Source organism: Microcoleus sp. MON2_D5, from assembly GCF_036701905.1.
Classification (GTDB): Bacteria; Cyanobacteriota; Cyanobacteriia; order Cyanobacteriales; family Microcoleaceae; genus Microcoleus.
Genome location: NZ_JAUBRM010000003.1, coordinates 1 through 90,024, shown reverse-complemented (window position 1 = coordinate 90,024; position 90,024 = coordinate 1). Strand labels below are relative to the sequence as shown.

The following is a 90,024-nucleotide window of genomic DNA, read 5'->3' as shown; positions in this document are numbered from 1 at the left end:
TATTGGGATTCTCGGGATTATTTGGATTATTGGGATTCTCGGGATTATTGGGATTCTCGGGATTATTGGGATTCTCGGGATTATTGGGATTCTCGGGATTGTCGGGATTAGTTGGTTGATTGGTAGTAACGATCGCACTATTGCCTTGAGTGTAAGAATTTATGAAAGATCGGCCCTGAGTAATCGTACCCACAGGATTACTGGCGATCGCCCCAGCAGTACCGTTAGTCGTCGCATCTCCCACCGCAAAAGGTATCGGCGGATTGACATCGCCGCCGCCGTGGCGGAGCGTAACTGTACCCGGTTGAATGCTACCAAGAGTCGAGACGCTAAGAGGAGTGCCGTTTTGGTCAAAAGTACCCGTCACTCGAACTAAACCCGGAGTTGTGAGCTCAACATTACCGCCCGGAGCATTGATCGATGCAACACTGATATCATTTTGAGCGTTAAGATTTACTGTAGAAGTGCGATCGGCACTAACAACAGGATTAACATTTATTCGCCCAATTGCGATTTCGTTCCCCGCTAAAATTCCGACACTTTCGGCAGCACTTATATTACCAGTGCTGACTGTTCCCCTGCTGCTAGTGACATCAACTGCAACTCCCTGCAAGTCTCGTGAATTTACATCAAGCGGCGCTGTTACATTCACATTTCCTGTTGTGGCGTCCGTATTCCCAATATTAATACTTCCCGTATTGCTAGTTACATTAACTCCAACTCCCCGCAAATCCCCGGAATTTACATTTCCCGAACTTGTCAAATTGACATTTCCTATTGTGGCGTCGATATTGCCAATATTAATACTTCCCCCATTGCTGTTTACATTAACTCCAACTCCCCGCACATCCCCAGAATTTACATTTAGCAGCGCTGTTAAATTGACAGTATTTTCTGTTGCTGTAGCGCTGTCAATATTAATACTTCCCGTATTGCTATTTATATTAACTCCAACTCCACGCACATCCCCGGAATTTACATTTCCCGAACCTATTATATTAATATTCCCTAGAGATGTAGTATTACCTATCGCAATATTTCCACTATCGCTATTGATGTCAACTGCTCCACCTTGCACACTCCCTGCATTTAAATCGCTGGAAGAGCTCAAATTAATAGTGCCAGTGCCAGCGTTAATCGATGCAACATTCATATTAGTTTGTGCATCCAAATTTACTGTAGGAATGAGGGGGTTAACTGAATTTGTGGTTACAGGATTAACAGTTATTGCCTCTGTGTTGATTTCCTGTCCCGCTACAATTCTGACATCTCCCGAAGTAGCGACCGCACCCGTATTAACACTCCCATTGCTGCTGCTAGCATTGACAGTCGCAGCGGTGAGATTGCCTACCGTTAAGTCCCTAAAAGCTGTCAAATTGATATTCTCAGTTGCTGTAATATTGACTGGTGTAGTATTAGGCACAATGATATTGGCATCCGTCAAAACTCCCAATGCCCCGGAGTTACTGGTAATCTCAACATTAGATCCCTGCAAAGTCCCAAAATTCACATTACCAAAAGCTCTGAGTTCGATCGCCCCGGAAGTCCCAGTATCGATCGCTCCTGTGACGATATTACCCCGAACAGTATTCAGACTAATACTGCCGTTGATATCAGCACGAGAAATGTCACTTGTCAATATAATATTGTCATTAGCTTGAATATTAATGGTAGAACTAGACGTTAATCTGCCCCCAACTATCACTCCGGCTTCCCTGCTTTCGATATTAATTTGACCGCCATTAATATCTCTAGTTGCGATACTTCCCGGCGCTGACAAAATCACCGGCCCGCCAGCCGAAATATTTTCAACATAAATCAAATTATTCGACAAAATAGACGCAGGAGTAAATATTGCATCGTCACCTAAAGGATTAGGTTGTTCATTATCACCCGGAGTATCCGCAGGAGAATTAGGAACATTAGGAGAATTTGCCAGATTTTGCACTCCCGCCCGCAGAATTAAGGCCGGACTGCTGGTTAAAATAGCAATATCCGGATCGCCACTCACATTTTCATTACCCAATGCACTATCGGGGCCGGTAATTGTAATATCCTCGGCAACAATGCTCCCCTTCGCCTCGACTTTCAGCGAAACACCAGTATAATCTCCAAAGAAAACATCTCCTTCCGAACTGATAATCGGGTCAAATAAACTGACAAAGTTTCCCGGCATTCCCGACAAATTGCGAATCGAAAAATTGCCACCAGATACAAAGTGGGAATCCCCCGAAATAATGCCGTTGCTAACCAAACTCAAATTGCCGCCGCTTTGGAATTGCGGGGGAAGAAATAAGCCGCCGATCGCATTTTGAGTGAGAATATCAATAGTGCGAGATCCCTGAATGTATAAATTCCCCCCAGCCTGCGCCAAAAAAGGATTCTGGGCGCTGTCCCTGACCCGCACCGCATCCCCACCCAGCAAACTCAAATCCCCCGTAGTTTGCAGCCTAGCGCCTGCTAGCGTGAGATTTTCCGCAGCCCATAAATTCGCACTTCCCGCATTCAACTGCGGCAGCCCAGACACATTAGCAGCAATCGCCACATCCCCAGAATTCACCTGCAAACCAGAATCCACAAGCCGCACAGAACCGTCATCCGCAACCGCAACACCCGCCGCCTGATTTTGCCCAGTACCTGTCAGCAACTGCGGCAAAGAAACAGGATTCAAAGTCTGTGGAGAATTACCAACATTTCCGCCCGTTGCTATTTCCAAACTCAACAAATGCCCCGGTTGACTAATGCGGAGAACATTTCCGCCCCCAACCGCAGCAACAGTAATTTGCCCGCCCGGGGCCGACAACTGCCCGGTACTAACAACCGTACCGCCAAGCAAAGCCAAATTTTGCCCCGGAGTCACCGCTAAATTGCCAGCATTAACAATACTTCCCGGTACACCCGGACTAAAAGAAAAAGCATTTGGCGTACCCACCAAGGCGCTAAAATTATTTGTACCCGCAGCATTAAACCAATTTGAACCAAAACCGACACCATTCGCAGTAGTTGCAGTAAAAGCCGCCGGCACATTCAAACTCGCGTTCGGGCCAAACACAATCCCCGCAGGATTAATTAGAAAAAGATTAGAATTGCCGCCCGTGACAGTAATTAAACCGTTAATTAGCGAAGCGTCCCCGCCCGCAATTCGAGCTAATATATTTTGAATAGCCGAATTAGTCAGAAAATTAGCAATTTGACCTTCATTCAAGCCAAACTGCCCAAAACTGTGAAAAAGATTCGCGCCGTCTCCCGACAAACTGCCACCGTTGATATCATAGCGGTTGCCGCTGGGGGTGACAACAGTACCCGTACCGTCAGCAGCAGGCACTATGGGCTGTGCTTGCGCGAAAGTATTAAAAATTAACAAAGAAAAGGGACAAATAAATAGCCCGACCTTTTTAATCTTTAAGTTGGCATTTTTCATAGCAGCAAGTAAAACTATCTCAATTGCCTTAATTATCGCACTTGCAAACAAGTTACCTCTAAATAACAAATTAATTCGCTCATGACAACTCCCAAAATCAAAAGCCTTTACACAGACGGCGCTTGTTCCGGCAACCCAGGCCCAGGTGGCTGGGGTGCAGTAGTTTGCTTCGCCGACGGCAACTGTCACGAGCTCGGGGGTGGAGACCCCCAAACTACTAACAACCGCATGGAAATGCAGGCGGCCGTCGCTGCGCTGGAATTTTTTGCCAATTCCGGTCAAACCGAACCCGTCACTGTTTACACCGACAGCGAATACGTTAAGAACGGCATCACTAAATGGATTCAAGGCTGGAAAAATAAAGGCTGGAAAACCTCAACCGGTAAAGATGTTGTCAACCAAGACCTCTGGCACCGGCTAGACAAGCTCAATTCCCGGCAAATCAAGTGGGAACACGTCCGCGGCCACTCCGGCGACTTCTACAACGACAGATGCGATGAAATCGCCCGCAGCTTCTCCCACAATCTCACTCCCGAACTGCAACAGCAGAAACCAACTGCAGGTGAGACTCCGGCGGGCACTTTTGTCAGCGCGGCCACACCGCCTCTAGGTTCGGAAAACACAATTGTTTCGGAAGGAACGGACACAACTGGTAACAAAACGATAGAATCCTATGTCATAACTTCTGACCTTCCGATCTCCAACTCTACCATGATGGACTCAACTGCCGATACCCTGGAGAACTTGCCCCGCGAGGTGAGGGTTCAGGACCTCCGCAATCTGATCGAAACGTTGCACATCGCCGACGAGGTTGCTACGAAAGGCTACTTGATTACCAGTTCTGAACTGGCTGATTTGATGGATGTAAATGCCAGCGCTGTCACCAGTCGTGGAGACAACTGGGTTTGGCGGAATTGGGTTGTTTCGCGGGTGCGGCGCGAAGGCAACCAAATTCTCTGGCAATTAGAGAGAATCGACCACGTTAGTACAACTGATTAGTGGTTAGTCATGAGTTATTAGTTGATTAATAACTGATGACTAATGACTGTCTCAAAGCAAGATTTGGCAAAATTCCGTAGGGACACAACATTGTTGTGTCCTTTTAGTCATCAGTTTAGTAAACAGACTACTGAACATCAGTCCCAGTTAAAAGAAAGAATCCAACTGTCTGTAAGCCCGTACTCCAAACCCTCATAAAATCAGTGATTTTGCATCTAAAATCTCAAATAGAAAATCTAAAATAGCATGAGTATCAGCTTGCGAACAGTCACTGCTACCAGATATGTCACTCCCTTACGCGAGGGCGGGTCGCTACCCGCCATCGTTGAAGCAGATGATGATGGTTTGTACGTGCTCAAATTTCGCGGGGCGGGTCAGGGAGCCAAATCTCTGATCGCGGAGTTAGTGGCGGGAGAGATTGCTCGCGCCTCCGGGCTCCCAGTCCCCGAACTCGTCTTTGTTGAACTCGATCCCGAACTGGCTCGCACTGAGCCTGACCCGGAAATTCAAGATTTGATCCGAGCAAGTGCTGGCCTCAACCTCGCCCTCGACTATCTCCCCGGCTCGATCACATTTGACCCGATAGCGGGGAAGTCCGATGCGGATCTGGCCTCAGAAATCGTCTGGTTCGATGCTTTTGTGACTAACATCGATCGCACGTCGCGCAATGCAAATATGCTGGTATGGCACCGCCGGCTTTGGCTGATCGATCACGGTGCAGCCCTCTACTTCCACCACACCTGGAAAGATTATCTCTCGCGCAGCCGCGATCGTTTCCCCCCAATCAAAGACCACGTTCTGCTGCGTTTTGCCAGTACGCTGGAAGCGGCAAATTCAAAGATGACTCAAAGGCTAACGCCGGAAATCATTCGCAACATCGTTAAACTAATTCCTGATGCTTGGCTGGTGGGAGATTCTCCTTTCAGCGATAGCAACCAACATCGGGATGCTTATATCGAGTACCTGCTAAATCGGCTAGAATCACCACATATTTTTTTGGAGGAGGCGATTAGTGCCCGATCGATTTCTGTATGATTATGCGATTATTCGCGTTGTTCCCAAAGTCGAGCGCGAGGAGTTTATCAACGTGGGGGCGATCGTTTCCTGCGGTACGAAAAAATTCCTCGAAGCCCGTATCGAAATTGATGAACAGCGCTTGATGGCGATCGACTCAACGTTGGATCTGGAAATGATTCGCAATCACCTAGCAGTCATTCCCATCATTTGTGCAGGCGGCAAGGAATCTGGCGCGATCGGTCAACTTCCCCACAGAGAGCGCTTTCACTGGCTCGTAGCACCCCGCAGCACGATCGTTCAGACATCGCGGGTACACACTGGTTTTTGCCAGAGTCTACCGGGTGCGATCGAACACTTGCTCGATACAATGGTGCGACCGTCAAGCCGAAAACCATCTGTAAACGCTCGGTTGCTAGCGGCTGGAATTGACACTCAGGAGATGCGATCGCACTCTAGTTAGCGTCAGCTTGTCGGTTAGATGCTGCTGTGAGCTTGGTGAGTTCCGAAAACAGCCAGAATCGAAGCATCCTCAAGCTGTTTTAGCTAAAAATGAGAACGCCAGAGCAAAATTCCTGACTGGTAATATCAAATCTGTTCGCATCGCAATTCTTCATATCTCTCTTCTGTTCATCTGCGTGAATCAGCGTCAATTCCTTGTCATCTGCGGTTAATACCTTCTCTTTTTTTAACCCCAGATGAGGGCAGATTAACACAGATTAACGCAGATGAATTCTATCGATTCCGGTTGCACCGTCGGTGATTGTTGACTGTTGGCTGGATTTGACGCCCGACGATCTTACAGGATTTGATCTAACTTTTCTAAAGTCTTAGCAGCAGTTTCGCAAGGTAGAAAGATGATGCAAATTGAACCGACAAATATGACTTTCCCTCTCTGGGGTTTAGCAATTTTCATTTTGTGGACGATCGCAGTTGTTATCTTGTTGCTAGCAGTTAGGATTCGGCATCTATCTGCGGGCGGATCTGTAAAAGATTTCGGCACACAAAACGACGACAGCTTGCTTTGGCGACTATTTCGAGTACAATCCAACTTGATAGAAAACCTGCCTTTGTATTTGGGAGTTGTTTTTCTTCTAACAGTTAGGGGTGTTTCAGGAACAGCAGTAGATTTGCTGGTTGTTGTGTACATTCTATTTCGGCTTGTACATTCAGCGATTCACATCGCTGGCCTCGATCCGAAGTTTCGGTTATTCAGCTTAGTAATTCAGTTAAGCTGCTGGGTCGCCTTAACTATTATGGCAGTTTTCTAGTTAAGTAATTACGCAATTGGCACATATATATAGTAGGGTGCGTCAAGGGCAAACCTTTATTGTTTCTTACAGCGCATAAGTCAGACGCACCTTACAAGTCGATCGCCCCTGTGACATTAATGCCTGTGATTTGGCTAAATTATCGAAGTTTATGAACCGAATATCTCGTCGTGCGATCGCTGTTATTTTAATTGTATTAGGCTGCATTACTTTTGTTTTAGTTGGGCCACCGCAATCAGCCTTAACCGTGCCACCTCCAGTGCAAGAATCTCCACGACGGGGAGGAGATGTTGCTGAGACAATGAATTTTGGACGGCACTTTCAAGAACTAGGAGTGGAAGGCTCAATCGCAATTTACGATTTGAATAGCGATCGGCTTTATCAACACAACCCGCAGCGTAACGCCACAGCTTTTTTACCCGCATCTACATTTAAAATTCTCAACTCTCTGATTTCCTTAGAAACAGGGGTAATTTCAGATGAGCTTGCTGTGCTAACTTGGGATGGAACTCAAAGGCAAATTCCCGCATGGAATCGAGACTTGAATATGAGAGAAGCCATGAAACTTTCTGCCGTTTGGTTTTACCAAGTTCTCGCCCGCCGAGTCGGACACGAGCAAATGCAAAAATGGGTAGCTAAAGTCGGTTATGGCAACCAAAAAATCGGTAACAAAGACGATATTGACAAATTCTGGTTAGAGGGAGAACTGCGAATCACACCCAACGAGCAAATTCAATTTCTCCGCCGTCTCTACAAAAATGACTTACCCTTTTCTGAGCGATCGCTGTCTCTGGTGAAAGACATTATAATTGTTGAACAAACTCCCGATTACACAATTAGGGCCAAAACAGGCTGGGCAAATTTTGGAGAACAAACAAAGCCTCAAATTGGCTGGTATGTAGGTTATTTAGAAAAGGATAAAAATGTTTACTTTTTTGCTACAAACATTGACCTCCGCAACAAAAATGACGGAGCGGCAAGAATAGAGTTAACGCGCCGTTGCTTCAAGGATCTTGCGCTGCTGTAAGTGCGTTATTTGTTCTCTTATATTGGCAAAAACGCCAGCGGATAGGCTAACGGTGACAGCCAAAACACCCATTTATTCGATGCCTGAGTTCGAGCGTAGGAAGCCGAGTCTTGTACATCTTTTAGGACTTACGAAAAAAAAACGATTTCTCCCAAAAAATGTGGATTTCTCCCTGAAATTTTGACGCATAAACCTGGTTTTTTGCCCCGCGTGCGTAATATCAAATCCGTTGGTATCGGAATTATTCATCTCTCTTTTTCTTCCTCAGCTCCCTCTGTGGTCTCTGTGGTTTAATCATTCCGAAACTACCGTAAACTATATAAGTCCTATCTTTTAAAGAACTAGATAAAAAGTACCGCAGTAGCAACAGTTTAGAATTCGCGTCGCTTCAGCGCGGGGAGAGGTCTACTATAATTAAGGAAGACGCACAAACCCTAAATCAACAATGAAAAACCTGAGCTCGATCGGTTTAATGAACTGGCTGCAACCCAAACCAGAAACCGTTTTGTTATGCGACTCAAGTGCAGCAGCTTCTGAGATGGCATTCATGCTCAACGGTGAGTGGGATGGGTGCAATAGTTTGGTACTCTCTAAATGCGACAAGGTAGCAATTGAAGCAGCCGCCCGTTTGCTGGAGACATCCTGGTGCTACCAAAATACTTGCGAACCCGTTTTAATTCGGCTGGAAGTTGACGAATTGCTGCGCCGTTATGCGGGGGGAGACAGGTTTTTTATTAATGCTAACTTGCGATGCGCGCAATTGAGCGAACTTTGCTTGGAAAACATTGATTTGAGTTATGCTAAATTAAATTTGGCTAACCTCAGCGGCACTAATTTAAGCAAAGCAAACTTAATGGCAGCACAAATGCAATCGGCAAATTTTAGTGGCAGCAACTTGAGTGGATCGCAACTGGTGAGGGCGAATTTATCAGGAGCAAATTTATCTGATACTAATCTCAGAGGTGCTGATTTGAGTTATGCAGATTTAAGCAATGTTTGTTTAACAGGTGCTGACTTAAGAGGTGCAAATTTAGCTAGAACAGACTTAAGAAAAACAAGCTTAGATGGGGCGATCGTTGAGTAATACCAAATTCCGCTTAAATACTCCCTCTCACACCCCGTGGGTAAATCCTGTAAACATTTATCTGCGTTAATCCGCGTACATCCGCCACCATCTGCGGTTAAAGTTCCAAAGTAATTAACTGAGCAATTTCTTCAGTCTGAAAACCTACAGCCATAGGCTTTTGGACTGTGGGAATCACCTGCACATCATAGAGTTCCGTAACAATTCCTTCAAAGCGCAACCAGTGAACGATCGCCCCAGTAGTCAAATCAATCACCATCATACCACAGCGAGCCTCAGCATCCTTTGCTACCAATAACTCATCCAATTCTAAGCCGCTAAAAGTATTGTCACCACCCCGAGGTTTCGACAGTCCAACAATTGCCCAATTTTGCCAAAAAGCCAGTCCTCGGACATATCCCGGACAAAACGTAATGGCCTCAAATTTCCCTGTTTCTAAATCCACATAACCGAATTCTCCCCGCCCCGAATTCAGCAACCACAATTTGTCTTGATACCAGCGGGGTGAATGCGGCATTGACAATCCTGTGACGATGATATCATTAGATTGAATATCAATAACTATACCGCCGTTTTTTCTGCGATCGCGCCAACCATCCACCACATCCGACTGACTCGACGCTGTGACATATTTCGCCTCCCCAGCTACCATCGCCAAACCGTTGAGGTGACACCGGTCTTCGTTGATGTATTGTGAGATAAATTGCGGTTTCCAGAGAGGTTTGCAACTGTGACGATCGCTCAAAGTAGCGATACAATTAAACAAAGTGCTAATAAAAATGATTTGGTTATTTTTATCGACCGCGATATCGTGAATGTCGATATCTCCTGTAGTATAGCCGATTCTTGGTATATATAATTTATCGTATCCTTGGTATAATTTCCCGGAGTCTAAGACATTATCTAATTGCCAAAGTTGATATTTTGAACTTAAATAAAGGCGTTCCGGCGTGCATAAAAGCCCCATTGCGCGATCGAATATTCGCCAAAAAGCCGAGATTCTGTTCGTTTCTGGCATAGCACCGATTAACATTAACCTGCTGGTTTGATAGGTAGTGCAAGCGAGGCTGATTTGTTGTTGAGTTAACCAAGATGGAAAATCGCGATCGCCAAAAATCTCGTGTTCTTGTACTGTATTGAAATTGGTGAGATCGTCATTATTCATAGAATCACTGAGTGTAATTGCCTAAAACAATAATCTCATAAGTCCGTCGCCGCGCCCGGGTAAATCGCTTCGGCTTGGGATAATTCGTGTAAAATTACCTATCCAATTATAAAGATTTGTACATCCCGGAACTAAACCACTGACAGTGCGATCCAATCTTACTAAGTAGTAAAAAATCTAGCGTCTGCTCGGACACCTGGTAGAAATCCCGCATCTTAACTCAAATCAGGGGACAGAGACTTTGCTGCTCACCAAAGCATTCTAGTGGAGGTAAAAACATATGAAAACTCTCCTTCAAATTAAGTCTCAAAAAAAAGTTTTTCCCAAGGCTTGTGACATTAGCAACCAAGCAACGGAAATAGTCATCCTTGACCCCACAGTACCCGACAGCCACCACATAGCCTCTGGCATCAAAAGGGGTACAGGAACCTACATCCTCAAAAGCCAGCCTGATGCCATAGAGCAAATTACCACACTCCTAGCTCAGCATACAGGCATCGAAGCCCTACACGTCATCACACACGGCAGTTCCGGCCGCCTTTACTTAGGCACAACAGAACTAAATAGCAGCAACATCGAAAACTACAGCCAACAGTTGCAACAGTGGCGAAACAGTTTCAGTGCCAACGCCAGCATCATCTTATATGGATGTAACGTAGCAGCCGGGGACAGAGACTACCGATTCCTCACTCAATTGCACCAACTCACAGGCGCAAACATCGCCGCCAACCCCACTACCACGGGTAACACCGCACTAGGCGGCACATGGGACATCCCCCAACTCATCCCCCCATCTCCCCAAAAGCCCAAACTGGCCCTCACAGAAACCACCCTCAAAACCTACAGCGGCGTACTAGGCTTAGCCCCCAAAGTTGACTTCCCTACTGGCGATAGCCCCTGGTCTGTCAGCATCGGCGACATCAACGGCGACGGCAAACCTGACTTAGCTGTGGCGAACTCCTCCAGCAACACCGCCTCCATTCTGCTCAACACCACCGCCACCGGAGCCACCACCCCCACTTTCGCCACCAAAGTTGACTTCCCTACTGGCGATAGCCCCAGGTCCGTCAGCATCGGCGACTTCAACTTGGACGGAAAACCTGACTTAGCTGTGGCGAACGCAAGCAGCGACACCGCCTCCATCCTGCTCAACACCACCGCCACCGGAGCGACCACCCCCACTTTCGCCCCCCAAGTCACCTTCACAACTGGCGATAGCCCCTGGTCCGTCAGCATCGGCGACTTCAACTTGGACGGAAAACCTGACTTAGCTGTGGCGAACGAAAGGAGCAACACCGCCTCCATCCTGCTCAACAACACCCCCAAAGTTACTGCTGTCACCGCTACCACCGCTGACGGCAGCTACGGCGTCGGTTCCACCATCGCCGTCACTGTCACCTTCGATGCTGCTGTCAACGTTACCGGCACACCTCAACTGCAACTAGAAACCGGCACAACTGACCAATTTGCCACCTACGCCTTTGGTAGCGGCAGTACAGCCCTCACCTTCAACTATGTAGTGCAAGCAGGAGACACCTCTGCCGACTTAGAATATCTCGCCACCAACGCCCTCACCCTCAACGGCGGCACCATTAAAGAAACCGCTGGTGCAGGCTTTGATGCGTTCTTAACCCTCCCCGCTACTGCGTCAGCCAACTCCCTCGGCGGTAGCAAAGCCATTGTTATTAATGATGAGGTTGCACCCACAGTTGCCTTAACCTCAAATTCAGCACCAACAGTAAATGGTTTATTTAGCGTCACTGCTACCTTTAATGAAGATGTCACCGGGTTTGATAATACTGATATCACCGTAGCTAATGCTACGGTCGGTAACTTTGTTAAAGTTGATTCCAAAACCTACACCTTTGATGTGACTCCCACTGCTAGTGGTAATGTCACAGTTGATGTACTTGCGGCTAAAGCTACGGATACTGCGGGTAATAACAATACCGCCGCAACTCAACTGGTTCGTACTGCTAATGTCACCACCCCTACTGTTGATGTCACCCCACCTACTGTTGCCTTAACATCCAATTCAACACCAACAGTAACTGGTTTATTTACCGTCACTGCTACCTTTAATGAAGATGTCACTGGGTTTGATAATACTGATATCACCGTAGCTAATGCTACTGTCGGTAACTTTGTTAGAGTTGATGCCAAAACCTACACCTTTGATGTCACTCCCACTGCTAGTGGTAATGTCACAGTTGATGTACTTGCGGCTAAAGCTACGGATACTGCGGGTAATAACAATACCGCCGCAACTCAACTGGTTCGTACTGCTGATGTTACTGATCCTACTGCTAACCTGAGTGCAATTTCTAACATTACTACAGCCGACGGTACAAGTCAGACATTGACTGTTACTTTCAGTGATAGCAGTGGAGTTGATGTTAGCAGTTTAGATAATTCTGACGTTGTTGTAAATTGGTCAGGTGGTGTTATTCCTGCTACTTTTGTTAGTGTTGATATTAATAGCAATGGTACGCCGCGTACAGCGACATATTCGTTGACACCACCAGGGGGAACTTGGGATACTGCTGATAATGGTACTTACACAGTTAATTTGCAAGCATCGCAGGTGAAGGATGCTAGCGGTAATTTTGCTGCTGCTAGCAGTTTGGGTACTTTTAGTGTTGATGTTGCGACACCTGCACCTGCACCAGCACCAACCCCTGCACCAGCACCAACCCCTGCACCAGCACCAACACCCGCACCTGCACCCGCACCAACCCCTGCGGAAACACCAACACCGACGCCAACACCAACCCCTGCGGAAACACCAACACCCGCACCTGCACCAACCCCTGCACCAACCCCTGCACCAACCCCTGCACCCGCACCAACCCCTGCGGAAACACCAACACCGACGCGAACACCAACCCCTGCGGAAACACCAACCCCTGCACCCGCACCAACCCCTGCGGAAACACCAACACCCGCACCTGCGCCCGCACCAACCCCTGCGGAAACACCAACACCCGCACCTGCACCAACCCCTGCACCCGCACCAATCCCTGCACCCGCACCAACCCCTGCGGAAACACCAACCCCTGCACCAACCCCTGCACCCGCACCAACCCCTGCGGAAACACCAACACCGACGCCAACACCAACAACCAACAACATCCCCAATGACGACTGCATCTGCGATGACATTGCCTATCCCAACTTAAACCAACCTAACTCAGTTGAAAACACCGTAATCGGTGTATCGGGAATTCAAATAGGCACTGCCCAAAACGATGAATTACTGGGGAGCAACAGGGGCAATATATTCGATGCAAAATCCGGGGATGACAACTTATATGGTGGTGATAGCAGCGACATATTAAACGGCAACAAAGGCAATGATTTTATCAGCGGTGGCACAGGTGATGACATTTTATTGGGAGATGAAGGAAACGATATCATGATTGGCGAGCTAGGCAATGATTTAATCTTTGGAGGCAAAGGCAATGACTCCCTAAATGGCCGCGAAGGTAATGACATCATTCTTGGCAATAAAAATGATGACTTCATTGATGGTGGTAATGATGATGACACCGTATTTGGAGGCAAAGGGAATGACATAATGCTTGGTAGTCAAGGTGATGATTACCTGTTTGGAAATCAGGGTTCGGATACCATATGTGGCGGTGAAGGCAATGACTTAATCAGTGGTGACGAAGGAGCAGATGTTCTGGGAGGGTGTGAAGGAAATGATACTCTTTACGGAGGGGAAGATAACGATATTCTCCTAGGCGGAAAAGGTGATGATATTCTTTACGGAGACTTGGGTAATGATAGTTTAAGTGGCGGTAGCGGCAACGATATCTTTGTCTTAAAAGCTGGTCAAGTATTTGATATTATTGCTGATTTTACTGTCGGTCAAGACTTGATTGGATTAAGCGGTGGTTTGAGTTTTAGACAGTTAGAAATAACTCAAAATACTCAGGGAACTCTCATCAAAAATGTCTTGACAGGAGAGGATTTAGGTGTGATGATAGGAGTGAGTGCCAATTCGATTACATCGGCTAATTTCGGGCTGATTTAGGGAAGGAAGAAAAGTACGATCGCCCATTCGATCCAAAAGGGCGATCGCACTTCTACCAATTTTAAAAGAACTAGCAAAAATTTAATGATTATTCATACTTTCTGCCGCGCCACTGAGTAGGCTGATTTAAAGCAGAAATTAGAATTCGCAAAAACGCCAGCGGATCGGCTAAAGGTGACAGCCAAAACAGCCATTTACCCGATGCCCCAGTTGTATCGTAAGAAGGTGCGATCGCCAAACACAAAGCCGATCGCACCGCAACCAAAAATACATTCAATCCCAACAGCCAAAAGTGCGGAAAGACACCAACCGGCGGCAGTGAACCAAACAAGAAATAGCACAATACAATCGGCACTGGCAAACCTTGAACCGCCAGCAAAAGCCACAAATCGCCCCAGATTTGACCGCTTGAAGCAGCATCTTTCAAATCCAGCGATCGACCCCATTCATTCCAAGTCTCGATCGCCCCCTCATACATCCGCACCTTCAACACCTTAGCCCCATCCAAAAAGCCCACCTTAAAGCCCTTAGCAGCCGCATAGCGAGCCAGAGTCACATCATCGCAAAACGAACCCCGAGCGACCTCATAGCCCCCCAATGCCACCAAAACCTCGCGCTTACACAAGAAACACTGACCGTTCGCCATCACCCGTTCCGGCACATCACCGCCAGTCCCCGTCGGCCCGAACCGATAAACCAAAGTCATTAACAAAGCAGGTTGCAGCCACAACTCCCCCGGATACTTGAGGATAAACTGCGGCGACAGCGAAATCAAATCGTAATTTCCAGCTTTCGCCGTTTTGAGTAAACTCGCTATCAAACCCGGATGCGGCACAGTATCCGCATCGATGCCCAAAATCCACTCGCACTTCTGGGAACTTGCCAAAAAACCTGCATTCAGCGCCCAGGGACGCCCTACCCAACCCGCCGGCAGCGGATCGTCGTTAATCAAGCGAAACCGGGGGTCTTTTTGTGCTGCTGCTTTGACTAAATCTCCGGTTCCGTCTACCGAATAGCTGTCAACCACAATTACTTCTCGGAGTTCGTAACTTTGGCTGGTTAATCCTTCCAAACAAGGCGAAATGCGATCGGCTTCGTTCAAAGTCGGTACTACCGCAGTACAAGAACCTAACAAATCCAGCGTCGGCGAATCCGGTTCCAGGGGCGGGATGCGCGATGGGCCTTTAATCAAGCGCGACATCAGAATGGCTGCAGCGGGCAATTGCAGCAGCAGGAGCGCGACAGGGATGATAGTTGTCAGCAGTTGGGGGAACAGGTTCGGGGCGATCGGGAAAACCATACTATTAAACAATTGAAGAATTGGGAATGACTTACTGGATATGGGTCAATACGGTTGGGTTAAAACTATTTATTCCTCGGAGATCCCCCTCGCATCCCCCTGGTTGTTGGGGGACGCAAGAGTAAGTTCTTGTCCCCCCCTTAGTAGGGGCGGTGCCCCCGTGCCCGCCCTTGGCTAGGGGGGATCGAGCTTAACAGCAACCGTATTGGGATATGGATTGGGAGCTTATTTACAGTTAATTTTTTTTGTAAGTGGTATCAATTTAAAAATTTAATAAAATTTTGACCTCAAACATATTACAGGAATTGGGAATGAAAAAATCGCCGCTGAAAAACCCGGTTTCTTGTAGAAACCGGGTTTTTAAACTAGCTCAAAATTTAGTGTAAATTTTTGCTAAATCAGCCGCAGTTGCTCGCTAGCAACTCACTTACGCAAAACGCCCACGGGCTGAGGAGGAATTTCAGCCGTGATAACAGATGTATCCAAAGACGGCATTGTTTCGGTTACGTCACCTGCTGCGGGTTTAGCGATCCAGCTTAACGCGATCGCCGGAACTACGCCCAGAAGCACCGCTAGCGATGTCGGGAACCAGAACCGAGAATCCAACGAAGTTACAGTGATAATTGCTCCGAAAGCAAAGTTTACCAAATAAACAATTAAGGGCAAACCCAATTCCGATCGCTCTAATTTAATCGGTGTTTTTCTCCAGAAGAAAGCTGCTACAGACATAAATAGCGCCCCCGTACCCATCCAGCCAGCCAAATTGCGGTAAGGCATCCCAAAGAAAGCCCCAAGTTCCTCAAACTCCCAAAAAGGCACAGAAGTTTGGCTCATCGCCGGATCTAGTACAAAATCCCAAGCTGTTAGCAGCAAAGCACCAAGGGCGATCGCCCCTATTTGGCGCACCCAGTTGAGTTCACCTTTACCGCTAGCTACTCCAGCGCGAGCAATTATGTATGAAACCAGTCCCAGATAAAACCACGACAGGGGAATTGTAAACGGAACCAGCCCTGCAATTTTGTAACCCAAACCGCTCAAATAGTGGTAGTGGCCGAAGGGAAAACCCGTACTCGTTCCCAACAACTCGCTACTCAAGGACAAAAACACAGAAGGCAGTAAAAAAGCCAGAGTTGCACCCCAACCCAACGTCCGCAAGGCATAGAGAGCAACTGCTGCTGCACCAAAAATGATATAAACTACTCCACCCCCAGCCATCCCCCACTGGAATAGCGTTTGCCCTGCTGGTGGCAAACTCATCACCAATTCGGGACGGGGTAAAATCAGCAGCAACCCTGCCAATCCAAAAGCCATTGACAAGACGTGGGCAATTAGGCAAAAGCGCTCAGCAATCAAAAGTTGCTTCATGGGACTCCTCGAAAAAATATTAGATGCAGAAAGCACTTCCTAACAGTTTACAAATCTTTAACAAAAAACGAACACGAACTCGCGATCGGCATTTTTCCAAAACTTACACCCAGGGCCGAGAAACCCCGTTTCTGACTGACTACCTCGTTGCTAAACCCCTTATTTTTCTAAGAAACCCGGTTTCTTGGCGAGGGATTGGTGGCATAAGTGCCGAATGCCCTTTTTCCCTCGGACTTCTATCCGTTATATCCGTTACGCGCCTCCGTTACCTCTGGTAGATAACTAAATCATTCTGCCTTCAGTCTTCCAATAAATTACTGCCAATTGCCCACAAGCACGAAAGGTGCCCAGAAATAGGGATTCTGATACTGTGGGTTTTTCAGCAGGGTTAATTGAGCGTTGCGGAGGGCTTCAGCTTTGCTGGTTTGAGAAGAAGCCAGTTGCTTGTAAAACTCAGTCATAAAGATAGCTGTAGATTCGTCGTTGACTTGCCAAAGGGTGGCGGCGGTGCTGCGGGCACCCGATCGAATTGCGGCCCCGGCCAAACCCAAAGCCGCGCGGTTATCGCCCGAAGCAGTTTCGCAAGCACTTAAAACCAAAAGTTCGATCGGCTGTTGTTTCTCACCAGTGCGGGCTCGCAGCAGTCGATCGAACTCCCTAACATTCACTTTCTGATCCCAAGTCACAATAAAAGTATCCGCAGCATTCGAGCTAAACTGACCGTGAGTTGCCAAATGGACGATCGGGTAAGACAAAGCTTTAATTCGATCGTGCAACCGCCCGCTGACAAAATCTTCATTCAGCAGCGAACTCGCCGGCATCTCGGCTGCAATTTGTTGAATTTCCTCCTTCACCCCCGGCAAAGCCGAGAAGCCTTGACGCGCTTCGGAGAGGGCAGCGGTGAGCACTTTTAACTTGACTTCCCTCAGCGGTTTCGGTGCCAGCAGTTGCAATCCCGGCGCCAAAGCAATACTGTATTTTTCTACCAAAAACTTTTCACCGTCGTGCAGCACAGCCATCGGCAGATTTCGCAAGTAACCGTCGAGCACAAATACCAGGGTTTTAATCCCGCTAGCCGCCAAATCCGCCTCTGCGGGGCGGATTAACCAGTCATAAACCTGTTCAACGGGTCGCCTCCTGTCGCGAGGGAAAGCAGCAGGCCGGATGACATTTTTGGCTTGTCTGAAGGCAGTTTCCAACTCGGCTTGAGACTTCCTAGTAGTGTAGCGGCGCAGAGGTTTGCCGGGAATTGACAAAATTACTTCCAAACGATCGCTCAAAATAATCGGATAAATCACCGCCGCTGTAGGATCGATTTCCTCGATCGACTTTGGTTTAGCATCAGCGCAAGCATCCCGAAAAAAGTTGTCCAATTCCGCCAACTGCAAAGATTCCACCGTTTGGCGCGCCAGTTTCAATTTAGCTTGACTGGGAGATTCCTCTTGCAAAAGCAGCCCGACTAATTCCCGATAAACCGGTTCGGCACTTTCCCGAAACGAAAATTGCACTTCGGGATTGACTGTCACCAAATCGCCCCGCAGAGAAGACAGTACATTCACAGCTTGAGTATATTGAGCGATCGCCCCTTCTGTATTCCCCTGAGCTTTCTCAATCCGTCCCAGTTGCCAAAACAATTGGTAAGCAATATCGGGAGATTGAAACGTCGGTGCTAAACTCAAAGCCTCAGTGGTGAGATTTTCCGCTTTCTGATACTGCTGTTGGATTTCCGATAGTTTGCCTTTAGCTGCCAGAATATAAGCTTGTATTCGTTTGTCGCCCAAACTGTTTGCTGGTTCGACAGAGCGATCGAGCATTGTATCAATCTCGCTTAAACTCAAAGTTTTCGCAGGCGACTGAGCTAATTTCATCAAGCTTTGAGCTAGATTGATTTGAGCGTAAAGTCCAGCGCGATTCGAGCCAAATTGAGCGACTTGAGGTTCGATGGAACGCCACAAAACCTCTGCCTTAGACCAATCTTGGCTATCGACCAACAAACTCAATTGGTTTAACTTTGCCTGAATTTGTAGGAGAGATCGATCCGGCATCGCCTGGATCGATCGAGCATAATACTCTAGGGCAAAGCGTTCCCAATCACCCCGCTGTTCGGGTGTCAAACCCGGTTTATTGCTTTTAGCCCGTACCGTATTGCCCAGATTGAGATAAATTGCAGCCTCCTCTGGTCGGCTACCTAATTTTTGGGCTGCTTCGAGTCCCACGGACAATAAATCCTGCGATCGTTCCAGTTGTCCCAAAACCCGCAGCACCCGCCCTAAAGCATGAATTGCCCGGACTTGTTCGAGGGAAACCGACCCATTTTTCAAACTTTCCAAATCGGCTGTCGAAACTTCGCAAGTTTGGTTTTCCAGCTTGAAAGAAGCTAACAGAATTTTGCAAGCTCTGGGGTAAAGTCCGAGAGTTTCCCAAGCCAGACTTTGATTAATTTGAACTTGAAAAAGTTGGGGTTTTCTATCAATTTGCTCGAAAATTTTAGCAGCTTGCGTCCAAATCTCGATCGCATCTTGAGTCTGCCCCCGTTCGAGTTGCAACTGTCCTTGAATGTTGAGACTTTCAGCCAAAATCCGCTGCTGTTCGGGAGTTTTTGCCTGTGTTCGCACAGCCGACAAACTCGAATTCACAGCTTGTTCTGCTTGTTCCCAAAGCGCCAACTGCCCGTAGGTTGCAGCTAAATTGCTCAAAGCTGTGGCGCGATCGAGATTTTCCCCTTTTGCCTCAAACTGCGCCGCCGCTTGCTGCAATAGCGGTACAGCTTCCGAAAAACGTTCCTCTTGGTAAAGAGTTCGAGCTTGACGGACAAGCTGCGCCGCTGGTGGTGGATTAATCTGAGCAACTCCGGGAGGAATCGCAACGGATAGCAGACAGGAAATCACAAATAACAGAATTACTTGCCGGAGCGATCGAGTAAACTTCATATTTAAAAAATAAAATTACAGATGCAGACACACATACTAACTAACCCAAATACATCTTATTATTTATCTGGGTTAATCCGCGTTAATCCGCCTACATCGGCGGTAAAAAAAACCCAATTTCAACGCGGCACACAACCATAATTCTGCCGAGGATTGCGAGAGTCAGCAGCATTACCCGGATTGTATCCAACAAGCGTAACTTCTCCTTTCCCATTCACTACCCAACCTTGCGCCGGAACAACTTCCCGATCCCGGATTTCCCCTTCTTCCAACTTCGGTCTATCTGCTACATCCGTTAAATCCCCTACATTGCTCGTTGCATCTCTTCCTGCCTCTTCCACCCACGGAAACGGCGATGCAGCGCTGCTGAGGGCATCATTAGGACTTGCTGGCACTCCTCCTTTCCCAGTAGCGGTAAACTCGCTCTCGGCACCTCGGATGCAGGGATTTGCAGCAATTAACGCAGCCGGATTGACCACATTTTGCGGCAGTTCCACTAAACCTTGAGCAGGATTCACCCCAGAAGCACTAAATGTTACACTACCTTGCAAAGCCGGGCCGCTACTTTGGGAAATAGCCGCAATATCGCTGGTAGGAATTAAAGATGTAGGACTTACTTGCAACGCTGCAAATTCAGCATCAGTCAGTCCTAAACTACTCCTGGCTTGTTCGCGGTTAAGGCTTGTAAAGCCAAAGATATTTGGTACATTGACCGTAACTTGTCCGCCCCTAGCTGTGCGAGCATTAGCAGTAATATCACTATTCTCTCGGGGTAAAGCTACCAAAATATCGCTATTAATTCTGATATTACCACCGTCAGAAATACCTGCATCGGTGGTAATTCGGCTACCGCGCCGTAACTGAATATCTTGCGCTTTGAGGTTAATATTAGCACCGGAACCAGTGACTGTTGTGCCATCAATTATGCTTTTATTGTCCAGGGCAATGGAGTTAGCTACAACATTAATATTGCCAGCCCTACCTGTTCCTAAAGACTGAACGTTAACGACTGCGCTATCCCGAAGAATCAATTGATTAGCATTCAAATTCAACGAGCCGGCATTTCCGCTAGCATTGGAATTGACAGCATTAAACGCCCTACCAGCCGAGGCCTCAATTCCGCTCCTCAACCGACTGTTGCTCCCAATACCTTGCACTTCTAAGCGATCGGCATTAATTGTAATATCTCCTGCATCTGCTATACCCAAAGAAGCCGCAGAAATAACGCCGCCATTCTGCACAGTTAGTCTAGGTGTTGAGAGGCGGATATCTCCACCTCTACCAGAACTTGCAGTTTGAGTAACAAAAGAACTTGCTACATAGCCCGCATTCGCCAAAAATCTTGACTCGCCGCTGACTTCTATAGACTCGGAGGCTCTCACAGTTAAATTTCCTCCCGTCCCCCCACTTGTAGAAAACACGACTTCGCCAAAAATCGCACCCGTAGTTAAACTAATTGTGGCTCCATTAGAAACACTCAGCCGCTTAGTGTCGATCGTAATATCCCCACCTTTTCCATTACTATCAAAAGTATTCGTGCCGAGCCGAGTTTGCCCTAGACCTACAGGAAGACTACCCGACAATTCCACAGATTCACTCGCTTTAATCGCGATATTCCCCGATGCTCCATCACTACGGCTGAAGCTGGCAAAAGCACCACCATCGCGCAGAATTAACCGTTGGGCTTCCACAGTGATGTTTCCGCCTTGACCAGTGGTTGCGTTCGTTGTTCCGTTATAGAGCGTTGAACTGACGAGTTCGACGGTGTTGGCGCGGATATTCAAATTTCCGCCATTCCCAGCACCAAAGGTGGGGGCACCGCCCACTACCCCATTGCTCATCAACAGCCGTCCGGCTTCAAGGTTAATGTCTCCGGCGGCTCCACTGCCAATAGCGCTAGTAAACAGAACAATTTGCGAAATAAAGGGATTGCCTGTTCCAGATGTCTGAAAATTTTCTGTAAGCTGCTGATAGCCCTCAATTCCCAACCCAATCATTTCTAGTGAGTCAGTAGCGCGGATGTTGATATCGCTTCCTCTCCCCTCTCCCAGTGTGGAGGCGAAAATTTGCGCTCCCCCCTCTACTCGCAAGTTTTGGGAATAGATGTCAATGCCTCTACCATCGATATTTCCGAGTGTCAGTCCATAAATTCCTGAACCATTGAGATTAATATTTCCACCTCGAATATCGACTTTCCCACCTCCTAATCCGCTGGTATTTATAAATGCACCGTTCATTTCTATATTGCCGAAGTTCTGAATATTGCCATAGTTTAAATTCAGACCTAAAGCTGTTGGTTCAAATTGCACTAAACCTGGACTCTTGACACTACCCAGAATAATTTGTCCGGTATAAGCAGTTATATTTCCTCCTTGGAGTTGAATGTCACCGCCAATTAATGCTAAAGTTTGACCTGGGTCTACTGCTAAACCGAGTTTTTCAAAAGCAGGAATTTCTATGGGTAGTGGCGGTAAGGCTGATTTGGCGGCCATTGTTTGGGAAGAGTTAACAATTGTGCCGGAATTTTCTCTAAATCTTAAACCCACAGGAATATTAATCGCTAACAATGGCACTGAATTAGAATTAGCTGCACTAAATTCAAAGCCATTATCAAAAAGAATTGCGCTACCAGTTGAACCGATAAATGAGCCGCGCAGATCTAACCGAGCATTGGGGCCAAAGACAATCCCTTTTGGGTTAATTAAAAATAAGTTGCCGTTCCCCAAAACTCCCAGAGTTCCTAAAATATTAGAAGAATTGCCACCAGTAACGCGGGTGAAGATGTTGGCAATTCCGCTGGGATTGGCAAAATAGGCTCCCCGCCCTTCACGGATGTTAAATTCGCGTAAACTGTGAAAGAGGTTAACGCCGCGAGTTGCACCGCCTTCTATTCTGTCCGATGGTAAGTTATTAATCGTGTCGGGAACTGTGCGCGAACTTTCTGCGCCCAAGCTATTATCGGGGATAATTTGGGCGATCGCAGGGAAAGGAAACAGCAGTAAGAATGCAAAAAATAGGGCGGAAGATTGGCGGCGCATCTTTGAAGTCTGGTTAATTTAATTTTAGAAAAATAGGGAGGGGTTAGCTAAAACCTGAAGAGTACCTATTGAGGTACGCACACACCCGTCGGTTTCGGACTGCGAATAGATGCACCACCAGCAGAATTATAGGCTACCAGCGTTACTTTTCCTCGATCGTCCATTACCCAACCTTGAGCAGGAATAATTTCTGTTGGCCGAACTTCTATGGATGCTCTTTGGCCTTCTACTTGCTGACTTCCACCTACCGCTGGTTCCACCCAATTAAACTGGTTAGAATTGCTGCTGAGAACCTCGTGAGGACTCGGTGGCAATCCCCCCCGCCCCGTCACAGTAAACTCGTTCTCGGCCCCTTGGATGCAGGGATTTGCAGCAATTAACGCAGCCGGATTCACCACATTTTGCGGCAGTTCCACTAAACCTTGAACGGGATTCACTCCCACAGAACTAAATGTTACCGCCCCTTGCAAAGCCGGGCCGCCACTTTGGGAAATCGCCGCGATGTCGCTGCTGGGAAGCAGAGATGTAGGACTTACTTGCAACGCTGCAAATTCGGCGTCACTGAGCCCCAACCTGTTTCTGACTTGTTCGCGACTCGCTGCTGTAAAACCAAAAACATTGGGAACATTGATATTCACGCGGCCGCCGCCTGCTGTGCGGGCGTTGGCTGTGATGTCGCTGTTGTCTTGCGGGAGGGCGACAAGAATGTCGCTGTTGATGTTGATATTGCCGCCGTCAGAAGTGCCTGCATCGGTGGTAATTCGGCTGTTGCGGCGCAACTGGATATCTCGCGCTTGCAGGTTAATATTTGCTCCTGTACCGGATACAGTCGTACCGTCAATCATCGCTTTGTTGTCAAGAGCGATCGAATTTGCGACAACATTGATATTACCAGCGCGTCCGGTTCCCGTAGCCTGCACCGTGACTGTAGCTCCATCTCTGACAATTAGTCGATCGGCATTTAGATTCAACGAACCGGCATTTGCCGTAGCATTGGAATTAGTACCAAATATCTTGCCCACCGAAGCATCAATTGTACTGACAAACAGACCATTATTTCCGCTGCCGCTGACCTCAATGCGATCGGCATTAACAGTAATATTCCCCACATCTCCCACCCCCAAAGAACTCGTAGAAATTACCCCCCCATCGCGCACGGTTAGGCTTGGCGTATCAATGCGAATATCCCCGCCCGGACTAGAGCTCAAAGTTCCAGAACTCAGCGCACTAGCACTCTGAATTCCGCTGGTCAAAAGTTGAGAAACACCTGAAATTTCTACTGATTCAGTAGCCGTAACTGTTAAATTTCCAGCAGGCCCCCCATCCCTAGAAAACAAAAACCTGCCAATTAACACACCCGTTCCTACTGTAAACGCAGAACCCCCAGAGAGAGTCAACCGCTTGGTATCGACGTTAATATTCCCCGCCCTTCCGTTAGAGCCGATACTCAGGGTGGTAATTCCGGTTGACACAACTGTTGTCGGGCCGCTGTTAGACAATTCTACTGATTCAGCAGCTTTAATGTTGATATTCCCCGACGGGCCGCTGCTGTAGCTCGTCGTACCGAGAATAGAACCATCGCGCATAATTAATCTCGCGACATCAACACTAATGCTTCCTCCCGCACCGCTACTTTCTTTAGCTGTTCCGTTGTTAATTCCAGAACCCACCATCTCAAAAGTATTGGCACGAATGATTAAATTTCCGCCCCTTCCACTGCCAAAAGTGATGCCGCTACCTACTACCCCATTGTTGAAGAGCAGGCGGCCGGTGTCGATCGTAATATTCCCCCCCGAACCAGCGCCAGCACTAGCATTAAACAGCACAAATAGCGGGTCAAACGGGTCTGTAGTTCCCGATACCAAATATTTAATTGAAAGCTGTTGATAGCCCTCAACTCCCAGCCCGATCATTTCTACTGAATCAGCAGCGCGGAAATTGATATTGCCTCCTGCACCATCTCCTAGAGTCAGAGTAGAAAATTGCGTGCCGTTTTCCAATCGTAACTTTTGGGCGCTGATATCGATACCTCTACCATCAATATTTCCCAGTGTCAGTGCATAAATTCGCGACCCGCTGAGGGCGACATTTCCACCTTTTAACTCTACTCTGCCACCACCAATTCCGCTGGTGTTGATAAGCGTTCCATCGGATATTTGAATATTGCCGAAATTTTGAATATTGTCATAATTTAAAGCTAAATTCCCCTGCTGAACAACAGGAGGAGCCAGTGCAAAATTAACTAATCCGGGACTGGCGACGCTACCGAGTAAAATTTGTCCGCCGCTGGCGGTTAAATTGCCGCCTTGCAGTTGGATGTCGCCACCAATCAGTGCTAAAGTTTGACCGGGGTCTACTGCTAAACCAACTCGATCGCTAATCGGGATTGGCACAGCAGAAGCTAGGAGATTTACCTTTCCTACAGCCGTCGATTGATTGACAATTGCACCCGGATTGTCTCTAAATCTTAAACCAACGGGAATATTAACGGTTAACAGGGGGGATGTTTGCGGGTTTGTGCTGCTGAATTCTACGCCGTTATTAAACACAATACTGTCAGCACTTGAACCGATAAAGGAGCCGCGCAAATCTAACCGCGCATTCGGGCCGAATATAATTCCTTTCGGATTAATTAAAAATAAGTTACCGTTGCCTAAAACTCCCAGAGTTCCTAAAATATTAGAAGGGTTGCCGCCCGTAACGCGGGTGAATATGTTGGTAATTCCGCTGGGATTTTCAAAATAAGCTCCCCGCCCTTCACGGATGTTAAATTCGCGCAAGCTGTGAAATAGGTTAACGCCGCGAGTTGCGCCGCCAGTGATTCTATCTGAGGGTAAATTGTTGATAGTATCGGGAACTGTGCGGGAACTTTCCGGGCCCAGGGAATTATCGGGAATGATTTGGGCGAAGGTTTTCGAGGGAAATAGCAATAATAAAACAAAAAGTAGGCCGGAAGACAGGCGAGACATAGCTTAAATCCTGTTATATAAATAATATCGTTTCCGGTTCCATCAGAATTATATATTTGGATTATATCAGTGCGAGCGCCCCAGTGTTCGATCGACTCTCTTTCACCGCTAAAGTGGACTTTTCCCCAAGATAATAAAGATAGCTTTTTTCAGTGCGACGGCTGAGGAAATCTGTTTCTGTTTAAATATGTGTGTAGAATATGCGTCCGATCATTCATACTAGATGGTAGACACCTTCAATCTTAGGAGCCGTCTATGTTACTACAAGAAGTCAAGGAGCTGGTCTTCAAACTGCCACCGAGCGATCGCCTTGCGTTAGTGGGCGCCATCATTGAGTCCTTACAAGATCAGCCAGTTGCCAGGGCCGATCGTTCTGGTGCGATTCAGCGGATGCGAGGCTTGCTAAAGACAGACCAACCCGCACCGACAGATGAGGACGTGGCTGCAATGTTGGAAGCGCGGCGGGTGGAGAAGTATCTTTAGTGAGAGTTTTAATTGATACCAACATTGTCCTAGATTTTCTGTTGCAGCGAGAGCCATTTTTTCAAGATGCGGATTTGTTGTTTCAAGCGATCGATGCTGGGCAACTAATCGGTTATGTTACAGCGACAACGCTCACGGATATTTTCTACATTTCTCGCAAACATACTCGCAGCGTTGAGCAAGCACGGCAAGCGGTTTTAGAAACGCTGACTGCTATGGTCATTTGTCCTATTGATCGAGCCGTTTTGGAATCTGCTTTCAACTCTGGTTTGGTTGATTTTGAAGATGCTGTTCAAATTTTTGGTGCAGTTGCTCAAGGGTTAGATGCGATTCTGACCCGTGATAATAAAGGTTTCTTGAGTTCGCCTATACCTGTTTTATCCATTCAAGAGTTGTTGCAGCAGTTAGGGACGTAGAATAAGGGTTAAATCGTATTAAAAACAAGATTGACAACCTTGCCAGAGCCGCAGCCCTAGGCTAAGATTTGGCAAAGGTTGAGAACACAATGACGATAATTCCAACTATGAACTACCGAAACCACATCACGATCGAACCCCATAAACGTGGTGGCAAGCCTTGTGTACGCGGCTTGCGAATTACGGTTTATGAAGTGCTTGAGTACCTGGCTTCCGAGATGACCGAAGCAGAAATTCAAGGGCGATTTTCCCGATCTGACGCGAGAAGATTTAAAAGCCTGTATTGCTTATGCTGCTGACCGTGAGCGTCGGTTTATGACCGCTCCATTATCCGCATAAAATTACTTTTTGATGAAAATTTGTCGCCCAAGTTGCCGAACCGTTTGAGCGATATTTTCCCAAATTCGCTTCACGTTCGAGATGTGGGCATGAGAGCAACGCTCGACCCAATAGTTTGGGATTATGCATTCATACAATAATTTGATGATTGTCTCGAAAGACGCGGATATGCACGACCTGAGCTTAGTATTTGGGAATCCACCGAAAGTTATTTGGCTTCGCCTTGGAAACTGTTCGACATTGCAAGTTGAAAATTTGCTGCGTCGGTATTTTAACGCCATCAAATTATTTTATGAAGATGATAATTTATCGCTGCTTGCTTTATCATAATACACCGATAGTTCTGGGCTTCTTTCCAGGGTTTTTACCAATGGAAAAAACAGAAGGGCGATCGCTGCATAAAAACGCCCATGCACACTGACCGCCGAAAGTCGATCGATGAAGGATGGTTGGTGATTTTCGATCGCCGCGAGAATGCACCCGAGTTGGAAGAACGGTTAAATACTGAAATTCATACAACGAATCTGGGGCGAATAATTAAAGTGATTCTAGCGTGAGGAAGTTTTGATAAATGTCTCAATTTTTCCGCTCGCCCCAGTGTTTGATCGACTCTCTTTCACGCATCAAGTGGACTTTAATGAACTGATCGTAAAATTGATATTTAAGCTGATAGGCATTCTCTTGAAGATTAAGACAGTAAACTAGAGCTTCTTCAGACGAAATTAGTCTTTTTAAGTGAATTGCCAGTTCTTGAGAATGGGTAAGTCCGCCCAGAATAGTTTCTTTTCCAATATCAGAATTTCGGCTGTCATGGATCATGTGAAAGTAATAGAATTCTGACCTGAGTTTGTGATTCGATTGTCCATTTGATAAACGTTCAGAAATTTGTTGCCAAAGACAAGAATACTCAACTGACACAAGCACCTCGGCCCAAAAACGAAGGAACGCAACAAGCCCTACCTGACAATGCTTTTCACCCAGACAACCGACCATTAGCTTGTAGCTTTTATCTCTAACCATTTGAGTGGTAAGCGTTTCTGGTGTTGCTAAAATCATTTCAGGAGTCGCACCCAGATTGAGTAAATCCTGGAAAAGTAACTCACGATGGGAAGGAAGTGGAACTCCTTTCGTGTTGCGAGGGAATTCTTCATTCAAGATACCTCTGACAGTCCGTTTGATCTGCTGATCAGTCAGAGCATCAATGACAAATTCGTAGATATTGACAATAGAGAGCGATAAAAAGCGACGTTGGATGAGAATTTCAAGCAAGTCCTGCCAGACAATCGCATCAATCTGCATGAATAGTGGATGCGCTCTGAATTTATTAATCAATGAAATCTCGAAATCGTTGAGTGTTTCAATCATGATTTCTAACTCGCAAACAGGATTTTTAGATCATTTCTCCAATTTCTATTTGGATCGGGATAAAATCGGCGAGCGACCTGCCACATCAATTCAAAGTCGTTTTGTAAGGTATGTGCGATGAGTTGATTCGCAGTGTTCAGCGTAAGCTCTAGCTGAAACGTATTAATGGCAAGCGATCCATGCAGGAAAGGTGCTGCTAACATATAACCACCAGCTCGATAAATAGCTAGAGAAGGAAGTGTATCATACAATTTAATATCCAGAAGTTCAGGATTTCCCGAAACTCTTATGATTTTTTCTAATGTCTCCAGATTGGCGATGACACAATCGCAAATATTAATTTCATCGCTAATGCTGCTATTGGCATACTTTCTAAGAACCTCTTCTCTCAGTTTGGCTGCTTCGGAATAAGGCCAAGCCAGCAATATTCTGACCTGAACACTGTTTTTAATACACCGACTTAGATGCTCAAAATAATCATTCAAATTGGGTGCAAAGGTTTGAAGAATATCTACTTGTCTATGTTCTGAATTGTCTGAATAAATCAGGTTGTCAATTGCTTTTCCAAAGATATCCCTGGGAAAGTTTGGATAGATATAAGTTAAACCAATTTCCGAAAAAAATATATCTTTATTCTGATACTGGATATATTTTTCAGTCAAATGCTTATGAAGTTGTGGGAGTTTATGTCCTTTACCCGTAATTTGTAATTTTCTATAGATATTCTTCAGTCTTTGGGTAAAGGCTTCTTCTTCTATTGCTGGATACGACTTGACATAGGCTTCTAGTAAATCATTTTTAGTTTGACATTGGGCTTCTTGAAGACACATTAGCACTTCTATTTCAAGAGGGGTAAGCCCATACTCTTGACGGTTACACAGTGCTTCTAAAAAAGAATTCCAGCTCATAACGAAGTCACTGATTAGAAATGGGAAAAAATTAAGGGCATTTTGTTAACCTCTTTCACTTACATTACACCTCACTACACTTTCCCAATATTTGCTTATCTCTGGACGTAATCAATAATGATTATACCCTTTAGGAGATTAAGTGCCTATGCTAGACGCTTTCCAGTCTGCCCTTTATCAACGGTTGCAAGCATTTGAATTAGATGACCCAACCCATGAGTTTGGGTTTACCCGTCATCTCATGAAAAATCAGGGTTGGACGCAGACCTATGCCCAGAGAGCGATCGCAGAGTATAAAAAGTTTGCCTTTCTCACCGTTGTCGCAAACCATCAGGTGGTGCCGTCCGATCAGGTGGATCAGGTGTGGCACGCCCATGTGCTACTCACTCAGTCCTATTGGGAAGAGTTTTGCCCAAAGGTTCTTCGGAAAAAACTACACCATCATCCGGCGCGGGGTGGACGAGCGGAACGGGCAGAATTCCATCACCTCTACACTCAAACAATTGCTAGTTATCGGCATTTTTTTGGTTTTCCACCAACGGATATTTGGTCACCCCCCGATCTCCGATTTGGGGCAGAACTGAAGATGCAACGAGTTAACTTAACTGAGCATTGGGTGATTCCCAAGCGATTGCCTCAATTGAGGCTTGCCCAGCCTTTAGGCGCTATCGCCATCATTGCCTTTATGACCGTTGGCTGGGTGGATGCAGGTCAAGGGTCTACCCTTGGTGGATTTGGGCGTGATTTAACTGCCAATCAGTTTAGCACCATTTTTATGGTATCAATCATCCTTGGATTGATACTACGTTACGTGATCCGTATGCCCAGTAACCAGCCGCAAAAGCCTCAATTGGATGTTTATCAAATGGCTTATTTTGCCGGTGGTAGCTTGCGGGCAGTGGAGTTAGCCATTACACAATTAGTGCATCAGGGATATCTGCATCCAAATGTGCGTAATCAAACTTTCGCGATCGCAAAAGTGCTTCCCCCTGGAGCACCTTATTTAGAACAACAAGTGATACAACGAGTTCAGCAAACTCCGACTTTAAAGGGGCTACGGCAAATAAGCACACAAAAAACAGATTTTCTAAAAGAACGACTGGAACAAGAGCGCCTTTTGATGACAGGGTGGGCCGACTCGATCAGACAGAGTTTGGGATTTTTCTTCCTCATCACAGTTTTGGGTGGAATATGGGGGCAAGCTTTACTGAGTAGTCTAGGCATTAAAATTGACGCATATCCGAATATCATTACAGCACTGCAGCAAGCAATCGGTATTATCACGATTTGCTGTATTGTCCCTGGTGGGCGAACCCGCTGGGGGAGTCAGATCCTGGCAGACATCTGGAAAAACCACGATGTTTACGATGTGCCGCAGAGATTTGCCCTTCATGGCTATCGGGTGCTGTCGGGTGGAGTGCTGGACGATTTAAAGCAGATCTTTAAAGCAGAAGAAGAAGAAGCTGCCTCAGGCGGATGTGGATGCGGCTGTTAGCTCGATTTCACCTGAAAAATCGCCAAGTGTTCTTCCCCTTTGCGACGGGCGATCGAATCCTTGGCAGCTTTGAACAAGATGGTGTCGAAGCAGGGTGAAAAGCTATCCAAAATTGCCTGTGGCTTTACGCCAAACGGGGGGCCACCCAACCGGCTATGGGTATAAAACAGGGCAATCAGTTGACCATTAGGGCGTAGTAGTTTTTTTACAACCTGCACATATTGCGATCGTAACATTGCATCAATAGTACAAAAACAAGTGTGTTCTAAGACGTAATCAAAACTATGTAGAAACTCTGCTTCTAGCTCAAAAATATTGCGTTGTAAAAACTGAGCGCTCAGTTTTCGGGCCTCGGCCGTAGTGCGAGCACGCTTGATTGCGCTGGGAGCAAAATCAAACCCAATCACATCAAACTCTGCTGCTGAAAATAACATTGCATCCTGTCCACTTCCACAACCTAGAACTGCCATTCGTCCAGGCTTGGGGGCTTGGGCTGAAGCCAAAAGATTGATAAACGGCGGAGCCGGACAACCTAAATCCCAATGGTCTCGCCCTTCTTGATACCGATTTTCCCAGGCTTCAGTGGTGAGATCAATCATGATTGGATTTTAAGGCTACAACATTTTTCGTCCTTGTCACAAGTTTAGCCTATGGCAACGCATAACAAATCGTTGCAACAGTGTCAAATCAAAGCCCCTAACGCTTTCAGTCTCGCTTTTCGAGCATTTGTCAATCCCGCCCGGTCTTGAATATTCATGCCTTCATACAGATCGCCCATCAACGTCCTAATACAACATCCGGTGGCGATATCCCACAGTTTAATCGTGCGATCGAGGCCGCCACTTAATAAAATTTGACCGTCAGCGCTAAAGATGAAAGTGTTGGGCGAAGCGAAGCGTAGGGTTCGATCGCGCTCAACCCAACCTACAGTTTAAAACGGAAAATAATTGATTCTAAAGTAGATGCCTTTTTCCTGCAAAGTTCGATCGCCCGATCGAGCATTTATCAAAGGAATACCATAGTCTAAACGCACATTCAACCGATCGCCCATCTGCCAAACCAGCCCCAAACCCGCACCCAGCAGTTTATCCGAGTCAGGATTCGGCTTTTCCTCCGACTGGTTCCACCCTACCCCAAAATCGATAAACGGAGCGACTTGCAACAAACCTTCGACTTCCGGGACACGCCAAACCGGGATTCGCACTTCAGCAGACGCGATCGCACCGCTATCAGTTAACAGCAAATCTTGGCGGTATCCGCGCACGCTTTGAACGCCACCGATCCCAATTTGTTCGAGGGAAAGCAGGGGGCGATCGGCTAATTGAATGTCGGAACGCACTATCAGCAAGGTTTCTGGCGCTAGCAGCCGCACGTACTGGGCTTGTCCGCGCCATGCCAGAAAGCGGCTGTCACGCCCGCTATCGTTCGCAGTAGCGCCGAACAGATTAGTGCCGAGGGAAAACTGCGATCGCGCCGCGAACACTTGGTTGGAACTCCGCTGCACGTATTCTTGAAAAAAGCGCACAGCCGAAACCCGGGTTTCGCCGCGCTCGTTTGCTCCCGCCGAAAGCGCAAATCGTTCCCCCAACAGGAATGTATCGCTTTCTTGCCGGGAAAAACTCAGTCCCAAAGCCAAAGTGCGATCGGGCTTTTCGACAATCGGCTGGCGGTAAGTTAACTCGTAAGTCCGCGATTTCCCCTCAATTTCAGCAGCATCAAACGGTTCCTCAATGATGTTCGTGCTAGCAGCACTCGCAGCGAACCCAATCGTGCCGTTGCGCGCGTTGACGGGGACTGTGTAGCTGCCGTTGAATTCATTGCTGCCGTCGGTGTTAGCATAAGATACCTCTAATCCGTCGCCCAAACCGAGCAAATTTGCTTGATTGATGCGAACACCGCGCCGAAAACTGCCGACGCTGGGCGATCGGTTGTTGTCTGCGAACACTTCACCGCTAAAGCTGTCTGCTTCTTTTACCCGCACTTCTAAGCGGCTGTTTTCCGGGCGGCTTCCGGCTTGCAATTCGGCGGAAATATTGGCAATTAAGGGGTCGAGTTGCAGCAATTGCAAGGCTTCCAAAAGCCGAGATCTATTGAGGGGCCTTCTGGTAGCGCGCTCAAGGCGCGATCGCACGTAATTTGAATTCAAGCGCCTGTTTCCAGTAATCACAATTTCATCTAACCCGCCTTCTACAATCCGAATTTTCACCACACCTCCGTCTCTGGGAAAGGTTTGGTTGGCGAGAATTACAGCGCCGGAATTGATGTATCCTGCGGCTACATATTTTTGAGTGACGGCTGCTTCCGCTGCGATCAGTTCGGCAAAGGTGATTTCGCGCCCCGCAAACTGTTGCGTAACTTCTGCGAGTTCGCGATCGCTAAAAGCTGTGTTGCCCTCAAATTCAAAGCCAGCGACCCTAATTGTACCCGGAATCCCCGGTGTAATTTCGCTTTCAGCGGGTGTTGGCTGGGTGGGTTGGAGGGGAGACGGCGCAGGCGGTTGCGGCGGCTCAGGAGCTGGCAATTCCGGTTCTCGCGGCAAAATTGGGTTGGGCAGTTGACTGAGTTGCGAGGCTCGATCGATACCCAAATCAATTTTTTGTGGGTCAATATTTTCTTCTAGCTTTTGATCTGAGTTAAAAAGCTCGGTTTCTTGAGTTTTTGTGCTGAATGTGCGATCGGCCTGAGATGTTGCACCATTGTCAATAAGCCTTTTACGGGCGGGCAGGATGCCCACCCCACAAGAAAACTCACTCCTTGTGGAACAGGCATCTTGCCTGTTCTTGAGAATGGTGTAAGATGTCACATCGACTGAATTTGCCGCAGACGGCGGTAAGTCGGGAGTTTCCGCCGCCACCGATTGTTCTGACTCTGTGGGTAACTGCGTTTCCTCGTCTTTTATCGGCAAGTCTTCGCGTTTGTCAAAAGTGGTATCGTTGGGGGCTAAAGCTCGATCGCCTCCGCTGCTGACTGCTGCCAAATCCTCAACATTTGAGGTCAAAAATTCAACTGTGCTAGCGGATGTTTTCGCTGGTTTTCCCAACAAAACTAACCCAAAAATTCCAGCGAATAAAAATATTTTTTGCGATCGACAAGCCATAGAATATAATTATTATCTCGCTTAAGTGGGGGAAAATATTTTCAGGAACTTAGCACCCTCAAGTAAAAATCAATCTTAACAGCAAAAAAGGAAACAGCCGTCGCAGCCAACAGTTTCGGCGACGCTACAAACCAAAAGGTCGATCGACGGCTGTTCATTTCCCAACACTTACGCACCAACCGGATTCTTATCCGAAAAAATATCGTGTAAGTCGATCGTAAACAGTAAAAAAAAGCCGATATTTTGGGTTGCAAAACCTACGCTTTCATGCTAAGGCAGCGACCAGAACATTCCTGGACGCCAGGGTAAACCAGAAACCGGGTTGTGTCCGAAAAGACGGGTTACAACTGAGATCTGGCCCCATTCTCAAAAATCTTTTTATGAACAGGCAAGATGCCTGTTCCACAAGAGATAAATTTTCTTGTGGAACAGGCATCTTGCCTGTTCTTAAGAATAGTGCAAGATGTGAGTTACAACCCGCAAAGCCACTAAACAACCCGGTTTCTTTGATTTGGGTGCATCATATCGTTTCCGGTTGCATCGGAATAATAAAATCGAGTCAACAGTTAACACTCAACCATTCAGTTTTTCGACCCGCCCGTCAACAGTCAACAGTCAACAGTCAACAGTCAACAACAGTTAACACTCAACCATTCAGTTTTTCGACCCGCCCGTCAACAGTCAACAGTCAACAGTCAACAGTCAACAGTCAACAATTCCGGAGGAGTGCAACCGGAATTGATATCATACCAAATCCGACTTTAAGACCCCCTTTATTATTGAGTCCGCGTCTACCCACCTCCTGTGCGTAGACGCCGTTTCAACCGCCAAGTCTGATAAAGGGGGTTTCTAACTCTGAATTATGCAGACCGGCCCGCACTAGCCGCAGCACCCATTTGAGCACCGTCAGTCAATCCCACCAACTTAGCGCTCAACTCCCACATCCGCTCGCCTTTTTCATCATCGCGGGCCTGGGGAGAAACCTTCTGCACAAAAGACTTACCATCTTTTTTCTGGCGGTTCCCCCAACTCCAATAAGCACCAGATTGCTTGTATTCGGGATCGGCAACCACCATCGCCAGCCTTTCCCCCGCCAACTCCTGCGACACGTAACCCCCGGTGATATTCTTCTGAAACAGCGGGAACAGCTTCTGAAACAAAGGATAGTGGTTGCGGAACAGCGGCGTATCCGCAACGCATCCCGGATACAGCGAAGTGAAAGTAATCCCCGTGGATTCGTGAAAGCGGCGGTGCAATTCCCGCATCGTGAGCACGTTGCAAACTTTGCTATCTTTGTAAGCCTTGACCGGTTCAAACTTCTTGCCGTCAGCCATCGAAATCGGGTCTTTGAAACCCGCTTCAAAACCCTCAAAATTGCCCAAATCCGGGCGCGGCGGAATCTTCCCGCCCAACTCGTCTGGATTGTGAGTCACAGTTCCCAAAATCACGATTCTCGCATCGGAATAATAGGAAGGCTTCATATTTTCCATCATCAGGTTGCACAGCAGGAAATGACCCAAGTGATTGGTAGTCATCGTCAACTCGTAACCCTCCGGGCTCCGCAGCGGTTCCTTAATCAAAGGCATATAAATGGCGGCGTTGCACACCAAAGCGTCCAGAGGCCGGCCGCTGGCCTTAAATGCCCGAGCAAACCGACGCACGCTCTCCAAATCGCCCAAGTCAATCTCCATGATGGAAAAACTGCCTTGAGGTATGCCCAACTCTCGGGCGGCGTCTCCGGCTTTCCGCACGTCCCGACAGGCCATGACTACGTGCCATCCCTTGTCTGCGAGAGCTTTCGCGCCGTACAAACCGACGCCGGAGGAAGCGCCGGTGATGATAACCGTTGATTTGTGATTTTGTGCCATCTTGTTAAAAGCGCTTCCGCTATTGATTTTTTTCAGGCACTCAAACGCTGAGCTAGCAGCTTGGATGTTTGGAAGTACCCTATGGTTATTAGGATATGGGGAAACGTTCTCGATCTCAACTGGGAGCCTCTCACTTTTGCAGCCAAGCCCGAAATTGGAGGCCGGAGACAGGAGGCAGGAGGCAGGAGGCAGAAGCCAGGAGGCCGGAGGCAGAAGAAGTGTTTTTACAAATAGGAGATGCTCGCTCTCAACGGGCGATGAAAATTAAATATGGCTCCAACTCCGACTCGTATTTTGAGAAATTAACCGTAAATCTTTTAGGGGCGGGTTCACCATTATCTATGATGCACATACTCGGTATTTATTGATAAACCCGCCCCAACCAACTCAACTAAGAAATAGCTGCGGGTTCCTGATAGGTAGGGAAATCGATATAACCTTCAGGCCCAAAAGAATACCAGACGCCCACTTCAGCAGGCGGATTGAGCGGCCAACCATTAGTAAAACGCTCTACCAAGTCAGGATTGCTGATAAAATCCCGACCAAAAGCAATTAAATCCGCAACTTTGCTACTCAGGGCCGTTTCAGCCTGTTCTTGAGTATATCCGCAGTTGCCGACGAGCGGCCCTGCAAACACATCGCGAAACTCTGCTATCATCATCGGCGTTCCCAATTCATGAAAGCCAAAAGCCAAACCGTCCACCAAGTGAAGGTAAGCTAAATCATAGGCATTTAACTGCCCTGCGAAATACAGAAAATCTTCGCGATATTCTGGAGAACCCATATCATTGTAAATACCGTTGGGAGAAAGTCTAACTCCCACTCGGTTTGCCGGAAATACTGTGATAATCGCCTCGACAATTTCCTTGAGAAAACGGTAGCGATTTTCAACTGTGCCGCCATAGGAATCAGTGCGGTGATTGGTTTTGGTTTGCAGGAACGTGTCAATGAGATAGCCGTTTGCAGCGTGAATTTCTACACCGTCAAAACCTGCCATTTTTGCTCGTTCGGCTGCCTTGCGATAATCTTCTACAACCAGGGAGATTTCATGGGTTTCTAGAGCGCGGGGGGTTTCGTAGGGTTGTTTGCCTAGAGGGGTATGAATGCCTTCTCCGTTTATTTTGATGGCAGAGGCTGCAACTGGCAATTGATTGTTTTCATGAAAACTGCTGTGGGAAGCTCGTCCGGTGTGCCAAAGCTGCATGAAAATCGGTGTTTCGCGGGCATGAACCGCAGTCACAATTTGTTTCCAAGCTTCGCCTTGCTCGTCTGAATAAATACCGGGCGTATTGAGCCAACCATTACCTTGAGTAGAAACCACTGTGGCTTCTGTAATGATTAAACCAGCGGAGGCTCGCTGAGCGTAATACTCTGCCATCAAGGCGTTGGGCATCCGCGCTTCACCGGCTCTGGCTCTCGTTAGGGGTGCCATGAGTACCCGATTTTTTAAGGATAAATCTCCGATTTTGAAGGGGCTGAGTAGGAGTGGAGAAGTTGTTTGATTGGTCATAATTTTGAGGTTTTATCAACTGAATAATCTGGAAAATCACATATAGCAACCGCCCGTGTTAGGACGCAAGGCAAGACATCCAAGGGTCGCCAAAATGTAAGCAATCAAACTCATCAAGCTGTTTGCGAACTTGACTTTTTAGCCAAGACTCTTCTTTGTTCAATTTTGTTAAACTCTGGAGAGTATGGCGGTAAATATAATAGTCTACACCCTGCAGTTTGAATCAATTCCTGAATCCGACCACTTTTATCAAAGGTGAGATTATCTATGACCACTACCTGTGCTGTGACAAGTGTTGGAAGTAAACTTGTTTCCGGCTTGTGAAGGAGTCAGGAGATGAATACCCTCTTCCCTCCTGTCTCCTCGTCTGGTGAATACTTCGGAAAGTTTCAATCCCTGATAGGGTTTTAGGTTGATTGCGGCTTTCCGTCCGTATTTTTTGTCAATGAAAGAGGCAAGGTTTCAATCCCTGATAGGGTTTTAGGTTGTTTCCGGCACGGCGGAAGTTCTTAGTTAGGGTGCTGACTGCTGGGTTTCAATCCCTGATAGGGTTTTAGGTTGTTTCCCGCCCAAAATTGAAGCTTTAGACGTGGTTAAAACACAAGTTTCAATGTGCGCGATCGATTCCAACAAAAACTGATCGACCTCTGCCGCCAGTACAACCTGGAAATCCGCGATTAAATCAAAAAAAAAGCAGCCGGTAAAGGCTGCTTTGACAAAAAAACCGTTGTTGAGTTAGAGGAGAAAACTTTAAATCGAATTCAAATTACCGCTGTTTCCACTCCTGCCTGAGTTTCCACTATTTTCATCTACCGCTGACTCACCTTGCCTTCAGAACAAAACTTCAAATCCCGATTAGAATGCTGCTGAAAGTTCGTTGACTACTTTCACTCGGCCTCTGAGCACGGCCCGCAGCAAGCGGTTGATACAGCCTCTGTCTTCGTCATTCAGAGAGTCGTCGAAGGTGGCGGCCATCAAACCGTAGCGATCCGCCAGAGTCAAAACGCCTGTATCGGTTACAGAAGCGAGGATTTCAGAGATAGCGCCGGGGAGGAGTTGTACGGGGTGCATGGCAGTGCGGTTGAATTCGATATATCTATCATCTTCTGGTTTCCTTAAAATATCGGTGATATTAATAAGGGCGCGAAGGTGATTCTCTAGGGTGAAAGCAAGTGATCCGAGTAGAGTAAAGTTGTGACTTGGGTCACAGTGCCACAGGTGGCGGCGGGAAATTCCATCCCGCGCCGATTTTTGGGTAGGACGTGGGGCTGACGGCATTTCGCTAAGATGATCGTTAATCCCCCAACCAGTTTAATTTTTACCCCAGTACCGAAAATGCTTGATTTTCTCAATCCCATCTTGGGCCGCAAGCCCGATCGCATCAAAGCCAATGTGGAAATCTATACTTGGCAAACCTGTCCCTACTGCATCCGCGCCAAAACTTTGCTGTGGTGGAAAGGCGTAAATTTCACCGAATACAAAATTGATGGCGACGAAGCGGCTAGAAAAGCAATGGCCGATCGCGCTAACGGACGCCGCAGCGTGCCCCAAATTTTCATTAATAAGCAACACGTAGGCGGCTGCGATGACATTCACAAACTCGATGCAGATGGACAGTTAGATCCGCTGCTAGCTCAACCAGCAGTTTAAATTAGTGTAGGTTGGGTTTCGTTCCACCTGCTCAACCTACAAATTTACAAATCTTTGGCAAATTTACTTAGATTATCTTGCCGCCATTTAGCATCGGCGCGCCTGTCTGTTTGCAATTCTAAGACGCGAATCCCGCTATTTGGCAAAAAACTTAATTTTTGTTTGAACTGTTCCCAATCGTCTATTATCTCGTGTTCCACGCCGTAAGTTGCACACAACTGAGCAAAATTTATCTGCTGCGGCGTCGCAAAAAACTCTTCAAAGGGCGGGTCAAATTTGGCAACGGGCAACATTTCAAAAATTCCGCCACCGTTGTTATTAATTAATATGATTGTCAGATGACCGACAAATTTATTTTTAATTAAAAAACCGTTCGTATCGTGCAAAAGTGTTAAATCGCCTGTTAGCATGATGCTGCTTTGATTGCGGTGAGCAACTCCCAAAGCTGTTGATAATGTGCCGTCTATACCGTTAGCGCCGCGATTGACAAAAGGTTTTATTTCTAAGTTGTTTGGCTTCCAGAAAAACTCTACATCTCTGACGGGCATACTGTTGGCAATAAATATCGGTGTTGCGGGCGGCAAAATTTGGGAAAGCAGCCAGGAAACTTTGGGTTCGATTATGTTGTTAATTGTTGATATTTTTTGGTCTATTGTTTGTCTGACTTGGATTTCGGTGTTGCGCCAAAGTTGGAGGTATTCGTTTGATGGCGAGGTTAGAACCCCCCCTAACCCCCCCTTGCTAAGGGGGGGGACTTGAGGGGACTCGCCCTTGTTTAGGGGGGGGACTTGAGGGGGGATATTAGTGGTAGCAGTGGTTAGAACCCCCCCTAACCCCCCCTTGCTAAGGGGGGGGACTTGAGGGGAAATAGCAGTGGCTAGATGCTCTATAGAGGTTCGCAGGTGAATTGTTTTGCCGTGTAGGGGATCGAAGTTGTGGTGGCTGGGGTCGATTATGTAGCGTTTTGGTTGGGTTTTGGCTAGCCAGTTTCGCAGTTCTTTGCTTGTGGGTAAGTCTCCGATTTGAAGGGCGATTTCTGGGGTTAATTTATCTGCTAGTTCGCGGTTTCGCAGGATTAAATCGTAGGTGGAAATTAGATAAAAATTGAGTTGGGCGTAGTTTCTGACTGGGGATAGTCCTTCTGCTAAAACTGGCCAGTTTAAGGATTTGGAAATTTGGGCGATCGCACTACAGTATTTTTCGGCAAATTGAGGCTGTGCAACGCCTGCAATAATAATCCCTTTGCTGCACTTTTGCCACTGTTGCATTGTACTTTCTTCTCCCCCCCTTAACAAGGGGGGGCTGGGGGGGGTAGAGCTTTCTCCTGCGAAAATGGGTTCTAATCCTGCAAAGAAATCTTCGGGATTAAACTCTGTTTCTAAAGCTTCTACGGCTATGTCTGGAACGGGTACAAGCGGGTCGCGAAAGGGGATGTTGAGGTGGACGGGGCCCGGTGTTTGAAATTGCGATCGCTCCCAAGCATACACGATCGTCTGCCGCAGATAGTCTAGCATTCCTCTGGACGCAGAAGGTATCGCTAATTCGGCTTGCCAGTTCGGATAATTGCCGTAGATTTTCACTTGGTCGATCGCTTGTCCGGCGTGACAGTCCCGCAGTTCTGGAGGTCGATCTGCGGTGAATATTAGCAGCGGAATTCGACTTTCTCTGGCTTCTATGATAGCAGGATAAAAGTTGGCTGCGGCGGTTCCCGATGTGCAAATTAGTGCGGTTGGTAAATATGATTTTTTTGCAATTCCTAATGCAAAAAAACTGGCTGAACGTTCGTCAAGTATGGGAATAGTTTCTATCTTTTTGTTTTGAGCAAAGGCTATTGTTAGCGGTGCCGAGCGCGAACCGGGACAAATCACGGCGGTAGTTAATCCCAACCGCTGCAAAGTTTCTGCTAATACGGAAGCCCAGACGGTATTTGTGTTGCGAAAATCTATTGGCATTGCTAAACCTGAGTAGCTCAACTCTATATTGTGCTAGGATATTATACTCAAATAATTGTCAGGATACATTTTTATGATTCTTGAGGCGGTTGTGCTTAATGTCAAATCTGGCTTTGAGGGTGATTTTGAGATAGCTTTTAGAGAAGCCTCCAGTCTGATAGCGTCTATAGATGGATATTTATCTCACGAACTTCATCGCTGCACAGAAGTTCAAGGAAAATATCTATTATTGGTGAGATGGGAAAATTTAGAAGCTCATACCATTAGATTTAGGAAGTCCGCTGAATATCAAGAGTGGAAAAGAATGCTTCACCATTTTTACGATCCTTTTCCCATAGTAGAACATTTTGAGGAGGTGAAAATTAAACATTAACACAGACTCAATCAATTAGCCAGACAACTCTACATTCTGCAAATTAGCTGAATTAAACTAAAGCATTTAAAAGTGCCTGCAATTTGAGCTGAATTTCTGCTAGTTCTTTTTCGGGTTCGGAACCCGCCACAATACCAGCACCAGCATAAAGTATAGCCCGATCGCCATCGATTAAAGCCGATCGAATGCCGACGGCAAATTCGCCGTTGCCGGTGCGATCGATCCAGCCGAGGGGTGCTGCATACAAAGAGCGATCGCAGCTTTCGCATCCGCGAATTTGCTGTAGGGCAATATCTCTCGGTACGCCCGCCACCGCTGGCGTTGGATGCAGTTGGGATAAAATCTTTAATAAATGAATATCACGGGGAATTCTAGCCCTTATGGGTGTCCACAAATGCTGAATGTTTGACAGTTGCAGCAGCCTAGGAACCGGAGAAAAGTCGGGATTGATACCGAGACTCGACAGGCGATCGACTATAAAATCAATTACAACTCGATGTTCTCGAATATCCTTTTCGCTGTTGAGTAAACCTTTGCCTAAATTCGCATCTTCCGCTTCATTTTTCCCCCTCGGTGCGGAACCTGCTAAGGCATCTGTTACTAACTCATTTTTGTGAATGCTGATTAAGCGTTCTGGACTGGCACCGATAAAATTTTGACCTTGGCCGTTACTGGTGGAAAATACGTAGCAACCGGGATAAGTAAGGCGCAAGTTATTTAAGGAGTCTATTAAACTAAAAGGGGTTTTGGAAATGACATTTATGGCTTGGGATAAAACAATTTTACTGAAATATTGAGACTTGATAAATTCTAAAGCGGACTTGACAGATGTTTTGAATTGAGTGGCATCATTCACAGGAATTTGTTTTAAAAGTATCGAACTGTTTCTAAGAGAAGTTATTTTTTGGTAAGGGCGAGACGCAATTTTATCAAAATTTTGCCAAATATTATCCGTAACAATATTAATATTTATGTCGCAATTTATGATAGCATTTGCCACAATTGTGCAGCTATCTTTCAGGCGAGTAATCTGCCATTTTGGTAAAAAGACGGTACCAGGGGGGAAGTAACAATTGGTGGCGACATTCTCATCAAAAAAAGCAAAGCTACAAAAAAAGTGCGGCCCGCTGAAGGGCAAGCGTTCTGTACCGATGGCAATTGTTCGGGCAAGACAAGATTGAATAAAATTTTGAGCGAGGGCAAATCGCTCGCTTCCGGCTACTGTTAGATGGATGGCCGAATCTAGGGCGGCGATCGCAAAACTGTTGCCGGAAATCGGGTCTCTTTTTTCAAAGTAAAAGTGTCGCTGGCAAGGTTCGGAAATCTCTTGAAGTACAACTAGCGGATCGACGGGGGCAATCTCCTGAGAAATACTAACTATCTTTGTTTGATCTTTTTCCGTTAAAGACTGCTGGCAATCTAACAGAAACTGATGCAGTTGATTGCGGTCTTGTAAAAGATTAGCGCGGTGCGGTATTACTGTCATGAAAGCGAGAATAGCAGATTTGTCAGAAAGAGTGCGGTTTTGTCCCGCTAGAACCCCTATTTCGATCTAAGCACGGGAGGGCGATCGCAAAACATGACCTTTCGAGTTTCCCGGAAAGTTTGGGCTCGCTTGGGGCAGAAAACAGACGATCCTCTTCCAGGGCTTCCCCAACGCGCGATCGATCGAAACATTTAGACATAAAACTTTAAGATTGAGCGACTCAATCTCGGCTCTCATGCGATCGACCCCGCAGAGGTTTGCAGACGGGCATTACCGGGCGTGCGATCGCCCGCAAAGCCTCTCAACGGATGCCCCCCGCGCACTCAACCCGATACAGAGTAGAGTTTCTTCACCAATAAAATTGTAAAATTACTACGCTGCTATCAATTGAATCAAGTTTGTGTAATGACAACAAAGTTAATTGAACGTTCAAATAGTAAATTGTGGCTGGCGGCAATCAAGCCGCCCATGTACAGCGTTGCGGTGATTCCTATTTCAGTAGGAACTGCAATTGCTTTTGCCGAAACTCAAACGATTAATTCGTCAATTTTTTCGACATTTTTAATGTCAGCCATTTTGATTATAGCATGGCTGAATCTCAGCAATGATGTATTTGACTCAGAAACAGGCATCGATAAAAACAAAGCGCATTCTCTAGTTAACTTAACCGGAAATAAAACTTTAATTTTCGGGCTAGCCAATCTGTTTTTAGCAGTTGGAGTGTCGGGAATTTGCGCCATAAGCTGGTGGCAAAAAGACCCAACAGTAATTTTGCTGGTAGTTTTGTGCTGTGCTCTCGGCTACACTTATCAAGGGCCTCCGTTTCGTCTTGGCTATCAGGGTTTGGGAGAAATTATTTGCTTTTTCACCTTCGGGCCGCTAGCCTTGGCCGCTGCTTATTACAGTCAAACTCAAACTTGGTCTGCAACTAATTTAGCGGCTTCGGCAATCGTGGGAATTACAACGAGTATCATTTTATTTTGTTCCCATTTTCACCAAGTTGAGGACGATTTGGCAGCGGGTAAAAAATCCCCAATTGTTCGACTCGGTACGAAAAAAGGTGCCGAGTTGTTGCAGTGGCTATGCGGCAGCATTTATGTTTTGACTGTGGTATTTGTGGCTTTGGGAATGTTCCCAATTTGGACGCTGTTGATTTTTGGGAGTTTGCCATTTGCGATCGACCTTGGCCACCATGTCACAGACTATCACGACCAACCGGTAAAGGTCAGCAACTGTAAGTTTATCGCAGTTACGCTGCATTTTTCGAGCGGATTGCTGCTGGCGTTGGGGTTTGCTTTGTAGATCGGGCGATCGAAAATGCCGGTAAAATGGAGGTATGGTTTGCTAAGTTGAGGGAGTTCGTGGAGTTTGCAGAGTTGGGCGACTTCTCAAAATCTTCTTTAATTTAGCAATCCGTACCTCACATTGAATCGTATAATTGTCTATGGACAAATTTAATAATTATAACTTTCACTATTCCTTAACTGGCAACAAGAATCAGCCGACACTTTTATTTTTGCATGGATTCACGGGCAGCAGTCAAGACTTTAGCAGCGTCATTCCCTTACTTTCTAACAGTTATTGCTGCTTAGCAGTTGACCTTCCCGGCCACGGAAAAACCCAAGTCAACGGCGACGAAAGTTACTACAATATGTCAAATACTGCCCAAGCATTGATCCAGTTATTAAATGATTTACAAATAGACAAATGTTTGTTGTTGGGCTATTCAATGGGCGGGCGATTGGCACTTTACATGACATTACATTTTCCCGAAAGATTCGAGAAAGTAGTGTTAGAGTCAGCTTCGCCAGGATTGAAAACAGAAAAAGAGCGATCGCACCGCCGGGAAGCCGATTTACAGCTAGCACAAAAGCTGGAAAATAGCAACATTAAAGATTTTTTATTCAACTGGTACGATCGCCCTTTATTCAAATCTTTAAAAAACTCTCCCCACTTCGACAAACTCATAGAAACCCGCTTAGCAAACAATCCCTTAGAATTAGCCAAATCTCTCCGCAATATGGGAACCGGCAACCAGCCCTCTCTCTGGGGAAAACTGGCACAAAATCAAATCCCTCTCCTCTTGCTAGCGGGAGAATATGATGATAAATTTACAACTATAAATACCGAAATTGCCAAATTGTGTCCGGCCGCCCTTCTGGAAATTGTACCAAAAGCTGGTCACAATATTCATTTTGAAAATATTGATAAGTTTGGATCAGTTGTGAGACAATTTTATGATTAATTAAAAAACCCATGCTTTATCAATTCGAGTTTCGCACTTATCAGCGAAAATTTAAGCGTCCACTGCAAACAAGTCACGGCATTTGGGATATTCGCTCGGGAATTATCCTGCGACTTGTGGGCGAAAATAATCAAATTGGTTGGGGAGAGATTGCCCCTTTGAGTTGGTTTGGTTCCGAAAGTTTTGAGCAAGCTTTAGATTTTTGTAAATCGCTGGCGACTAATATTTCAGAAGAGACGATTTTCTCTATTTCGGCTGAATTGCCTGCTTGTCAATTTGGATTTGAGTCAGCACTATCAAACGAGCAAAATTCACCCCCCCCAGCCCCCCCTTGCCAAGGGGGGGAGAAAAGCGAAAATTTAACTTACTTTTGCCAAGAGGAGGAGAAGAGGCTGAGTCAGTACAGCGGTTTATTGCCCGCAGGAGAAACAGCTTTGCAGGCTTTGCAAGTGCTTTGGTTAGACGGATATCGCACGTTTAAATGGAAAATTGGTGTTGCTGCAATTGAGGAAGAATTAAAGATTTTTCAGCAGCTAATGCAAGCAATGCACAATTTGTGCGATCGCGAAAAAGCATTTTTGCGCTTAGATGCCAACGGGGGACTCAGTTACTCGGAGGCTAAAACATGGCTGCAAGCTTGCGACGAGGTAAAAGCAACTCCCGATTTTTCTGCAGACATTGAATTTTTGGAACAGCCGTTGCCCGTAACACAGTTTCAGGAAATGGTAGAATTGAATGCTATTTATGCAACTCCGATCGCCCTTGATGAATCTGCAGCCAACCTCGATCGCATTCAAGAGTGCTATAGCCAAGGCTGGCGGGGTATTTTCGTCATTAAACCTGCGATATGCGGTTCTCCATCCCAACTGCGAAAATTTTGTCAAACTCACAATATAGACGCTGTTTTCTCATCAGTATTTGAAACAGAAATCGGCAAACAAGCAGCATTAAACTTAGCAACACAATTGTCTTTAAATAAGAGAGCACTCGGCTTCGGCACCGATTGCTGGTTCGACGACAATCATTCGATTTTAGATTTTAGATTTTAGATTTTAGATTTTAGATTACTCCCACGACTAAATCAAGCGGGTTAGGTAATTGTTTTGAATCCAAAAACTTGGTGAAAGCATCTATGGCAACAAATCTCACAGTAAATATTCTGGATATCAAGTCTGGCTTGCCCGATAACTGGCTTATCGGTTGTGACAGTCGCGAATTTGCCCGAATTGTCGATCGGGTATTTCTTGAAATCACCCAAAATCCCGCACAAAAAACACCCCCAAAAATTTGCCTCGCCGAACCAGAACCCGTGCAATTTCTTGCCAGTTTCACCGCCGCCCGCGCCGCCAAAGGCCCCATTTTTCTCTGCAATCCCAACTGGGTAAAACCCGAATGGGAACAAGTCTTTGATTTAGTCCAACCAGACATATTTTTAGGACAATATCCGCTTCCCAAAAATTCCCATATCCCAGTCCGCGAAGGCGGACTTCGTTTGTATAGCCGCGAATTCCATTCGTCCGGTAAAAGCGGTTTTGATACGATCATGATTCCCACCGGCGGTTCGTCGGGAAAAATTCGTTTTGCCATCCATACTTGGGAAACGCTAACAGCATCAGTACAAGGTTTTCAACAATATTTTCAAGTTGACCAAATCAACTCATTTTGCGTTTTGCCCTTATATCATGTCAGCGGTTTAATGCAATTCATGCGTTCCTTTACTACCGGAGGAAAACTCGCTATTCAGCCATTTAAAGAATTAGAAAGTGGTAAAAAAAGCGACATAGAACCAGAAGAATTTTTCATTTCTTTAGTTCCAACTCAACTGCAACGGCTGCTGCAAAACCCAGATACAGCTAATTGGCTGGGACGGTTTCGGGCCGTACTTTTGGGTGGTGCCCCCGCGTGGCCGGAACTTTTAGAAACAGCTAGAAACTATCAAATCAAATTAGCGCCCAGTTATGGCATGACCGAAACTGCCTCGCAAATTGCTACACTAAAACCCCAAGATTTTCTCGCTGGCAATAACAGTTCCGGTAAAATTTTACCGCACGCTAAAATAACTATTCGCAGTGCCAAGGGCGATATTTTGTGCGATAATCAAATCGGAAATATTGTAGTAGATGCTAAATCTTTGGCGTTGGGTTATTATCCTAAAAATTTTGGCGATAGCGAATATTTCCAATTAGACGATTTGGGATTTTTTGATAAAAATAACTACTTAAATATCGTCGGACGCAGCAGCGACAAAATTATCACAGGCGGAGAAAATGTATTTCCGGCGGAAGTTGAAGCCGTTGTGCGATCGACTAATTTAGTTGCCGATATTGCTGTAATTGGCTTGCCAGACAAAGATTGGGGTCAAGTCGTTACGGCTATATACGTTCCCGCTAATTCCGAAGTTACTGTCAAAAATCTGCAAGCGGCACTAGAAGATAAGTTGAGCAAGTTTAAGCGACCGAAATATTGGGTAATCGTCGAACAATTGCCGCGCAATTCTCAAGGCAAAGTCAATCGAGAACAATTGCAAGAAATTGCGCTCAAATATCAATAATTATTAGGCGATCGCAATCAATGCAGAAGGCAGAATTTCTCATGCTTATTTCCGCCTCCTGACAACAGTCAACAGTCAACAGTCAACAGTCAACAGTCAACAGTCAACTGACTAATTACGACAAACCTAACAGCCTTCTCGTCTTCTCTGCTTCTTGTCTTTGAACATCCACAAACTTCAACATTCGGTAAACTACCTCTATTTGGGGCAACTTAATACCTGCTTGCTGCGCCACCCGTATCGGATTACCAAAAATCGCCTCAACTTCCAGGGGCCGCGATTCATCATAATCGATTTTCATGCTCGTGCGGTAAGGCTTCATTTTCTGAGTGTATTCGAGCATCTGTGGGATAAAGTCATCGGGAATAATGCGATCGCAACTTTTGGCGCCCGCTATCACTTCCCCCATCATTTCCTTGACTAAAATCAGAGTATCGGGATTAGCCATCAGTTCGTCAGTTCTCGCATCCAACACTACAGACAGCCCGTTATAAGGAATATTCCAAACCAGCTTTTTCCACCTTGATAATAGCAAATCTTCGCTCATTTTAATAGGAATATGAGCACGTTTAAAATCCTTAGCAATTTGGTGCAATCTATCAGTAATACCAATTGCTTTGTAGTCCTGGGCATATTCTCCCAGGGTGATAGTGCCGTAATCTAGGTGGCAGATGTGACCGGGCCCAACTTTATAAGAGCAGAGAAAACACAGCCCGCCAACCACTCGTTCTGCACCAACAATTTTAGCTACTTCCGGTTCGACATTCAATCCGTTTTGCAATACTAAAACCGTCCCGTTATCCTTTAATAAAGGAGGCAAAATTTGGGGCAAAAAGTGATTTTGAGTTGTTTTCAGCGCTACAATTACTACGTCGCACTTAGGCATTTTATGCGTGTTGTGGTAGGCGCGGACGTGGGGGAGGGTGAAGTCGCCTTCGGGAGACTCGACAATCAAACCGTGTTTTCTGACCTGATCGTAATCGCTGCGTAGCAAAAAATTGACTTCTAAACCTGCTTGTTGCAGTCTAGCACCGTAGAATCCGCCTAAAGCTCCCGTCCCCACAATGGCATAATTGCGATTTGACATAATATCAAAAAGTCAGAAATAATATCAACAAAACAGAAATTTGACTGTCATACCCTGCTATTATTTAAAGATAGAACTAATTTGAAATCTCAATCTCAAATTTCCTCATCCACTGCATCAAGTCTTCAGATAGCTGTTTTCGAGCTCGGCTAACTGCATCAATGCACACGTGCTTAGTAAGAGCTTTAGCAGCGCTTCTTCCTGCAACTTCCCCCGAAAATACTTGATAGGCAATTTCAAATTCATCGCCAGTAACTTGTTTCGGCATCAATTGAATCATCAGCCGATCGCCCGCAAACATGGGGCGATAAAAATCTACACTAGCATGAATTATGGGAAAGGCAACCTGGGGATTGCTGAAAAATGCTTTGAGATTGATTCCCGATGCTGCTAGAGATGCCTCGTAAGCTTCGTGGCACATCGCCAAAACGTTAGCAAAGTAAACGACTCCAGCAGCATCGGTATCTTGAAAGCGAACAGTGCGGGTGTAAGTGAAAGGCATTTGAGGTAGTAACGGCGATCGCAAATTCGATCGCAATTTTACCAACCATCATATCGGTAAAACCGCACTTTTGGAGAAGTTGTCAGCTAAGTAAGTAGGCGCTAATTTTTTATATTGTAAAATTCGCCCTCCTCACTCCTCCCCTTTCTTTCTTAACCTTTGTTCTTAATCAACATCACGTCTATAATCTTGAGGGCAATATCTTCGGAAAGCCCCAATGCACTGTAAAGATCGTTCAAAAGTTGTTCTTCTTCTTCTGAAACCTCGCCATCTGCTAAAGCGATATCAGTTGTGACAGCAAAAACAGTTTCTTTAAGTTCGTCGGGAAGCGTGGCCAAAGCAGCATTAAACAGTACCTCAACTCCTTGCCGTTGCAGAATCATCAGCAGGCGATCGAGCATTTTTCTCATCACGTCATCCGGATAACTGCGGAACAGTTGCATCCGAGATAGCGTCATGCTAATCGCTTTACTTTCGCTGTCATTGATGTAACCGTCGGCTGCTACGGCAATTAGCGCGATCGCCGCAAATGCTTCGGCAGGCCCTAACGTTACGTCCGTTTCTTGACGAGTCTGCGATACTTTATCAAATAAACCCATGATATTTTCCTCATTATTTAGTGGTCGATTTATGGAGTCAGGATGGGTTCTGGCTCTGGAGGTTTCTTTGGGGATTTTGATAATTATATCAAATTGTGTTAGTTATTTATTATCAATTAAATTATGAAAAACTTAAGAATTTTTCTTTCGCCCTTTGGCGCTGCAATGGCGGGTGTATTCAGCTCATGAATTCCCTTCCCATATTTCAGGTAAAACCCGCCCTCGCAGCGCAGACGATCTACTTGTGAAAAACGGCTAAATCTGCTTTCAGGAAATCAACAAACTGCCGCGCAGTCCTGCCCGATCGCCCATTGCGGCGAGTTGCCCATTCTTTAGCTCGGTGATCCAAATCCTCGGGAGCGAGTTTGATTCCAGCAAGTTCTGCGAGATGTCGGACAATTGTTAAATAAGTGTTTTGATCCGCCGGCTCAAAAGTTAAAGTCAAGCCAAATCGATCGCTAAAGGAAAGTTTTTCCTGCACAGTATCCCAAGCGTGAACTTCATCTCCGTCGCGGGGGCGAGGCCTGTCGTCAAAAAACTCTCGAATTAAATGCCTGCGGTTAGAGGTAGCATAAACTACCACATTTTGAGAGCGAGCAGTTACATTCCCCTCCAAGACAACTTTCAGAGCTTTAAAAGCATCGTCATCTTCCTCAAAGGAAAGGTCATCCACAAAAATAATAAACTTTTGAGGAACTCCCCGCAACTGCTCGACAATTAGCGGCAAATCTTGCAAATCCGATTTAGATACTTCAATCAAACGCAGATTGCGAGCTCCAAATTCATTTAATAGCGACTTCACCAAAGAAGACTTGCCCGAACCGCGGCTCCCGTACAGTAAGACGTGCAAAGCCGGATAACCTGCCAACAAAAACTCCGTATTCTTCACCAGAGCATCCCGCTGCCAATCGCAGCAAACCAACTCTTTTAAAGTTATGCCATCGGGATGCGAAATACTTGCCAACTCCCCTCCCCGCCACCTAAAAGCGCGATATTCGGCAAACAAACCCGTGCCAAACTGTCGGTAATAAACTGCCAAAGATTCCGCCGCGCTCGACCATTTTTCTAGTTTCCCGTGCAGCGGCAAATCTCCCTGTTCTGCTACAGTTTCTGAAGGCCAAATCGGAGGCACTGCGTCAAGTTGACCCGCTACCCGCACCCACTTGCTCAACTGTTCGCTGCTGCATTCGTAAATATTTTGCAGCACTTGTAAATCATGTCGGGCGGCCTCCACCAAAGCGGGGGGCAAACTTGCAAAATCTGTTTGCTGTGCTCGGCGTGAAAAGGGGTTTTCGTCTTTGAGAATTTCGGAAATCAGAGAATCTTTCCAGCTTAAATTTTTAGCAGCCTGAACTTTGAACCAGTTCCCGTAAGCTACCTGACATTCCAAACCGCTGACTTCGCTGTGGTGAAGGGCTTGCAGCAAATCGAGAAAAGCTTGACCTGCGGGGCTTTTGAGAACTGATTGATACAGCAGCAGGGATGCTGCTTGGCGCTGGAGGTAACGGATTTGGGCGATCGCAGCAGAAGTTAGGGCTGACATAATGGCAATTGTATAACAGTTACATATCCTGACTGGCTTTAATAAATTTTCTAACAATTCGTGACACTAATTGCAGGCCGCGCTGTATAAATTTAGATGCAAAGAGTGAAATCGGGAGGATTAAAAATGAATTTAGGTACAGCAGCGGCGATCGGCTACGGCATTTTAACACTGGTTGGCGGCATCATGGGTTATATCAAGGCCAAAAGCCAAGCCTCGCTCATTTCGGGCTTGATTAGTGGTTCGCTGCTAATTTTTGCCGGCACCGCCCAGCTTATGGGACAAAGTTGGGGTTTAACATTAGCAGCAGCCATCTCCGCTGTTTTAGTAATAGTCTTTATTTTACGGCTTGTAAAAACTCGCAAATTCATGCCAGCCGGGATGCTCATTCTAGCTAGTTTGGCATCTTTGGGCGCGATCGTTTACGAAATCAGCGGTCAATATCAATAGTCATTCGATTTTAGATTTTAGATTTTAGATTTTAGATTAACTCCCCAGCCTTGAGTGGGAGGTTGAACTAAAGTCTAATTTTTTTATTTTCATGACGTAATTACGGGACTTGTATCTATTTTTAGCAAGACTTACGCAAAAAGTGGTTTAACGCGCGAATTATAGGGCTAAGGTGCGGTGTGCATGGAGCCGTAAATAATTAATTAGGTTCGGCGTAAGTCCTGTTTGCGTGAATTCAGCAGTTAGGAGTCAGTAATTAGTAGTTAAAACACTAATTACTAACTCCTAATTACAAATTGCCAATTACTAATAACTAACCACTAATGATTGATGACTGCATCAATATACTGCTGAACTTCCCTGAGTTGCTGCCGCTGGCATTCGATCCACTCTTTTTCCGCCGCTCGCTGTTCCGGCGTCTCTTTCTGATACCGCGCCTGCTTATATAAAAAATTATTGTAGAATTTAATCGCTTTTTCAACGGTTTTAATTGCAAGTTTCATGCGCTCTTCAAAAACAGCTAGAATCACATTATCTAGGATTAAGCCAATCACTTTACAGAACTCTTCAAAATCGACCAAAGTAATTCCGAGATTGCTTTTATGAACGAGAGTTTCTACAGGTTCTTTCAACGTATCTTTAAAACTCTTCATATAAGAATCCGGCAAATATTTCAGTGGCTCCGTAAACTTAGATACAATCTCTCCCCCTATTGATTGTAGTCGCTCTCTAAATTTAGATTGACTGTTGAGGTCGAAGCAGTCAATACAAACTTCAATTTTTTCTATATCAATAGATTGTAATTCTTTAAAAATTAAACTCAGTTCATTCTCCATAATTAAACTGACTCGCTCTGCCTGGGAATCCACTTCATTACGTAACTCTTTGTGCAAATTCTCTTTGTCAAAAAAACCAATAGCATCTCTTTGAAATAGTTGAGGGTTTTTATCCCACAAAAACCACTGAGTTTTTAACTTGGTCGCCTTGTCGCTCCAAGATTTGCGAACTTTAACAACAGCATCATATTTGCCCTGTTTTCCTAAACTGCGAATTCTCACATCGCATCCGCTTAGTTCGCCAATTTGCTCCCAGACATCAACAGGAGATGCTCCAGCAATTCTCGGCTTGCTATTCCAGACATCCTCAGCCTGAGATACATCTTTGAAACATACCTGAAGTAGCCCCTTGAGTCTGATGGCAGATTGCTTAATTTCGTCAATACAAGGTTCCACATCTAAACTGAGTTGGGTAGCTGACTGTTTAATCTCCACGGATTGATATTCGTCTGCCAACAATCGATCGCTAAACAGGGTAATAGCCTGGAATGCCTTGAGATACTCATTCATTTCCTTTAATCCCTCGTTTCCCTAAACAGCATACAATACAGAACATCTGCCTTTTTGAATGGAAACTGAGTCACCACATGGATTATATATTCACTCCTGCAACTCAGGCGCGACTCAATAGTGGCAACCTTGTACAGCCTGCTGCCAAAACAGGAAAATTGCTCCCGGCAGCTAGAGATCCGGTGACAGGGGAGTTTGTGGAGCTTGCAAAAATTTTTTATCAATCAAGAAGTGAAACTCTATCCGATCGCGGAGTTATAGGATTGCTCGCACAGTTAGCCGGAGGTGGGCCCATACAGCCGCTGGTAGCTCCCGTGTACGTGACACTGGCGCCGCTGCAGGTTGCTCAAACTCATCAGGGGTTTCAAAAAATATACAGAATGCTTAACTGTCTGAAAATTAATTTGGCAGTGATGCAAGCGACTGCTGCTGTCATTGGTATTGGCACTGTATCGAGCACAGTTTTGTCCGCAGTAAACCTCAACCAAGTATTAAAAATCCGAGAAGAGGCAAAGCACCAGAAGCTAAAAATTAAAGACGGATTTATCGATCTCAGACACATCCTCAAAGATAGGGGAGTAGAGGTGATCCAGCAGATTTTTAAGGTGGCTCACGACTCTAGTTTTGAAATGCACCGCCAGAAACTGGTTAACGGTTACGAGATTTTTTCTAAAGCTATCAAACGCTGTCAGTCAGCCCTGACAGTGCCAGATATTAAACTTCGGAATTCCGAAATTAATAGCGGGCGGGATATGCTGTTTGAGGCTTTAAAAATTTATGATAATCCTAGTTTGTTGGAGGGGCTGTCTTCTGCTGGACAGCTCAGGCAAATGGAATGTGTTTGGGCGATCGAGCAGGCGATCGGGGTCACGTTTCAGTTGCAGCGGGCCTACAAGATGGTGAGCGATCGCCTGCTGGAACTCCAATCAAAAATTTGTCAAAATCTTCTAACTGTTGTTAAAGGATGTCAATCCGAACCCGAACTAGATTTTTTATTTCCTGAAGTTACTAGGATTCTCGGTCATGATTTAAGTGTAATAGAATTTTGGCAAAATGAGGTTGATTGGATGCAAACTTTGTCTCCAAAAGAGCAGCACCAGTTAGCTAGTTTAGATAAACTCACCGGCGAGAGTTTAAAAAGCAGCGTGTACACTACATTCGCGGTATTAGCTGCGGAACCTTCACTTTATGAAAGTTTAAAGCAAAAGTCTCACTTTCTATCCTTGCGCGACCAGCTAACCTTCGCTGTGTCGCCGGAAATCCGCCGGAGATACGAATTTTATGTCAGCCAGCAGGCGATCGCTACGGGCTATCAAGCTTTAGCTGCCTCGAATTGGCAAGAAATATCCGATTTAACTGTGGCTAACCTCTACCACTTTTTTCAAATCCGAGAGGAAGCAACTGAAAATTATCCAACTGAGGACGAATTAGAAACGCCTTATTGGCACTTTCCCCAAACCTTAAAAAACGAGCTTAATCTTAGGAATTAAATGACCCGTGACTAATGGATACTGTTGACTGTTGACTGACTTCTTCAGTCCTGCACACAAGTTTTCAATTGTTACACTATCTGTAGTAGTAAGGTACGCACTTCGCACCCTACAAGTATAGTCTGTGCGTCAAGGACTATTTTTCCTTCTTTCTTCTTCCTTCTTTCTTCTTCCTTCTTCCTTCTTCCTTCTTCCTTCTTCCTTCTTCCTTCTTTCTGATTACCTCAGCCACAACTTAATAGTATTGTCTTTAGAACCGCTAGCAATAGTTTTGCCATCAGGACTAAAAGTCACCACATAAACCTCATCGGAATGTCCCGTCAAAGTATTCAGCAATTCTCCGGTAGCAAAATCCCAAACTTTAATAGTTTTATCCTTGCTCCCGCTCGCAATAAACTTCCCGTCCGGACTGATAGCAACCGAGACAATATCGTCAGAATGTCCCTGGATAGAGCGAATTAAATCTCCTGTTTCGATATTCCAGATTTTAATACTTTCATCGTAGGAACCGCTAACAATTGTCTTGCCGTCCGGGGTAACAGCAACCGACCTCACCGCGTCGCCGTGTCCCTCAATAGTTTTGAGCAACCTCCCCGTTGCTACATCAACAACTGTAATTTTTTTATCCTTAGAAGCGCTAACCAAACTTTTTCCATCGGGAGTGAAAGCAACAGAATAAACAAAATCTGTATGGTCGGGAAAATTCTGAATCAAACTGCCAGTTGCTGCATCCGAAATCTTCGTGGTTTTGTCTCCGCTACCGCTAGCAACAAGCTGTCCGTCCGGGCTGAGAGCGACAGACCACACAGAAGCAGTGTGGTCGAGACTGCGAATCACTTGCCCTGTTTTCAAATCCCACAGCATGACTCGCCAAAAACCGGTTCCAGTCGCCAGTTTCGTACCGTTTGAGTCAAAAGCAACCGACCAAATAGTGGAGGAATCTCCTGGAAAAGTGCGGATCGACTTGCCTGTAGCTAAATCCCAAATTTGGATGGTTTTGTCTTTAGAACCGCTGGCTAACATTAAGCCGTCTGGACTGAAAGCAACAGACCCAACTGCATCTGAATGCTGAGCGAAATTTTTGACTTTGGCGTTCTTCCACCGCAGACCTGCTTGGCACTGTTCCTGTAACTCCTGAGCGGACGCATAGCTGCTGGAAGTGTTGGCAATTGTTGGTATTTGGCTGATGCAGTCTTCATAATTGCTGGCTTTATAGAGAGCGGCAATTTGATTGAGCTGTTGGGATTCTTTCTGGGCTCGCTGCTCCCATTCTTGCCACTTGAGATATCCATAAAGTCCGCCGATCGCAGCTAAGATAGCCGCAATTGTTGCCCCGGCGAGATAAGGATTGAATTTGCGAGTTTCTTTGGGGACAAGTGCTGCTGGGCTGGCGATCCTCTCCGTTGGCGTAGCCCCCGTAGGGGCGGGCTGCGCTAACGAGAAATCGGTTTTTCCGTTCAGATTTACCTGCGAGGATACCGCCGGACTTGCCTGCAATTCGAGTTGAGGGGCGCTGCTGGCTGGTGGCCCACTGGGGTTGCGGTGTCCCTCCAAAACTGTGGAGATCGCCTTGTACAATTTAGCAAATAAAGATTTAGGAATGACTAATTCTTCGATTTTCGCGGCATCTTCGTCGGTAAGGCCTAAAACTTGCTGCAAGCGTTTTAATTCGTCGCGAGTTTCCTGAGAAAAGGGATATTCTTGCTGCATTGCTTCTTGCAGTGATTGTTCGTAGCGTTCGCCTTTTTGCCTGTATTTCCGGTAAGGGTTCAATACCTCATCTTCGATCGCCTCTGCTTCTTCTGGCAGCAATTCCAAACTGACGCGCAGTTCATCTAATATTCTACGACCGACGACTGTAATATCACCCCGGCTGCTGCTGCGCCGATCGACTTCTTCGCGATATATTGTCAGCTTGGGAATCCGCGCCCGCGAGCGATCGCCAATTTTCCTCAAATCGGCTAAAGCTTCCGCCGCCGACTGGTATCTCTCCCGAAAATCGTAGCGCACCATATTGTCCAAAACATCGGCCAGCGCTTGGGAACACGTGGCTAAATGCCGCCAAACAATTTCGCCTTTATTAGAATTTTTCAAATCCCGCAGTTTCGGCAAATCGTAAGCCGGCAAACCCGTCATTGCTTGGATGCCAATCATTCCCAAAGCGTAGATATCGCTGTTGAGTTGCGGGTTGTATTGAAATTGTTCGATCGGCATATATTCCAGCGTGCCAATCCGCACAGTTACCGGCGCTTGTCTTTGAGCGATGTGAATTTCTTTCACCGAGCCAAAGTCGATTAAAACTAACTTGTTATCTGAATAGCGACGGATTAAATTTGCCGGTTTAATATCTCGGTGAATTACTCCCTGTCCGTGTACAAACACTAAAATTTCTAACAGTTCCTTCAGCAAAGAAATCATTTTTTCTTCGCTCAGAGGCTTGCCCGGTACAATCTCGGTTGATAGCGAGTGACCGGCAACAAAGGATTCAACTAAGAAAAATTCTTCATTTTCTTCAAAATAAGCGAATAGCTGAGGAATTTGGTCGTGTTGACCGAGCCTTTCTAGAACTTCTGCTTCTTTTTGAAAAAGACGGCGCGTAGTATTAATTAATTTCGGTTCGGTGGTACCGGGACGCAGGTGCTTGACAAAGCACTGCGGTTCTCCCGGACGGCGAATATCTTTTGCCAGATAGGTTTGTCCAAATTCTCCTGTTTCTATGACTTCAATGATTTGATAGCGTCCATCTAAAAGTTGGCTCACCATGATAATAACGCAGCCTTTTTTTGGTTGATTTTCGCAAGAAACAGTTGCACTGTTGAGTCACTTGTCTTTGAGTTTCGCTCCCTAAATCCTCCTTTTTCAGGGGTTTGAGGGGAGCGAAAGAATGCTCTTGTCCCACCCCCTCCTCCCCTTTTTTTAGGGGTTTGGGGGGAGCAAGGAGCTAATCCTTCTTCCTTGTTCCTTCTTCTTTCTTCCTTCTTCCATACTTTATTTTTTCAACATCTGCAAAGCTTGATATCCTAAAAAGAAAAAACCGAAAGCACCAAGTACGGCTATCCCGTTCGCCAACACATCGACTGTCACAAATTCGCCCATTCCAATATCCTCTGACAACTGATATCTATCCTCGGCTTTTCGGTCGCTGTATGGGTGAGGGGTCTTACCCCTCGCTGCGAGCGAGCCGAAAGATGCTCACAAATTATAGCAAAAGAGGCGGTCAAAATAACTTTTCGGGCGATCGACTAGCTTTTTGTTTTAATATTTTTTAATATTTAGGGAGACAAATCGTGTACCGAAAATTTGAGGTCTGTTCGCTTTGATATTGTTAACCCTGCTAATTTTTTCTCTGATTGTAAGTAGAGCTTACACTAAGAACTTGCGCCGATCAGTGGAAAATGCGCCTCGAACCGACAGAAGTTTGGCTAAGCTGTCACCGGAGTCCGCCGCGCAGTTCCCTAAATTTTCGGTAATCGTACCAGCATACAACGAGGCAGAGAATATTCGGGATTGCGCGATCGCCATTTTGGAGAGTACACCGCTGTCTGTGGACAACCTAGAGGTTTTGATTGTAGACGATCGATCGACAGACGACACACTAGCGATCGCGCAAACCCTGCAACAGCATCTCAACGACCCCCGGCTTAAAATATTAGCAGGTCAGCCGCGACCAACCAACCAATATTGGGCGGGCAAAAACTGGGCCTGCGCCCAAGCTGTTCAAATAGCAACCGGAGACTTCTTATTATTTATCGATGCCGACGTGCGACTCAAACCGGCGGCGATCGAAACCGCTATCGCCACAGCCGAAAGCGAGAAAATAGACTTATTTACCTGTATGCCAGCGCTGGTTTGTGAGTGTTTTGCCGAGTGGTTAGTGCAGCCGTTAATGTTCAATCACCTAGCAGTTTGCTTCGACTTCACCGCCGTCAACGATCCCTCGAAAATAGACAGTGCTTTTGCCGGCGGGCCGTTCATATTATTTAGGCGATCGGGCTACGAAAAAATAGGAGGTCACGAAGCAGTTGCCGGCGAAATTGTGGAAGATGTGGAATTAGCTAGGCGCATCAAACGTGCGGGTTTAAAGCTCGGACTTTATTCCGGGTCAAATTTGGCATCCGTGCGGATGTATCGGTCTTGGAACGCATTGTGGGAAGGCTGGACAAAGAATCTGTATCTCGGCGCTAACCGCAGTTGGGGCATGATGGTTTACATGGCCGCAATTATGTTTTTTATTTATCCTCTGCCGTGGTTGGCATTAGCTATTTTGCTGGCAAAGGGGGACTTCGCAGAAATTCTGGCAATCAGCAATTACGAATTACCAATTACCAATTACCAATTGCCAATTACCTGGTTAACTATCTGTTTATCCGTAATCGTAATTTGGCAGCATTACACTTTGCGCCGCTTGGGTGCCGAAATTTCTGAATGTCCGACGAAATACTGGTGGTTGGGAGGTTTCGGAGGTGCGTTAGTGGCGGCGATGGCGATCGGTTCTGCGATTAAAACTGAAACTGGTTGGGGGTGGACTTGGCGCGGTAGAGCTTTGCAAATTAAGAGTTAATTAAGACTTGCATATGGGCAGGCAAGATGCCCACCCCTCAAAAAATTAACTCCTTGTGGAACAGGCATCTTGCCTGTTCTTAAAAATCATCTAAAATGTGAGTTATAGAAGACAGAAGGCAGAGCTAATCATAACATCCGTTACATCCGTTACAGAATCCGTTGCCGAACTTCCGCGTATACAAAAGCAGGTACGCGCTTGTAAGCAGGCGTGCCCGATCGCCTTTCAATTTCCGGGTGAAAAATCACATTAACTTCAGGATAAAACATCAAAGCAGCACCCTCACGAACCGCCCCGTAAATTACCTCGACATTTTCCATTTTCCCCACATTTCCCTGCACCGTCACGCGCTGATGTTCTTGCAAACCCGCGCTTTCTGCATCGGCACGATTCATCAAAATGCAGTTGCGGTGCGGCATTCCCCGATACTTGTCCTCAATTTTGTAGACGACAGTATTATGCTGAGAATAGCTGCGTCCCGTCATCAATGCCACAACTAAACCTCGCACCGATTCGGGTACTCCAAACTCTTGAGGTTGCGGTAATTTCAGCTTAGGTAAAGGCGCGACAAACATCTTCGCTTTCCCAGACTCTGTAGGAAATTTAGGTTCTGTAAAAATGCGACCGCTGATGGTGAATTCCTCTTTTGTTTCATCAATTGTCGCTATTTTTTCATAGCCCGGAATAGTTTTAGCAATCAATTGCCGAACGTATTTTGTGTCTTGAAGTTGGCGCCAATCAACGGGAAAATCGCCGTGAATTCTGCTGGCTAATTCCGTCAAGAATTCTACCTCGGGAATCAGATCGGCATTTTTGAGATGAGTTTCACCCTCATCATTTAAACGCACAAAATTATTCCCGGCTTCCACCGTTGTTTTGTGGGGATTTTCAAAGCGATTCAGCACGGGAATCACAATTGTATTGTGCTTTGCCAATCCGTGAAAATGCCCTAAGTTCGGTTTGGTTGCGAGGTAGATAACGGTTTCAACATTGGCTAAAGCCTGTTTGGCCTGAGTTGAATCTGGATTCGCCCCGTACAAATTACCGCCCAGACAGATCAGCGTATCGACTTTGCCTGCATCTGCTGCTTCAATGAGCGATCGAGTGTCGTAGCCCTTAACAGGACTGAGGGGACGATTCAATAACTTTTCTAAAGCTTGTTGAATTTCTTTTTTCAGCTTTACAGTCACGCCCATAGAGCCGAATCCTTGGACGTTTGAGTGTCCTCTGACGGGCATTAATCCCGCCCCTTCTTTCCCAACATTTCCCGTCATTAAGGCCGTGTTGGCGATGCTGAAAACATTATCTACACCGTTATCGTGTTGGGTAATTCCCATCGCCCAACCGAAGACAACCCGCTGGGACGTGCCGATAATTGTGGCGGCCGCCTCAATTTCTGCTTGGGAAACTCCGCAGGTTTTAGTAATACTTTCCCAAGAGGTTTCGCGGGCGTGCTGTACTACTGCTTCCCAGCCTTCTGTATGAGCTTGCAAGTATTTTTTATCCAGCAATCCTTGTTCGATTACAGATTTTTGAATACCGACAAATAGCGCCGTATCGCTACCGGGAATTGGTTGCAAGTAGAGCGAGGAAATATCGGAACCGGGGATGAGAGACTTGACGGGAAATGCGGGAGAACCAAACTTGACTAACCCGATTTCCATCACCGGATTGATTACAATTATTCTACCGCCTTTGTCGCGAATTTTAATTAACTCGTTCATCAAGCGGGGATGGTTGTAGGAAGAATTGCTGCCCGCGAGCACGACGCAATCTGCTTCCTTCAAGTTTTCTAGACTCACTAACGAGGTGCGGGTAGCAAACATTTCGCTTAACCCGATGGTCGAGGGAGCGTGGCAGAGATCGGAACAATCTGCTAAGTTATTGGAACCCATCGCCCGCATCATCAATTGCAGCAGAAAAGCGGCTTCGTTGGAAGAGCGGCCGGAACTGTAAGATGCGACTCTTTCGGGGGTTTTGCGAAAAGCAGCTTCGGCAATTTGATAAACTTCTTCCCAAGAAATGCGATCGTAATGAGATGAACCAGCCCGCAAAATCATCGGAAAACTCAGCCTTCCCAACCTATCGGCTTCCATTGAAGTTAATTGCTGAAGTTGTGCAATACTCTTCTTTTCAAAAAATTGAGTTGAGATAGCCGGCTTGATTTCAGCGGAGATTGCTTCGACGCTTTTCATGCACCGCTGAAGTTTTTCGCCCTCTTCATTTGTAAAACCTCCTTTCTGCCCGCCAGTGCCCCAAGAACAGGACAAACAAGCACTTTTGTGCAGCAAAGTTTTCCAAAGTTTCGGCCCTTCCGGGGACAATGTATGTTTTGCCCAATATTCTATTATGGGCAAACCGCCACCTATCTCTGGTGTTTCCTCGTTTGTCTCGCTGAATGGCGGGATTGGGTGGACATTTGGGGAGTTGACATCCATGCGGTTTACCTTTTGTTTGTATTGCGGATTGATGTGGCGGGCGAAGCGCCAAAGAAGTTAAGTTTATTACTAGAATTTTACCGCAAATTTACAACCTAAAACACCAGTCAACACATATATTTTTTAATCTAAATTCAACTACCGGTTCGCAGTCAGGAATGCAAGTCCTTATTCATCCACAGAGAGAGGACTGAAGTCCTCACTACAAACAGGGTTTACTTCCTCTTATTTAACGCCTGCTTCCCAAACCCAAGACAAAGCAGTCGATCGCCCTCAGCAACATTCGGGTCATTCTGCAAATAATCTCCCAACCACTCGCAACTGCGAGCAATGATATTATTTAGTTCCAAATTCTCCACAGGCAACAGAATTACAGTCCTATCCCTACTAGCAAAACCCAGAGTTTTGCTATCAGAACTAAAAGTAACGCTCAACACGCGATCGCTCGATTCCAAAGTCTTAGATAGCAGCGCCTTCTTGCCGTCAAAATCCCACAGCTTAACAGTATTTCCCCCACTCGCCGCCGCAATCAACTTGCCGTCGGGACTAAAACTCACGCTTTCTACAGTATCGCTGTGGTCGAGTTTTTCAGTTAAATTCGCCACCTTTCCATCAAACCCCCACAAGTAAACTTTTTTGTCAGCGCAAGCCGCAGCAATAGTCTTGCCATCGGGACTGAAACTCACATTTTTAACGCTGTCCCGGTGGTCGAGAGTTTTCAGGATTTTCGCCGACGAACCGTTAAATTGCCAGAGGTAAACTCTCTTTTCTCCGGTAATTTCAAAAGCCTTTTTCTTCCCGCTTGCCTTGTCCTCAGCAGCGGTAGCAGTAGCTATAGTTTTGCCGTCGGGACTGAAGCTAACGCTAATTACTGGATTGCTGTGATCGAGTTTTGCAAACAAAGTTGCTTTAGCACCGTTCCAGCGCCAGAGGTACAATTTGCGATCGGCACTTGCGGCGGCAATTATTTTTCCGTCTGGACTAAAACTCAGGCTTCTAACAATGCCGCTGTGGTTCAGAGTATCTAACAGTTTGCCGTCTACACTCCAGACTTTCACCGTTGTGTCATCGCTGGCCGAAGCAACAGTTTTATCATCAGGCGAAATGCTCACCCAGGTAACAGAATCCTTGTGACCTACTAAGGTTTTGAATAAACTGCCGTCAGCGCGCCAAAGTCTCACCGTTTTGTCCCCGCTAGCAGAAGCAATTGTTTTGCCGTCAGCACTAAAACTGACTTTGTAAACCCAGTCTCCGTGCCCCGATAAAATCTTATTCAACGGAGTGCTGTCCGGTTTCCAAATTTTCACTATTTTGTCCTTACTTGCGGAAGCAATAGTGCCATCGCCGCTGAAAGTTACGCCCCTCACGTCGTCTTGATGTCCTCGAAAAGTGTTGAGCAAAGTGCCGCTGCGACTCCAAACTTTCACCGTATCGTCTGCACTGCCGGTGACAATTTTTTCGCCGTCGCGACTGAAACTCGCGCTGACCACTTCATCGTTGTGTCCTTTGAGAGTTCTGATTTCCTCACCCTTTCGGTTCCAAATTTTGGCTGTGGTGTCGGCACTTGCTGAGACGAGTTCTCGACTATTTGGACTGAACTTAACGCTGTAAACAATGCCTGAATGTTTGGTTAATGTTTTGGGAATAATTTTAAATTTCTGGGTTTTACTTTCTCGGTTCCAAAGTTTGACAGTTTTGTCAACACTTGCTGAGGCTATTGTTTGGCCGTCGGGGCTGAAACTGACGCCGAGCACCCAGTCTTTGTGTCCGGTTAAGGTTTGCAGCAATTTTTTGTTCGCCAGGTTCCAGATTTTGACGGTGTTGTCGTGACTGGCGGAAGCTAGGGTTTTGCCGTCGGGACTGAAACTGACGCTGGTGACGATATCGCGGTGGTCGGATAAAATGCCGATCGCACTTTTGTCGTTATCTACTTGCCAAATTCTAATTGTGCGATCGGCACAACCAGTAGCGATCGTTTTCCCATCGGGACTAAAACTAACACTCGTCACGCTATCTGGGTGATTGAAAGTTTTTAATAACTTACCTTCTTTGCTCCACAATTTAACAGTTTTGTCAGCACTTGCCGAAGCAACTAAATTGCCGTCGGGGCTGACACTCACATCCAAAACAAACTTGCTGTGCTGCTCGAAACGGTTGCGTTCTTGCACACCGGAAACTGCTTGTCTGAGTCTTTCAGCAATTTGATTTTTAGTGTCCACAGGCAGCGCTGTACTTTTCTGAGAATCACGGCCGATTTTGATACTATTTCCCAACACTCCTAATTGATTTTTTTCATTAGAAAGCACCAAAGCTTCCGACGCCGAATTTAGGGCATCAGTCCGACTTTTTTCTGCTTCTTGCCGCGCGCTTTCTGCTAATTTTGCTTGCTGGAATGCCATCCCCGAAACACCTCCGAGTACAAGCACTCCTAGAACCGCCGCCCGCAATTGCCATCTCCGAGTTTGGTAAAGTTGAGCTTCCGCTTCGTGCTGTTTGTCTCTAGCTTGACGCTGTTTTTCTCTAGATTCCGACAGCAAAGCATCTCGCTCTCTATCTTTGCGAATTTGGTCAATTTCATCTCGATTAATTTGGTTTTGCTTTCGCAGTTCCTCAAATTCTGCCTTTTTATCTAATTCCTGCTGCTGGCGAATGAAGCTAACTAGATAGTCGTGAACGAGCTGGTAAAGCTCTGCCTGCAGTTCCGTCCACCGAAAAACTAAACCAGATTTTACTAACAGTTCTAAGACTAAATCTAATTTGTCAGCTTCGGCAAACGTCGCTAAATTCGAGGCTAATTCGGCGCGGGTTTTGAGGGGACGAATCTCCTCTTCATCTGTCAGAAAATACAAAACTCGCCGCGCCGCTACTTCATTTTCAGGGCCGCAATCTTTGATGACTTCTTCGAGAAATCTTTCGACTAATGTGTGTTGCGGATTGTTGCCTAGTTCCTGATATCGAGTTAAAGTTCTAATGTCCTCTTGTTGCAGTTGAGCGCCGACAAGTTGTAGTTCGATCGGGCGGACTTCTCCCAATTCTCCCGCTAAATCTTTGACTAATTCTTCGATGAGATCCGGTTCTAAGTAAAACTGCGCTCGTTCCGTTAAAGTGCGAATTACCGATCGCGCATCGCCCAGCGAAAAATTTCCCAAATAAAACAGAATATTTTTGCTGAGAATGTCCCCCAAAATATCATTGTTAATGAATCCTGTCTGGTTTTTGGGTCGGGCAAATTCCAGCAAATAGTGTAGGTAATCTTCCCGCAAACATAGGACGACTTTTAAATATTTGATTTTCAAGCATTCCCGCAAAAAATCAAAAAATTTCTGCCTTTCTGCTGGCTCTTTCCACACGAAAAAGAATTCTTCAAATTGATCGAATATGAGAACAGTCACTAAATGTTCGGAATTTATTTGCAGCTCCTGGATAATTGTTTCGTATTCGAGGGCATCTTTTTCTATTTCTATGATTGATTCTAAAGGCTGTGACTGCTCAATTTTCTCCTCATTTTTCCCAGCCGAGCCGCCGTTAAATCCCGAAATAAGATTTTCCTTGACTGCGCCTGCTTCTACTGGAAAATCTACCGGAGCAGTTTCCGGTACTGCTTCGGAAATTTCCGGATCGAATATTTCAGCTTTTCCCGCAGATAACTGTCTGGTTAATTCCCGAGGCCAGTTGTTGTAAACTTGCAGCACTACCGGCAACACAGTCCGCATTTCTATTTTTTTTTGTTTGAGAGCCGGCACTAATCCCCCGGTGACAATTGAGCTTTTGCCAACTCCAGACTGACCGTAAATTACTGTCAGTTTGTCTGGGGTATTGTTCATCCTATCTATCAAACGGTTTAGGTCTTGTTCTCTGCCGGAAGCAGTAATTTCGTCAGCAATAGTAGCAGCGCCGGCAACAGTTTCGGCGACAGGATTAACCGCTTCTCTGTGCGGCTGCAACTTTCCTGCTCCAATAAAAGCTCGGAACCGATACGTATGTTCCACCGCTCGGTAATCTTGCTTAATTTGAAATGCTTCGAGATATTCTCCCCGCTGAAAATAGAGCGATCGCAGCATTTCTAAAACTCGCAAAGACAGTTGCGGGTTGTAGCAAGGTTCGGTTTCCGAACGAGCCAGCTCTAAATGCGCGATCGCCTCTTGCACCTCACCCAAGTGACTCTGTGCCTCTGCTAAAATTAACAGATACAAGCCTTGATGCTGCGACTTTACAGGCGTTCCCTGTCCCCTCGCTTCTAAATTTGAGTTTAGAACCTCTAGAGCGACTAAAGCCCATTCTTTCGCCGTTTGCCAGTTCTTCTGCTCTAAGGCTACTCTAGCCAAAAAGCCGTAATCTTGAGCCAAATTAACTGCTGAATTTTCCATATTTTCATGTAACCTCCGAGCTTTGATAGCTAAATTCCAGAGTGCATCCCAATCTTCTAAATGCTGCAATACTTCGCCAAGTTGATTGATGAATATACCAACGGCATCCGACCGTCCTGCCCGTTCTAAAACATTAATACATTCCTGAAAATAATTCTTAGCTTCCGTCCAGTAAGGACGGTTGCCGCTGCGGTGTTTTTCTGCTTGGAAGCGGTAGCAAAGACCGATGTGGAATAGCAGAATTCCCTCTAACACCGGTGCTGGGTGAACGGTAAATAACAAATCGCTAAATTGTGTTTTAGACCCAATAAACGCTACTTGATGCTTCCAAAAACTGAGACTTTTTTGATACAATTCAATAGCCGCAGGGATGCGGTGACAAGCATATTCGTGCCGACCGCGAATAAATTGCAAACTCGCTTCAATAGCTGGTTCTAACCTGATGTTGCAAGTTTGCAAGTCTTGGCTAGCCGACTCTAGTTCACTCAAAGAATTGGCTCCGAGAATGGCAGAATTAGTTAAACGCCAATTGCCACTTTCTAAAATATTGGAAAAAATGCGATCGGCACTTTTGCCCAGGAAATCCACCAAGTCGTCGGGGCCGATCACAAATTCAACAGTGGTCGTCCAAGTCTCGATATCTGTTACTAACCGAATCAGTTTTTTTAATATTTTGTCGGTCACCCACAGCACCACCGGGAAGGGAAAATTATTCCGAAATTCTTCCCTCACGTAGTTGGTAGAAGTCAGCAGTCGCTCGATCGCACTTACCGATTCCAATCCAAACACCATTAAAGCTGCCGGGTGGCCGCAGGAAAGTTTGGTTTCTATCGTCGTGTAAAGAGTTTTAACAGATGGCGGGAGGACAATTTCTCGAATCTCGATACCAGACTCCTGCCGCAATTGCCGTACAGTTTCCTCTCTCATAGCACTGTAATTGCACCGGGCCAAAATCAGCGAAAATTGCCCCTGAGACATTCTCAGAGCCCGGGAGAGAGTTTGCAGCGAACTTTTGTTTTGCTGTGCTGCGGTGTCTTGCTGGCAGTGCGAATTAATCATAATTAATATTTGAAAAAGTTTCTCAGAATAGGTACTGTCAACTGCCGAAAAAAGGAAGTTCGGCAACGGATTATTTAACGGATGTAACGGATGTAACGGATGGAAGTTCGGCAACGGATTATTTAACGGATGTAACGGATGTAACGGATGTCATACCAATTTAATGTGAAGTTGCACATATCTCGATCCCCCTAAATCCCCCTTAAGAAGGGGGACTTTGATCGGAATCTTGTCCCCCCCCTTATTAAGGGGGGCTAGGGGGGATCGGATTCTATGCAGCCTCATAAAAAATTGGTATCACGGATGGAAGTTCGGCAACAGATTATTTAACCGATGTCACGGATGTCACGGATGGAAGGAATCGACCGCAGGGGAAAGTGCAATTAAGAACGTCCTAACCGTTTGGGCGGTTGCTCTAAGTTTACTTTTACCCGTTTTTACGTTTGCAAATTACCGCAAATAATCACATAGTTAAGTTTATTTCTGCCCGTTTTGGCGATTTTATTTCACACGGAACCATCAATTAGTTAAGTTTATTTCTGCCTGCATACTTATTGTTGTAGCGGCTCAAATTAAAGCATACCCGAAAAAATACATACTCTGTTATTCGCATATTCCCAGCAAAATCAACCTAATTTTACTGAAATCTTTACGATCGCTCCAATTGTACCCAGCAAAAGATTCGATCGCCCAACTCCGATTCAGTTATTCGCAGATCCCCGAAATCCGGCAGGCCCGGGTTGACTGGCCCCTCGCCGCACTGAGATAAACTACCGGCGGCGGCTCATCAATTACAGCTTGAAGATTGTTTGTCATAAATTTACTAATCTCCATATCTAAAGTAGCTGTAAAATCAGGTTCATCCCACTCCTCGCTTTCTTCAATGCTGATGGTTGTTGGGGGCCCAATATCAACATCTAGCTCATCGCCAAAATCCGAAACTTTCTTAATTGGATCTCTTTTCTGACTGGTATCAGCGGCAAAAGCTTGAGTTGTATTGGCCATTAGTAGGATCGGCAGTGCTACTATGGCACTTATTGTTTGTCGCGCCGTGATTTTCCTCATGGTATCCTCCTGATATAAACCAAACTTTGGTGCTGCTATACATCCAACATCCGCCGCTACTTTAGAGCGCTGTGAGTCGATTTTAGATTTTAGATTTTAGATTTACTCCACAGATGAATCTGAGAGCTTGAACGAGGGTCTAAAATTGTGGGCTACTTACCACTCCTGCCGTTCGCAAGTATCCGTTTTTGAGCAGAGTCATTAATGAATAGCGACTTCTTTTTCCAGAGGATATAACCTTATCTGACTCTTCGCGGCAAGTTTGCTTAACGGAGCATATCCGGTCAACTGTTTGCCTTTCTATTTACTACGTGAAAACTCTTAAACAGTCAGGTTTTCCCGTTAAGTAATTCCCCAGCCTTTGCCAATGTTCATCTCAGACTCAAAGCAAAGTGGGTGAGAAGTTCGATCGCACACCAGTTTTCGCACACCAGTTTTCGCACACCAGTTTTCGCACTCCCGCGCTGCCACCAGCAAGCTGATGTGATTTACCACAGCCACCGGATATCTGTCAATACTTATATCTTAACATTTCTAAGTTTTTTCATAATTCTCGTTACCAGGAAGAGCCTGGTAACGCAGCTCGGCGAGGCACAGCCTCCAGCCAAGTCGAGAGGGCTCCTATTTCGTCAAGCCGTGTTCGAGAGCGAAGCGAACCAACTCAGTACGGCTGTTAGTACCCGTCTTGCTAAACAAACGGCTGACGTACTTTTCCACATTACGCACGCTAGTTTCCAAGCGGCGGGCAATTTCCTTATTCATCAAACCTTGAGCAACCAAATCCAAAACACTTTGTTCTCGCGGAGTCAAATCAATTTTAATCGGCGAAGGACTTTGGGCGATCGAACTCCGCCCGCTCAGCAAAGACTCAATTCTCGCCATTTGGCTTGTCAAAGCAGCAATATCTGGACTTTCAGCATTTTCGCTCGTCTCCTTAGCAGCCGCGCGGCGGGCCAGCAAATTGGTTACTATTGCTACTAACTCGTCGGGATCGAAGGGTTTAGAAAGATAAGCATCGCAGCCTGCTTGATAGCCTTGAATGCGATCGCTCGTCATCCCCTTAGCCGTCAAAAACACCACCGGCAAAGCCTTATAGCGAGGATCTTCCCGCACTTGCTTGAGAAATTGATAACCGTCCACTTGGGGCATCATAATGTCTGAAATCACCAAATCCGGATTAGTCTGCTGCAAGAGTTCCCACCCATCCCGAGCATTACTCGCCACCTCAACCGCGAAATCGCTATCTTCCAAATAAGCTTGTACTGCTTCCCGCAAGCCCGGTTCATCATCTACCAATAATAATCGTGCTGACATAGTTGTTACCCTTACGCTTTACCACTATTTTTTAATTTAGCCGCATTTAAGTCTTGTTGTCACTCCATCCATCGAAGGAACTAAAAAAATTGTTGTTCAACTCAAGAGCTTTGAGTTAGGTTTTGATCTAACGATTAAAAAGTTATTAAATCTTTAATTCAAAACTCAAAACTCAAAACTCAAAATTATTCTTGAACCCTTCCACTTAAACTTTTGAACGATCTGTCAAAATTTCATAACCAGTTTCTGTCACCAACACAGTATGCTCAAACTGAGCCGACATAGCATTGTCAACGGTTACAGCAGTCCACTTGTCAGAAAGCGTCCGAGTGTACTTAGAACCGGCATTCAGAATTGGTTCGATCGCCAATGTCATGCCGGCTCGCAATTTCACGTTCGGCATTTCCCGCGTGCGGAAATTGAAAACCGAGGGTTCCTCGTGCAAATTTCGCCCGACACCGTGGCCGGTAAACTCCTCAACCACGCTAAAACCGTTGCTTTTGACATGATCTTCGATCGCACCCGCGAGATCGAGCAAATAGGCTCCAGCCTTCACTTGTTCGATGCCTTTGTAGAGAGCTTCTTCTGCGACTCGGATTAATTTTGCCGATTCGGGAGTCACTTCCACAACTGCGATCGTGATGCAAGAATCGCCGTGAAAACCTTGATAATATGCCCCAGTATCTACCTTGAGAACATCTCCTGCCCGAATTACTTTTTTGGCGCTGGGGATGCCGTGAACAACTTCGTTATTAATGCTAGAGCAAATCGATCCCGTGAAACCGTGATAGCCTTTAAAACTGGGAGTTGCACCCATTTCGCGGATGCGTTTTTCGGCATAAGCATCCAAATCAGCAGTAGTCATTCCCGGTTTTACCATTAGGGAAATTTCTTTGAGTACCGTTGCAACGATTTTCCCTGCCTGTCGCATAATTTCGATTTCGCGTTCCGACTTAATTTCAATGCCTCGACGCTGTTTTTTGACTTGTGGTGCTTGAGTTGGACCAGAAAGCAGACTGCTAAAAATATTCATGTATTGATTGGCGGGTAATTTTGTACTTTGACGGCAGGTTGAAGCAAAAACCGGCAAATATCCAGTTTTTTGTGGAAAAACGAGTGTCTTGTTCCGAACTGTCGATCGCTTGTCCTTTAAGCTAGCTTAATATTTTTCTCACTAATCGGCACGGGATTGCGGGGTCAACAAAGCGGTTGAAACCGCCGAGTCCGTCTGCTCGGGATTTCCGAGCCTTCCTGTGAGGTTAGCAATTGCGGCAATTAACTTAGTTAGCTCAACTGGTTTAGATAAGTGCGTCTGGAAACCAGCTTCCAGCGCTTGCTGCCGCTCTTCCTCTCGGGCGTAGGCCGTCAGGGCGATCGCAGGCATCTTTCCACCCCTGAGCCTTTCCATTTCTCTCACCCGGGCGATCAACTCATAACCGTCTGCTTCCGGCATTCCAATGTCGCTCAGCAGCAGATCCGGCCAATAACTCTCCAGTGCATCTAGAGCCCCGGCCACCGATGCCGCCGATCGCACCATAGCTCCTTCGTCCTCGAGTAAAGCAATCAAAAACTCCCGCGTGTCATCGTCATCATCCACCACCAGCAATTGCAAATTAGCCAGAGTGGGGAGAGTCTCTGTCGCCTCATTGAGCGGCGACCAATCATCCTCTGCACCTCGGGTCTTCCTCTGTGCCAGAGGTAAAGCCACCGTAAATTTCGCACCCTCGCCCGGATTATTTTCTGCATCCACCTTACCGCCGTGCAGTTCCACCAAGTGACGGACGATCGCCAATCCCAGTCCCAAACCCCCGTAAGACCTAGTTGTGCTGCTATCAGCTTGGCGGAAGCGATCGAAAACATAAGGCAAAAAATCAGGAGCGATACCAATGCCGCTATCAATTATCTGAATTTGAGCCTCATCTCCAACTGACTCTAACCGCACTTCTACTTTACCCTCTTGCGGAGTAAACTTAATCGCATTTGACAGCAAATTCCACACAATTTGCTGCAAGCGATCGAAATCGCCGATCACTTCACCTACATTTGGACTGCACGTTAATTCTAGGACTATTGATTTTTCCTCAGTCAGCGGCTGCAATGAATCTATTGCCAACTTGATCACAGATTCCAACCGAATCGGATGCATATTTAAATTTATTTTGCCCCGCAGAATCCGCGAAACATCTAAAATATCTTCGATGAGTTGAGCTTGAGATTTAGCATTGCGCTCAATTGTTTCTAGGGCTTTATCAATAGTTTCTTGGTCAAATGTTTTGCAGCGAAGCAGCCTAGACCAGCCGAGAATTGCATTTAAAGGAGTACGGAGTTCGTGAGAGAGAATAGCTAGAAATTCATCCTTCATCTGGTTAGCTCTCTCCGCTTCTTGCCGCGCCACTTGTTCGCGGATTAGTCTGCCGCGTTCTTCCTCTGCTTGCTTGCGGTCTGTGACATCTCTAACCGTGCCCACGTGACCGATCAGTTGTCCAAAATCCGAAAACATTGGCGACGACTGCACGTGAATCCACCGCACAGTTTCGCTATCAGCTAATCGAAACTCGTTAGAATATTCTTGGCTTTCTTTAATCCAAGCTAACCAATCTGCTACTACGCGATCGCGATCTTCTGGATGAACTTCCCGCTGCCAAACCTCTGCCAAACTTTCCTCCAAAGTTAACCCGCAAATCGCTTGACAACGCGGGTTGATGTAAGTACAGCGGCCTTCAACGTCAGCTAAGTAAATTCCCAGTGGTGAACAAGCACACAAAGTGCGAAACCGCTCTTCACTTTTCTTTAGTTCACTATTAACCGCAGCTAACTGTGTTGCTTGCTGCTTCACCTCGACTGTTTTTTGGAACAATTCCACAAATACCTGCACCTTCGAGGTCAATATTTCCGGTTCTAAGGGTTTGAAGAGGTAATCCACCGCGCCCAGAGAATAACCTTTAAACACGTGGGTGTCATTACTGCTGAATGCTGTGATAAAAATAATCGGAGTCGCTCGCGATCGATCTCTAGAGCGAATCAATGTAGCTGTCTCAAATCCATCCATTCCCGGCATCTGCACATCAAGCAAAATTACCGCAAAATCTTCATTAAGCAGACATCTCAGAGCCTCCGCGCCCGAATTAGCTTGTACTAGATGATAAGACGGGCTGTTGAGAATAGCTTCTAGAGCTATCAAATTTTCTGGGCGATCGTCAACTAAAAGGACATTTACTCGATGGGGGGGCTGCAGAGTCATAATTTTTTTAATCTTTAATTCTTAGCAAATTGACTAAACAGGGAGCGATTTTAGAGAGGGGTAAAATCCAGTCTACTTCAACATTTGCGATCGCCGACGCTGGCATGGCCGGGCATAGAGCTGAAGCCGGTTCCTCCACAAATGTCAATCCTCCCTCAGCTTTAATTTTTGCCAGCCCTTTAGTGCCATCCGAATTAGCTCCCGTTAAAATTATGCCGATAACTTTCTCCCCAAAGGCATCCGCAGCAGACTCAAACAGCACATCGATTGAGGGCCGCGCGTAGCAGACAGGAGCCTCAGTTGATAGTGCAAATTTAGGAGTTCCGCGATTGGGGATTGGGGATTTTGAATTGTGGATTGGCTCCACTGCCACGCTCCCCCCTTCTGTAAAGTCGTTTTCATACAGGCTAAACTCCTCGTCAGAGGGCGATTCTATTAGCAAGTGATAGTCAGCAGGAGCCAAGTAAACCCGTCCAGGTACGATCTCCTCTTTGTCTTGCGCCTCTGTGATTTGGAGAGAGCTTTGCTTTTGTAAAAAATAAGTCAGCCTATTCTGAGAACTCTTATGGCGGTGTTGGACAATAACTACAGGCAAAGGAAAGCTTTGTGGCAAATTTGCCAGCAGCACAGTCAGAGCCTCTAGCCCTCCCAAAGACGTGCCAACAACCACTATTTCAAAATTTTTTTTATTTAACTCTTCGGTAGATTTTCTCACTACTTTCAATTGGTTCATAGTATTTTTCATAAGGTGTAAAAGTCAGAGACTCCTGATGTCCTAGTCCCAAAACTCCAAACATTGTTAGGCTCTCATAAAAAAGCTTGTGTACCCGCTCTTGGAGGTGTGAGTTAAAATAAATCATCACATTACGGCATAAAATAACATTAAACTCATTAAAAGAATTATCCGTTGCTAGGTTGTGGTGAGCAAAGACAATATTATCTTTAAGTGAAGAGCGAAAAATCGCATTTTCATAGGCAGCAGTGTAATACTCAGAAAACGCTTTCTTGCCCCCCGCTTGGTGGTAGAGTTGCGTATATTCTTTCATTTGTTTCAGCGGGTATATCCCTGTTTTGGCTGTTTTCAAAACTAATTCATTCATGTCCGTAGCGTAAATCCGACAACGGTCATAAAGTCCTTCTTCTTGCAGCAAGATTGCCATAGAATAGACTTCTTCTCCCGTTGAACATCCAGCGTGCCAAATCCGAATAAAAGGATAAGTACGCAGTAGCGGCACCACTTTATTTCTGAAACTAATGTAAAAGCTGGGATCGCGAAACATCGCCGTTACATTGACAGAAATGTCCAGCAGTAAACGGTCTAGGTAAGCAGGATTGTGAAGTACCTTTTCCTGAAGTGCCGAGACAGTGGTGAGCCGTTCCGAGCGAATAGTGTTCCAAATACGGCGCTTGAGAGAGGCAAGAGCATAATTGCGAAAATCAAATCCGTAATAGCGAAACATTCCCTCTAGTAGGAGTTGAATTTCGATTGTTTCAAGTTCATGGCTTTCGGGCATTTTTAATTACTAATTGGTTAGGGGGCATTGTTGACTGTTGACTGTTGACTGTTGACTGTTGACTGTTGACTGTTGACTGCTGACTGTTGACTGTTGACTGCTGACTGTTGACTGTTGACAACTAATAACTAACAACTGCCAACAGTCAACTGCCAACTGACAACTGACTTCCATTAGCGATAAAGCCAGACACGCAGCAGCGAGAGCAACTGTTCCGTATCAACAGGTTTGGTAATGTAGTCAGACGCACCAGCTTCGATACATTTTTCCCGATCGCCCTTCATAGCTTTCGCAGTAAGAGCAATCATTGGCAACGAAGCAAATTGAGGCATATTACGAATTGCTTCCATTGTTTCGTAACCGTCCATCTCTGGCATCATCACGTCCATCAACACAATATTTATGTCAGGCGTATTTTGCAATTTAGCAATGCCCTCTCTCCCATTCTCAGCATACTCAATCTTCATTTTATGGCGCTCCAGCATACTCGTGAGGGCGAAAATATTCCGCATATCGTCGTCAACAATCAAGACTGTTTTGCCCGCGAGCGTCGAATCTGTTTGATACAGTTGCTCTAGCATTTGGCGCTTTGGTTCCGGCAAATTTGCTTGGACTCGGTGCAAAAACAAAGCTGTTTCATCTAACAAACGTTCCGGCGATCGCACATCTTTAACAATGATTGTTTCCGCCATGCGCTTGAGTTGAGTTTCTTCGGATCTTGTCAAGTCTTTGCCCGTATAAATAATAATCGGCAGACTTTTCAAATTAGCCTCTTGCTTGATCTGATCGATAAGTTCAAAACCAGTCATATCTGGTAGTCCCAAATCGAGTACAACGCAGTCAAAATGCCCCGATTTCAAAATTGCTAGCGCCTCTGCACCACTCCCCACAGCCGTTGTAGAAACATCGTGATTGCCGATTAAATCCACAATGCTCAGACGCTGTGTTTCGTCGTCTTCCACGACTAGCAAACTCTTCACTGGCCGCTCGACAAAACCCTTAATATCAGTCAAAGCTTTGCTCAAGGCTTCGCGACTGACAGGCTTTTGTAAGTACGCGATCGCCCCTAACTGCAAACTGCGCTGCCGCCCTTCTTCAACTGATACAATGTGAACCGGAATGTGGCGCGTAGTTGGGTCGTGCTTCAAGCGATCGAGCACTGTCCAGCCATCCATCACAGGCAAATTTAGATCCAGCATAATCGCAGTTGGCTTGAACTCTCGCGCCATCGCCAAACCGATATCGCTCCGCAAAGCCACCAAACCTTTAAAACCCTGTTCCTGCGCCATATCCAACAGAATTCGAGCGAAGTTTACATCATCTTCAATAATCAAAAGCACGCGATCGTCACTCTCAATATTTTCTCGATCATCAGAGATTAAAGGTGAGGGGTAAGGCGCGATCGGCAAGTGGAAATTCGGCAAAGGAAGTGCGGGAGAAGTAGCAGAGGGTAATTGAGGCGTTTGCTTGCCCGTTCCCGAGCCCGTATCAGTGATTATTATTCGCGATTCTTGGTAAGTTTGTGGCAGATAAAGCGTGAACCTACTACCCTCACCAGGGCTACTTGTCAATTTAATTTCTCCGCCTAACAAATTAGCGATTTCTCTACTAATTGACAAACCCAAACCCGTGCCCCCGTATTTGCGGCTAGTGCTACCATCTGCTTGTTGGAAAGCCTCAAAAATAACCCTGTGTTTTTCAGCAGAAATCCCAATCCCGGTATCGCTAACTGAGAAAGCCAAAACAGTAGGGGAACTCCTTAAACTTTCTATCTCTAAACTCCACCCTTCCCGCGCTACTTCGGCACGCAATTTCACCTCACCTCGCTCTGTAAACTTAAACGCATTAGAGAGGAGATTCTTCAAAACTTGTTGCAGCCGTTTAGCATCAGTATAGAGACCTTTTGGCAACCCAGCCTCAAGCTCTATTTTAAAACTCAACTTCTTATCCTGGGCGATTTGGCGGAAAGTCCGATCCAAATGATCTCGCAAGTCCGTAAACAACACTTGCTCAATTTCCACCGACATCGTGCCTGATTCAATCTTAGCGAGATCCAAGATGTCATTAATCAGCCCCAGCAAATCATTTCCCGCCGAGTAAATTGTGCGCGTGTATTCAACTTGCTTCTGAGTCAAATTGCCTTCAGTATTGTCAGAAAGCAATCGAGCCAGAATCAACAGCGAATTTAGCGGAGTTCGCAACTCGTGAGACATATTTGCCAGAAACTCCGACTTATACTTAGAAGTTAGAGCCAACTGTTCGGCTCTTTCTTCCAACAACCCCCTCGCCTGTTCGATATCTCGGTTTTTCCGCTCAACTTCCTTATTTTGCAGCGCTAGCAATTCAGCTTGTTCTTCTAGTTCTTCATTCGTTTGTTGCAACTCTTCCTGCTGACTCTTCAACAGTTCCTCAGATGCGCGGAGTGACTGCGCTTGTTGTTCGAGGCGCTTGTTAGTTTCCGTTAGTTCTTTTTGCTGAGTTTGTAACTCTTCTGCCAAAGACTGTGACTGTTTCAGCAACTCTTCCGTCCGCATACTCGCCGCAATTGTATTTAAGACAATGGCGATACTTTCTGTAAGTTGGTCGAGGAATGTCAAGTGTATTTCGCTGAAGCGGCGGAACGAAGCTAACTCGATTACTGCCGTCACTTGTCCCTCAAATAATACGGGTAAAACCACCACATTCAGCGGCGTAGATTCTCCCAGTCCAGAGCAAATTTTAACGTAGTTTTCGGGCACTTCTGTCAACAGTATGCGTTCCTTTTCCAGGGCGCACTGTCCTACCAAACCTTCGCCTAAATTAAATCTATTTCCCAGATGCTTCCGTTCGCGGTATGCGTAGGTACTTAACAGTTTGAGAAACGGATCGTGTTCGACAGCTTCCATCATAAAGAAGACGCCATGCTGAGCAGACACCAGCGGCGTCAATTCTGAGAGAATTAGTTTAGAAACAGTTTCTAAATCCCGCTGACCTTGTAGCATTCGAGTGAACTTAGCAAGGTTTGTTTTCAGCCAATCTTGCTCAGTATTTTTCTGCGTAGTCTCCCGGAGATTGGCGATCATCTGGTTAATGTTGTCCTTAACGATCGCAACTTCTCCTTCCGTGGCGACGGAAATTGACCTCGTTAAATCGCCTCTGGTAACAGCAATTGCCACTTCGGCGATCGCCCGCAACTGAGTAGTCAAATTCGCCGCCAATTCATTCACATTATCCGTCAAATCTCGCCACGTCCCCGCCGCGCCCGGAACCTTCGCCTGGCCGCCCAATTTCCCTTCAATTCCCACCTCCCGCGCCACGGTAGTAACTTGATCGGCAAACGTCGCCAGCGTATCAATCATCTCGTTAATCGTATCTGCCAGAGTCGCAATTTCTCCCTTAGCTTCCAGCATTAATTTGCGCTTCAAATCGCCATTCGCCACCGCCGTCACAACCTTAGCAATACCCCGCACTTGCGCTGTTAAATTCCCCGCCATCGAGTTTACGTTGTCGGTTAAATCTTTCCAAGTTCCCGCAACTCCTTTCACCTCAGCTTGACCGCCCAATTTACCCTCGGTTCCCACCTCCCGCGCCACCCGCGTTACCTCAGAAGCGAAGGAATTAAGCTGATCCACCATCACGTTAATAGTGTCTTTCAACTCCAGAATTTCGCCTTTGACATCCACGGTGATTTTCTTGGACAAATCGCCATTTGCCACCGCTTTCGTCACTTCCGCAATATTCCGCACCTGCGCGGTCAAATTCCCCGCCATCAAGTTAACATTATCGGTTAAATCTTTCCAAGTTCCCCCTACACCCCGCACGTAAGCTTGCACACCTAATTTACCTTCCGTTCCCACTTCTCTCGCCACCCGCGTTACTTCAGATGCGAAGGAACTCAACTGATCCACCATGATGTTAATCGTGTTTTTCAGTTCGAGAATTTCACCTTTTACATCTACTGTAATTTTCTTCGACAAGTCGCCATTTGCCACCGCAGTTGTCACTTCGGCAATGTTACGCACTTGTGCTGTTAAATTCCCCGCCATCGAGTTAACTGAATCCGTTAAATCTTTCCAGGTTCCAGCAACTCCTTTAACTTCTGCTTGCACGCCTAATTTCCCTTCGGTTCCCACTTCCCTAGCAACCCTGGTTACTTCCGAAGCAAAGGAATTTAACTGATCCACCATCGTGTTGACGGTGTTCTTCAGTTCAAGAATTTCACCTTTAACATCGACGGTAATTTTCTTAGATAAGTCGCCATTTGCCACAGCAGTCGTAACAGCCGCAATATTCCGTACTTGCTCTGTCAAACTACCCGCCATAAAATTAACTGAATCCGTTAAATCCTTCCAAGTTCCTGCTACGCCTCGGACATCCGCTTGACCGCCGAGTTTACCTTCGGAACCCACTTCTCTCGCCACCCGCGTTACTTCAGAAGCGAAGGAATTAAGCTGATCCACCATCACGTTAATGGTGTTTTTCAGTTCTAAAATTTCTCCTTTAACCTGTACCGTAATTTTTTTAGATAAGTCGCCGTTAGCAACAGCCGTCGTCACTTCAGCAATGTTGCGGACTTGTGCTGTTAAATTTCCGGCCATTGAGTTAACTGAATCCGTTAAATCTTTCCAGGTTCCTGCTACCTCCTGCACTTCAGCTTGTACGCCTAATTTTCCTTCATTTCCCACTTCCCTAGCAACCCTGGTTACTTCAGATGCGAAGGAATTTAACTGGTCAACCATCGTGTTGACGGTATTTTTAAGTTCGAGAATTTCCCCTTTAACATCTACGGTAATTTTCTTCGACAAGTCGCCCTTGGCCACAGCGGTTGTCACTTCAGCGATGTTCCGCACTTGTGCTGTCAAACTGCCTGCCATGAAGTTAACGCTATCCGTTAAATCCTTCCAAGTTCCTGCAACTCCTTTCACCTCAGCTTGACCGCCGAGTTTGCCTTCGGAACCCACTTCTCTCGCCACCCGCGTTACTTCAGATGCGAAGGAATTTAACTGATCCACCATGATGTTAATAGTGTTTTTTAACTCCAGAATTTCACCTTTAACATCTACAGTAATTTTTTTAGATAAGTCACCATTTGCCACAGCAGTCGTCACGTCGGCAATGTTCCGTACTTGTGCGGTAAGATTGCCGGCCATCGAGTTAACTGAATCCGTTAAATCTTTCCAGGTTCCTGCAACTCCCCGCACTTCTGCTTGCACGCCTAATTTGCCTTCGGTTCCCACTTCTCTCGCCACCCGCGTTACTTCAGATGCGAAGGAACTCAACTGATCCACCATGATGTTAATCGTGTTTTTCAGTTCGAGAATTTCACCTTTTACATCTACTGTAATTTTCTTCGACAAGTCGCCATTTGCCACCGCAGTTGTCACTTCGGCAATGTTACGCACTTGTGCTGTTAAATTCCCCGCCATCGAGTTAACTGAATCCGTTAAATCTTTCCAAGTTCCAGCAACTCCTTTAACTTCAGCTTGCACCCCTAATTTCCCTTCGGTTCCCACTTCCCTAGCCACCCGCGTTACTTCCGACGCAAAGGAGCTCAATTGGTCTACCATTGTGTTAACAATTTGCGCTGTTTGGAGGAATTCTCCTTTGAGGGGTCTGTCTTCTATTTCTAAGGCGATAGTTTGCGATAAATCTCCTTTTGCTACGGCCCGAATTACTCTGGCGGTTTCAGAGGTTGGTTGCACTAAATCTGTAATTAGGGTATTGACAGAGTTTACGCTAGCTGCCCATGACCCCTCGGCGCTGCCAATGGTTGCCCGCTGGGCGATTTTGCCTTCTTTACCGACAACTGTGCCGATCCGCTCGAGTTCGGCCGCCATTCTCTCATTGAGATCGATAATGTCGTTAAGTTCGTCAGCAATTTTCCCCGCTAGACCGGTCTGGTCTATGGGCATCCGAACTGAAAAGTCCCCTTTTTTGACTGCCACTAAGGTTCTAAGTAACTGTTTGGCATAACCATTATTGGAATTGGGGCTTGTTATCTGTGCAGTTGACATGAGCGTTACCTTTGACGAGTTTGAAGGGGAAGGGGGGAATATTTTTGAGATTATTGATATTATCCAACTAAAGCAGTGTCTGATTGCTTCTGTCGAAAGATGGATGACAAATTGCTGTTTATCAGCTATTTTGTTATTGGTTATTTTATACTGGTTCGCAGGCTCTTCTTGGTAACCAGTTAATTGTCGGGTGTCAGGAACAAGCCCGAAAGCCTGTTCCATCCTGTTCTACAAAGAGTGAATTTTATTGTAGGGCGGGCAGGATGCCAGCGCTACAGATTACCAACTGCGATTATTTCCAATTTTGCCACGAACTATTGAAAATAGAAGTACCCGGAAAGGCGATCGGATTGGCATTTTGTTGCAACCGCAACTGCAACACTTCCAAGTTCGGCTCGCGGGACGGCAATTCGTCCACTAATTCATAAGGTAGAATCCCTTTTTCCAAGGAAAAAGCAGCCGTAACTCCCGCCGCTGCACCGGCAGACCATTCAAAAGAATGCACTCGATAAGCAGCCGCCGCTGTGTGGCTAACAGCAATACTTTTACCTGCCACTAACATATTGTCAATTTTCTGGGGAATCATTGCCCGCAGCGGAATTTGGAACGGATAAGCTTGCCCTTGAGCTTTGCGAGTGCCTTCGCGTTCGGTATTTCCCGGTGCTTCCGGCGGACTGTTGGTCATGCAGGGGTGAAAGTCGATCGCATAATGACCGATACCCACAGAATCAGGATAAATCGTAGCGCGCGATCGCGATTTTGTATCCTCAACAGATTGACTTCCCACAGCCAAAGCCGGCGCATTCAAACCACCCACAGCCAACCACAAATTGCGATACTCTTCCTCCGACAAATTCTGGCGGTAAAAATCAGTCGTAAAGTCAGTCCGAGACATATCAACTTCCCACACAGTAAAACCTTGAGGCTGATTGAAACTCGGCCGCCCAATAATGCGCCGGCCCTCCCGCATATAAGGATATTTAGAAAGTCCGTGCACCGTCCCCATCGGCGAATCCAACCCGCTCAAAAAACGATTGTTTGGATTAGGCTTTTTGACTCCCTCTCCTAGCTGCGAGTCAGTAGTTCCTGTTACCAGCCAGTAGAAAAATCCTTTGGCATTTTCCTCTCCCTTTCGCAAAGTTTCCGTTCGCAAACCGCCCATCCATCCCCCCGGTTGCAGTTGACCTGCTTCTTCCAACTGCTCGCGAGAATAAATTAAATTATCCTGGGCAGAACCGGGACGATAATCATTGCCCCAAGTCCAGTTTTGCATGGAAATATCCCCGGGATAAATCGGGAATTGCTTCGGGTCTGAAGGTCGCTTTTCATCCGGGCTCATGCTCCTGATTTGGCGGTAGGTGAAAACTAAGGGAAAGCTCGCCAATCTCTGCAATTCGTAGCTGTAGTAAGGAGCGTATTGTTGATAAAAAGACGGCACTTGATGCTGCTGCGGTTCCTTCGTTGCTTGCATCGCAAAGGTGTAGGTAAAACCTTGAGTGCAGTAAGCGTCGCCGGTTGGGCTGGGGGAGGAAGGTTCGAGAGGAGAACGCGGGTCAATTCCGAGGCGGTAGGGAACATCGGCAAGTCCGATCAATTCCCCTGTTTCAGTGGCATCTACAACGTACCAATCAGCACCCCCTTGTACAGGGGGGGAACTTGTGGAATTCCCCCCTCTTCTGGGGTTAGGGGGGTTCTGAGATGCTTTAGGAATAAACCGAATAATAGTTTTATTAAAGCGCGCCGAATTTTCGTAGCGATAGGCATCTTCGATAGTTTGAGAAAGAGTTTCGGTGTTGAGTGGTGGCGTGTTGGCGGCGGGTTTGTGTTGAATGGCGATCGCACTTTTAATTTGTTGGCCCCCAACCGCATTGCCGGCCACAGCAGGAGTAATTGCTAGTTCTTTAATAACCGTATTGGGAAACCATTTCAGCGTGCCTTTGCCTTTTCTAGCGGCATCCTGCAAGATGTTAAATAGAATTTTGTGACCGTCGTAGGGCATGAAACACGAATAGCTAACCCAACAGCCTCCGGGATTTAGCCGGCCGTAATGTTCCTCGATCCGCCCCCGCAATTCGAGGTAGCCACGGGGGTAAAATAAGAGCGATCGCTGAGTCTCTCTTTCATCGAGTGCGGAAGTTCCCTGGGAGGAAATTTGACCGCCTACCCAGTCAGTAATTTCAGTAAGGCAAACTGTGCGCCCCGCCAGCAAACCTTCGTAAGCGGTAGCAGCGCCTGCGAGCCCGCCGCCTGCTACTAGAATGTCGCAAGTTTCAGCAGTGTCGGGATTGCGGGGAGGTGCGGCAAATACTGGCGAAATGCTCCCTATCGCGGAAATGATGCCGAGGGTGAGGCTAAGGATCGATCGACCTTTGAGCAAAAATAGATACTGTCGAAGTTTCATCGGAGATTGTGGAATTAATTTTGACATAGCGCGAAAAACACTCATGCCATCTAAATGTTTATTTTGCAGTATACTGGTATTTCGCGGTGTTGTCAGGGAAAACTTTTTTAGAGAAGAGGCATTAATACCAGCAACAACTATTGAACAGTCGGCTCTACCTTATGCTCAAAATCGTCAAATTTTTTAGGTCATTGATTCCTTTTGAGAGTTTAACAATTACCACCAGTTTAACTTTTTCGGAGGTTTTACGCAGGTTGGACGAAGTTGTTACTCCTCCCAAAGTTGTTAGAATAATTATACCCTTTGGGCCGCCACCTGCGAAACCCTATGAAGGAACGATTTCTGGCAAAAGCTTCACAATCAATCGCATCATGATCGGTCGAAATTTATTGTTCCCAATTATACAAGGAGAAATACATACTCAACAGTTCGGTTGTTCCATCAAAATTAGGATGAGTTTACATAAAATAGTTATAGGAATTTTGATTCTTTGGCTGTGGACGACTGGCAGTATTGGAATGTTTGCTTTATTTGCTTGGTTAGTCGAGCCCTCCGTGGGAGCAATATTTTTACCCATTTTAGGAATGTTTATTTTTGGCTGGCTTTTGTGCTTGATTCCTTTTAAAAGAGAAGCAAAAGCAGCTACAAAGTTTTTGTCTATTCTCTTAACCTAAAGTAATTTGTAACAGCAATATTTTAGCTGTTTTATTAAAAAAAAATTAGGTTCATCGGTCGTCAGCGGCGGTAAAAAAACTCCAAATTTATGCGTCAAAACCAACTCAAACAAAAAATTAAACAAGGGGAAACCGTCCTCGGTTTATTTATGAACTGCGCTTATCCCGCATTCATGGAAATATGCGGTCACGCTGGATTTGATTTCGCCGTTATCGATATGGAACACGGCCCCCTGAACCCGCTTGCTGCTGAAGATTTGTGTCGCGCAGCCGACTGCACTGGAATTGCACCGATTATTCGCGTCCGCAAAAACGACGGGCCGCAAATTCAACGAGCTCTTGATATCGGTAGTGCCGGCGTTCAAGTACCTCAAATTGAAAGCAAAATCGATGCCGAAACGGCTGTCAAAAGCGCTAAATACAGTCCTTTGGGCACGCGAGGCCTTTCCTTCGCTACGCGGGCGGGACTTTACACCGCCGCAGGTACAAATATCACCGATAGACTCAACGAAGAATCCTTAGTTGTGATTCATGTCGAAGGCAAAGGCGGCATCGACAACCTGGCAGAAATTGTTACTGTCCCAGAGGTGGACGTGATTTTTCTAGGGCCTTACGATCTGTCACAGTCGATCGGCATTCCCGGCCAAGTCCGCGATCCCCGAGTCATCGACATGATGCAGGAGGCAGTGCAAACCATCCGCAAAGCAGGCAAAGCTGCGGGTACTTTTGCTGACAACCCCGAAATCGCCCAGCAGTGGATTGATGCTGGCGTTCAGTACGTCACACTTGGGGTCGATGTTGCCGTGTTCCTGCGGGCCTGTCAGTCGCTGGTGAAAGCGGTCAATCGATTTTAGATTTTAGATTTTGGATTTGGGATTAAAAGAAGAACCACCCCCCCGATTCATATTGCAAGCTTTACGATATCTTTGCAATTTTAGTAGTGTCTTTTACGACACATACAAAAAACCTGCGCTAGAGTAGAAGCATACACCTCCTCAAGGCAAAATTAGGGAGGGGAGCAAGGCTTAAGGAAGTAAAATCTATGAAAACCGTATTAGAATCCATTCATTTGGATTATGCCTTCATGTTTACTTTCAAGAAAGTAAACTCGATTAAGCTAGAAGGTTTCAAGGAATTTTTTGACGATATGCCTGTCGATCCGTATGTGAAAGGTAAGTATCGTTCTAGAAGATTGTCGCGGTTTACAGTCAACGGAGATGAGTTAGTTAAGTTACCTCACGGCTATTTGTTTCAAAGCAAAACATACAATCCGCTAGTGGGTGATATCAGGCGGGAATTTGCCGAATTGGACGATCGGCTAATCGCCCTCGATAATTTCAAACAGATGATTTTTGCTTTTTTCGATTCCTGCAAAATTCACCCGGAAGCTGAAATCGGCATCCATCAAATCAGGACGACTTGTTCGCCGCACAATTTCGGCAACCCCGCACCGGAAGGCATTCACCAAGACGGTACTGACTTTATCGGGATTTTCTCGGTTGACAGAACTAATATTGTAGGCGGGGAAACGCATTTGTACTTGGCTAAAAAAGAGAAGCCTGTTTTTAATAAAGTTCTGCAGCCAGGGGAATTGCTGTTAGTTAACGACCACGAGTTTTTCCACTTTACTACGCCGATTAAACCGGAATCTGAAGGGGTGGGAACCAGGGATGTCTTTGTGCTGACTTCTCCGAGTTTGCTTTGCGATTGAGGATACAGTCTTGGACGCATAACCTAATGAAGTAGGGTGCGTACTCCGCACCTTACTTCGATTACCGATTACTGCATCTCACAGAGCACCTTTTGGTTTCGCCCCCACCCATCTCGATCGTGGTTAATGCTTGGGAAAATCGATTCCTGAAATGGATATTCCTTCCATCTTCTGCACATATCGTCCTTGAGCAGCTACACATTCTGCCATTTTTTTAGCTTGTATGGGTTGACTCCTTGGATCGGGCGAGATACCTCTATACTCCCATGTACCGCGAATGTCGCCAGAGAATGCTTTTCCATTGTTTTTTAATACTAGCTCTGTGCCAGTTGCATCAATATAGAATTTCCCATTTTCCAAAGACACGCTGCTAATTGTGATAGATTCGACTCCTTTGTAGGGATTTGCAGGGCCATCGACGATCTTGATGCAGATTCTATTGTTTTGATGTGCAATCTCTCTACGGGAGTTATTGAACATTGTTCCTTGAGCGTAGTAAGTTCCTGTGGGGAGAATTGTAGAGCCCTGTTGATTACTTTGAGCAGAGGATAATGATGAGATTGACAGAAGGATAGAACTAACAATTAGTGTTTCGAGCGCCAAAAATTTCATTTGCAACAAAACTCCATTAAAATTATTTTTTCAGATTCTACACGATCACAGGTTCTCTATAAACTTCTTTAGAGTTCTTGCAAAAGTCAAATTTACCCCCCGCCAGTCCCCCCATATCTGGCTATAGATCTAGTAACTATAACAAGCGGTACAAATCTCCGAGGAAGCTCAACGGCGAGATCCCTTCACTCTGTTTTGCCGGATTTTGCAGGAAACTGTGGAGCGAGATCACTCCTAACATAAATCTTTATTTGTACTTTTTTGAAGAAATGTAAAAAATAATATTTTTTTAGTTGAAATTTAAATTTTGCTTAAAGTGCAGGCTAGTCTTTATATTAGAGGATACATCTACTTAGAAATTGATAATTGCTAAAAAAATGTGTATTTATTATTAAAATAGGCTGCAAAAATGATTAACTTAGCTGGCTACGAGATTACCAACCAAATACATGAAACTAACAATTCTGTAGTTTACCGAGGATTGAGAAAGCAAGACAACCAACCAGTTATTCTCAAATTCCTCAAGCAAGATTATCCGATGCCAGCTTCGTTAGTCAGATACAAGCAGGAATACGAAATTACACGCAATCTTAACCTAGAAAGTGTACCTAAAACCTACAGCTTAGAAAGATACCAGAACAGTTTGGCGATTATTTTCGAGGATTGTGGTGGAAAATCATTAAAGCTGTGGTTGGCCGATCAAAAAGTTACCTTAGAAGAGTTTTTGTCAACAGCTATTAAAATAACCCGAGCTTTAGGTCAAATTCATCAACATAAAATAATTCATAAAGATATCAACCCTAGCAATATTATTATTAACTCGACAACCGGGCTAGTCCAAATCATAGATTTTGGCATCTCTACTGTTTTAACTCGTGAAAATCCTACCCTAAAAAATCCTAATGTTTTAGAAGGCACTCTTAGCTATATATCGCCGGAACAAACAGGCAGAATGAACCGCTCGATAGACTACCGCACTGATTTCTACTCATTAGGAGTCACTTTTTACGAACTGCTAACAGGGCAACTGCCATGCGATTACAACGATGCAATGGAATTAGTGCACTGTCATATTGCTAAACAAGCAGTACCGCCCCATGAAATCAAGGCAGAAATAGAAATTCCTAAAGCGGTGTCTGATATAGTAATGAAGCTGTTAGAAAAAACGGCTGAAAAAAGATACCAAAGTGCTTGGGGAATCATCGCAGATTTAGAAGAATGCCTGGATCAACTACAGGCAAAAGGAACGATAGCGGATTTTTTGATCGCCCAAAAAGATATTACGGATAAATTTCAAATACCTCAAAAACTTTATGGTAGAGAACGCGAAATAGAAACCTTATTAGCAGCCTTCGGGCGCGTCAGCAATGGCACAACAGAAATTATGTTAGTGTCGGGTTACTCTGGCATTGGCAAATCAGCCTTAGTGCAAGAAGTTTATAAACCTATTACAAAGGCAAACGGTTATTTTATTGCTGGAAAATTCGACCAATTTCAACGCAATGTTCCTTATGCGGGTGTTGTCAAAGCTTTTGGGTCATTAGTCAAGCAACTATTAACTGAGAGCGAAACGCAACTCACCACTTGGAAAGAAAAACTTTTAGCGGCGTTTGGTGATAACGGTCAAATCATTATAGATGTCATTCCCGACGTAGAACTCATTGTTGGCAAACAGCCACCCGTCCAAGAGTTAGGTGCTACGGAAGCGCAAAATCGTTTTAATTTAGTATTTCAAAAATTTATCCGAGTGTTTTGTTCAGTCGAGCATCCCTTAGTCATTTTTCTAGATGATTTACAATGGGCTGATTCCGCTACTTTGAAACTGCTGCAAGTAATGATTGCAGATGAGGAAACAAAATATTTATTTCTAATTGGTGCTTATCGAGATAACGAAGTGAGCCAGACCCATCCTTTAATCATGACTCTGGAGGGGCTGCAAAATCAAGGCGCGACTATTAACCACATTACCTTAACTCCCTTAGATATCGAACATATTACTAACTTGATAGCTGATACTGTACGGAGGGATAGAGGCTCAGTCATCTTCCTAGCTGAGTTAGTCGTCGGTAAAACTCAAGGCAATCCTTTTTTTGTCAATCAGTTTCTGAGAACTCTCTATGAAGAAAACCTCCTGAATTTTAATTATGAGCAAAGAAACTGGGATTGGAATATTTCAGAAATTGAAGCCGTAGGGATTACCGATAACGTCGTTGAGTTGATGGTCGGTAAATTGAGAAAACTGCCAGATTCAACTCAGCAGGCTTTACGGTTAGCTGCTTGTGTGGGCAATAGTTTTGACTTAAATACTCTCTCGATAGTCAACGAAAAATCTACCGCCGAAACTTTTACAGAGCTAGTGCCCGCGATCCAAGATGGATTAATTTTAGCCACTTCTGAACTCGGCGTAACAGAAGAAGAAATCGTTGAATCTCATCTAGTAATCACTACTTACAAGTTTTTGCACGATCGCGTGCAACAAGCAGCTTATGTTTTGATTGAGGAAAGTTCTAAAAAAACAGTTCACTTACAAATCGGTCGCTTGCTGTGGCAAAATACCTCGCCAGAGAAACGAGCGGAAGAGATATTTGCGATCGTCGATCATCTTAATTTAGGAATTGAACTGCTTAGCGACGAATCCGAACGCACTGAAATCGCTAAACTAAATTTAATTGCCGGTCAAAAAGCCAAAGCAGCTACAGCCCATGAGTCGGCGATTAAATATTTGCAAGCAGGGTTGGGACTGTTAGTAGAAGATAGCTGGAACAGTCAGTATGAACTAACATTAGCGCTGCATACCGAAGCAGCAGAGGCAGCATTTCTGAGTGGTGATTTTGACCTAATGCAGAGATTCGTTGAGATAGTCCAAAACTGCGCTAAAACGCTATTGGACACAGTAAAAGTGTATGAAGTCCAGATCCAAGCTTATGTGTTGCAGAAGAAGCCACTAGAAGCAGTTAATACAGCGTTAGAGGCTGTAAAGCTGTTAGGAGTAGAGTTTCCGTCTCAGCCTAACCCGTCGGATATTGGACAGGCACTAGGGGAAACTGTGGCAATTTTGAACGGGAAGCGAATTGAGGATTTAATTGACCTACCTCCAATGACCGATCCATATAAATTAGCAGTCATGAGACTTATTTCAACTATCTTTGCTGCTTCATACATTGCTGCTCCCGAAATATTGCCATTGACTGTGTGCAAACAAGTACAATTATCCGTCCAATATGGTAATGCTTCTGTTTCTCCCTTTGCTTATGCCAATTATGGTTTTCTTCTTTGTGGAATTGTGGAGGATATTGATTCGGGTTATCAGTTCGGTCAATTAGCTTTAAGTCTCTTGTCAAAGTTGAATGCTCAAGAAATCAAAGCCAAGACAGTTGTCATTGTAAATATATTTACCCGACATTGGAAAGAGCATCTGAGAGAAACCTGCGAGCATTTAGTGTCTGCTTACTCTAGCGGAATAGAGACAGGAGATTTAGAATATGCTGGCTATAATCTACAACAGTATTCCTGTTCAGCTTACTCTAGCGGCAAACAACTGACTGTCCTTGAAAGAGAGATGGCAACTTACAGAGATGCTGTTCATAAAATCAACCAACAAACAGCGCTTAATTATATAGAAACCTATTGGCAGGCTACCTTGAATCTGCTCGAAAAAAGTGAAAATCCCTCCCTTCTAAAGGGCGAAGTGTGCGATGAGGATATAAAGTTGCTATTGCACAAGCAAGCAAACGATAAAACGGGAGTTGCTTACATATATTGGAACAAACTTTTACTTAGTTACTGGTTTGATAATTACTCAGAAGCGATTGAAAATACAGCTATAGCAGAGAAATATATAGACGCATTGGTAGGAATGCCCCCTTTTCCTATCTTCCATTTTTACGATTCTTTGGTGCGGTTGGCAGTGTATTCTGATACTCCACAGTCAGAGCAACAGGGCATTCTTGACAGAGTACAAGCTAATCAAGAGAAAATGCAAAAATGGGCGCATCATGGGCCAATGAATTATTTGCATAAATTCTATCTAGTAGAGGCAGAACGCCATCGGGTTTTAGGGGAAAAAGTAGAGGCAATCGAAATGTACGACAAGGCTATTTCCCTTGCTAAAGAAAACGAATACATCAACGAAGAAGCACTCGCTCACGAACTTGCTGCCAAATTTTACTTGGCATGGGGCAAAGACACGATCGCCCAAGCTTATATGCAAAACGCTCATTATAGCTACCAACTGTGGGGCGCTATAGCTAAAGTTGAGGATTTAGAAAAGAAATATCCCCAATTCCTAGCTAGAACATCAGCCAAGACAACAACTCAAACAACAGTTAACCGAACAACCAATAAGGCTACTACCACTAGCACTAATTTGGGAGATACACTAGATTTAGCCACAGTAATGAAAGCTTCCCAAGCAATTTCAGGTGAAATAGTTTTGAGCAAGCTGCTGGAAAGGTTGATGAAAATTGCGATCGAAAATGCAGGCGCCCAAAAAGGCTTTTTAATTTTAGAAAAAGCAGGAAACTGGGCGATAGAGGCTGAAGGTTCCGTGAAGGAGGATGAAATTAGCGTGCTGCGATCGCTTCCCCTCAATGCAGAAGCTGCTTCTGGGGAAACGCCCAGACTGGCAAGTGCGATCGCCCACTACGTCATCCGCACCCAGGAAAACGTAGTTTTAAATAACGCCACCCAAGAGGGAC

General features: G+C 45.8%; 63 protein-coding genes and 1 pseudogene. 27 read left to right on the top strand and 37 right to left on the bottom strand.

The features are described from left to right. A partial coding sequence (locus tag QUA47_RS01860; RefSeq protein ID WP_333429490.1) for a two-partner secretion domain-containing protein occupies nt 1–3,421 on the bottom strand: 3,421 nt, incomplete at its 3' end. Nucleotides 3,422–3,502: 81 nt separating this feature from the next. Here QUA47_RS01860 and rnhA point away from each other — a divergent pair. The 6 genes from rnhA to QUA47_RS01830 all read left to right on the top strand — a co-directional run bounded on the left by rnhA (nt 3,503) and on the right by QUA47_RS01830 (nt 8,816). Beyond that, entirely contained in the window at nt 3,503–4,420 is a 918-nt protein-coding gene (gene rnhA, locus QUA47_RS01855; protein ID WP_333429489.1) for a ribonuclease HI, read from the top strand. A gap of 246 nt (nt 4,421–4,666) precedes the next feature. After that, nucleotides 4,667–5,455 (top strand): HipA family kinase, encoded by a 789-nt coding sequence (locus QUA47_RS01850; RefSeq protein WP_333429488.1) that lies wholly within the window; start codon nt 4,667–4,669, stop codon nt 5,453–5,455. Beyond that, nucleotides 5,433–5,897 carry a DUF3037 domain-containing protein gene (locus tag QUA47_RS01845; RefSeq protein WP_333429487.1) on the top strand — a complete coding sequence of 155 codons (465 nt, stop codon included), beginning with the start codon at nt 5,433–5,435 and terminating at the stop codon, nt 5,895–5,897. The genes QUA47_RS01850 and QUA47_RS01845 overlap by 23 nt, the downstream gene beginning before the upstream one ends. Before the next feature lie 394 nt (nt 5,898–6,291). Then, on the top strand, nt 6,292–6,705 hold the full coding sequence (locus tag QUA47_RS01840) for an MAPEG family protein (RefSeq protein WP_333429486.1): 414 nt from the start codon (nt 6,292–6,294) through the stop codon (nt 6,703–6,705). A 151-nt stretch (nt 6,706–6,856) separates the two neighbouring features. Next, on the top strand, nt 6,857–7,732 hold the full coding sequence (blaOXA, locus tag QUA47_RS01835) for a class D beta-lactamase (protein ID WP_333429485.1): 876 nt from the start codon (nt 6,857–6,859) through the stop codon (nt 7,730–7,732). A 445-nt stretch (nt 7,733–8,177) separates the two neighbouring features. After that, on the top strand, nt 8,178–8,816 hold the full coding sequence (locus QUA47_RS01830; RefSeq protein WP_333429484.1) for a pentapeptide repeat-containing protein: 639 nt from the start codon (nt 8,178–8,180) through the stop codon (nt 8,814–8,816). Between the two features lie 97 nt (nt 8,817–8,913). Here QUA47_RS01830 and QUA47_RS01825 read toward each other — a convergent pair whose 3' ends face one another. Next, complete coding sequence (locus QUA47_RS01825; RefSeq protein ID WP_333429483.1) at nt 8,914–9,981, bottom strand: TIGR03032 family protein; 1,068 nt, start codon at nt 9,979–9,981, stop codon at nt 8,914–8,916. Nucleotides 9,982–10,261: 280 nt separating this feature from the next. Between QUA47_RS01825 and QUA47_RS01820 the strand changes: the two genes are divergently transcribed. Further along, the gene (locus tag QUA47_RS01820; RefSeq protein WP_333429482.1) at nt 10,262–14,020 is read left to right on the top strand and encodes a DUF4347 domain-containing protein; all 3,759 of its coding nucleotides are present in this window, start codon (nt 10,262–10,264) and stop codon (nt 14,018–14,020) included. An 88-nt stretch (nt 14,021–14,108) separates the two neighbouring features. On the opposite strand, the gene cruG is transcribed toward QUA47_RS01820, so the two are convergent. The 5 genes from cruG to QUA47_RS01795 all read right to left on the bottom strand — a co-directional run bounded on the left by cruG (nt 14,109) and on the right by QUA47_RS01795 (nt 25,622). Beyond that, complete coding sequence (gene cruG / locus QUA47_RS01815) at nt 14,109–15,320, bottom strand: 2'-O-glycosyltransferase CruG (protein ID WP_333429554.1); 1,212 nt, start codon at nt 15,318–15,320, stop codon at nt 14,109–14,111. Nucleotides 15,321–15,743: 423 nt separating this feature from the next. After that, the gene (gene cruF, locus QUA47_RS01810) at nt 15,744–16,685 is read right to left on the bottom strand and encodes a gamma-carotene 1'-hydroxylase CruF (RefSeq protein WP_333429481.1); all 942 of its coding nucleotides are present in this window, start codon (nt 16,683–16,685) and stop codon (nt 15,744–15,746) included. 314 nt (nt 16,686–16,999) lie between these two features. After that, nucleotides 17,000–19,615 (bottom strand): CHAT domain-containing protein, encoded by a 2,616-nt coding sequence (locus QUA47_RS01805; protein ID WP_333429480.1) that lies wholly within the window; start codon nt 19,613–19,615, stop codon nt 17,000–17,002. Nucleotides 19,616–19,734: 119 nt separating this feature from the next. Beyond that, nucleotides 19,735–22,653 carry an S-layer family protein gene (locus QUA47_RS01800; RefSeq protein ID WP_333429479.1) on the bottom strand — a complete coding sequence of 973 codons (2,919 nt, stop codon included), beginning with the start codon at nt 22,651–22,653 and terminating at the stop codon, nt 19,735–19,737. A gap of 65 nt (nt 22,654–22,718) precedes the next feature. After that, a complete protein-coding gene (locus QUA47_RS01795) occupies nt 22,719–25,622 on the bottom strand; it encodes a two-partner secretion domain-containing protein (protein ID WP_333429478.1) in 2,904 nt (967 codons plus the stop codon). A 255-nt stretch (nt 25,623–25,877) separates the two neighbouring features. On the opposite strand from QUA47_RS01795, the gene QUA47_RS01790 reads away from it, so the two are divergent. The 6 genes and pseudogenes from QUA47_RS01790 to QUA47_RS01765 all read left to right on the top strand — a co-directional run bounded on the left by QUA47_RS01790 (nt 25,878) and on the right by QUA47_RS01765 (nt 27,417). Then, nucleotides 25,878–26,105: a hypothetical protein gene (locus tag QUA47_RS01790; protein ID WP_006633944.1), complete on the top strand. Its 228-nt coding sequence runs from the start codon at nt 25,878–25,880 to the stop codon at nt 26,103–26,105. Continuing rightward, complete coding sequence (locus QUA47_RS01785) at nt 26,105–26,521, top strand: PIN domain-containing protein (protein WP_333429477.1); 417 nt, start codon at nt 26,105–26,107, stop codon at nt 26,519–26,521. Before QUA47_RS01790 ends, QUA47_RS01785 begins: the two co-directional genes overlap by 1 nt. A 107-nt stretch (nt 26,522–26,628) precedes the next feature. After that, a pseudogene (locus tag QUA47_RS01780) lies at nt 26,629–26,860 on the top strand (DUF433 domain-containing protein). A gap of 20 nt (nt 26,861–26,880) precedes the next feature. Further along, entirely contained in the window at nt 26,881–27,000 is a 120-nt protein-coding gene (locus QUA47_RS01775; protein WP_333429476.1) for a DUF5615 family PIN-like protein, read from the top strand. Beyond that, nucleotides 26,984–27,190 (top strand): DUF5615 family PIN-like protein, encoded by a 207-nt coding sequence (locus tag QUA47_RS01770; RefSeq protein ID WP_333429475.1) that lies wholly within the window; start codon nt 26,984–26,986, stop codon nt 27,188–27,190. Before QUA47_RS01775 ends, QUA47_RS01770 begins: the two co-directional genes overlap by 17 nt. Before the next feature lie 80 nt (nt 27,191–27,270). Beyond that, nucleotides 27,271–27,417 (top strand): hypothetical protein, encoded by a 147-nt coding sequence (locus QUA47_RS01765; protein WP_333429474.1) that lies wholly within the window; start codon nt 27,271–27,273, stop codon nt 27,415–27,417. Between the two features lie 19 nt (nt 27,418–27,436). On the opposite strand, the gene QUA47_RS01760 is transcribed toward QUA47_RS01765, so the two are convergent. Further along, nucleotides 27,437–28,225, bottom strand: coding sequence for a hypothetical protein (locus QUA47_RS01760; RefSeq protein WP_333429473.1), 789 nt, complete (start codon nt 28,223–28,225; stop codon nt 27,437–27,439). 5 nt (nt 28,226–28,230) lie between these two features. Further along, nucleotides 28,231–29,133 carry a hypothetical protein gene (locus QUA47_RS01755; RefSeq protein WP_333429472.1) on the bottom strand — a complete coding sequence of 301 codons (903 nt, stop codon included), beginning with the start codon at nt 29,131–29,133 and terminating at the stop codon, nt 28,231–28,233. A 148-nt stretch (nt 29,134–29,281) separates the two neighbouring features. Here QUA47_RS01755 and QUA47_RS01750 point away from each other — a divergent pair, with 148 nt between their 5' ends. Beyond that, nucleotides 29,282–30,628: a TIGR04222 domain-containing membrane protein gene (locus tag QUA47_RS01750; RefSeq protein ID WP_333429471.1), complete on the top strand. Its 1,347-nt coding sequence runs from the start codon at nt 29,282–29,284 to the stop codon at nt 30,626–30,628. On the opposite strand, the gene QUA47_RS01745 is transcribed toward QUA47_RS01750, so the two are convergent. From QUA47_RS01745 to QUA47_RS01720, 7 genes are all read right to left on the bottom strand, one after another. Further along, a complete protein-coding gene (locus QUA47_RS01745) occupies nt 30,625–31,227 on the bottom strand; it encodes a methyltransferase domain-containing protein (protein WP_333429470.1) in 603 nt (200 codons plus the stop codon). The genes QUA47_RS01750 and QUA47_RS01745 overlap by 4 nt on opposite strands. Nucleotides 31,228–31,310: 83 nt before the next feature. Continuing rightward, entirely contained in the window at nt 31,311–31,502 is a 192-nt protein-coding gene (locus tag QUA47_RS30910) for a WD40 repeat domain-containing protein (RefSeq protein WP_445302475.1), read from the bottom strand. Nucleotides 31,503–31,559: 57 nt separating this feature from the next. After that, the gene (locus tag QUA47_RS01740) at nt 31,560–33,725 is read right to left on the bottom strand and encodes a ShlB/FhaC/HecB family hemolysin secretion/activation protein (protein ID WP_333429469.1); all 2,166 of its coding nucleotides are present in this window, start codon (nt 33,723–33,725) and stop codon (nt 31,560–31,562) included. A gap of 860 nt (nt 33,726–34,585) precedes the next feature. Continuing rightward, nucleotides 34,586–35,593 (bottom strand): protochlorophyllide reductase, encoded by a 1,008-nt coding sequence (locus QUA47_RS01735; RefSeq protein ID WP_333429468.1) that lies wholly within the window; start codon nt 35,591–35,593, stop codon nt 34,586–34,588. Nucleotides 35,594–35,984: 391 nt separating this feature from the next. After that, on the bottom strand, nt 35,985–37,103 hold the full coding sequence (locus QUA47_RS01730; RefSeq protein WP_333429467.1) for an alkene reductase: 1,119 nt from the start codon (nt 37,101–37,103) through the stop codon (nt 35,985–35,987). A 113-nt stretch (nt 37,104–37,216) separates the two neighbouring features. Next, nucleotides 37,217–37,378: a transposase gene (locus QUA47_RS01725; RefSeq protein ID WP_445243742.1), complete on the bottom strand. Its 162-nt coding sequence runs from the start codon at nt 37,376–37,378 to the stop codon at nt 37,217–37,219. Between the two features lie 580 nt (nt 37,379–37,958). Beyond that, a complete protein-coding gene (locus QUA47_RS01720) occupies nt 37,959–38,174 on the bottom strand; it encodes a hypothetical protein (RefSeq protein ID WP_006633950.1) in 216 nt (71 codons plus the stop codon). Nucleotides 38,175–38,438: 264 nt separating this feature from the next. Here QUA47_RS01720 and grxC point away from each other — a divergent pair, with 264 nt between their 5' ends. Continuing rightward, nucleotides 38,439–38,753 (top strand): glutaredoxin 3, encoded by a 315-nt coding sequence (gene grxC / locus QUA47_RS01715; RefSeq protein ID WP_333208441.1) that lies wholly within the window; start codon nt 38,439–38,441, stop codon nt 38,751–38,753. A 44-nt stretch (nt 38,754–38,797) separates the two neighbouring features. On the opposite strand, the gene menD is transcribed toward grxC, so the two are convergent. Continuing rightward, nucleotides 38,798–40,705, bottom strand: a complete 1,908-nt coding sequence (gene menD / locus QUA47_RS01710) for a 2-succinyl-5-enolpyruvyl-6-hydroxy-3-cyclohexene-1-carboxylic-acid synthase (protein ID WP_333429466.1) — start codon at nt 40,703–40,705, stop codon at nt 38,798–38,800. A 73-nt stretch (nt 40,706–40,778) separates the two neighbouring features. On the opposite strand from menD, the gene QUA47_RS01705 reads away from it, so the two are divergent. Then, the gene (locus QUA47_RS01705) at nt 40,779–41,078 is read left to right on the top strand and encodes an antibiotic biosynthesis monooxygenase (protein WP_333429465.1); all 300 of its coding nucleotides are present in this window, start codon (nt 40,779–40,781) and stop codon (nt 41,076–41,078) included. Nucleotides 41,079–41,130: 52 nt separating this feature from the next. Here QUA47_RS01705 and QUA47_RS01700 read toward each other — a convergent pair whose 3' ends face one another. Continuing rightward, nucleotides 41,131–42,564: an isochorismate synthase gene (locus QUA47_RS01700; protein ID WP_333429464.1), complete on the bottom strand. Its 1,434-nt coding sequence runs from the start codon at nt 42,562–42,564 to the stop codon at nt 41,131–41,133. Between the two features lie 405 nt (nt 42,565–42,969). On the opposite strand from QUA47_RS01700, the gene menA reads away from it, so the two are divergent. From menA to QUA47_RS01680, 4 genes are all read left to right on the top strand, one after another. Next, nucleotides 42,970–43,866 carry a 2-carboxy-1,4-naphthoquinone phytyltransferase gene (gene menA, locus QUA47_RS01695; RefSeq protein WP_333429463.1) on the top strand — a complete coding sequence of 299 codons (897 nt, stop codon included), beginning with the start codon at nt 42,970–42,972 and terminating at the stop codon, nt 43,864–43,866. Between the two features lie 142 nt (nt 43,867–44,008). Further along, nucleotides 44,009–44,809, top strand: coding sequence for a 2-succinyl-6-hydroxy-2,4-cyclohexadiene-1-carboxylate synthase (gene menH / locus QUA47_RS01690; protein WP_333429462.1), 801 nt, complete (start codon nt 44,009–44,011; stop codon nt 44,807–44,809). Between the two features lie 11 nt (nt 44,810–44,820). Further along, a complete protein-coding gene (locus QUA47_RS01685) occupies nt 44,821–45,858 on the top strand; it encodes an o-succinylbenzoate synthase (protein WP_333429461.1) in 1,038 nt (345 codons plus the stop codon). A gap of 83 nt (nt 45,859–45,941) precedes the next feature. Then, nucleotides 45,942–47,360 carry a 2-succinylbenzoate--CoA ligase gene (locus QUA47_RS01680; RefSeq protein WP_333429460.1) on the top strand — a complete coding sequence of 473 codons (1,419 nt, stop codon included), beginning with the start codon at nt 45,942–45,944 and terminating at the stop codon, nt 47,358–47,360. Between the two features lie 115 nt (nt 47,361–47,475). Here QUA47_RS01680 and QUA47_RS01675 read toward each other — a convergent pair whose 3' ends face one another. From QUA47_RS01675 to QUA47_RS01660, 4 genes are all read right to left on the bottom strand, one after another. After that, nucleotides 47,476–48,447 (bottom strand): putative 2-dehydropantoate 2-reductase, encoded by a 972-nt coding sequence (locus QUA47_RS01675; RefSeq protein ID WP_333429459.1) that lies wholly within the window; start codon nt 48,445–48,447, stop codon nt 47,476–47,478. A gap of 76 nt (nt 48,448–48,523) precedes the next feature. Then, nucleotides 48,524–48,949 carry a thioesterase family protein gene (locus QUA47_RS01670; protein WP_333429553.1) on the bottom strand — a complete coding sequence of 142 codons (426 nt, stop codon included), beginning with the start codon at nt 48,947–48,949 and terminating at the stop codon, nt 48,524–48,526. Nucleotides 48,950–49,101: 152 nt separating this feature from the next. Continuing rightward, nucleotides 49,102–49,548 carry a tellurite resistance TerB family protein gene (locus QUA47_RS01665; RefSeq protein WP_190739853.1) on the bottom strand — a complete coding sequence of 149 codons (447 nt, stop codon included), beginning with the start codon at nt 49,546–49,548 and terminating at the stop codon, nt 49,102–49,104. A gap of 238 nt (nt 49,549–49,786) precedes the next feature. Beyond that, a complete protein-coding gene (locus tag QUA47_RS01660; protein WP_333429458.1) occupies nt 49,787–51,091 on the bottom strand; it encodes an ATP-binding protein in 1,305 nt (434 codons plus the stop codon). Between the two features lie 126 nt (nt 51,092–51,217). Here QUA47_RS01660 and QUA47_RS01655 point away from each other — a divergent pair, with 126 nt between their 5' ends. Next, nucleotides 51,218–51,541: a TMEM14 family protein gene (locus tag QUA47_RS01655; RefSeq protein WP_190657231.1), complete on the top strand. Its 324-nt coding sequence runs from the start codon at nt 51,218–51,220 to the stop codon at nt 51,539–51,541. A 320-nt stretch (nt 51,542–51,861) separates the two neighbouring features. On the opposite strand, the gene QUA47_RS01650 is transcribed toward QUA47_RS01655, so the two are convergent. Beyond that, entirely contained in the window at nt 51,862–52,887 is a 1,026-nt protein-coding gene (locus tag QUA47_RS01650; RefSeq protein WP_190657233.1) for a hypothetical protein, read from the bottom strand. Nucleotides 52,888–52,964: 77 nt separating this feature from the next. Between QUA47_RS01650 and QUA47_RS01645 the strand changes: the two genes are divergently transcribed. Further along, nucleotides 52,965–54,377: a hypothetical protein gene (locus QUA47_RS01645; RefSeq protein WP_333429457.1), complete on the top strand. Its 1,413-nt coding sequence runs from the start codon at nt 52,965–52,967 to the stop codon at nt 54,375–54,377. Nucleotides 54,378–54,596: 219 nt separating this feature from the next. Here the strand turns inward: QUA47_RS01645 and QUA47_RS01640 are convergent, their stop codons facing one another. Continuing rightward, nucleotides 54,597–57,140: a protein kinase domain-containing protein gene (locus tag QUA47_RS01640; protein ID WP_333429456.1), complete on the bottom strand. Its 2,544-nt coding sequence runs from the start codon at nt 57,138–57,140 to the stop codon at nt 54,597–54,599. 225 nt (nt 57,141–57,365) lie between these two features. Next, nucleotides 57,366–57,491 (bottom strand): hypothetical protein, encoded by a 126-nt coding sequence (locus QUA47_RS01635; RefSeq protein WP_333429455.1) that lies wholly within the window; start codon nt 57,489–57,491, stop codon nt 57,366–57,368. A gap of 274 nt (nt 57,492–57,765) precedes the next feature. On the opposite strand from QUA47_RS01635, the gene QUA47_RS01630 reads away from it, so the two are divergent. Further along, the gene (locus tag QUA47_RS01630; RefSeq protein WP_333429454.1) at nt 57,766–58,938 is read left to right on the top strand and encodes a glycosyltransferase family A protein; all 1,173 of its coding nucleotides are present in this window, start codon (nt 57,766–57,768) and stop codon (nt 58,936–58,938) included. A 149-nt stretch (nt 58,939–59,087) separates the two neighbouring features. On the opposite strand, the gene QUA47_RS01625 is transcribed toward QUA47_RS01630, so the two are convergent. The 11 genes from QUA47_RS01625 to QUA47_RS01575 form a co-directional block, all read right to left on the bottom strand. Further along, complete coding sequence (locus QUA47_RS01625) at nt 59,088–61,376, bottom strand: FdhF/YdeP family oxidoreductase (RefSeq protein ID WP_333429453.1); 2,289 nt, start codon at nt 61,374–61,376, stop codon at nt 59,088–59,090. Nucleotides 61,377–61,591: 215 nt separating this feature from the next. Next, entirely contained in the window at nt 61,592–66,802 is a 5,211-nt protein-coding gene (locus tag QUA47_RS01620; protein WP_333429452.1) for a WD40 domain-containing protein, read from the bottom strand. A 705-nt stretch (nt 66,803–67,507) separates the two neighbouring features. Next, complete coding sequence (locus QUA47_RS01615) at nt 67,508–67,807, bottom strand: hypothetical protein (protein WP_333429451.1); 300 nt, start codon at nt 67,805–67,807, stop codon at nt 67,508–67,510. A gap of 402 nt (nt 67,808–68,209) precedes the next feature. After that, a complete protein-coding gene (locus QUA47_RS01610) occupies nt 68,210–68,368 on the bottom strand; it encodes a hypothetical protein (protein ID WP_333429450.1) in 159 nt (52 codons plus the stop codon). Nucleotides 68,369–68,488: 120 nt separating this feature from the next. Continuing rightward, nucleotides 68,489–69,181 carry a response regulator transcription factor gene (locus tag QUA47_RS01605; protein WP_190663224.1) on the bottom strand — a complete coding sequence of 231 codons (693 nt, stop codon included), beginning with the start codon at nt 69,179–69,181 and terminating at the stop codon, nt 68,489–68,491. A 205-nt stretch (nt 69,182–69,386) separates the two neighbouring features. Beyond that, the gene (map, locus tag QUA47_RS01600; RefSeq protein WP_333429449.1) at nt 69,387–70,214 is read right to left on the bottom strand and encodes a type I methionyl aminopeptidase; all 828 of its coding nucleotides are present in this window, start codon (nt 70,212–70,214) and stop codon (nt 69,387–69,389) included. A gap of 141 nt (nt 70,215–70,355) precedes the next feature. Then, nucleotides 70,356–72,422 carry a response regulator gene (locus tag QUA47_RS01595; protein WP_333429448.1) on the bottom strand — a complete coding sequence of 689 codons (2,067 nt, stop codon included), beginning with the start codon at nt 72,420–72,422 and terminating at the stop codon, nt 70,356–70,358. Nucleotides 72,423–72,429: 7 nt separating this feature from the next. After that, on the bottom strand, nt 72,430–73,155 hold the full coding sequence (locus tag QUA47_RS01590) for a chemotaxis protein CheB (RefSeq protein WP_333281330.1): 726 nt from the start codon (nt 73,153–73,155) through the stop codon (nt 72,430–72,432). Continuing rightward, a complete protein-coding gene (locus QUA47_RS01585; RefSeq protein WP_333406118.1) occupies nt 73,109–73,936 on the bottom strand; it encodes a protein-glutamate O-methyltransferase CheR in 828 nt (275 codons plus the stop codon). The genes QUA47_RS01590 and QUA47_RS01585 overlap by 47 nt, the downstream gene beginning before the upstream one ends. 173 nt (nt 73,937–74,109) lie before the next feature. Next, nucleotides 74,110–79,827 carry a HAMP domain-containing protein gene (locus tag QUA47_RS01580; protein ID WP_333429447.1) on the bottom strand — a complete coding sequence of 1,906 codons (5,718 nt, stop codon included), beginning with the start codon at nt 79,825–79,827 and terminating at the stop codon, nt 74,110–74,112. A gap of 394 nt (nt 79,828–80,221) precedes the next feature. After that, nucleotides 80,222–82,330, bottom strand: coding sequence for an FAD-dependent oxidoreductase (locus tag QUA47_RS01575; RefSeq protein WP_333429552.1), 2,109 nt, complete (start codon nt 82,328–82,330; stop codon nt 80,222–80,224). A gap of 161 nt (nt 82,331–82,491) precedes the next feature. On the opposite strand from QUA47_RS01575, the gene QUA47_RS01570 reads away from it, so the two are divergent. The 3 genes from QUA47_RS01570 to QUA47_RS01560 all read left to right on the top strand — a co-directional run bounded on the left by QUA47_RS01570 (nt 82,492) and on the right by QUA47_RS01560 (nt 84,715). Beyond that, complete coding sequence (locus QUA47_RS01570) at nt 82,492–83,004, top strand: hypothetical protein (RefSeq protein ID WP_333429446.1); 513 nt, start codon at nt 82,492–82,494, stop codon at nt 83,002–83,004. Between the two features lie 89 nt (nt 83,005–83,093). Next, nucleotides 83,094–83,858, top strand: coding sequence for an HpcH/HpaI aldolase family protein (locus QUA47_RS01565; RefSeq protein ID WP_006634056.1), 765 nt, complete (start codon nt 83,094–83,096; stop codon nt 83,856–83,858). Between the two features lie 188 nt (nt 83,859–84,046). Then, the gene (locus tag QUA47_RS01560) at nt 84,047–84,715 is read left to right on the top strand and encodes a 2OG-Fe dioxygenase family protein (protein WP_333183333.1); all 669 of its coding nucleotides are present in this window, start codon (nt 84,047–84,049) and stop codon (nt 84,713–84,715) included. Nucleotides 84,716–84,838: 123 nt separating this feature from the next. Here the strand turns inward: QUA47_RS01560 and QUA47_RS01555 are convergent, their stop codons facing one another. After that, nucleotides 84,839–85,327, bottom strand: coding sequence for a hypothetical protein (locus QUA47_RS01555; protein ID WP_333429445.1), 489 nt, complete (start codon nt 85,325–85,327; stop codon nt 84,839–84,841). Nucleotides 85,328–85,736: 409 nt separating this feature from the next. Between QUA47_RS01555 and QUA47_RS01550 the strand changes: the two genes are divergently transcribed. Continuing rightward, the coding region (locus tag QUA47_RS01550; RefSeq protein ID WP_333429444.1) for a serine/threonine-protein kinase PknK at nt 85,737–90,024 on the top strand (4,288 nt) is incomplete at its 3' end.

What these genes read in the sequence shown, in the direction of transcription:
- QUA47_RS01640 (WP_333429456.1), bottom strand. Translation starts at nt 57,140, where the DNA reads ATGGTGAGCCAACTTTTAGATGGACGCTATCAAATCATTGAAGTCATA.
- menA (WP_333429463.1), top strand. Translation starts at nt 42,970, where the DNA reads ATGACAACAAAGTTAATTGAACGTTCAAATAGTAAATTGTGGCTGGCG.
- map (WP_333429449.1), bottom strand. Translation starts at nt 70,214, where the DNA reads ATGAATATTTTTAGCAGTCTGCTTTCTGGTCCAACTCAAGCACCACAA.
- QUA47_RS01680 (WP_333429460.1), top strand. Translation starts at nt 45,942, where the DNA reads ATGGCAACAAATCTCACAGTAAATATTCTGGATATCAAGTCTGGCTTG.
- QUA47_RS01730 (WP_333429467.1), bottom strand. Translation starts at nt 37,103, where the DNA reads ATGACCAATCAAACAACTTCTCCACTCCTACTCAGCCCCTTCAAAATC.
- QUA47_RS01755 (WP_333429472.1), bottom strand. Translation starts at nt 29,133, where the DNA reads ATGAGCTGGAATTCTTTTTTAGAAGCACTGTGTAACCGTCAAGAGTAT.
- grxC (WP_333208441.1), top strand. Translation starts at nt 38,439, where the DNA reads ATGCTTGATTTTCTCAATCCCATCTTGGGCCGCAAGCCCGATCGCATC.
- QUA47_RS01740 (WP_333429469.1), bottom strand. Translation starts at nt 33,725, where the DNA reads ATGGCTTGTCGATCGCAAAAAATATTTTTATTCGCTGGAATTTTTGGG.
- cruG (WP_333429554.1), bottom strand. Translation starts at nt 15,320, where the DNA reads ATGGTTTTCCCGATCGCCCCGAACCTGTTCCCCCAACTGCTGACAACT.
- menD (WP_333429466.1), bottom strand. Translation starts at nt 40,705, where the DNA reads ATGCCAATAGATTTTCGCAACACAAATACCGTCTGGGCTTCCGTATTA.
- QUA47_RS01615 (WP_333429451.1), bottom strand. Translation starts at nt 67,807, where the DNA reads ATGGCCAATACAACTCAAGCTTTTGCCGCTGATACCAGTCAGAAAAGA.
- QUA47_RS01620 (WP_333429452.1), bottom strand. Translation starts at nt 66,802, where the DNA reads ATGATTAATTCGCACTGCCAGCAAGACACCGCAGCACAGCAAAACAAA.
- QUA47_RS01705 (WP_333429465.1), top strand. Translation starts at nt 40,779, where the DNA reads ATGATTCTTGAGGCGGTTGTGCTTAATGTCAAATCTGGCTTTGAGGGT.
- QUA47_RS01700 (WP_333429464.1), bottom strand. Translation starts at nt 42,564, where the DNA reads ATGACAGTAATACCGCACCGCGCTAATCTTTTACAAGACCGCAATCAA.
- blaOXA (WP_333429485.1), top strand. Translation starts at nt 6,857, where the DNA reads ATGAACCGAATATCTCGTCGTGCGATCGCTGTTATTTTAATTGTATTA.
- rnhA (WP_333429489.1), top strand. Translation starts at nt 3,503, where the DNA reads ATGACAACTCCCAAAATCAAAAGCCTTTACACAGACGGCGCTTGTTCC.
- QUA47_RS01605 (WP_190663224.1), bottom strand. Translation starts at nt 69,181, where the DNA reads ATGTCAGCACGATTATTATTGGTAGATGATGAACCGGGCTTGCGGGAA.
- QUA47_RS01760 (WP_333429473.1), bottom strand. Translation starts at nt 28,225, where the DNA reads ATGATTGAAACACTCAACGATTTCGAGATTTCATTGATTAATAAATTC.
- QUA47_RS01625 (WP_333429453.1), bottom strand. Translation starts at nt 61,376, where the DNA reads ATGGATGTCAACTCCCCAAATGTCCACCCAATCCCGCCATTCAGCGAG.
- QUA47_RS01840 (WP_333429486.1), top strand. Translation starts at nt 6,292, where the DNA reads ATGATGCAAATTGAACCGACAAATATGACTTTCCCTCTCTGGGGTTTA.
- QUA47_RS01795 (WP_333429478.1), bottom strand. Translation starts at nt 25,622, where the DNA reads ATGTCTCGCCTGTCTTCCGGCCTACTTTTTGTTTTATTATTGCTATTT.
- QUA47_RS01830 (WP_333429484.1), top strand. Translation starts at nt 8,178, where the DNA reads ATGAAAAACCTGAGCTCGATCGGTTTAATGAACTGGCTGCAACCCAAA.
- QUA47_RS01590 (WP_333281330.1), bottom strand. Translation starts at nt 73,155, where the DNA reads ATGAACCAATTGAAAGTAGTGAGAAAATCTACCGAAGAGTTAAATAAA.
- QUA47_RS01800 (WP_333429479.1), bottom strand. Translation starts at nt 22,653, where the DNA reads ATGCGCCGCCAATCTTCCGCCCTATTTTTTGCATTCTTACTGCTGTTT.
- QUA47_RS01770 (WP_333429475.1), top strand. Translation starts at nt 26,984, where the DNA reads ATGCATTCATACAATAATTTGATGATTGTCTCGAAAGACGCGGATATG.
- QUA47_RS01685 (WP_333429461.1), top strand. Translation starts at nt 44,821, where the DNA reads ATGCTTTATCAATTCGAGTTTCGCACTTATCAGCGAAAATTTAAGCGT.
- QUA47_RS01670 (WP_333429553.1), bottom strand. Translation starts at nt 48,949, where the DNA reads ATGCCTTTCACTTACACCCGCACTGTTCGCTTTCAAGATACCGATGCT.
- QUA47_RS01660 (WP_333429458.1), bottom strand. Translation starts at nt 51,091, where the DNA reads ATGTCAGCCCTAACTTCTGCTGCGATCGCCCAAATCCGTTACCTCCAG.
- QUA47_RS01735 (WP_333429468.1), bottom strand. Translation starts at nt 35,593, where the DNA reads ATGGCACAAAATCACAAATCAACGGTTATCATCACCGGCGCTTCCTCC.
- QUA47_RS01570 (WP_333429446.1), top strand. Translation starts at nt 82,492, where the DNA reads ATGCTCAAAATCGTCAAATTTTTTAGGTCATTGATTCCTTTTGAGAGT.
- QUA47_RS01825 (WP_333429483.1), bottom strand. Translation starts at nt 9,981, where the DNA reads ATGAATAATGACGATCTCACCAATTTCAATACAGTACAAGAACACGAG.
- QUA47_RS01820 (WP_333429482.1), top strand. Translation starts at nt 10,262, where the DNA reads ATGAAAACTCTCCTTCAAATTAAGTCTCAAAAAAAAGTTTTTCCCAAG.
- QUA47_RS01850 (WP_333429488.1), top strand. Translation starts at nt 4,667, where the DNA reads ATGAGTATCAGCTTGCGAACAGTCACTGCTACCAGATATGTCACTCCC.
- QUA47_RS01595 (WP_333429448.1), bottom strand. Translation starts at nt 72,422, where the DNA reads ATGACTCTGCAGCCCCCCCATCGAGTAAATGTCCTTTTAGTTGACGAT.
- QUA47_RS01790 (WP_006633944.1), top strand. Translation starts at nt 25,878, where the DNA reads ATGTTACTACAAGAAGTCAAGGAGCTGGTCTTCAAACTGCCACCGAGC.
- QUA47_RS01765 (WP_333429474.1), top strand. Translation starts at nt 27,271, where the DNA reads ATGCACACTGACCGCCGAAAGTCGATCGATGAAGGATGGTTGGTGATT.
- QUA47_RS01560 (WP_333183333.1), top strand. Translation starts at nt 84,047, where the DNA reads ATGAAAACCGTATTAGAATCCATTCATTTGGATTATGCCTTCATGTTT.
- QUA47_RS01645 (WP_333429457.1), top strand. Translation starts at nt 52,965, where the DNA reads ATGGATTATATATTCACTCCTGCAACTCAGGCGCGACTCAATAGTGGC.
- QUA47_RS01580 (WP_333429447.1), bottom strand. Translation starts at nt 79,827, where the DNA reads ATGCCCATAGACCAGACCGGTCTAGCGGGGAAAATTGCTGACGAACTT.
- QUA47_RS01750 (WP_333429471.1), top strand. Translation starts at nt 29,282, where the DNA reads ATGCTAGACGCTTTCCAGTCTGCCCTTTATCAACGGTTGCAAGCATTT.
- QUA47_RS01745 (WP_333429470.1), bottom strand. Translation starts at nt 31,227, where the DNA reads ATGATTGATCTCACCACTGAAGCCTGGGAAAATCGGTATCAAGAAGGG.
- QUA47_RS01650 (WP_190657233.1), bottom strand. Translation starts at nt 52,887, where the DNA reads ATGAATGAGTATCTCAAGGCATTCCAGGCTATTACCCTGTTTAGCGAT.
- QUA47_RS01565 (WP_006634056.1), top strand. Translation starts at nt 83,094, where the DNA reads ATGCGTCAAAACCAACTCAAACAAAAAATTAAACAAGGGGAAACCGTC.
- QUA47_RS01655 (WP_190657231.1), top strand. Translation starts at nt 51,218, where the DNA reads ATGAATTTAGGTACAGCAGCGGCGATCGGCTACGGCATTTTAACACTG.
- QUA47_RS01665 (WP_190739853.1), bottom strand. Translation starts at nt 49,548, where the DNA reads ATGGGTTTATTTGATAAAGTATCGCAGACTCGTCAAGAAACGGACGTA.
- cruF (WP_333429481.1), bottom strand. Translation starts at nt 16,685, where the DNA reads ATGAAGCAACTTTTGATTGCTGAGCGCTTTTGCCTAATTGCCCACGTC.
- QUA47_RS01720 (WP_006633950.1), bottom strand. Translation starts at nt 38,174, where the DNA reads ATGCACCCCGTACAACTCCTCCCCGGCGCTATCTCTGAAATCCTCGCT.
- QUA47_RS01675 (WP_333429459.1), bottom strand. Translation starts at nt 48,447, where the DNA reads ATGTCAAATCGCAATTATGCCATTGTGGGGACGGGAGCTTTAGGCGGA.
- QUA47_RS01585 (WP_333406118.1), bottom strand. Translation starts at nt 73,936, where the DNA reads ATGCCCGAAAGCCATGAACTTGAAACAATCGAAATTCAACTCCTACTA.
- menH (WP_333429462.1), top strand. Translation starts at nt 44,009, where the DNA reads ATGGACAAATTTAATAATTATAACTTTCACTATTCCTTAACTGGCAAC.
- QUA47_RS01805 (WP_333429480.1), bottom strand. Translation starts at nt 19,615, where the DNA reads ATGAAGTTTACTCGATCGCTCCGGCAAGTAATTCTGTTATTTGTGATT.
- QUA47_RS01555 (WP_333429445.1), bottom strand. Translation starts at nt 85,327, where the DNA reads ATGAAATTTTTGGCGCTCGAAACACTAATTGTTAGTTCTATCCTTCTG.
- QUA47_RS01575 (WP_333429552.1), bottom strand. Translation starts at nt 82,330, where the DNA reads ATGAAACTTCGACAGTATCTATTTTTGCTCAAAGGTCGATCGATCCTT.